Annotated in this window: 110 protein-coding genes, 1 tRNA gene and 1 pseudogene (2 of these 112 running past the window's edge); 66 read left to right on the plus strand and 46 right to left on the minus strand. The window is 66.3% G+C overall.

Going from position 1 to position 111734, the window contains the following annotated elements; all coding sequences use genetic code 11:
* A protein-coding gene (locus tag GUV69_RS18185; RefSeq protein WP_223883767.1) for an ammonium transporter crosses the window boundary here: on the minus strand, nt 1–923 show its 5' portion. Its footprint begins 412 nt before the window's first position; only the first 923 of its 1335 coding nucleotides appear in the window; the start codon lies at nt 921–923; its stop codon lies beyond the left edge, outside the window.
* Nucleotides 924–1230: 307 nt separating this feature from the next.
* On the opposite strand from GUV69_RS18185, the gene GUV69_RS18190 reads away from it, so the two are divergent.
* The 6 genes from GUV69_RS18190 (at nt 1231) to GUV69_RS18215 (ending at nt 9872) form a co-directional block, all read left to right on the plus strand.
* Nucleotides 1231–1629: a hypothetical protein gene (locus tag GUV69_RS18190; protein ID WP_164204988.1), complete on the plus strand. Its 399-nt coding sequence runs from the start codon at nt 1231–1233 to the stop codon at nt 1627–1629.
* A 113-nt stretch (nt 1630–1742) separates the two neighbouring features.
* A complete protein-coding gene (locus GUV69_RS18195) occupies nt 1743–5453 on the plus strand; it encodes a nitrate reductase subunit alpha (protein ID WP_164204990.1) in 3711 nt (1236 codons plus the stop codon).
* Nucleotides 5453–7171 (plus strand): nitrate reductase subunit beta, encoded by a 1719-nt coding sequence (gene narH, locus GUV69_RS18200; RefSeq protein ID WP_164204992.1) that lies wholly within the window; start codon nt 5453–5455, stop codon nt 7169–7171. Before GUV69_RS18195 ends, narH begins: the two co-directional genes overlap by 1 nt.
* A complete protein-coding gene (gene narJ / locus GUV69_RS18205) occupies nt 7168–7788 on the plus strand; it encodes a nitrate reductase molybdenum cofactor assembly chaperone (RefSeq protein WP_164204994.1) in 621 nt (206 codons plus the stop codon). Before narH ends, narJ begins: the two co-directional genes overlap by 4 nt.
* A 2-nt stretch (nt 7789–7790) precedes the next feature.
* Complete coding sequence (gene narI, locus GUV69_RS18210; protein WP_164204996.1) at nt 7791–8588, plus strand: respiratory nitrate reductase subunit gamma; 798 nt, start codon at nt 7791–7793, stop codon at nt 8586–8588.
* 57 nt (nt 8589–8645) lie between these two features.
* Nucleotides 8646–9872 (plus strand): MFS transporter, encoded by a 1227-nt coding sequence (locus GUV69_RS18215; protein WP_164204997.1) that lies wholly within the window; start codon nt 8646–8648, stop codon nt 9870–9872.
* A 15-nt stretch (nt 9873–9887) separates the two neighbouring features.
* Here the strand turns inward: GUV69_RS18215 and GUV69_RS18220 are convergent, their stop codons facing one another.
* From GUV69_RS18220 to GUV69_RS18230, 3 genes are read right to left on the minus strand one after another with little or no spacing between them, the layout of a single operon-like run.
* Complete coding sequence (locus GUV69_RS18220; RefSeq protein ID WP_164204999.1) at nt 9888–10229, minus strand: DUF202 domain-containing protein; 342 nt, start codon at nt 10227–10229, stop codon at nt 9888–9890.
* Between the two features lie 3 nt (nt 10230–10232).
* The gene (locus GUV69_RS18225; protein WP_164205001.1) at nt 10233–10646 is read right to left on the minus strand and encodes a YidH family protein; all 414 of its coding nucleotides are present in this window, start codon (nt 10644–10646) and stop codon (nt 10233–10235) included.
* Nucleotides 10647–10686: 40 nt separating this feature from the next.
* The gene (locus GUV69_RS18230) at nt 10687–11025 is read right to left on the minus strand and encodes a YnfA family protein (protein ID WP_164206744.1); all 339 of its coding nucleotides are present in this window, start codon (nt 11023–11025) and stop codon (nt 10687–10689) included.
* 75 nt (nt 11026–11100) lie between these two features.
* Here GUV69_RS18230 and GUV69_RS18235 point away from each other — a divergent pair, with 75 nt between their 5' ends.
* The 4 genes from GUV69_RS18235 (at nt 11101) to GUV69_RS18250 (ending at nt 14879) form a co-directional block, all read left to right on the plus strand.
* On the plus strand, nt 11101–12129 hold the full coding sequence (locus tag GUV69_RS18235; protein ID WP_164205003.1) for an LLM class flavin-dependent oxidoreductase: 1029 nt from the start codon (nt 11101–11103) through the stop codon (nt 12127–12129).
* A 102-nt stretch (nt 12130–12231) separates the two neighbouring features.
* Nucleotides 12232–12435, plus strand: a complete 204-nt coding sequence (locus tag GUV69_RS18240) for a hypothetical protein (protein WP_164205005.1) — start codon at nt 12232–12234, stop codon at nt 12433–12435.
* 145 nt (nt 12436–12580) lie between these two features.
* On the plus strand, nt 12581–13678 hold the full coding sequence (locus GUV69_RS18245) for a ferredoxin reductase (protein WP_164205007.1): 1098 nt from the start codon (nt 12581–12583) through the stop codon (nt 13676–13678).
* A 13-nt stretch (nt 13679–13691) separates the two neighbouring features.
* Nucleotides 13692–14879 carry a fatty acid desaturase family protein gene (locus tag GUV69_RS18250; RefSeq protein WP_164205010.1) on the plus strand — a complete coding sequence of 396 codons (1188 nt, stop codon included), beginning with the start codon at nt 13692–13694 and terminating at the stop codon, nt 14877–14879.
* 88 nt (nt 14880–14967) lie between these two features.
* On the opposite strand, the gene GUV69_RS18255 is transcribed toward GUV69_RS18250, so the two are convergent.
* The 3 genes from GUV69_RS18255 to GUV69_RS18265 all read right to left on the minus strand — a co-directional run bounded on the left by GUV69_RS18255 (nt 14968) and on the right by GUV69_RS18265 (nt 16612).
* Nucleotides 14968–15804, minus strand: a complete 837-nt coding sequence (locus tag GUV69_RS18255; RefSeq protein ID WP_164205011.1) for an alpha/beta fold hydrolase — start codon at nt 15802–15804, stop codon at nt 14968–14970.
* A 116-nt stretch (nt 15805–15920) separates the two neighbouring features.
* Nucleotides 15921–16118, minus strand: coding sequence for a hypothetical protein (locus tag GUV69_RS18260; protein WP_164205013.1), 198 nt, complete (start codon nt 16116–16118; stop codon nt 15921–15923).
* Between the two features lie 236 nt (nt 16119–16354).
* Complete coding sequence (locus GUV69_RS18265; RefSeq protein ID WP_164205015.1) at nt 16355–16612, minus strand: metal-sensitive transcriptional regulator; 258 nt, start codon at nt 16610–16612, stop codon at nt 16355–16357.
* Between the two features lie 122 nt (nt 16613–16734).
* On the opposite strand from GUV69_RS18265, the gene GUV69_RS18270 reads away from it, so the two are divergent.
* From GUV69_RS18270 to GUV69_RS18300, 7 genes and pseudogenes are all read left to right on the plus strand, one after another.
* Complete coding sequence (locus GUV69_RS18270; RefSeq protein WP_164205017.1) at nt 16735–17367, plus strand: rhodanese-like domain-containing protein; 633 nt, start codon at nt 16735–16737, stop codon at nt 17365–17367.
* Nucleotides 17364–18263 carry a sulfite exporter TauE/SafE family protein gene (locus GUV69_RS18275; RefSeq protein WP_164205019.1) on the plus strand — a complete coding sequence of 300 codons (900 nt, stop codon included), beginning with the start codon at nt 17364–17366 and terminating at the stop codon, nt 18261–18263. The genes GUV69_RS18270 and GUV69_RS18275 overlap by 4 nt, the downstream gene beginning before the upstream one ends.
* Before the next feature lie 30 nt (nt 18264–18293).
* Nucleotides 18294–18635 carry a rhodanese-like domain-containing protein gene (locus GUV69_RS18280; RefSeq protein ID WP_164205021.1) on the plus strand — a complete coding sequence of 114 codons (342 nt, stop codon included), beginning with the start codon at nt 18294–18296 and terminating at the stop codon, nt 18633–18635.
* A gap of 34 nt (nt 18636–18669) precedes the next feature.
* The gene (locus GUV69_RS18285) at nt 18670–18966 is read left to right on the plus strand and encodes a rhodanese-like domain-containing protein (RefSeq protein ID WP_164205023.1); all 297 of its coding nucleotides are present in this window, start codon (nt 18670–18672) and stop codon (nt 18964–18966) included.
* A gap of 23 nt (nt 18967–18989) precedes the next feature.
* Nucleotides 18990–19173 (plus strand): annotated as a pseudogene (locus GUV69_RS18290) (thioredoxin family protein); the annotation flags it as partial.
* A 110-nt stretch (nt 19174–19283) separates the two neighbouring features.
* Nucleotides 19284–20684 carry an MBL fold metallo-hydrolase gene (locus GUV69_RS18295; protein WP_164205025.1) on the plus strand — a complete coding sequence of 467 codons (1401 nt, stop codon included), beginning with the start codon at nt 19284–19286 and terminating at the stop codon, nt 20682–20684.
* Between the two features lie 113 nt (nt 20685–20797).
* Nucleotides 20798–22075, plus strand: coding sequence for an MFS transporter (locus tag GUV69_RS18300; RefSeq protein WP_164205027.1), 1278 nt, complete (start codon nt 20798–20800; stop codon nt 22073–22075).
* Nucleotides 22076–22273: 198 nt separating this feature from the next.
* Here GUV69_RS18300 and GUV69_RS18305 read toward each other — a convergent pair whose 3' ends face one another.
* From GUV69_RS18305 to GUV69_RS18315, 3 genes are read right to left on the minus strand one after another with little or no spacing between them, the layout of a single operon-like run.
* Nucleotides 22274–23878, minus strand: a complete 1605-nt coding sequence (locus GUV69_RS18305) for a carbohydrate-binding domain-containing protein (protein WP_164205029.1) — start codon at nt 23876–23878, stop codon at nt 22274–22276.
* Nucleotides 23879–23919: 41 nt separating this feature from the next.
* Nucleotides 23920–24708 (minus strand): polyphosphate polymerase domain-containing protein, encoded by a 789-nt coding sequence (locus tag GUV69_RS18310; protein ID WP_244292774.1) that lies wholly within the window; start codon nt 24706–24708, stop codon nt 23920–23922.
* On the minus strand, nt 24705–25388 hold the full coding sequence (locus GUV69_RS18315) for a DUF4956 domain-containing protein (protein ID WP_244292775.1): 684 nt from the start codon (nt 25386–25388) through the stop codon (nt 24705–24707). The genes GUV69_RS18310 and GUV69_RS18315 overlap by 4 nt, the downstream gene beginning before the upstream one ends.
* 230 nt (nt 25389–25618) lie before the next feature.
* Between GUV69_RS18315 and GUV69_RS18320 the strand changes: the two genes are divergently transcribed.
* The gene (locus tag GUV69_RS18320; RefSeq protein ID WP_164205030.1) at nt 25619–26365 is read left to right on the plus strand and encodes a lytic transglycosylase domain-containing protein; all 747 of its coding nucleotides are present in this window, start codon (nt 25619–25621) and stop codon (nt 26363–26365) included.
* 1 nt (nt 26366) lies between these two features.
* Here the strand turns inward: GUV69_RS18320 and GUV69_RS18325 are convergent, their stop codons facing one another.
* From GUV69_RS18325 to GUV69_RS18335, 3 genes are all read right to left on the minus strand, one after another.
* A complete protein-coding gene (locus GUV69_RS18325) occupies nt 26367–27464 on the minus strand; it encodes a GtrA family protein (RefSeq protein WP_164205032.1) in 1098 nt (365 codons plus the stop codon).
* Between the two features lie 10 nt (nt 27465–27474).
* Entirely contained in the window at nt 27475–28467 is a 993-nt protein-coding gene (locus GUV69_RS18330; protein WP_164205034.1) for a phosphodiester glycosidase family protein, read from the minus strand.
* A 161-nt stretch (nt 28468–28628) separates the two neighbouring features.
* Nucleotides 28629–29063 carry a response regulator transcription factor gene (locus tag GUV69_RS18335; RefSeq protein WP_164205036.1) on the minus strand — a complete coding sequence of 145 codons (435 nt, stop codon included), beginning with the start codon at nt 29061–29063 and terminating at the stop codon, nt 28629–28631.
* Between the two features lie 60 nt (nt 29064–29123).
* Between GUV69_RS18335 and GUV69_RS18340 the strand changes: the two genes are divergently transcribed.
* Entirely contained in the window at nt 29124–29660 is a 537-nt protein-coding gene (locus GUV69_RS18340) for a DUF488 domain-containing protein (RefSeq protein WP_164205038.1), read from the plus strand.
* 76 nt (nt 29661–29736) lie between these two features.
* Here the strand turns inward: GUV69_RS18340 and GUV69_RS18345 are convergent, their stop codons facing one another.
* Nucleotides 29737–30480, minus strand: coding sequence for a GAF and ANTAR domain-containing protein (locus tag GUV69_RS18345; RefSeq protein WP_164206748.1), 744 nt, complete (start codon nt 30478–30480; stop codon nt 29737–29739).
* A 299-nt stretch (nt 30481–30779) separates the two neighbouring features.
* Here GUV69_RS18345 and GUV69_RS18350 point away from each other — a divergent pair, with 299 nt between their 5' ends.
* The 3 genes from GUV69_RS18350 (at nt 30780) to GUV69_RS18360 (ending at nt 34255) form a co-directional block, all read left to right on the plus strand.
* Nucleotides 30780–31370, plus strand: a complete 591-nt coding sequence (locus tag GUV69_RS18350) for an adenylate kinase (RefSeq protein ID WP_164205040.1) — start codon at nt 30780–30782, stop codon at nt 31368–31370.
* On the plus strand, nt 31367–32248 hold the full coding sequence (locus tag GUV69_RS18355) for an NAD-dependent epimerase/dehydratase family protein (protein WP_164205042.1): 882 nt from the start codon (nt 31367–31369) through the stop codon (nt 32246–32248). The genes GUV69_RS18350 and GUV69_RS18355 overlap by 4 nt, the downstream gene beginning before the upstream one ends.
* Before the next feature lie 162 nt (nt 32249–32410).
* Complete coding sequence (locus tag GUV69_RS18360; protein ID WP_244292776.1) at nt 32411–34255, plus strand: S8 family serine peptidase; 1845 nt, start codon at nt 32411–32413, stop codon at nt 34253–34255.
* Here GUV69_RS18360 and GUV69_RS18365 read toward each other — a convergent pair.
* On the minus strand, nt 34252–35067 hold the full coding sequence (locus GUV69_RS18365; protein WP_164205044.1) for a FadR/GntR family transcriptional regulator: 816 nt from the start codon (nt 35065–35067) through the stop codon (nt 34252–34254). The two genes, GUV69_RS18360 and GUV69_RS18365, sit on opposite strands and share 4 nt — an antisense overlap.
* 135 nt (nt 35068–35202) lie before the next feature.
* On the opposite strand from GUV69_RS18365, the gene GUV69_RS18370 reads away from it, so the two are divergent.
* The 6 genes from GUV69_RS18370 (at nt 35203) to GUV69_RS18395 (ending at nt 41275) form a co-directional block, all read left to right on the plus strand.
* Entirely contained in the window at nt 35203–36492 is a 1290-nt protein-coding gene (locus tag GUV69_RS18370; protein ID WP_164205046.1) for an ABC transporter substrate-binding protein, read from the plus strand.
* 121 nt (nt 36493–36613) lie between these two features.
* Nucleotides 36614–37564: a carbohydrate ABC transporter permease gene (locus tag GUV69_RS18375; RefSeq protein WP_167525101.1), complete on the plus strand. Its 951-nt coding sequence runs from the start codon at nt 36614–36616 to the stop codon at nt 37562–37564.
* Nucleotides 37561–38460: a carbohydrate ABC transporter permease gene (locus tag GUV69_RS18380; protein ID WP_164205048.1), complete on the plus strand. Its 900-nt coding sequence runs from the start codon at nt 37561–37563 to the stop codon at nt 38458–38460. The genes GUV69_RS18375 and GUV69_RS18380 overlap by 4 nt, the downstream gene beginning before the upstream one ends.
* A gap of 6 nt (nt 38461–38466) precedes the next feature.
* The gene (gene dgoD, locus GUV69_RS18385) at nt 38467–39615 is read left to right on the plus strand and encodes a galactonate dehydratase (protein WP_164205050.1); all 1149 of its coding nucleotides are present in this window, start codon (nt 38467–38469) and stop codon (nt 39613–39615) included.
* Between the two features lie 5 nt (nt 39616–39620).
* Nucleotides 39621–40304: a bifunctional 4-hydroxy-2-oxoglutarate aldolase/2-dehydro-3-deoxy-phosphogluconate aldolase gene (locus tag GUV69_RS18390; protein ID WP_164205052.1), complete on the plus strand. Its 684-nt coding sequence runs from the start codon at nt 39621–39623 to the stop codon at nt 40302–40304.
* Complete coding sequence (locus tag GUV69_RS18395) at nt 40301–41275, plus strand: sugar kinase (protein WP_244292777.1); 975 nt, start codon at nt 40301–40303, stop codon at nt 41273–41275. Before GUV69_RS18390 ends, GUV69_RS18395 begins: the two co-directional genes overlap by 4 nt.
* On the opposite strand, the gene GUV69_RS18400 is transcribed toward GUV69_RS18395, so the two are convergent.
* The 4 genes from GUV69_RS18400 to GUV69_RS18415 all read right to left on the minus strand — a co-directional run bounded on the left by GUV69_RS18400 (nt 41272) and on the right by GUV69_RS18415 (nt 44204).
* The gene (locus tag GUV69_RS18400; RefSeq protein ID WP_244292778.1) at nt 41272–41823 is read right to left on the minus strand and encodes a DinB family protein; all 552 of its coding nucleotides are present in this window, start codon (nt 41821–41823) and stop codon (nt 41272–41274) included. The genes GUV69_RS18395 and GUV69_RS18400 overlap by 4 nt on opposite strands.
* Nucleotides 41820–42170 carry an ArsR/SmtB family transcription factor gene (locus GUV69_RS18405; protein WP_164205054.1) on the minus strand — a complete coding sequence of 117 codons (351 nt, stop codon included), beginning with the start codon at nt 42168–42170 and terminating at the stop codon, nt 41820–41822. The genes GUV69_RS18400 and GUV69_RS18405 overlap by 4 nt, the downstream gene beginning before the upstream one ends.
* Nucleotides 42171–42294: 124 nt before the next feature.
* On the minus strand, nt 42295–43425 hold the full coding sequence (locus GUV69_RS18410; protein WP_164205056.1) for an ammonium transporter: 1131 nt from the start codon (nt 43423–43425) through the stop codon (nt 42295–42297).
* A 38-nt stretch (nt 43426–43463) separates the two neighbouring features.
* Nucleotides 43464–44204, minus strand: coding sequence for an aquaporin (locus GUV69_RS18415; RefSeq protein WP_164205058.1), 741 nt, complete (start codon nt 44202–44204; stop codon nt 43464–43466).
* 45 nt (nt 44205–44249) lie between these two features.
* Here GUV69_RS18415 and GUV69_RS18420 point away from each other — a divergent pair, with 45 nt between their 5' ends.
* The 5 genes from GUV69_RS18420 (at nt 44250) to GUV69_RS18440 (ending at nt 48144) form a co-directional block, all read left to right on the plus strand.
* On the plus strand, nt 44250–44924 hold the full coding sequence (locus GUV69_RS18420) for an arsenate reductase/protein-tyrosine-phosphatase family protein (RefSeq protein ID WP_164205060.1): 675 nt from the start codon (nt 44250–44252) through the stop codon (nt 44922–44924).
* Nucleotides 44925–45069: 145 nt separating this feature from the next.
* Nucleotides 45070–45501 (plus strand): arsenate reductase ArsC, encoded by a 432-nt coding sequence (locus GUV69_RS18425; protein WP_164205062.1) that lies wholly within the window; start codon nt 45070–45072, stop codon nt 45499–45501.
* Between the two features lie 144 nt (nt 45502–45645).
* Entirely contained in the window at nt 45646–47019 is a 1374-nt protein-coding gene (locus GUV69_RS18430) for an FAD-dependent oxidoreductase (RefSeq protein WP_164205064.1), read from the plus strand.
* Nucleotides 47020–47056: 37 nt separating this feature from the next.
* On the plus strand, nt 47057–47713 hold the full coding sequence (locus GUV69_RS18435; protein WP_164205065.1) for an arsenate reductase ArsC: 657 nt from the start codon (nt 47057–47059) through the stop codon (nt 47711–47713).
* On the plus strand, nt 47710–48144 hold the full coding sequence (locus GUV69_RS18440) for an arsenate-mycothiol transferase ArsC (RefSeq protein WP_164205067.1): 435 nt from the start codon (nt 47710–47712) through the stop codon (nt 48142–48144). The genes GUV69_RS18435 and GUV69_RS18440 overlap by 4 nt, the downstream gene beginning before the upstream one ends.
* Here the strand turns inward: GUV69_RS18440 and GUV69_RS18445 are convergent.
* Entirely contained in the window at nt 48141–49265 is a 1125-nt protein-coding gene (locus tag GUV69_RS18445) for a DNA alkylation repair protein (RefSeq protein WP_164205069.1), read from the minus strand. The two genes, GUV69_RS18440 and GUV69_RS18445, sit on opposite strands and share 4 nt — an antisense overlap.
* A 68-nt stretch (nt 49266–49333) precedes the next feature.
* On the opposite strand from GUV69_RS18445, the gene GUV69_RS18450 reads away from it, so the two are divergent.
* Together GUV69_RS18450 and GUV69_RS18455 are read left to right on the plus strand one after the other, a co-directional pair.
* Nucleotides 49334–50125 (plus strand): phosphatase PAP2 family protein, encoded by a 792-nt coding sequence (locus tag GUV69_RS18450; RefSeq protein WP_373458719.1) that lies wholly within the window; start codon nt 49334–49336, stop codon nt 50123–50125.
* Nucleotides 50126–50130: 5 nt separating this feature from the next.
* Nucleotides 50131–50439, plus strand: coding sequence for an MmcQ/YjbR family DNA-binding protein (locus GUV69_RS18455; RefSeq protein ID WP_164205071.1), 309 nt, complete (start codon nt 50131–50133; stop codon nt 50437–50439).
* Nucleotides 50440–50466: 27 nt separating this feature from the next.
* Here the strand turns inward: GUV69_RS18455 and GUV69_RS18460 are convergent, their stop codons facing one another.
* Nucleotides 50467–50787 (minus strand): MerR family transcriptional regulator, encoded by a 321-nt coding sequence (locus tag GUV69_RS18460; protein ID WP_164205073.1) that lies wholly within the window; start codon nt 50785–50787, stop codon nt 50467–50469.
* Between the two features lie 140 nt (nt 50788–50927).
* On the opposite strand from GUV69_RS18460, the gene GUV69_RS18465 reads away from it, so the two are divergent.
* From GUV69_RS18465 to GUV69_RS18475, 3 genes are all read left to right on the plus strand, one after another.
* On the plus strand, nt 50928–51350 hold the full coding sequence (locus tag GUV69_RS18465) for an Hsp20/alpha crystallin family protein (protein ID WP_164206760.1): 423 nt from the start codon (nt 50928–50930) through the stop codon (nt 51348–51350).
* A gap of 72 nt (nt 51351–51422) precedes the next feature.
* On the plus strand, nt 51423–51782 hold the full coding sequence (locus tag GUV69_RS18470) for a J domain-containing protein (protein ID WP_164205075.1): 360 nt from the start codon (nt 51423–51425) through the stop codon (nt 51780–51782).
* 47 nt (nt 51783–51829) lie between these two features.
* On the plus strand, nt 51830–52207 hold the full coding sequence (locus GUV69_RS18475) for a hypothetical protein (RefSeq protein WP_164205077.1): 378 nt from the start codon (nt 51830–51832) through the stop codon (nt 52205–52207).
* Here the strand turns inward: GUV69_RS18475 and GUV69_RS18480 are convergent.
* Nucleotides 52199–53638 (minus strand): AAA family ATPase, encoded by a 1440-nt coding sequence (locus GUV69_RS18480; RefSeq protein WP_164205079.1) that lies wholly within the window; start codon nt 53636–53638, stop codon nt 52199–52201. The genes GUV69_RS18475 and GUV69_RS18480 overlap by 9 nt on opposite strands.
* Nucleotides 53639–53733: 95 nt before the next feature.
* Here GUV69_RS18480 and GUV69_RS18485 point away from each other — a divergent pair, with 95 nt between their 5' ends.
* Nucleotides 53734–55293 (plus strand): GH1 family beta-glucosidase, encoded by a 1560-nt coding sequence (locus GUV69_RS18485; RefSeq protein WP_164205081.1) that lies wholly within the window; start codon nt 53734–53736, stop codon nt 55291–55293.
* Between the two features lie 40 nt (nt 55294–55333).
* Here GUV69_RS18485 and GUV69_RS18490 read toward each other — a convergent pair whose 3' ends face one another.
* Nucleotides 55334–56419, minus strand: coding sequence for an App1 family protein phosphatidate phosphatase (locus GUV69_RS18490; protein WP_164205083.1), 1086 nt, complete (start codon nt 56417–56419; stop codon nt 55334–55336).
* A gap of 66 nt (nt 56420–56485) precedes the next feature.
* On the minus strand, nt 56486–57217 hold the full coding sequence (locus GUV69_RS18495) for a DUF72 domain-containing protein (protein WP_164206762.1): 732 nt from the start codon (nt 57215–57217) through the stop codon (nt 56486–56488).
* 164 nt (nt 57218–57381) lie between these two features.
* Between GUV69_RS18495 and GUV69_RS18500 the strand changes: the two genes are divergently transcribed.
* The 3 genes from GUV69_RS18500 (at nt 57382) to GUV69_RS18510 (ending at nt 60314) form a co-directional block, all read left to right on the plus strand.
* Nucleotides 57382–59193, plus strand: a complete 1812-nt coding sequence (locus tag GUV69_RS18500; RefSeq protein ID WP_164205085.1) for a glycoside hydrolase family 15 protein — start codon at nt 57382–57384, stop codon at nt 59191–59193.
* Between the two features lie 117 nt (nt 59194–59310).
* Nucleotides 59311–59604 (plus strand): hypothetical protein, encoded by a 294-nt coding sequence (locus GUV69_RS18505; protein ID WP_164205087.1) that lies wholly within the window; start codon nt 59311–59313, stop codon nt 59602–59604.
* Nucleotides 59604–60314, plus strand: a complete 711-nt coding sequence (locus tag GUV69_RS18510) for an HAD family hydrolase (RefSeq protein WP_164205089.1) — start codon at nt 59604–59606, stop codon at nt 60312–60314. The genes GUV69_RS18505 and GUV69_RS18510 overlap by 1 nt, the downstream gene beginning before the upstream one ends.
* On the opposite strand, the gene GUV69_RS18515 is transcribed toward GUV69_RS18510, so the two are convergent.
* Nucleotides 60311–60520: a hypothetical protein gene (locus tag GUV69_RS18515; protein WP_164205091.1), complete on the minus strand. Its 210-nt coding sequence runs from the start codon at nt 60518–60520 to the stop codon at nt 60311–60313. The two genes, GUV69_RS18510 and GUV69_RS18515, sit on opposite strands and share 4 nt — an antisense overlap.
* Before the next feature lie 181 nt (nt 60521–60701).
* On the opposite strand from GUV69_RS18515, the gene GUV69_RS18520 reads away from it, so the two are divergent.
* Complete coding sequence (locus GUV69_RS18520) at nt 60702–61883, plus strand: zinc-dependent alcohol dehydrogenase (RefSeq protein WP_164205093.1); 1182 nt, start codon at nt 60702–60704, stop codon at nt 61881–61883.
* A gap of 12 nt (nt 61884–61895) precedes the next feature.
* Here GUV69_RS18520 and GUV69_RS18525 read toward each other — a convergent pair whose 3' ends face one another.
* A complete protein-coding gene (locus tag GUV69_RS18525) occupies nt 61896–62273 on the minus strand; it encodes a sterol carrier family protein (RefSeq protein WP_164205095.1) in 378 nt (125 codons plus the stop codon).
* A gap of 313 nt (nt 62274–62586) precedes the next feature.
* On the opposite strand from GUV69_RS18525, the gene GUV69_RS18530 reads away from it, so the two are divergent.
* The 4 genes from GUV69_RS18530 to GUV69_RS18545 all read left to right on the plus strand — a co-directional run bounded on the left by GUV69_RS18530 (nt 62587) and on the right by GUV69_RS18545 (nt 68243).
* Nucleotides 62587–63867 (plus strand): glycosyltransferase, encoded by a 1281-nt coding sequence (locus tag GUV69_RS18530; protein WP_164205097.1) that lies wholly within the window; start codon nt 62587–62589, stop codon nt 63865–63867.
* Nucleotides 63864–65714 carry a right-handed parallel beta-helix repeat-containing protein gene (locus GUV69_RS18535; RefSeq protein WP_164205099.1) on the plus strand — a complete coding sequence of 617 codons (1851 nt, stop codon included), beginning with the start codon at nt 63864–63866 and terminating at the stop codon, nt 65712–65714. The genes GUV69_RS18530 and GUV69_RS18535 overlap by 4 nt, the downstream gene beginning before the upstream one ends.
* Nucleotides 65711–66787 carry a right-handed parallel beta-helix repeat-containing protein gene (locus GUV69_RS18540; RefSeq protein WP_244292779.1) on the plus strand — a complete coding sequence of 359 codons (1077 nt, stop codon included), beginning with the start codon at nt 65711–65713 and terminating at the stop codon, nt 66785–66787. Before GUV69_RS18535 ends, GUV69_RS18540 begins: the two co-directional genes overlap by 4 nt.
* A 64-nt stretch (nt 66788–66851) precedes the next feature.
* Nucleotides 66852–68243: a UDP-glucose dehydrogenase family protein gene (locus GUV69_RS18545; protein ID WP_164205101.1), complete on the plus strand. Its 1392-nt coding sequence runs from the start codon at nt 66852–66854 to the stop codon at nt 68241–68243.
* Nucleotides 68244–68373: 130 nt separating this feature from the next.
* Here GUV69_RS18545 and GUV69_RS18550 read toward each other — a convergent pair whose 3' ends face one another.
* Together GUV69_RS18550 and GUV69_RS18555 are read right to left on the minus strand one after the other, a co-directional pair.
* Nucleotides 68374–69390: an asparaginase gene (locus tag GUV69_RS18550; protein WP_164205103.1), complete on the minus strand. Its 1017-nt coding sequence runs from the start codon at nt 69388–69390 to the stop codon at nt 68374–68376.
* Between the two features lie 69 nt (nt 69391–69459).
* Nucleotides 69460–71037 carry a molybdopterin-dependent oxidoreductase gene (locus GUV69_RS18555; RefSeq protein WP_164205105.1) on the minus strand — a complete coding sequence of 526 codons (1578 nt, stop codon included), beginning with the start codon at nt 71035–71037 and terminating at the stop codon, nt 69460–69462.
* A 105-nt stretch (nt 71038–71142) separates the two neighbouring features.
* Between GUV69_RS18555 and purD the strand changes: the two genes are divergently transcribed.
* Together purD and GUV69_RS18565 are read left to right on the plus strand one after the other, a co-directional pair.
* Nucleotides 71143–72459 carry a phosphoribosylamine--glycine ligase gene (gene purD / locus GUV69_RS18560; protein WP_164206766.1) on the plus strand — a complete coding sequence of 439 codons (1317 nt, stop codon included), beginning with the start codon at nt 71143–71145 and terminating at the stop codon, nt 72457–72459.
* A 2-nt stretch (nt 72460–72461) separates the two neighbouring features.
* The gene (locus GUV69_RS18565; protein WP_164205107.1) at nt 72462–73412 is read left to right on the plus strand and encodes a phosphoribosylaminoimidazolesuccinocarboxamide synthase; all 951 of its coding nucleotides are present in this window, start codon (nt 72462–72464) and stop codon (nt 73410–73412) included.
* Between the two features lie 38 nt (nt 73413–73450).
* Here the strand turns inward: GUV69_RS18565 and GUV69_RS18570 are convergent, their stop codons facing one another.
* On the minus strand, nt 73451–74725 hold the full coding sequence (locus GUV69_RS18570) for a helix-turn-helix domain-containing protein (protein WP_164205109.1): 1275 nt from the start codon (nt 74723–74725) through the stop codon (nt 73451–73453).
* A gap of 130 nt (nt 74726–74855) precedes the next feature.
* Here GUV69_RS18570 and GUV69_RS18575 point away from each other — a divergent pair, with 130 nt between their 5' ends.
* Nucleotides 74856–75092, plus strand: a complete 237-nt coding sequence (locus GUV69_RS18575) for a hypothetical protein (protein WP_164205111.1) — start codon at nt 74856–74858, stop codon at nt 75090–75092.
* 171 nt (nt 75093–75263) lie between these two features.
* Here GUV69_RS18575 and GUV69_RS18580 read toward each other — a convergent pair.
* The 5 genes from GUV69_RS18580 to GUV69_RS18600 form a co-directional block, all read right to left on the minus strand.
* Nucleotides 75264–75340, minus strand: a tRNA-Pro gene (locus tag GUV69_RS18580).
* 79 nt (nt 75341–75419) lie between these two features.
* On the minus strand, nt 75420–77294 hold the full coding sequence (locus tag GUV69_RS18585) for an ABC transporter ATP-binding protein (RefSeq protein WP_164205113.1): 1875 nt from the start codon (nt 77292–77294) through the stop codon (nt 75420–75422).
* Nucleotides 77291–79099: an ABC transporter ATP-binding protein gene (locus GUV69_RS18590; protein WP_164205114.1), complete on the minus strand. Its 1809-nt coding sequence runs from the start codon at nt 79097–79099 to the stop codon at nt 77291–77293. Before GUV69_RS18590 ends, GUV69_RS18585 begins: the two co-directional genes overlap by 4 nt.
* Before the next feature lie 71 nt (nt 79100–79170).
* Complete coding sequence (locus GUV69_RS18595) at nt 79171–80127, minus strand: metallophosphoesterase (protein WP_164205116.1); 957 nt, start codon at nt 80125–80127, stop codon at nt 79171–79173.
* Between the two features lie 6 nt (nt 80128–80133).
* A complete protein-coding gene (locus GUV69_RS18600; protein ID WP_164205118.1) occupies nt 80134–82416 on the minus strand; it encodes a transglycosylase domain-containing protein in 2283 nt (760 codons plus the stop codon).
* Between the two features lie 37 nt (nt 82417–82453).
* Between GUV69_RS18600 and sp36 the strand changes: the two genes are divergently transcribed.
* From sp36 to GUV69_RS18615, 3 genes are read left to right on the plus strand one after another with little or no spacing between them, the layout of a single operon-like run.
* Nucleotides 82454–82609, plus strand: coding sequence for a Sp36 family protein (gene sp36, locus GUV69_RS18605; RefSeq protein WP_011693223.1), 156 nt, complete (start codon nt 82454–82456; stop codon nt 82607–82609).
* Between the two features lie 2 nt (nt 82610–82611).
* A complete protein-coding gene (locus GUV69_RS18610; protein WP_164205120.1) occupies nt 82612–83145 on the plus strand; it encodes a RidA family protein in 534 nt (177 codons plus the stop codon).
* A gap of 17 nt (nt 83146–83162) precedes the next feature.
* On the plus strand, nt 83163–84074 hold the full coding sequence (locus GUV69_RS18615; RefSeq protein ID WP_164205122.1) for an NUDIX hydrolase: 912 nt from the start codon (nt 83163–83165) through the stop codon (nt 84072–84074).
* A gap of 307 nt (nt 84075–84381) precedes the next feature.
* Here GUV69_RS18615 and GUV69_RS18620 read toward each other — a convergent pair whose 3' ends face one another.
* On the minus strand, nt 84382–85059 hold the full coding sequence (locus GUV69_RS18620) for a Crp/Fnr family transcriptional regulator (protein WP_123254700.1): 678 nt from the start codon (nt 85057–85059) through the stop codon (nt 84382–84384).
* A 254-nt stretch (nt 85060–85313) separates the two neighbouring features.
* Here GUV69_RS18620 and GUV69_RS18625 point away from each other — a divergent pair, with 254 nt between their 5' ends.
* Nucleotides 85314–86498, plus strand: coding sequence for a MarP family serine protease (locus tag GUV69_RS18625; RefSeq protein ID WP_164205124.1), 1185 nt, complete (start codon nt 85314–85316; stop codon nt 86496–86498).
* A gap of 14 nt (nt 86499–86512) precedes the next feature.
* On the opposite strand, the gene GUV69_RS18630 is transcribed toward GUV69_RS18625, so the two are convergent.
* Both GUV69_RS18630 and aroQ read right to left on the minus strand, forming a co-directional pair.
* Nucleotides 86513–87532: a DUF2332 domain-containing protein gene (locus GUV69_RS18630; protein ID WP_164205126.1), complete on the minus strand. Its 1020-nt coding sequence runs from the start codon at nt 87530–87532 to the stop codon at nt 86513–86515.
* Between the two features lie 2 nt (nt 87533–87534).
* Nucleotides 87535–88029, minus strand: a complete 495-nt coding sequence (gene aroQ, locus GUV69_RS18635) for a type II 3-dehydroquinate dehydratase (protein ID WP_164205128.1) — start codon at nt 88027–88029, stop codon at nt 87535–87537.
* A gap of 120 nt (nt 88030–88149) precedes the next feature.
* On the opposite strand from aroQ, the gene GUV69_RS18640 reads away from it, so the two are divergent.
* The 5 genes from GUV69_RS18640 to GUV69_RS18660 are packed head-to-tail and all read left to right on the plus strand — an operon-like array spanning nt 88150 to nt 93572.
* Nucleotides 88150–88545: a hypothetical protein gene (locus GUV69_RS18640; protein WP_164198705.1), complete on the plus strand. Its 396-nt coding sequence runs from the start codon at nt 88150–88152 to the stop codon at nt 88543–88545.
* A gap of 2 nt (nt 88546–88547) precedes the next feature.
* A complete protein-coding gene (locus tag GUV69_RS18645) occupies nt 88548–90155 on the plus strand; it encodes a sensor histidine kinase (protein WP_164205130.1) in 1608 nt (535 codons plus the stop codon).
* Nucleotides 90152–90811, plus strand: a complete 660-nt coding sequence (locus GUV69_RS18650) for a response regulator transcription factor (protein ID WP_164205132.1) — start codon at nt 90152–90154, stop codon at nt 90809–90811. Before GUV69_RS18645 ends, GUV69_RS18650 begins: the two co-directional genes overlap by 4 nt.
* Nucleotides 90808–92322 carry an SLC13 family permease gene (locus GUV69_RS18655; protein WP_164205134.1) on the plus strand — a complete coding sequence of 505 codons (1515 nt, stop codon included), beginning with the start codon at nt 90808–90810 and terminating at the stop codon, nt 92320–92322. The genes GUV69_RS18650 and GUV69_RS18655 overlap by 4 nt, the downstream gene beginning before the upstream one ends.
* 29 nt (nt 92323–92351) lie before the next feature.
* Nucleotides 92352–93572, plus strand: coding sequence for a glycerate kinase family protein (locus GUV69_RS18660; RefSeq protein ID WP_164205136.1), 1221 nt, complete (start codon nt 92352–92354; stop codon nt 93570–93572).
* Between the two features lie 9 nt (nt 93573–93581).
* Here GUV69_RS18660 and GUV69_RS18665 read toward each other — a convergent pair whose 3' ends face one another.
* The 4 genes from GUV69_RS18665 to GUV69_RS18680 all read right to left on the minus strand — a co-directional run bounded on the left by GUV69_RS18665 (nt 93582) and on the right by GUV69_RS18680 (nt 99175).
* The gene (locus tag GUV69_RS18665; protein ID WP_164205138.1) at nt 93582–95813 is read right to left on the minus strand and encodes an alpha-galactosidase; all 2232 of its coding nucleotides are present in this window, start codon (nt 95811–95813) and stop codon (nt 93582–93584) included.
* A gap of 92 nt (nt 95814–95905) precedes the next feature.
* Nucleotides 95906–97246, minus strand: coding sequence for an ABC transporter substrate-binding protein (locus GUV69_RS18670; RefSeq protein ID WP_164205139.1), 1341 nt, complete (start codon nt 97244–97246; stop codon nt 95906–95908).
* A gap of 50 nt (nt 97247–97296) precedes the next feature.
* Nucleotides 97297–98223: a carbohydrate ABC transporter permease gene (locus tag GUV69_RS18675; RefSeq protein ID WP_164205141.1), complete on the minus strand. Its 927-nt coding sequence runs from the start codon at nt 98221–98223 to the stop codon at nt 97297–97299.
* A gap of 10 nt (nt 98224–98233) precedes the next feature.
* Complete coding sequence (locus GUV69_RS18680) at nt 98234–99175, minus strand: carbohydrate ABC transporter permease (RefSeq protein WP_164205143.1); 942 nt, start codon at nt 99173–99175, stop codon at nt 98234–98236.
* A 221-nt stretch (nt 99176–99396) separates the two neighbouring features.
* Between GUV69_RS18680 and GUV69_RS18685 the strand changes: the two genes are divergently transcribed.
* Complete coding sequence (locus GUV69_RS18685) at nt 99397–100416, plus strand: LacI family DNA-binding transcriptional regulator (protein ID WP_164205145.1); 1020 nt, start codon at nt 99397–99399, stop codon at nt 100414–100416.
* A 16-nt stretch (nt 100417–100432) separates the two neighbouring features.
* Here GUV69_RS18685 and GUV69_RS18690 read toward each other — a convergent pair whose 3' ends face one another.
* The 3 genes from GUV69_RS18690 to acs form a co-directional block, all read right to left on the minus strand.
* Nucleotides 100433–101218, minus strand: a complete 786-nt coding sequence (locus tag GUV69_RS18690; RefSeq protein ID WP_164205147.1) for a DeoR/GlpR family DNA-binding transcription regulator — start codon at nt 101216–101218, stop codon at nt 100433–100435.
* Nucleotides 101219–101329: 111 nt separating this feature from the next.
* Nucleotides 101330–102361: a Gfo/Idh/MocA family protein gene (locus GUV69_RS18695; RefSeq protein WP_164205149.1), complete on the minus strand. Its 1032-nt coding sequence runs from the start codon at nt 102359–102361 to the stop codon at nt 101330–101332.
* Between the two features lie 106 nt (nt 102362–102467).
* The gene (acs, locus tag GUV69_RS18700; RefSeq protein WP_164205151.1) at nt 102468–104474 is read right to left on the minus strand and encodes an acetate--CoA ligase; all 2007 of its coding nucleotides are present in this window, start codon (nt 104472–104474) and stop codon (nt 102468–102470) included.
* 409 nt (nt 104475–104883) lie between these two features.
* On the opposite strand from acs, the gene GUV69_RS18705 reads away from it, so the two are divergent.
* From GUV69_RS18705 to GUV69_RS18715, 3 genes are all read left to right on the plus strand, one after another.
* Nucleotides 104884–106242 (plus strand): hypothetical protein, encoded by a 1359-nt coding sequence (locus GUV69_RS18705; protein WP_164205153.1) that lies wholly within the window; start codon nt 104884–104886, stop codon nt 106240–106242.
* An 89-nt stretch (nt 106243–106331) separates the two neighbouring features.
* On the plus strand, nt 106332–107117 hold the full coding sequence (gene nth / locus GUV69_RS18710; RefSeq protein WP_164206768.1) for an endonuclease III: 786 nt from the start codon (nt 106332–106334) through the stop codon (nt 107115–107117).
* A complete protein-coding gene (locus tag GUV69_RS18715) occupies nt 107114–107791 on the plus strand; it encodes an NUDIX hydrolase (RefSeq protein WP_164205155.1) in 678 nt (225 codons plus the stop codon). The genes nth and GUV69_RS18715 overlap by 4 nt, the downstream gene beginning before the upstream one ends.
* 75 nt (nt 107792–107866) lie before the next feature.
* Here GUV69_RS18715 and GUV69_RS18720 read toward each other — a convergent pair whose 3' ends face one another.
* Nucleotides 107867–108064: a YegP family protein gene (locus GUV69_RS18720; protein WP_164205157.1), complete on the minus strand. Its 198-nt coding sequence runs from the start codon at nt 108062–108064 to the stop codon at nt 107867–107869.
* Nucleotides 108065–108189: 125 nt separating this feature from the next.
* Nucleotides 108190–109902 (minus strand): bifunctional 3'-5' exonuclease/DNA polymerase, encoded by a 1713-nt coding sequence (locus tag GUV69_RS18725; RefSeq protein WP_164205159.1) that lies wholly within the window; start codon nt 109900–109902, stop codon nt 108190–108192.
* Between the two features lie 96 nt (nt 109903–109998).
* On the opposite strand from GUV69_RS18725, the gene GUV69_RS18730 reads away from it, so the two are divergent.
* The 3 genes from GUV69_RS18730 to GUV69_RS18740 form a co-directional block, all read left to right on the plus strand.
* Entirely contained in the window at nt 109999–110214 is a 216-nt protein-coding gene (locus GUV69_RS18730; RefSeq protein WP_164205161.1) for a death domain-containing protein, read from the plus strand.
* A 129-nt stretch (nt 110215–110343) separates the two neighbouring features.
* Nucleotides 110344–111645 (plus strand): septum site-determining protein Ssd, encoded by a 1302-nt coding sequence (ssd, locus tag GUV69_RS18735; RefSeq protein WP_164205163.1) that lies wholly within the window; start codon nt 110344–110346, stop codon nt 111643–111645.
* 23 nt (nt 111646–111668) lie between these two features.
* A protein-coding gene (locus tag GUV69_RS18740; RefSeq protein WP_164206770.1) for a TadA family conjugal transfer-associated ATPase crosses the window boundary here: on the plus strand, nt 111669–111734 show its 5' portion. Its footprint extends 1164 nt past the window's final position; the window shows 66 of its 1230 coding nt (coding positions 1–66); its start codon is at nt 111669–111671; its stop codon lies off the right edge, out of view.

The raw sequence follows: 111734 nt of genomic DNA on the forward strand, positions 1-111734 counted from the left end.
TCCAGGCCGAAACGGAACTTCAAGTCAACAAATACGCAGCAGGCCGCTCCGGCCACCAGGCCCAGGCCGACTGCGGCCACTGGACTGATGTTGGCACAGGACGGCGTGATGGCAACCAGGCCGGCCACAACGCCGGAGGCTGCGCCCAGGGACGTGGGGTGGCCGTGGCGGACCTTTTCCGTGAGCAGCCAGCTCAGCATGGCCGCGGCCGGGGTGACCAGGGTGTTGATCCAGACCAGTCCGGCCTGCTCCGCGGTGGTGGCGGCGCCGCCGTTAAAGCCGAACCAGCCGAACCACAGGATGGCAGCACCCAGCATGATGAAGGGGACATTGTGCGGGCGGTGGCCGGGATCCTTGGCAAAACCGTGGCGCTGGCCAACCACCAGCGCGAGCACCAGGGCGGCCGTGCCCGAGCTGATTTCCACGACGGCGCCGCCGGCAAAATCGATCACCTGGCCGAAGACGGCGGTGATGGCACCGCCGGCGCTCATGAGGCCGCCGCCCCAGATCATGTAGGCGAGCGGGCAGTAGACCAGCGTGATCCACAGCGGGACGAACAGGGCCCAGGCGCTGAACTTGGCCCGGTCCGCAATGGCGCCGCTGATCAGGGCCACCGTGATGATCGCGAACGTGGCGCTGAAGCCGGCCTTGATCAGATCGGGTGAGCCCATGAGGTTCTGCAGGCCGAAGTTGGCGAAGGGATTACCGAAGATGCCAAGCACGCCCTCGCCCGTGGTCATGGAGTAGCCCCAGAGAACCCAGACAACACCAACGATGCCGGCCGAGATGAAGCTCATCATGATCATGTTGAGGGCCGCCTTGGCCCGGGTCATGCCGCCGTAGAAAAGGCCAAGTCCGGGAGTCATCAGCAGCACCATCGCCGCCGCGATCATCATCCAGACATGTTGCGCAGTGATGTCCACGCCGGTTCCTTCCATTGATCCTGATCACCCGGACATCTGGCCCGCGCAATCCCCCTGGTCAATAGTTGTGGCCTCTTGTTTCCGTCCATGCCGTGCTGGGTTGCGGGGATGTTACGCAATTGGGCGCTGTGTGAATACCGCATGGCGGTCATGTTTCCTGCACGTTACATAGTTGCTTTCGCGCGGTGAAAAGAGGGTCCGGAGCGGAGGCCAGCGGCCCGTGATTTCCTCTGGATGAACGGCCGCTCACTACCGGGCTGAGCGGCCGTAATTATCGGCAGCCAAGCACCACCGGTAGCATCAACTTATGCCCACTGTGCTTGAAATCGCAGGTCCCATTCTGGAGATACTGACCTGGCTGTGCCTGCCCGCCGGGCTCGGCCTGCTGTTCTATTCGGGCATCCTGCGGCGCTTTGTGCATCCGTGGTCAGAAGCTGAAGCTGTGGTCTACGCTGACGAGAGCGGAACAGGTTTTCGCTGGTTTGACCGCAAGTTCCAGGTTCATCACGCGCCGATGTCGCCCCACGACATCAAAGACCTGGCCGTCGGGGACACCTTGCCGATCTACTACCACCCCAAGCGCCCCACCCAGTGGCAGACCGCAGCGCCGGAAGAGGTGGCGAGGACCGCCGTCGTACTTGGCCGCGTTCTGACCGGCATCGGGGCAGCAGCCCTGATCGCCGGTTTTCTGCTCCCGATGTTCTAAAGGCTCCCGGGGAAAAAGGGTTGCCCTTGACCCGGTGCCTACCCTACGCCGTCGCTTTCAGGTAGGGCCCTTCGATCTGGAGTTGCGGCCCGCCGAGGCATAGCGTGTTGCCCATGGCTGCCGGACCCCATGCGGGGTTGGATGGACCCGCATCAGATGCAATGTTGAAGCTGGGCCGTTTCTTCACGAAATGGGACCAGACAGAGGACGGCAGGGCGGTGTTCCGGGAGGGCGGCCGCAAAGGCGACATCTTCTACCGGGACCGCTGGAGCCACGACAAGGTGGTCCGGTCCACGCACGGGGTGAACTGCACCGGTTCCTGCTCCTGGAAGGTGTACGTCAAGGACGGCATCATCACCTGGGAATCCCAACAGACCGACTACCCCTCGGTAGGCCCGGACAGTCCTGAATACGAACCACGAGGCTGCCCTAGAGGGGCAGCCTTTTCGTGGTACACCTACTCACCCACGCGGGTCCGCTTCCCCTATGCCCGCGGCGTCCTGGTTGAGATGTACCGGGAAGCCAAAGCCCGCCTCGGCGACCCGGTGCTGGCCTTTGCGGAGATCGCGGCTGACCCGGAACGCCGCCGCCGCTACCAGCAGGCCCGCGGCAAGGGCGGACTGGTGCGGGTCTCGTGGCAGGAAGCCATTGAGATCGCGGCCGCGGCGCACGTGAACACGATCAGAACCTACGGGCCGGACCGGTGCGCGGGCTTCTCGCCCATCCCGGCGATGTCCATGGTCTCGCACGCGGTGGGAACCCGCTTCATCCAGCTCATCGGCGGGGTGATGACGTCCTTCTACGACTGGTACGCGGACCTCCCCGTTGCCAGCCCGCAGGTCTTCGGCGACCAGACCGACGTCCCCGAATCCGGGGACTGGTGGGACGCGCGCTACCTCATGATGTGGGGCTCCAACGTCCCGGTGACCCGGACCCCGGACGCGCACTGGATGGCCGAGGTGCGGTACCGGGGCACCAAGGTGGTCACGGTCAGCCCGGACTACGCGGACAACACCAAGTTCGCCGACGAATGGCTCCCCGCCCAGGCCGGCACCGATGCCGCGCTCGCCATGGCCATGGGCCACGTCATGCTCAAGGAATTCTTCGTGGACCGGCAGGTCCCCTTCTTCGCTGACTACGTGAAGCAGTACACGGACCTCCCGTTCCTGGTCCGGCTGGTGAGGAACGACGACGGCGCCCTGACGCCGTCGAAATTCCTCACCGCGGCGGATCTCCCGGGGGAGTCCGGGGCTGAGGACGCGGCGTTCCGCACCGTCCTGTTCGACAAGAAGACCGGGCGGCCCGCGGTGCCCAACGGCTCCCTGGGGTTCCGCTATTCGGCAAGCGGCGAGGGCAAGTGGAACCTGGACCTCGAAGGGATGGACCCTGCGCTGTCGCTCCGGGAAGTCTCAGGCGAAAGCGCCGAGATCCTGCTGCCGTGCTTCGAGGACGCCGGGGGAGCGGGCAGCGTCCTGCGCCGTGGCGTGCCCGTCCTTGAGGTGGAGGGCCAGTTGGTCACCACCGTGTTCGACCTGATGCTGGCCCAGTACGGCGTGGGCCGGGACGGGCTTCCGGGGGATTGGGCCGCCGGCTACGACGACGCCGCCACCCCCTACACCCCGGCCTGGCAGGAGGAGATCACCAGCGTCCCCGCACAGGCCTGCATCCGGGTGGCCCGCGAATTTGCCCGGAATGCCGAGCAGTCAAAGGGCCGGTCCATGATCATCATGGGCGCCGGGATCTGCCAGTGGTTCCACGGCGACACCACGTACCGGGCCGTGCTGGCGCTGGTGATGCTCACCGGCTGCATGGGCCGCAACGGCGGCGGCTGGGCGCACTATGTGGGGCAGGAGAAGACCCGGCCGGTCACCGGCTGGCTCTCGCTGGCGAACGGCCTGGACTGGTCGCGGCCGCCGCGGACCATGATCGGCACGGGCTACTGGTACATGCACACGGACCAGTGGCGGCAGGACGGCTACTCCGTGGACGCGCTGAAGTCCCCGCTGTCCACCGGAGCCCTGGACGGCATGCACACTGCGGACGCGCTGGCCCAGTCCGCGCGGCTGGGATGGATGCCCTTCTACCCGCAGTTCGACCGCAACCCGCTGGACCTCGCGGACGAGGCGGAGGCCGCCGTCGCCGCCGGTTCCGCGAAGGACACCCCCAGCTACATCGCGGAGGCCCTGAAGAACCGCACCCTGAACCCGGCCATCGAGGACGTGGATGCCCCGGAGAACTGGCCGCGGACCCTGGTGCTGTGGCGCTCCAACCTGTTCGGTTCCTCGGCGAAGGGCAACGAATACTTCCTGCGGAACCTGCTGGGCACCCACAACAACGTCCTGGGCGAGGACCACGCCGAGGGGCTCAAGCCCCGGGACGTGAGATGGCATGAGCAGGCCCCCGAAGGAAAGCTGGACCTGCTGGTCTCCGCAGACTTCCGGATGACCTCCACCACGCTGCTGTCCGACGTCGTGTTCCCGGCCGCCACCTGGTACGAGAAGCATGACCTGTCCTCCACCGACATGCACCCGTTCGTCCACGCCTTCAGCCCGGCGATTGACCCGCCGTGGGAAACCAAAACGGACTTCGACACGTTCCACCTGCTCGCGCGGGAATTCTCCCGGCTGGCAGCAACCCATCTTGGCGTCAGGCGGGACCTGGTCAGCGTGCCGCTGCAGCACGACACCCCCGGCCAACTGGCCCAGCCCGGCGGGATCGTCCGGGACTGGCGGGAAACCGGCATCCCCGCGGTGCCGGGGCAGAACATGCCCGTCTTCTCGGTGGTGGAGCGGGACTACACGGCCATCGCGGACAAGCTGGCCGCCGTCGGGCCCCTGGCCGACAGGCTGGGCTTCACGGTCAAGAACGTCACCTACAAACTCGCCGGCGCCCTTGACCGGCTCAGCCGGTCCAACGGCGTGATGCTCGGCGGCGCCGCGGACGGACGGCCGGCCATCGACACGGATGCCAAGCTCGCCGAGGCCATCCTGGCCTTCTCCGGCACCACCAACGGTGCCCTGTCCGTGCAGGGCTTCAAGGACCTGGAAGTCCGGACCGGACGGAAGCTGGCGGACCTGTCCGAAGGCTCCGAGGAAAAGTTCATCACCTTCGCCCAGACCCAGGCCGGCCCGGTCCCGGTGATCACCTCGCCGGAATGGTCCGGCTCCGAAACCGGCGGCCGGCGCTACGCGCCCTTCACCATCAACATCGAACGGCTCAAGCCCTTCCACACCCTGACCGGACGGATGCACTTCTTCCTCGACCACGACTGGATGACGGACATCGGCGAGGGGCTTCCGATCTATAGGCCGCCGCTGGATATGCACCGCCTCTTCGGCGAGCCAAAGCTCGGCACCAACGGGGAGTTGGAGGTGGTGGTCCGGTACCTGACACCGCACTCCAAATGGTCCATCCACTCCGAATACCAGGACAATCTGCTGATGCTCTCACTGTCCCGCGGCGGGCCGACGGTCTGGATGAGTCCCGCCGACGCCGAGTCCATCAAGGTCAGGGACAACGACTGGGTGGAGTGCCTGAACATCAATGGCGTCCTGGTGGCCCGGGCAATCGTGAGCCACCGGATGCCGGCCGGGGTGGTGTACGTCCATCACGCGCAGGAGCGCACCATCGACGTGCCGAAGTCCGAGGCGACGGGCCGGCGCGGCGGCATCCACAACTCCGTCACCCGGCTGCTGGTGAAACCCTCGCACCTGATCGGCGGCTACGCGCAGCTGGCCTACGCGTTCAACTACCTTGGCCCCACCGGGAACCAGCGCGACATGGTTGCCACCGTCCGCCGTCGTTCCCAGGAGGTGCAGTACTGATGCGTGTAATGGCTCAAATGGGCATGGTCATGAACCTGGACAAATGCATCGGCTGCCACACCTGTTCGGTGACCTGCAAACAGGCGTGGACCAACCGTGCCGGCACCGAATACGTCTGGTTCAACAACGTGGAAACCCGGCCCGGCCAGGGGTATCCGCGGCGCTACGAGGACCAGGAGAAGTGGCAGGGAGGCTGGGAACTGAACAGGCGCGGCAAGCTGGTCCTCAAGGCAGGCGGCCGGGTGAAGAAACTCTTCGGGATCTTCGCCAGTCCGGTCCAGCCCGAGCTCAAGGACTACTACGAGCCGTGGACCTACGACTACAAGACCCTCATCGACGCACCGCTGGGGGACGACTTCCCGGTGGCCCGGCCCAAGTCCCTGATCACGGGCGAGGACACCAAGATCACGTGGTCCGCGAACTGGGACGATGACCTCGGCGGTTCCACCGAGCACGGCCACCTGGATCCGATTGTGGAGAAGGTCCGCCGTGAATCCGAGGACAAGATCAAGTTTGCCTACGAGCAGACGTTTATGTTCTACCTGCCGCGGATCTGCGAGCACTGCCTGAACCCCTCCTGCATGGCGTCCTGTCCCTCCGGCGCCATCTATAAGCGGGTGGAGGACGGGATTGTCCTGGTGGACCAGGACAAATGCCGCGGCTGGCGGCAGTGCGTGACGGGCTGCCCGTACAAAAAGATCTACTTCAACCACAAGACCGGCAAGGCCGAGAAGTGCACCTTCTGCTATCCGCGGGTGGAGGTGGGGCTGCCCACGGTCTGCTCCGAAACGTGCGTGGGCAGGCTGCGGTACCTGGGGCTGTTTTTGTACGACGCCGACGCGGTCACCGCAGCCGCCGCTGTCACCGACCCGCAGGAACTCTACGACGCGCAGATGGACGTCCTGCTGGACCCGAACGACGCCGCGGTCCAGGCCGATGCCCGCGCACAGGGCATTCCCGAGGACTGGATCGACGCCGCCCGGCGCTCGCCGGTGTACGCGCTGGCCAAGGTCTACAAGGTTGCCCTGCCGCTGCACCCGGAATACCGGACCATGCCCATGGTCTGGTACGTGCCGCCGCTTTCGCCCGTGGTTGACCTGCTGCGCGACCAGGGGCACGACGGCGAGGATCACGGCAATCTGTTCGGCGCCATCGACGCGCTGCGCATCCCGGTGGAATACCTTGCGGAGCTGTTCACCGCCGGCGATGCGGACCGGGTCACCGGGGTGCTGAAAAAGCTTGCCGCCATGCGCTCCTTTATGCGCGGCATCAGCCTGGGCAACGATCCGGACGACTCCATTCCCGAGGCCGTGGGGATGGACAGCCAGACCATGTACGAGATGTACCGGCTGATGGCCATCGCGAAGTACGACGAACGGTACGTCATCCCCAAGGCCCACGTGGAACAGGCCCACGATCTTGAGGAGATGGGCTGCTCACTGGACTTCGACGGCGGCCCGGGCATGCAGGACTCGTCCCCGTTCGGCGAGGCCAGCGGCAGGCCGGTGCCGGTTGCCGTGGAGACGTTCAACGCCCTCCGCGACCGGCAGACCTCTGATGCCGCACCCGGTGAATCGACTCTCCGGGGCCGGGTAAACCTGCTGAACTGGGATGGCACCGGGGCGCCGTCGGGGTTGTTCCCGGAGAAGCACGTCCCGGAGAAACCCACGCCGGAGAAGCACACGCCTGAGAAGCACACGCCGGAGGACCGGCCGTGAGCCGGCGCAACCAGGTGGTCTACATGGCGGCCGCCTGGTGCCTGTCCTACCCGGACGAGGACCTGATAGCCAAGGTCCCGCTGATGCGGGCCGCCCTGGCTGAGTTTCCCGGCGCGGTCCAGGACTTTGCAGCCGTCCTGGACCTGCTCGAATCCTCCGGACCGATGGAGATCCAGGCCTTCTATGTGCGGGAGTTCGACCTGGGCCGGCGCCACGCGCTGCACCTGAGCTACTGGACGGACGGCGACACCCGGCGCCGGGGTGAAGTCCTGGGCAGCTTCAAGAAGGCTTACCGGCAAAGCGACATCCTGGTGGACACCCGGGGCGAACTGCCTGACTACCTGCCCATGGTCCTCGAATATGCGGCGCTGGTGGACCTGAGCGCCGGCCGGGAACTCCTCATCCGCTACCGTGCCAGCCTCGAGATGCTCAGGTTCGGCCTGCTGCGGGACGAGCTCCCGCATGCCCGGATCCTGCAGGCCATCTGCGACACGCTGCCCGGGAAATCGCCGGCCGACGAACAGGCCGTGATGCGGATGGCCGGTTACGGGCCGCCTACCGAGGCCGTAGGGCTGGACCCGTATGACCCGCGACTGCTGCCCGTAAAGGGGACTTGAGAATGCTGACCTTCGAAACCGCGCCGTTCGAAACGGAGCCAGGGGCCGTCGTCGAAATCTCCGCCCTGGACACCGCACTGTGGGGCGTCCTGCCCTACATCATGGTGGTGGTCCTGGTGGGCGGCCTGGTGTGGCGGTACAAGTACGACCAATTCGGCTGGACCACCCGGTCCTCCCAGCTGTATGAGTCCAAGCTGCTCCGGATTGCCTCACCGCTGTTTCACTTCGGCCTGCTGGCCGTCATCGCCGGGCACTTCTTCGGCCTGGTCATCCCGATGGCGTGGACCCAGGCCGTGGGGATGAGCCAGGATTTTTACCACTTCAACGCCCTGTTCGTCGGCGGCATTGCCGGCGTCGGGACGCTCGGCGGGATCATCCTGCTGATCTACCGGCGCCGCACCACGGGGCCTGTCTTTATGGCCACCACCACAAACGACAAAGCCATGTACGTGGTGCTCACCGCCGCCATCGTGTTCGGGCTGTGGACCACCCTGGCCAGCGTTTTCGAGGGGGAGCACGGGCACAACTACCGGGAAACGGTGGCCCCCTGGTTCCGTTCCCTGTTCATCTTCCAGCCGGATGTCGCGGCCATGGCGGCAGCACCGTTCTCCTTCCATCTGCACACGCTGGTGGGGATGGCACTGTTCGTCATCTGGCCGTTCACCAGGCTGGTGCATGCCTTCACGGCGCCCTTGCACTACCTTTTCCGTCCGTACATCGTCTACCGCTCCCGGGATGCCGTAGCACGGCGAGGCTGGTCCCCGGTAGGGACCAAGGACAGAGATACCCGCAACCGCTGACATGGCCGGCTGAATCCTCATCGCTGAATCCCCATCGCCGAATCCTAAGGAGTAACAGTGGCTGGAACGGCACCACTCCCATTGGCGGGCGCCCAAGGACGGACCCTGAACCTGGTGCTGGCCACGGCGGCGTCCGTGGCCGGCTTCTGGGCCTGGAATTCGGTGGCCACCCTGGGCTCGTTCTACACACAGAACCTGCAGCTCAATCCGGCGGCAACGGGTGTCCTCGTGGCGATGCCGGTGTTTGTGGGTTCGCTGGGGCGCATCGCCGTGGGGGCGCTGACGGACAAATACGGCGGCCGCGCCATGTTCTCCTTTGTGCTGCTGGCCGCCATCCCGCCCATCCTCCTGGTGGCCGTAGGCGGACTCCTCAGTTCGTTCGCTCTGGTGCTGGGCGCCGGCCTGCTGCTGGGAGTCGCCGGTACCGTGTTCGCCGTCGGAATCCCCTTTGTCAGCGGCTGGTACGAGCCGTCACGCAGGGGCTTCGCCACCGGAGTCTTTGGCGCCGGAATGGGCGGGACGGCGCTGGCAGCCTTCCTGAACCCGCGGCTGGTGGCGGGAATCGGGTATTTCCCCACGCACCTGCTGATCGCCGGAGTCCTGGCCGTGATGGCGGCCCTGGTCTGGTTCCTGATGAAGGAATCGCCGGGATGGACGCGGAACAATGCCCCGGTGCTGCCCAAGATCCTGGACGCCGCCAGGACCCCGGTGACGTGGAAGATGTGCTTCCTCTACGCCGTCGTGTTCGGCGGGTTCGTCTCCTTCGCCACCTACCTGCCCACCTACCTCCGGGATGTGTACAGTTTTGATCCGAGCGGCGCGGGTGCCCGCACGGCAGGGTTCGCCCTCGCGGCCGTGCTGGCCCGCCCGGTGGGCGGCGTGCTGGCGGACCGGTTCGGGTCCAAGCCGGTGGTGATCACGTCGCTGGCAGGCGTTGCCATTCTGGCCTGGGTGGTGAACCTGCAGCCCGACGGCGACGTGCCTGCCGGCCTGACCTTCCTGGCCATGGCCGCGGCCCTGGGCCTGGGAGCGGGCGGGGTATTCGCCTGGGTGGGCGTCCTCGCGCCGCAGGGCAAAGTGGGCAGCATCAGCGGAGTGGTCAGCGCGGCAGGCGGCCTGGGCGGCTACTTCCCGCCGCTTGTGATGGGGGCAACCTACGACGCCGCGACCCGCAGCTACTCGATCGGCCTGCTCCTTCTCGTCGCCACCGCCGTCGTGGCATTGGTATTCACCATCGTGGCACTCCGGGGCCCCTCCAAGCGGCCCTACCTGGCCGAAGCCTAGGTGTGGGAACTACACCTAGGCCGCGAGGACCACAACGATCCCCAGCCCGCCCAACGCAACCCCGGCGAAGGCGGTCCAGAGCACTGCGGAGGTATCGGCGTCGACATTTTCCCTGGCGATGCCGCGTGAACTGGCACTGTACCGGCGGCGCTGGGTGAAGTAGATTGCCGCCGCGGCGGCTGAGGACACGGCGAACAGCAGCAGGATGGGGAGGCCGTGGTGCGGCAGCCAGCGCAGGAAGATGGCGCTGACCGTCACCAGCGCCAGCATGGTCCGGCCCCATGCCAGCGTGGTCCGTTCGGGCTGGAGCCCTGGATCCCCGTGCGGTGCGGGGTCAGGCAGCCGGCTGCGGACCACGGGCTACCGCCAGAGAATAAAAACGAGGACGACGGCGGCAGCCAGCGCACCGGCGCCGGCCAGCAGAGGCACGATCAGCGGCAGCGGGAGCGGGGTTTTGTTCCGCATGCTCCGTTCCACCCGGATCCAGCGCCCGGCGGCGCCCGCGCTCAGCAGCATGCCCAGGAGCAGGAGCATGACCGCCAGGCTCTTGCGGACAGGCTCTAGGAACAGGTCCGAGGTAAACGCTTCAATGGCGATGCCGCCGGCCAGGAGTGCCAGTGCGGTGCGGATCCACGCGAGGAAGGTCCGTTCGTTGGCCAGCGTGAACCGGGGATCGGGCTCGGTGCCGCCGGGAAGCAGCCGTTCGGCGATCTTTCCGCGCGACGGCGGGGGAGGAGGCGGCACGGGCCCGCTGGGCGGCTGGTTGCTGGACACCGGGCCAGTTTAGCCGGGAATGCCGGCTCAGCCGGGCGGGTCAGCCGGCGTTCCGCGGCGCGAACATGATCACGGCCACGCCCAGCAGGCAAATGACAGACCCGGCGATGTCCCACCGGTCAGGCCGGAAGCCGTCGAAGATCACACCCCAGGCCAGCGACCCGGCCACAAAAACTCCTCCGTAGGCCGCCAGGATCCTGCCGAAGTGCGCATCCGGCTGCAGCGTGGCCACAAACCCGTAGAGCCCCAGCGCAATGACACCGAGTCCGGCCCACCACCAGTCCTTGCCCTCGCGGACGGCCTGCCACACCAGCCACGCACCGCCTATCTCAGCCGCTGCGGCGAGAATAAAGAGCACAGCCGTTTTGGCGATCGTCACCGCTTCAGCAGGAATGTTCACAGGCCCATCATGCCAGCCGGGAATGCGGGTCGCCTTACCAGGGTTGGGCAGGACATGCAGCGAATTGGATTCCTCTCATTCGGCCACTGGGGCCCCGGCCAGGGGTCACAGACCAGAACGGCGGGCGATGCCCTCCTCCAGGGCATCGACCTCGCCGTGGCCGCCGAGGAGTTGGGCATAGACGGCGCGTTCTTCCGGGTGCACCACTTTGCCCGGCAACAGGCGTCCCCGTTGCCGCTGTTGGCTGCCATCGCGGCCCGGACCAGCCGGATTGAGATCGGGACCGGCGTCATTGACATGCGTTATGAGAATCCGCTCCACCTGGCCGAAGAAGCGGCGGCCACGGACCTGATCAGCGGCGGCAGGCTGCAGCTTGGTATCAGCCGCGGCTCACCCGAACCTGCCCGGAACGGCGCCGCGGTGTTCGGCTATCGTCCGGAGGCCGCTGAAACGGATGCGGACATGGCCCGCCGGCATACGGAACTGTTCAGGCAGGCCATCAGCGGTGCCGGCGTGGCAGAGGCGGACCCGCGCTACGCGGCTGCCGGTCTGTTGCCGGTCCAGCCACAATCGCCGGGCCTTGCCGAGCGTATCTGGTGGGGCGCAGGCAGCCGGAAAACTGCGGTCTGGGCTGCGGGCCTGGGCATGAACCTGATGAGCTCAACGCTGCTTACCGAGGACACCGGTGTGCCCTTCGACCAGCTTCAGGCGGAACAGATCCAGCTCTTCCGGGACGCCTGGGCTGCCGCCGGGCATAGCCATCAGCCGCGCGTGTCCGTCAGCCGGAGCGTCCTTCCTATCGTGGACGAGGAGGACAGCCGTTACTTCGCCGGCAGCGCCCTGCGGGACAGCCGTGACCAGGTTGGTGTCATCGATGGCCTGACTGCCCGGTTCGGCAAGACGTACGCAGGTGCACCTGATGTCCTGGCGGCGCAGCTCGCGGAAGACGCCGCCGTCCAGGCCGCCGACACCCTTCTTGTCACAGTGCCGAACCAGCTGGGCGTGGACTTCAACGCCAAAATGCTGGGCAGCATAGCCCGGTATATTGCCCCTGCCATCCGCCGGGGCCCGTCCACCTCCTGAGACAGGCAGATTTCGATGGGTAATCCGGCGCGGAGGGAATATCCTATGAGGACCGGGCAACCTGCTGATCCCTGCTCTGCCCTGCAGCCAGAGAGGCACCCCATGTCTGAAAAGCTCCATTTGTCGCCGGAGGACGAATTCCCGGATGACCTTGCTGCACTTCCAGACCAGCAGCTCCAGGTCCTGGACAGCCAGGTGCAACGCCAGCTCGATTACGAATACGTGGCCGAAGGCGAACCGAATCCGGAGACGGAATTCAGGCATCAGGACCTTGACGAGGAATTCCAGTCGCGGGATAGCCGCTGATCCGGGAACCATCCACTAGCCGAAGCCGTTAGGCTTATAGCGGGCTTGGGGGCTTATGCCCTACACAACAGCGTGACTGCTACAGCGTGACTGCGGAACGGTCAGGAGAGAGAAATATGGCTCGCGCCGCTTTAGGTACAACTGCATGATCCGGCTACGCCAATTGGCTCAAGCCGCGTCCGTTCTGACGACGCCCCTGTCGCCAGAAGATATTCTGTCGCTGTTCAACCCCGTGTTTTCGGCCCGCCAGCTGCGCGGTGTGGTCACCCGCGTGGTTCAGGAAACGGCTCAGTCGGCTACCATATTTTTCCGCCCCGGCCGCGGGTGGCATTCCCATCTGGCCGGCCAGTGGGCCCGCATCGGCGTTGAGCTCGACGGCGTCCGGCATTGGCGGTCCTACTCCCTGAGCGCCCCCGCCGGCAAGGACCCCGCCATCACAGTGACCGACGTCGGGGCCGTCTCCGGAACGTTGGTGCGCACCACCAAGCCCGGGGACGTCCTTTTCCTCGCACCTCCGCAGGGTGACTTCGTTCTTCCCGAGCACCCGCGGCCGCTGCTGATGGTTACCGCCGGAAGCGGCATCACTCCGGTGATGTCCATGATCCGCACGCTGGTCCCGCGCCGCCCGGATGCCGACGTCGTACTGGTCCATTCCGCCCGTACCCCGGGCGACAGCCTCTTCCGTGAGGAACTTGCCGAACTCGCGGACCAGTTTCCCAACTTCCGCCTGGCCCACTGGTACACCGGCGAGCAGGGCCGGATGGACCTGACCAACACGGCGGAGCTGGATGCGATCTGCCCGGACTGGAAAGAACGCGCCGCGTACGCCTGCGGCCCCGACAGTTTCCTTGACGACGCCGAGGCGCTCTGGAAACAGGCCGCGCTGACCACCGCCGCCCCGGGTTCGGACGTTGCGATTGCCGGCGACCCCGGCAACCTGATGATTGAACGGTTTAACACCACCTTCGCCGGGGGTGTGGGGCACGACGGCGGCCTGGTCACCTTTGAGGCGTCGGACCGGGAAGTCGATGCCGACGGCGACACCCCGCTGCTGGACATCGGCGAGGACGCCGGGGTGCTGATGCCCAGCGGCTGCCGGATGGGAATCTGCCACAGCTGCCTTACCCCGCTCCTGGCTGGCCAAGTCCGCGATCTCCGCACCAACGAGATCCACGGCGAGCCCGGCGAACTGATCCAAACGTGTGTCTCGGCAGCCGCCGGACCCGTCAACCTCGAACTCTGAGGAGCTTCACCGCATGTCAGTAGTTTCAGAAAAGAAGACAGTTTCAGAAGGCAAGACCGCCCCTACAGGAGCGGCAAGGACGCGCCCCGGGGCGCTGGCCGAGTCCGGCAGCCCGTCGGTCCGCCCTCCCACAGCCGCGCACCTCTCGGATGAACAGGTAGCTGAGCTGGGCCGCGAACTCGACGCGATCCGCGACGACATCCTCGCCAAGCGCGGCGCATCCGATGCCGCGTACATCCGGCGTATCATCAAGGTCCAGCGCGGTCTCGAAATCTCCGGCCGCGCGGCACTCCTGGTCAGCAAGAACAAGGCAGCCTGGGTCACCGGCACCACGCTCCTGAGCCTGGCGAAGATCCTCGAAAACATGGAGATCGGGCACAATGTGCTCCACGGCCAGTGGGACTGGATGCGGGACCCGGATATCCACTCCACCACGTGGGAGTGGGACTTCGTCACCCCGTCACGCTCCTGGCAGCACACCCACAATGACCTGCACCACCGCTGGACCAATGTGGTGGGCAAGGACAACGACGTCGGGTACAACCTCCTCCGCATGGACGAGAGCCAGCCGTGGGTGCCTGCGAACCTGGGGAACCCGCTGTACAACGCCATCCTGGCACCCCTCTTCGAGTGGGGCATCGCCATCTACGACCTTGAGCTCACCGATTTCAAAGAAGGCAGGAAGTCCAAGGAAGCCCTGCTCAAGGACCTCAAGGCGCTGGGCAAGAAGGTGGTCACGCAGTTCACCAAGGATTACGCCGCCACTCCCGCCGTCGCCATGCTCACCGGTTCCGGCAAGCAGGCCCTCTACGGCACGCTGACGGCCAACGCCGTCCGCAACGTCTGGGCGCACGCGGTCATCTTCTGCGGCCACTTCCCCGAAGGCACGGACACCTTTAGCGAGGAAATGGTGGAAGGCGAGACCCGCGGGGACTGGTATGTCCGGCAGATGATCGGTTCAGCCAACATCTCCGGGTCCAAGTTCATGCACCTGATGACCGGCAACCTCTCGCACCAGATCGAGCACCACCTCTTCCCGGACCTGCCGTCCAACCGGTACGCCGAGGTTGCACCGCTCGTTCGTGAAATCTGCCAGCGCTACGGCCTGAAGTACACCACGGGTCCGCTGCTGAAGCAGGTTGGATCCACCTGGGGCAAGATTTTCCGCCTGGCGCTGCCGGGCAAGACTGCCAAGGCTTAAGGCACCACAGCACCAACACAGAGGAGGGATCAGGCATGGTGCCTGATCCCTCCTCTTGTTGTCTCCGCAGCCGGGGGTTCTTGAGGATCTACTTCTTGAGGAACGCGAGCAGGGCTTCGTTGACCTCCGCGGCGTGCGTCCAAAGCAGGCCGTGCGGCGCGCCCTCGATCTCCCGGTACTGGGCGCTCGGCAGCGCCTTGGTGAACCGGCGGCCGGTCACGTCGATGGGCAGGATGTTGTCCGCCGTGCCGTGCAGGATCAGGGCCGGGACATCGATCTTGGGGATGTCTGCCCGGAAATCGGTGAGCCAGGTGGGCTGCGCGGCAACCAGGGCAGTGGCTCCTGCGGCGGCGGCGACGTTCCAACTGGCATCCACGGCTTCCTGGCTAAGGCGTGCGGTGCCCAGGAAGGTGTCGGTGTTGTAGAAGTTCTTGAAGAACTCCCGCAGGAACGCGTATGGATCTGCAGTGACGGCTTCGGTGAGCCCGTCGAAAACCTCCTGCGGCACGCCGTCGGGATTGTCATCGGTCTTCAGCACGAAAGGTTCCAGCGATCCCAGGAACGCGGCCCGGGCGACACGCTCTGAACCGTAGGTGCTGATGTACCGGGCCACTTCGCCCGTGCCCATGGAGAAGCCCACCAGGACGGCGTTGGTCAGGTCCAGGGTGGTCAGGAGGGTGTTGAGGTCGGCGGCGAAGGTGTCATAGTCGTAGCCCTTGGTGGGCTTGCTTGACTTGCCGAATCCGCGGCGGTCGTAGGTGATGACGCGGAAGCCGGCTTCGAGCAGGGCTGTGGTCTGCTTCTCCCAGGAGGAACCGTCCAGCGGGTACCCGTGGATCAGGACCACAGGCTGTCCGCTTCCGTGGTCCTCGTAGTAGATCTCGATATCGGTGCTGTTCTCGGTTCCAACGGTGACGTAGGCCATCTGGCGGTCCTTTCGAAGCTTCGGGATCAGAATCAGGGCGCGGACGCGCCGCGCCCGGCATTTCCTACTCTAGGCAACGCCCGGCGCGGCTCCAAGGAAGGGACTGCCGGATCCGCCTACTGGGACGGCTGGGGGAGTTCGCACTCGATCTGCGGGTTGACGCCCATGTAGTTCAGGGGACCCGCGATGATGGTCACAGCCACCGTGCCAGCCTGTGCGCAGGTCCCGGGGGCGCCGCCGAAGTAGCCGCGCTGCCAGGCGGCGATTCCTCCGATGATCAGCCAGATGACAATCAGTGCTCCGAGAAACTTCATGGTGTCCTCCTAGGGCCAGGGCCGCCTGTGCGTTCAAGTATGCGCCGTTACGCGGACCCTATACAGCACCCCACCCCGGACGCTCTCTCACTTAATGCGGGTTTTTGACCAACGCTGTCTCACTTTCTTCAAGAAAGTGAGACAGCGTCGGTCTTTTTCCCGCATTAAGTGAGAGAGCGTCCCAGGGGATCATCTGAAGCTTCAGCTACCGGACATGGCGTCCGGGGCGGCGCTGGTCAGGCGAGGGAAAGGAAGAGCTTTTCCAGCTCTTTCTTGTCCATCGTTGCGTCCTTCTGGACGATGCACTGCTCCAGGCCTGTGGCGATGATGGCGAATCCGGCCCGGTCGAGTGCTTTGGACACGGCCGCGAGCTGAGTGACGACGTCCTTGCAGTCCCGGCCTTCTTCAAGCATGCGCGTGACAGCGGTGAGCTGGCCTTGGGCGCGCTTGAGCCTGTTGATCACGGGCGTCAGTTCTGACGGATTGAGTTCCATGGGTTTCTCCAATGTCGGCGACTCCGTCCATTGTATACCCCCCAGGGTGTTTGACATACCCAGGGGGGTATCTGTAATACTCGGTGGGGTATCCACTATTTCCCAAATCGAGAGGCCAGCACATGACTTCCCCTTCCGCGGCATCGGCCGTTACCGCCCTTGCTCCAGAGACCCTGCGCACCTGGATGGAACAGCATCAGGACCTCGTGGTGATCGACGTGCGCTCCGCCGCCGAGTTCGAGTACATGCATATCCGGGGCTCCTACAATGTGCCGCTTCCCTTGCTGTCGGAGCACGCGGATGAACTCGCGGCCCGCCTGGGCTCCCGTGTGGTCCTTGCCTGCCAGTCCGGTGCCCGCGCCGAGCAGGCGCGCCAGCGGCTGGGCAAGTCCGGGATCGACGGTGCCTACGTCCTGACCGGCGGCGCGCCCGGCTTCGCTGCCACCGGCGGCGACGTTGTCCGGGGCAAGAGCCGCTGGGACCTGGAGCGCCAGGTCCGCCTCGTGGCCGGTTCCCTGGTGGTCCTGGGCCTGGCGGGCGGCAAGTTCGTCTCCCCGAAAATCCGCCTGCTCGCCGGCGCCATCGGCACAGGACTGACCTTCTCGGCCGCCACCAATACCTGCGCCATGGGCCAGGCCATCTCGGCAATGCCGTGGAATAAGGCTGCCAAGGAACCCACCCGCGAGAGCGCCATCCTGACCCTTCCCGTCGCGGGTGCACGCGCCACCGGAAACGGTGAGGCCAAGGCCTCATGACCACCACCCTCCTCCTGGTCCTTGCCCTGTCGGTAGTCATCGGGCTCTCGCTCGGCGTCCTGGGCGGCGGCGGATCGATCCTGACCGTGCCGATCCTGGTCTACGTGGCGGGCTTCGAGGCCAAGGAAGCCATCGCGGCCTCCCTGTTCGTCGTCGGCGTCACCTCCGCGGTCAGCGCGTTCAGCCACGCCCGCGGCGGCAGGGTGATGTGGCGGACCGGCCTGATCTTCGGCGCGGCCGGCATGGCCGGCGCGTTCGTCGGCGGCCTCCTGGGCGGGCACATCCCCGGCCAGATCCTGCTCATCGCCTTCGCGGTCATGATGGTGGCCACCTCCGTGGCCATGCTTCGCGGCCGCAAGAAGAAGAACGACGGCGGCGGCGCACCGGTGAAGCATGAGCTGCCCCTGGGCAGGGTGCTACTGGACGGGGCGGTCGTCGGGCTCGTGACCGGATTGGTCGGCGCGGGCGGCGGTTTCCTTGTGGTTCCGGCCCTGGCGCTCCTGGGCGGCCTCCCGATGTCTGTTGCCGTGGGCACCTCCCTGGTGGTCATCGCCATGAAGTCCTTCGCCGGGCTCGCCGGTTACCTCACCACCGTCCAGCTCGACTGGGGCATCACCCTCGGCGTGACCGTAGCTGCCATCGTTGGCACCCTTGCCGGCTCCACACTCGCCGGCCGCATCCCGGAGGCCGCCCTGCGGAAAGCGTTCGGCTGGTTCGTCCTGGCCATGGGAACCTTCGTCCTCATCCAGCAGGCCCCTGCCGACCTGCGGTGGTTCATCGCTGCCGGAGTCGCAGCCCTGATGGCAGTCACCGCGGGCGCCTGCTGGTTCTTCATCAGCTCGTGCCCGCTGCGCAACCGAAGCGGCCGGCGCAGCAACGTCCCCTCACCCGTCTAAACCCGCCACCAACCAGCCAAGGAGAACACCATGGGCCTCATCAGCTCCCTGAAAAAAGCCTTCAGCAAGCCCTATAAAACGGTCTCAGTAGCGCAGGCCAAGAACCTCCTGGCCTCGGGCGCCGCGCTGGTCGACGTCCGCTCCGCCCAGGAATGGCGTACCGGAAGGGCGCCCCAGGCCAAGCACATTCCGCTGGACCGGCTGCAGGCCAGCACCGCCGGAATCAACAAGAACAAGCCCGTGATCGCCGTCTGCGCATCCGGGGTCCGCTCCGCTTCAGCGGCCCGTCTCCTCGCTTCCCAGGGGTACGAGGCCTACTCCCTGCGCGGCGGCATGGGCGCCTGGCGCTCGGCCGGCGAACCCGTCCGCTAACAACAGCCCCACACGTATGTCGAAGGAGAATCCCATGGCTGAAATCACCATCACCGAGGCCGACCAGCGCCGTGCCACCGCCCGCATCCTCGATGTCCGCAAGGACTTCGAGGTCGCCGAAGGCATGATCCCCGGTGCCCTGCACATCCCCATGGGCCAGCTGCAGGCACGCCTGTCCGAGCTGGACCCCGCCGTCCCCGTCATTGCGGTCTGCCGCAGCGGCAACCGTTCAGCCCGCGTGGCCGACGCCCTCAGCGGAGCCGGCTTCACCGCGGACACCATGGCCGGCGGCATGATCGCCTGGACCCGCGCCGGCCTCCCCACCACCTAACGTGAGGCTCCGCCGCACAGCGACAGGCCCTAGCCGCCGCCGCGAAACATCACCTCCATCCCCACCCTCATGGTCTTCAAGGACAAGGCCCTGGTATTCTCCCAGCCCGGCGCCCTCAACGCCACCGGCCTCGAAGAAGTCATCCAGGAAGTCAAAAACCTCGACATGAACAAACTCCGGGCTGACGCAGCCCGGCAGCCCGCCTGACGCACACGCGGATTGCCCGGCCCGCACCCCTCGTTGCTGGATACCCCATGGGGTATTACACTTAAGCCAAGACCTCCTCTAAAAACCCACTCCACGAAGGAGAGCACCAGATGCTTATCGAGCGCATTTACGACGAAGACCTCGCCCAGGCCAGCTACCTGATTGGCTGCCAGGCCAAGGGGGAAGCCATCGTGGTGGACGGCCGCCGCGACACCGCCGTGTACCAGGATCTTGCCGCGAAGAACGGCATGAAGATCGTGGCCGTCACCGAAACCCACATCCACGCCGACTATCTTTCCGGCACCCGCGAACTGGCCGCTGCCACCGGCGCGAAGATCTACGTCTCCGGCGAGGGCGGACCGGACTGGCAGTACGAATTCGACGGCGAACGCCTCTACGACGGCGACGCCATCACCCTGGGCAACATCACCGTCAAGGCCCTCCACACCCCCGGCCACACCCCCGAGCACCTGTCCTTCCTGGTGACCGACGGCGCCTTCAGCGACCAGCCCGGCTACCTGCTCTCGGGCGACTTCGTCTTCTCAGGCGACCTGGGCCGGCCGGACCTGCTGGACGAGGCAGCCGGCGGCATCGACACCCGCTTCGAAGGTGCCAAGCAGCTCTTCGCCAGCCTGCAGGACAAGTTCCTCACCCTCCCCGACTACGTCCAGGTCCACCCTGCCCACGGCGCTGGCAGCGCTTGCGGCAAGGCCCTCGGCGCCATCCCCTCCTCGACCGTGGGCTATGAGCGCCTCTACGCCTGGTGGGGCCCCTACCTCGCCGCCAACGACGAGCAGGGTTTCATCAACGAACTCCTCGACGGCCAGCCCGACGCCCACGCATACTTCGGCCGGATGAAACGCGAAAACCGTGAAGGCCCGGCCATCATGGGCGAACGCACCCCGCTGCCCGAGCTCGCGCCCGGCATCGTTGCTGCAGGCCTGGCAGCGGACACCCTGACCTTCATCGACACCCGTTCCAACAGCGAGGTCCACGAAGGCACGGTAGCCCGTTCCCTGAACGTGCCGGCAGGCAAGTCCGTGGCCAGCTACGGCGCCTGGGTAGTCAACCCGGAAACCGACAAAAATCCCCTGGTGCTCCTGGCTAACGACCAGGACCAGGCTATGGACATGTGGGACCACCTGATCCGCGTGGGCATCGACAACGTCGCAGGCTACGTCACCAGCATCGAAGGGCTCCCCACCTTCACGCCGAAGCTCATCCAGCCCGGGAACCTCGACAGCTTCGAGGCCGCCATGGTCCTGGACGTCCGCAACAAGACCGAACACACCGCCGGCCACATCCCGGGCTCGCACCAGCTCAGCGGCGGCCGGGTCATGTGGCACCTCGATGAGCTCCCCGCCGACGGCACCATCGTCACCTACTGCCAGTCCGGTGTCCGGAACTCCGTGGCAGCCAGCGCCCTGCGCCGGGCCGGGTACGACGTCGTCGAACTCGACGGCAGCTACGCCGGCTGGAATGCCTGGCGGAACTCCGTTCCCGCAGCCTAACCAGGCATCCCCCAGACCGCCCGGGCCGGTCCCCTCTCCGGCCCGGGCACGCCCGGGCGCGCCCCCACGCGTCCGGGCACCTTCTTGTCCCCACGACGAACGGAGCACTCCACATGCAGGGCAGGACACTCCAGCGCCAAGGCCGGGGATCAGCCGGTACCGTGCTGGGGCTTCGGCAAAACCTGGCACAGTTCATGCTCCTGGTGGCAGTCAACGCCCTGGTGGGCGGCACCCTTGGCCAGGAGCGCACCGTACTGCCCCTGCTGGCTTCCCAGACGTTCAACCTGGACCTGTACACAAGCGCGCTGACCTACATCATCGCCTTCGGCCTGTCCAAGGCCGCGATGAACTACTTCGCGGGAACGCTCGCTGACCGGTACGGCCGCAAACCCGTCCTCGTCGCGGGCTGGCTTGTCGCGATTCCCGTCCCGCTCATGCTCATCTTCGGCCCGTCGTGGGGATGGATCGTTGCGGCAAACGTGTTCCTTGGTGTCAGCCAAGGCCTGACCTGGTCCACGGCCGTGATCATGAAGATGGACCTGACCGGACCGAAACAGCGCGGCCTTGCCATGGGTCTGAACGAAGCGGCAGGGTACCTCGGAGTCGCCATCACAGCCCTGGCGACCGGATACATCGCCTCCGCGTACGGGCTCCGGCCCGGCCCGTTCCTCCTCGGAGCCGCCTACATCGCCCTCGGTTTGGGTCTGTCAGTTCTGACCCTGCGCGAGACGCACAACCACGCCAGGACGGAAGCCTCGCAGCACGTCAGTGCACACAGCAGTGCGCACGCCGGCCTCACCACGGGCCAGGTTTTCACCCTCACCAGCTTCAAGGACCGTTCACTCTCCGCAGCCAGCCAGGCAGGACTGGTGAACAACCTCAACGACGGCCTCGCCTGGGGCCTCTTTCCGGTCTTATTCGTCAGCTCCGGGCTGTGCCTGAACCAGGTAGGGATTCTGGCCGCCGTTTATCCCGCGGTCTGGGGCGCCGGGCAGCTCTTCACCGGCGCCGCGTCAGACCGGTGGGGCCGCAAGTGGTTCATCGTGGCCGGCATGAGCGTCCAGGCCGCGGGACTCGCGCTAGTCGCCGCCTCCCACAGTTTCTGGCCCTGGATCGCGGCAGCCATCCTCCTTGGGCTCGGAACGGCCATGGTCTACCCCGCCCTCCTGGCCGCCGTAGGGGACGTCGCCCACCCTGCCTGGCGGGCCCGCTCTGTCGGGGTCTACCGGCTCTGGCGTGACGGCGGCTTCGCCATTGGAGCACTCACAGCAGGACTGCTCGCGGACCTGTACGGGATTCCCGCAGCCATCGCCACCATCGCCGCACTCACAGCCGCCTCCGGCCTGGTAGTCGCCCTCCGAATGCGCAGCAACGACCATACGACGGGGTAAGAACCGACCTCGTAGCCGCACACGGCCTGCCCTCACACCCCGGACGCTCTCTCACTTAATGCGGGAAAACGACCGATGCTCTCTCACTTTCTTCAAGAAAGTGAGAGAGCGTCGGTCAAAAACCCGCATTAAGTGAGAGAGCGTCCGAAGGGGGAGCGGCGTGGGTTGGGTGTGGGTTAGGGCGGGGAGGGGTGTGGGTTAGGGGCGGCCGCCGAAGCTGCCGCCTCCGCCGCCGGGGCCCTGGGCTGCCGTGTATTCGCCGGCTGTTACGGTTCCCCCCTGGTCGGCGCCGTCCAGGGAGCCTTCGCCGAGTCCGGCGCTGACCGTGGCCGTGCCGCCGGTGTAGACGGTGTACTCCTCTCCTTCGGTGATCGCGGCTGAGGAGAACACGAGCGACGCCGTCGTTTTGGCTGTCACGAAGGCTGCCACCACGGTGCCGCTCGGGTCAGCGATCTGCACCACGGTGCCGGCCGGAACCGCTGATCCGAGGGTCACCTGCACACCGGACTGGGTGGAGGAGGCGCCCGGGGTGACCACCATGCCCACGCTGCCGGCCGCTGCCACGGTGCCGCCGGTGACAGTCAGATCACCGTTGACGTCCAGGGCGCCGTTGCCGGAGTTGGTGGGGCCGTTGACCACCACGGTGCCCCCGGAGATGCTGGCGTTGCCGTTGGAGTCCAGGCCGTCGCCCTGCGCATTGATGGTCAGTGACCCGCCGGTGACCTCCACTGTATAGTCGCCCACGGCCATCTCGCCGCCGCCCATTCCGCCCGCGGCGCCGGAGGTTGAGGTGGCGGACCCGCCCGAGGCGTTCACACCGTCGTCGTTCGCCGTGACGTTGGCGGTACCGCCGGACATCACGATGTGCCGGGCCTCCAGGCCTTCCTCCGACTCCTCAACGGTGGTGACGCCGGCCGCGATGGTCAGGGTGTTGAACGCCTTGATGCCGTCGTCCACGGCGCTGACGTTCAGCGTGCCGCCGTTGATGAGGACCCAGCCGCGGCCTTCGTCCTCCTCGTTGTCCGACTTGAAGCCGTCGTCGCCCGCGGTGACCTGGTAGGCGCCGTCGAGCAGGACCGCGTAGTCCTTGCCCACGATGCCGTCGTCCGTGGAGTCCACGATCACGTTGCCGGCAGCCAGCACCAGGCCGTCCTTGGAGGAGATGCCGTCGTTGAAGTTGCCCTCCACGCTCAGCGAACCGGAGCCGGCGAGGATCAGGTCGGCCTGCGAGTACAGGGCCGCATTCGGGGCATCCTCGGCCGTGTCCGCGTAGGTGGTGGCATCGCTCAGTGAGTTGGACGAGCCGTCTTCCAGGTAGACGATGGCCTCGTTGGCGCTCTGCACCACAAACGGGGAGCCGGTGGAGCTGGAGATCTCTGCGCCGTCCAGGATGACCCGGACCACGTCCTCCTCGCCGGCGGCCACCACCACCTGGCCGTCCGACAGGGACCCGCTCAGGCGGTAGGTGCCGGCCGCGCTGATGGTGACGGTGTCGCCGTCGACCTTCACGGCGTCCGACGACGATCCGGAGGCGACAGTGCTGGCGCCGTCCGCCAGGGTCACGGCTACTTCGGCGGCCGCATCCCAGGTGAGGTCATCGGCGTCGTAGTGCGTGTCCGCGGCGAGGGTGTCCAGGGAGACAGCGGCTTGGGCGGTGCCGGACGTGGTGGATGAGGAGGAGCCGGCAGATGTGGTGCCCGTGATGGACGTGCCGGTACCGGCCGTTCCGGCGGAGGCGCAGCCGGCCAGGCCAACGGTGAGGGCGAGGGCGGTGACGGACAGGGCGGTGCGGAAGCGGTTCATGGTGTGTTCCTTCGGGGAGCTTAGGGGAAGTCTGTGAAAGGTCAGGCCGCGGGCCGGAGGGCCATGGTGCGGCGGAGAGTGCGGTTCCAGCGGTTGGCCGGCAGATCGGGGCAGAGGGCCGCCATGCCGGTGGCAAACTTGGAGATCCGGGACGGCCGGACCCCGGCGGCCCAGAGGTGCCTGTCCAGGGGCCCGGCGGCCGAGCCGGACTTGGTCTCAACAATCACCGCACCGTCGAGCACCCAGGCCGGTTCCCCGGGCCGCTGCCAGGTGACATCCGTATCGATGGTGGCCCGGCTGCCGGACGACGGGAGGTAGAGCGTTGTGCGGTGGTAACGGGTCTCAAGCACGGGCCCGAGCGGCCCGGCGGGGGCTCCGCCAACCGCCGCGGCGAGCGTTTCATTGACGTAGTCAAGGCCTTCCGCGGTCAGCCGGGCGCGGTCCGTGAGCTCATACGGGATGCGTTCCTTCACCGTTGCCTCGCGGGCGCCTTCGGTTTTAACCTCCAGGAAGCTGATGGCGCTGTCCACATAGGTCCGGGTGCGGATCTTGTAGCGGCGGCGGCGGCCGCGGGCGGCCAGCAGGTAGCTGTCCAGCTGCGCCGTGTCGAAGTACACGGAGTCGTAGGCGAAGCAGCGGGAGCCGTTCATTTCCAGGACCCGGACCTCGGCATCGAACGTGGCCAGGAGCTCCCGGGCCAGGTCTTCGGGGACGACGTACTTACGGTCCACCCTGGTCTGCAGCGCGGCTTCGGTGTTCAGTTCCTCCAGTCCCACGCCGGGCAGGCCGCGGAGGTTGCTCACGACGCCGGCGCCGGCCGGGGCGCTCACGCCGCACCAGCGGAGGCGTGGATAGGAGCGGACGACGGCGGCGCTGTTTCGTCCGGGGGAAGGGTCACGTGAGGTGCCGGCTCGACATGGCGGGGACCCGCCGTCGGAAGGTAGGTCACAGCGGCCGGGGCCGCAGCGGGGCTGTAGGCGTAGCGGACGTCCACGATGGTTTTGTCGTTGACCAGGTCGAGTTCCAGGATGGTGGCGGAGTGGACCTTGCCGTGCAGGACTTCCTCGAGCCGTGCATGCAGCTCGCCGTCCCCGGTCAGGGCCCGGTCCAGGATCACGGTCTGGTGTCGGTGGGCGGGCAGGACGCGGGGGTGGTCGCCGACGAACATCACCAGCAGGATCAGGCCCATCAGTGAGGAGGTGAGCCAAAGGGGTTCGATGCCGAGGCCGGCGATCAGGCCCAGCGCCAGGGCCGAGAAGTAGTAGGCCACCTCGTGCTGGGCGAGTTCGGTGGAGCGGAGCCGGATGATGGACAGGACGCCGAAGAGGCCGAGTCCCAGGCCGAGGCCGGCGGCTGAGCCGGACAGTGCGGTGGCTACGGTCAGGACGCCGACGTTCATGCCCAGGTAGGACACCACCAGGTCGCGGCGCCGGTGGCGGCGGAGGTAGAGGACGAAGGTCAGGACGCTGATGGCCGCGAGGTCTGCGGCGATGAAAATGAGTGAAGTCATCGGATTCTCCGGAATCTGTTGGTGGGCTGTTCTCTACAATCCCGGGCGAAACTGTGCAGGTGCTGTGACGGAACCCAGGCCCGAATATGAGTGTTGGCCGGGCGTTCACCTGCTGTTTGCGGGGGCGGGTGCACGACCCGGCCGGCTTCGGTGGATAGGATCAAACCCGTGACTGCCCCTTGTGACCCCGCGTTTCCCGCCGGAGACACCCGCTTCCCGGGCGGAGCCGCGTGCTCTGGCTAAGGCGCTTTGTGGTCTTCTGTGTGTTTGCGATCTGTGTGGTCACGGCGGTGTCATTCTGGGCACTGGAGCGCTCCGGCGCGGAGGCGGGCGGAGCCCTTCCGCCGCCCCGGTCTGAGGCAGTATTTGAAACGGCCCCGGGTATTAGCCCCGCCGTGAACGTCACGAGGAATGCTGACGCCGAGTGGCTCATGGGTGCCGCCGAGCAGACGGGTATTCCCGCACGTGCGCTTCGGGCCTACGTTGCCGCGGCCGATGCGGCCGGCCGCTTCGCTCCGGGGTGTGGGATCGGCTGGAATACGGTGGCGGCGGTCGGCTTCGTGGAATCCGCCCACGGAGCGTACGGCGGCGGAAGCCTGAATGCAGCAGGGCAGGCGAGCGGGCCGCTCGTTGGCCCCAGCCTCGACGGGAACGGATTTGCCGCCATCGCTGATACCGACGGCGGCGCTTTGGATGGCGACGCCCGCTGGGACCGTGCCGTCGGACCCATGCAGTTCATTCCCTCTACCTGGGAGCTTGCGGGACGGGACGGGAACGGCGACGGAACAGCGGATCCCTTCAACATCGACGATGCCGCCCTCAGTGCGGCAGGCTACTTGTGCGCTCGCGGACGTGACCTCACCACCGCGAACGGCTGGACCGGGGCCGTCTACTCCTACAACCAGTCCGATTCCTATGTGGACCAGGTCCGCAAACAGGCCACGTCCTACGCCGGGAAGACGGGCACTGCAGGTTAGGTCACGGGACGGCCCGTCCGGAAGTGACCTCCACAGAAGTCTGATCGTCGGCAGTCTGCCGTGGAAGACCAGCTGGGTTCCCCGAAAAGAGGTACCGCTGCTGCACCGCGTAGCTGACGGTCAGGAGCACGATTTCGGTGAGGACTTTGGCCGGCAGTGCAGCAACAGACAGCGCACCGAGGACAGAAAGCAATCCGTAGTTGGCGGCGAGCAGAACCGCCACCAGGCTGAAGTAGCGCAGCCCGGCGGCGGAGACCGGCCTGTCGCGGCCGTGATTGAACACCAGCCGCCGGTTCACCAGGAAGTTGACGGCAGAACTGACAGCCCTGGCACCCAGCACGGCAACCAGCAGCGAGTCGGTGACGAGGGTCAGGAGCAGGAACACCACAGTGTCCACGAGGAACGCCGAAAAGGACGACGCCAGGAACTTCAGCAGGGGAGCGTAAATGCGGACCGAATCAGCCACGGGCCGGAAGTGGGACCCGGAATTGTGGTCCAGGTAGACGGTGGCGATGTCCACGGTGCGGATGGCGCAGCCGGCCTGTTTCGCTTCCAGCAGCAGGTTCAGCTCGTATTCGTAGCGTTCGCCGCGGACCGAGCGCAGCCACGGGAGCATGGCCGCCGGGTAACCGCGCAGGCCTGTCTGGGTGTCGGTAATGCGCTCACCGGTGGCCAGCCGGAACAGCAGGCGGGTGGCCGCATTGCCGAACCTGCTGCGGGCCGGAACGTTCCCGGTGAAGTTCCGGGTTCCCAGCACCATGGCCGGCGATCCGCCGGCGGAGGCCACCGCGGCCGCCACACGCAGGATGTCCACGATGGTGTGCTGGCCGTCGCTGTCCGCGCAGACAACGTCCTGGCCGGGGAGATGGTCCGCGATGAACCCGAAGCCGGTTTTCAGCGCGAAGCCCTTTCCCCGGTTCCGGGTGTACCCGATGACGTGGCACCCGAGGTTCCTGACGCCGTCGAACACGTCCTTGTACGCGGGCCCGCTGCCGTCATCAACCACCACCACTGCCACAGCCGGCTCGGCGTCGCGGATGGCACGGATCAGGGCGGGAAGCTGGTGGTCCGGTTCGTACGCCGGGATCAGGATGATCATCGCTACCCGCCTATCCCGCGATGTACAGGATGTCTGAGGTGCCGCGTTCCTTGTTCGCGCCCAGCGGGTTGTTCACCAATGAACCGTTGAAGTACATGGTGGACGAGCCGCCGCCGTCGAGGTTGTACGCCGTGGTGGCTCCGAGGCCCTGCATGATTTCCGCCAGCCCCGTCAGGGTGACGCCGGCGCTGTAGCCGGGGCTGCGGCCGTCCACCACCACAAACACCAGGTGGTTGGCGTCGATAATCCCGACGGCGGTGCGCGGCTGTTCGCCCTGGATCGAATGGTTGCCGAAATTGGTGTCCACTTCCACGTCCTCGATGCCCTCGGCCACCTCGCCGTTGTCCAGCAGGGACGGTCCGAAGGAGAGTGTGTTCCAGACGCCGTCCGCCACAAGCTGCTCGGCGGTGGTGGCGGTTTCGTCGTAGACCTTGACGGTGCCGTCGCGGTAGAAGGCGAGGCCCTGGCGCGCACCCTCGTCGCGGAAAACCACGCCGTTGCGGATCACGATGCCCGTGTCGCGGAAGCCGTAGTAGTCGCCGTTGATGGCGAAGACCGCGTTGTTGGCCTCCGCGATTGCCGACGTGGTTTCGGTGATGTTCTCACCGAAACTGTTCTCGGCGAAGGCGGACTGAAGCGCGGTGGCATCGTCAAGAACGACGTCGGCAACGTAGTAGGTGACGGTGCTGTCACCGCTGCCGGTGGTCACTGTGGAGATATTGATCTCCGAGCTGTCGGAAGAATAGGAAGTGTCGGTGGTGACCGCGGTGGCCGACCCGGCTGCTGTGCCCGCCGTCGTGCCCTGGCCCGAACCGGATTGGCTGGTGCCCAGTTGGCTGGCCTCATATGCGGAGACGTCGGAGATTTCCACGTGCTGGACCACGAAGCGGTCCAGCGCCCAGGCCGTGGCGCCTCCCGCGGACAGCGTGAGGGCAACTGCCCCTGCGACGACGGCGCGCCGTATGCGGCTGCCTTGGCGTTTAGTGTTCTTGAGAGGAGTCATTCCTCAGTTCTAGGCAGCCAAGCTAGCGCAGGGATTTGCCGGAAATGTGCCCAGCCTGTGAAAGCGCGTAAGAGCGGAAAGACGTAGTGGCCGCCGTGATACAGCGCCGCCTTGAGGCCGAGCTTGCGGCTACCGCGCTCGCCGGCTACCGGGTCCGCGGGCTACCGGGACTGGGCGGGAGTGTCCTGGCTGCCGGGTGCTGGCGCGCTTGACGGCGCAGGCGCCGGCGCGGTTGCCGGGCAGAGCCGCAGTGCCAGTTCCCGCAATTCCTTGGGGTGGAACGGTTTGGTCAGGTAAGCGGCAGCCCCGGACGCCATTCCGGCCAAGTAGTCATCCTCTTCGGACCGGGCGGTGAGGAACAGCAGCGGAGCATCGCTGAGGGCGCGGATGGCCCGGGAAACCACATGGCCGTCCATGTCCGGCAGGCCAAGATCCAGGGTGATGAGTGCCACGGAGGGGTCCGCTGCCGCGGCGATGCCCTCGGCGCCGCTCGCAACGGCGCGCACGTCAAAGCCCGCGCGGGTGAGTACCACGGTGATCAGCCCGCGGATATCGTAGTTGTCCTCGATGACGAGGCAGACGCGTTGAGTTTCCATAAAGCCCCCAGAGCCAGCTTGAAACCAGTGTAAGGGCTGGGGTGATGGAGAATCGCTACCATGACACATTCCGCAGACCCCACGTTACTGACAGTGGGCCACGGAACGGCCGGCCAGGAGCAGTTCGCCGGGATGCTGGCCGCAGCTGGAGTCCGATCCCTGGTGGATGTCCGGATCGCCCCCGGCAGCCGGAAGTTCCCGCATTTTGGCAAGGACCTGTTGGGAGAATGGCTGCCTGCGGCCGGGGTGGCCTACCGCTGGGAGAAGCGGCTGGGCGGGTTTCGGAAGCTGCCGCAGGATTCGCCGGATGTGGCATTACGCAATGACTCCTTCAGGGCCTATGCGGCCTACATGCGGACCCCGGAGTTTTCGCTGGCCCTCGGCGGGCTGCTGGCACAGGCTGCAGGACAGTCCACCGCCATTATGTGCAGCGAGACCGTGTGGTGGCGGTGCCACCGGCGGCTCATCTCGGACCATGCCGTCCTGCTCGACGGCGTCAGCGTCCTGCACCTGATGCCCGGCGGAAAGTTGGCACCACACCAGCCAACGTCCGGTGTGCGCGTCAGCGGGACAGAGCTTGTCTATGACCAGGTGTAGCTGGCGTCGAATTCAGCGGAGAACAGGGCAGCCCCCCGACGTCGGTGACGGCGCCTGACGCCGGGCCGCCCCGGCGCTACCCGTCGTAGTGCGTCTCGGCGGGACCTTGGCCGAGGGCGTTTACCACGGCGGCAGCGACGTTCCGTAGCTTGGAATTGCGGGTACTTGAGGCGGCCTTGAGGAGCTCGAAGGCCTCCTGCTGGCTGCAGCGGTTCTGGGCCATGATGATCCCCACAGCCATGTCGATGACGGTACGGGTTTCGAGGGTGGCCCGCAGGTGGGCGGCGGTTTCGCTGTAATGCGCGAACCGCACAGCCAGCCGCAGGGCGAGGGACGTCTGCCGGACAAAATCCTCGGCGGTTTCCAGGATGCGGCCCTCAAACCGGCCGCTCCGGTGGGAATACAACAGCAGGGTCGCTTTGGTTTCGCCCTCCAGCTGGAAGGGGATGGCCAGGACCGAGAGGATGCCTTGAGCCAGCACCGCTGCGGTGTACTCAGGCCAGCGGCCCTCTTCCCGCAGATCGGGAACGTGGACGGTCAGCTGGTCCACGGAGGCTGCCATGCCCGGGCTGTCAATGGACTGGCATTCAATCTGGCTGATTGATTGGGCAGCTGCGCCGCTGCTGGCGACGGTTGCCGCCTTGCGCTGCCGCAGCAGGGTAATGCTGCAGAGAACCTCGTCTCCGGACCCGGAGAGGTTGCGCGCGGAGACGCGCGCAAGTTCGTCAAGGAACTCCTCAACGTCGGAGCTGTTGAGGAGTTCTTCGTGCAGGTGATCAGTGATTGATGTAGCTGTATTTGCTGTTGACTCGCTGGCCACGGTTCTTAGTGCCATTCGCTCAGGTCAAAACGACCCGGCAATTCCCCGCACAATCTGCCCGTGAGGCAGCAGGGTGGCGGCGATCGCTGGATCGACGAACTGTCCAACGGCCTGCTGCTAAACCGGTAACCAGAAGTATATACAGGCCCTGAGTATTTCAAATGCCACATTTCGCGCCGTGCCACAGCCGGCTGCCTCTGGCGTTGCGTTGCCACTTGTGGGCAGAATGTAGCTCACGTTGGCCGCTGCGGGCGGTGGAACCGAAACCAGCCGGCGATGGCGCCGCGGAGGGACAGGACATGACCAGACTGCTCATCATCGGGCCGCCCGGATCCGGCAAGGGCACGCAGGCGGAACACATCGCCAGGCACTTCGGCGTCCCCACTGTCTCCACGGGCGAAATCTTCCGGACCAACGTCAGCGAGGAGACACCGCTGGGGCTGGAAGCCGCAAGGTACCTCGACGACGGTGCGTTTGTGCCGGACCACCTCACCAATGCGCTGGTCAAGGATCGGCTCCTCGACGCCGATGTCCAGCCGGGCTTTCTGCTGGACGGGTATCCCCGGACCGCGCCCCAGGTTATGGAACTGGACAACATGCTGGCTTCGCAGGGCCACCGCCTCGACGCCGTGGTGGAACTCCGCGCCCAGGATTCCGAACTGGAACAGCGGATGCTCCGGCGCGCCAAGGAGCAGGGCCGCAAGGACGACACCCTGGAGGTCTTCCGGCGCAGGCTGGACCTTTACCACCGGGAAACCCATGAGGTCGTGGCGGTCTATGCCGGCCGGGGCATGGTGGTCTCCGTGGACGGCAGCGGTGACCCGGGGGAGATCACCAAGCGTGCGATTGCCGCCGTCGAAAAGTTCCTGGCAGCCGGAGTGACCCCATGAGGATTGCGGTCACCGGCGGGAGCGGAAAACTCGGGCGCCATGTGGTCCGCAGGCTCACCGATGACGGCCATCAGGTCCTCACCCTGGATAAAGAGGCCTCCTCCGGGGAGCGGAGCCACCTCATGACCCGGGTGGACCTGCGGGACTACGGGCAGGTCATGGATGCCCTGCTTGGCCTCGATGACAGGCTCAGGGACTTCGACGCCGTGGTCCACCTCGGCGCCATTCCCGCACCCGGGATGGCACCCGAGGCCGCCACGTTCGAAAACAACATGCTCTCCACCTACAACGTTTTCCAGGCCGTGCGGCGGGCCGGCATCAAAAGGGTGGTGTATGCCTCCAGCGAGACGGTGCTGGGACTCCCGTTCGACGCCGACCCGCCCTACATCCCGGTGGATGAGGAGTACGCGGCCCGGCCCGAAAGCACGTACTCGCTGGTCAAGCACCTCGAGGAGCAGATGGCCATCCAGTTCACACGCTGGGACCCGGAGCTGAGCATCACGGGCCTGCGGTTCTCCAACGTGATGGACCCGGACGATTACGAACGGTTCCCGCAGTTCGACGCAGACGCCCGGGCGCGAAAATTCAACCTGTGGGGCTACATCGACGGACGCGACGGGGCGCAGGCCGTGGCACGCGCACTCGAACACGGCCGGCCGGGCTTCGAGGCGTTCATCATTGCGAACGCCGATACCGTGATGTCCCGTTCCAGTGCCGGCCTCGCGGCGGAGGTGTTCCCCAACGTCAAGGTAACGAAGGAACTCGGCGAGCACGAGACCATGCTGTCCATCGACAAAGCCCGGCGCCTGCTGGGATTCGAGCCCGAACACACCTGGCGTTCCTACCACTCGAACCGCACCACGCCCACGGAGGACTGAAGCGGCGCAGCCCCGGTAGACCCACGGTTTTCCGCAGCCGGCCAAGGGTTGGCGCAGGATCTGCTGAGTTCCCGCCATGGCCCGGCGTAGGCTCCTACCCTGATGTGGGGGCAGGGATCTTCCGCCCCTCATCAGCCCGCACCGCCACGCTAGGAACTCCCCATGCGCACCCTCCGTTTTGTGCTGCCCGCCGCCTCGACGCTGATCATCGCCGCGGTCCTTGCGGTCCTTGCGGTTCCCGCGCTGCCGGCAACCGCGGCGGACAGGAAAGGAGACACCAACGAGGCGGCCGCCCGCTATCTGGTGCGCTACGCCCCCGGCACCGATGTCCCCGCGGCGGTGGGCCGGCTCACGTCCCAGGGCATCGCCGTCGGACGCTCCTTTTCGCACGCACTCCGCGGCGCCGTGGTGACCGCAACAGCGGCGCAGGCGGCGGCGCTGTCCCGGGCGGCGGATGTCGCCTCCGTGGAAGTGGACGCGCCCGTCACGGTTTCAGAATCGCAGCAGCCCGCACCGTGGGGGCTGGACCGCTCGGACCAGCGGGCCCTGCCGCTGTCCGGTTCCTATAGCTGGACGGCAGCAGGCGCGGGGGTCAGTGCGTACGTGGTGGACACCGGTGTGCTGGCCTCCCACGCCCAGTTTTCCGGCCGCATCACCGCGGGGTGGAGTGCCGTGGCGGACGGCAGGGGCTCGGGGGATTGCAACGGCCACGGCACGCACGTGGCAGGAACAGTGGCCGGGTCCACGTACGGCGTGGCCAAGGGCGCAACGATCGTTCCCGTGCGCGTCCTCGACTGCACCGGCTCCGGCTACAACTCGGACGTGGTGGCCGGCCTGGACTGGATCGTGGCCCACCACGCCGCCGGGATCCCGGCCGTGGCCAACCTGAGCGTGGGCGGACCGGCCAGCCCGGCGGTGGATGCCGCCCTCCAGGCGGTAATCAACGACGGCGTCACTGCCCTGGTTGCCGCCGGCAATTCCGCCGCAGATGCCTGCGGCAGTTCGCCCGCACGGCTTCCCGCAGCGGTCACCGTGGCAGCGAGCGATTCCGCCGACCGCCAGGCGTCCTTCTCCAACTTCGGCTCCTGCGTGGACCTCTACGCACCCGGCGTAGGGATCGTGTCCGCGGCGTACACCTCCACCACGGCCACCGCATCCATGTCCGGCACCTCGATGGCCACGCCGCATGTTGCCGGCGCCGCGGCGGTCCTGCTCTCCCACAGCCCCGGACTCACCCCCGCGCAGGTGGCCTCGGCGCTGGCATCGAACGCCACCGCCGGGGTCATCAGCGGTGCCGCGGCCGGCACGCCCAACAGGCTCCTGTATTCGGCCGCGGCGCCCGTTGCACCGGCTCCCGCACCGGCTCCCGCTCCCACGGTGACTGCCAAAACGCCGGCAGCGGGCGCAACGTCAGTACCGCAGGGCAGTAACGTGACCGCCACCTTCAGCGCCCCGGTCCAGGGCGTCGGCGCCGGGACGTTTGTGCTCCGGAACGCCGCCGGAAACGCCATCCCGGCAACAGTCAGCTACAACGCCACCACCAGGACGGCCACCCTCGACCCGGCTGCGAGCCTGGCCGCCGACGGGAAATTCACGGCAACGCTGACCGGTGGTGCCACCGCCATCCGCGACGCTGCGGGCACACCGCTCGCCACCACGGGCTGGACGTTCACCACCGGCCCGGCGCCGGTAATCACCGGCTACATGCCCGGCAGCAACGCCATCCTGGTCCGCCGCAACAACAACATCACGGTCACCTTCAACGAGGCTGTCGTGGGCGTGGGCACCTCCACTTTCCTAGTGAAAAACGCCGGCACCGGCGCAGTGGTTCCGGCCGCCGTGGTCCGCAACGGCACCACCAACCAGTGGGTCCTGGACCCGCAGCAGTCCCTGTCCGCCAAAACGAAATACACCGTCACCGTTACCGGCGGGGCCGCGGCCATCCGGGACCTCGCCGGCAATCACCTGGCCGGCAATACGTGGCAGTTCACCACGGGATCGTTCTAACCGGTCGGCCGGGTAAGGGAGTCCGACGGCGGCCGGTGGGGGGCGTCGTCGGATTCTCCCCGCTGCCTGGGCGCCTTTGCCGCCGTGTCAGGGTGATGCTCTGACCAGATGTGGCCCACCTCTTCGGCGAACTGCTGGACGATCCGGCTCATCGCCGCATGCGCCGCGGCAGCCTCGCCGCGTTGAATGGCGCTGGCCACGTCAACGTGCAGCTGCAGGGCCTCATGATCCGGAAGGTGCGGCATCAGGCCGTGCTCGGCCCTGCCGGTGAGGACCTCGGCCACAAGATTATGAAGCTGGGCAAACATGGCGTTGCCTGATGCTTTGAGCACCGCGGCGTGGAACGCGACGTCCAGGCGCAGGAATTCGTCCTGGTCTCCCCGCTGGCCGGCGGCCCACAGCCGCGCCGCAAGGTGGACCAGGTCGCTGCCCGCATCCCAGGAGGCGCGTTCGGCTGCGAGCCGGGCGGCCTGCGGTTCGATGGCGCCGCGGAGCTCGTTCAGGGCCTGCAGCTGCTCCAGCCGCCGGGATGAGGCGAGCCGCCAGCGGATGACCTCCGGGTCATACAGATTCCAGGCCGCTTCGGGCTGCACCACGGTGCCGAAGCGCCGGCGCGATGCCAGCATGCCCTTTGAGGAAAGTACGCGGGCGGCCTCGCGGACTACCGAGCGGGAGACGTTGTGCTGCGTCTCAAGCTCGTCCAGGCGCACCACCGAATTCGGTGCCAGGGAACCCTCGGCGATGGCGAGTCCCAGGTTCTGGACCAACGAGGCATGCCGGTCGATCGGGGACTCCGCCTGTGGGGTTTTCATGAATAAATCATACGGTGTAGCAAAAAGGGTTGTTTAAGTCTGCCTTATTTACCTATGATCTTCCCCAGAGCAGATGTAAAGATGCATTTGTGACCGGCTGCACACCGACGTCAGCCAGAAAACAAGGGAGTCGTCATGAAGCGACGTTCAGTAATGAAGTACGCGGCAGTCGCTGCGGCACTTTCCATGGGCCTGACTGCCTGCGGCGGCAGCGGCAGCAGCGACGCCAAGGAATCGGGTACGGTCAGGGTGACGCTGGCCAACCACGTCTGGACCGAGGGCATTAAGGCAGCAATCCCCGAATTTGAGAGCTCCACCGGGCTGAAGGTGGAACTGACCCAGCTCGGCGAGGACCAGCTCTCCGACCAGTACAACGTCAAGCTCAACGCCGGCAGCGACGAGATCGACGTGATGATGTACCGCCCGCTCCAGGAAGGCAAGGCGTTCGCGAAGAACGGCTACCTCGCGGACCTGACCGAAAAGGTTTCATCGGATTCGGGCTGGGACTGGAAGGACTTCCAGGAGGGCCCCGTCAAGGCCACCACCGCTGACGGCAAGGTGGTCGGAGTCCCGATCATCACCGAGCGCGAAGTCCTCTATTACCGCAAGGACCTGCTGCAGGCAGCCGGCCTCGAGGTGCCCAAGACCATGGCGGAGCTTGAGGCAGCAGCCAAGGCCATCAAGGAGTCCAACCCGGGCACCGCAGGCTTTGTGGCCCGCACCGGCAAGTCCGCAGCTGTTACCCAGTTCTCGAGCTTCCTCTTCAGCTTCGGCGGCGACTTCATGGATGCCAGCGGAAAGTCCACGGTCAACTCCGCCGAAGCGAAAGAGGCCTACGCCTACTATGGCGGCCTGATCAAGAACTACGGCCCCGCCAACGTCAGCACGGACATGAGCTGGCCCGAGGCGATGGCCATCTTTACGCAGGGCCAGGCCGCCTTCTACACGGAGGCGGACTCGCTCTACAAGAACGCCACCGATCCGGCCAAGTCCAAGGTTGCCGACAAGGTCGGCTTCGCCGCACTGCCGGCCGGGCCTGCCGGTTCCAAGCCGTACAACATCCCCTCCTGGGGCCTGGCCGTGAACGAGGCTTCGGGCAACCAGGACAACGCCTGGAAGTTCATCCAGTGGGCAACGGGTAAGGAACGCACGCTGGCTGCACAGAAGGCCGGCGTCCCCGGACCCCGCGCCTCCGTCTGGTCCAACCCCGAGGGCACGTCCACGTACCCGAAGGACCTGGCCGAAGCCATTGCCGCCAGCGCCAAGAACGGTGTGGGACACGACCGTCCCGAGGTGGTCACCGTCGGCAAGGCCCGCGAGATCGTGGGCGAGCCGATCGTTGCAAGCATCACCGGGGCCGACGCGGCCGCAGCTGCAGAGACGGCGCACGAAGCCTTCCAGAAGTTCCTGGACAGCGAAAAGTAGTACCGCACCCGGGGCGCCGGCCCGGCCAATGGTCCCCGGCGCCCCCTTTGCCCGGGCGGGACGGCAGTGATGATGCCCTCCCGCCCCGGCTACTCTTCACCCCCCGACTTTTAGGTGAACCATGTCTGTAACGACCTCTCCCCGCAGCGCAGCGCGGAATGCCGGGCGTGCCCCGAACGGCCGCGAAAAATTCTCTGACTGGGCCAACACGCACCGGAAGTGGCTCTTCGCAGCCCCGGCGATGGCTTTCGTAGCCGTCCTCATCGTCTTCCCCCTGGCCTGGACGCTGTACCTGAGCCTCACCGATTCCCAGGGTTCAGTCCGTGCCGCCACCGAGTTCATCGGCCTGGAAAACTACATGACGGTCCTGTCCGACGTCGAACGCTTCTGGCCCGCGGTGGGCCGCACCCTCACCTTTACCGGCATTGCCCTGGTCTGCGAAGTGGTCCTGGGCATGGGCATCGCCTTGCTGCTGTGGCGGCCGTTCCGCGGCGAAAAATGGGTCCGCGTGGCCATCCTGCTGCCGCTCGTCGCCACCCCGGTTGCTGTGGGCATGATGTTCAGGCTGATCTTCGATCCCAACATCGGGTTCGTCAACCAGCTCCTGGGCATGGTGGGCATCCCCGCCCAGCCCTGGCTGTCCGGCCAGGACACGGCGTTGGGCACCACCATCTTTATGGACGTCTGGCAGTGGACCCCCATGGTGGTCCTGATCCTGCTGGCCGGCCTGACCTCCCTGTCCGAGGAACCGGACGAGGCGGCACGCGTGGACGGGGCCAACTCCTTCCAGCGCTTCTTCTACATCACGCTGCCCCTGATGATGCCCACCGTGATCGTGGCCATCCTGCTCCGGGGGATCGACGCCCTGAAAACCTTCGACATCCTGTACGCCACCAAAGGCAAGGGCGGCGGCTCCTTCCATGAAGTGGAAACCCTGAACGTCTACGCCTACGGGCTGAGCTTCGACTACAACCAGTACGGGCTGTCCTCCGCGGTGCTGATCCTGTTCTTTATGATCATCATCGGTTCCATGTGGCTGCTGACCATGCGCAAGAAAGCGGTAAGCAAATGACCGTCGTCAACGAAAACGCCGAAAACACAGGGAACCCGACGTCGGCCAGGCCTTCCCAGCCGGTCCGCCGCCGCCGGAAGCCCCTTGCCACCCGCGCCTACAAGGTCTTCCGGGTGGTTGCCCTCATCGCCGTGGTGCTGTTCCTTCTTGCGCCGCTGGCCTGGATGCTGATGGCGTCCTTCAAAACCAACGTGGACATCTACGACTCCGCCAAATCCATCATCTTCACCCCCACGGGCGAGAACTACGCGAACGTCCTGCAGCGCAACAACTACTTCGTCTTTATCTTCAACAGCTTCTGGGTGGCGTTCGTCTCCACGGTGCTCTCGCTGGTGCTGGGGGTCCCCGCCGCGTACGCCATGAGCCGGTTCACCATGCACCGATCAGCCCTGGTGGTGCTGATGGCCCGTGTCATCCCGGGCGTCTCGCTGCTGGTGCCCTGGTACTACGTCTTCTCCAACCTGCGGATGGTGGGCGGCTTCGAGGTGCTGATCCTCAGCCACATGTTCGTGGCGCTGCCGCTGATTGTGTACATCATGATGAGCTACTTCGATACCCTTCCGCTGGAACTGGAGGAATCGGCGCAGGTGGACGGACTAACCCCGATCGGCGCGTTCCGCCGCATCACGCTGCCGCTGTCCGTGGCCGGCATGGCCACCGCCGGCATCCTGTCCTTCATCTTCTCGTGGAACAACTTCATGTTCGCCCTGGTGCTGTCCGGGTCCAAGACCAAGACGCTCCCCGTGGCCATCTTCGACTTCGTCTCCTATGCCAGCATCGACTGGGGCGGCCTGATGGCGGCCGCCACCGTGGTGACCGTTCCCATCATGATCATTGCGCTCTTTACGCAGAAGTACATCGTCTCCGGCATGACCGCCGGCGCTACCAAAGGCTAGGCCGGCATGACACGCATCAGCAGGATCGAAACCTTCCTCGTCGCCCCGCGGTGGCTTTTTGTCCGGATCGAAACCGAGAGCGGCATCGTCGGCTGGGGCGAGGCAACCTGCGAAGGGCGCAGCGAAACCGTGCGCACCGCCGTCGAACAGCTTTCGGAGCTGCTCATCGGCAACGATGCCCTCCGCATCGAGGACCACTGGCAGGTCATGACCAAGGGCTCCTTCTACCGGGGCGGACCCATCCTCGCCAGCGCCGTATCCGGGCTGGACCAGGCATTATGGGATATTGCGGGCAAGCACTTCAACACCCCCGTGCACCAGCTCCTGGGCGGCCACGTCCGGGACCGCATCCGGATGTACGGCTGGGTGGGCGGGGACGAACCCAACGAGGTGGCGGACCAGATCAGCGCCCAGCTCGACGTAGGTCTGACCGCAGTGAAAATGAACGCCAGCGGCCGGATGAGCCCGGTGGCCTCCGTGGCAGAGATCGACGGCGTCATCCGCCGGGTTGCCGCGGCCCGCGAAGTGCTGGGGGACCACGGTGACGTGGCCGTGGACTTCCATGGCCGCTTCAGCCTGGCCAACGCCCGTCGCGTGGCGCCATTGCTGGAACCGTACCGGCCCTTCTTCCTCGAAGAGCCCGTGGTCCCGGAAAACACGCACCTGCTGCGCGAATTTACGTCATCCACCACCACTCCTGTGTCCACCGGCGAGCGGCTTTACAGCCGGCAGGAATTCCTGCCGGCACTGCAGGCCGGAATCGCCGTGGCGCAGCCGGACCTCTCGCACGCCGGCGGCATCACCGAGGTCCGCAAGATCGCCTCCCTGGCCGAGATCTACGACGTCCAACTGGCCCCGCACTGCCCGCTTGGACCTCTTGCCCTCGCCGCGTGCCTGCAGGTGGGCTTCGCGACGCCCAACTTCCTGATCCAGGAGCAGAGCATCGGCATCCACTACAACCAGGGCGCCGAAGTCCTGGATTACGTGGTGGACAAGAGTCCGCTGAAGTTCGTCAACGGCCATATTGAACGTCTGACCGGCCCCGGCCTCGGCATCGAAATCGATGAAGCGGTTGTCCGGGCGGCGGACAAACGCGGCCACGCCTGGCGCGGACCGGTCTGGCGCCACCCGGACGGAGCCTTCGCAGAATGGTGAACAACATGACTGACAGTGTTACCCCCGGCGGCCTGCTGGCCGGAATCAAAGAGGCCCGGCTGGTGGCAATCGTCCGCGGCACCGACGGCGGTGCTGCCGCGAAGGCCGCCATCGCCGCGATGGAGGAGGGCTTCCGGTTCGTCGAGATCGCCCTGACCACGCCCGGCGCCGTCGACGCGATCCGCGAGGTCCGGACGGCGGCGCCGGAGGGCTGCTTCGTGGGCGGCGGAACCGTGCTGACAGCGGAGGACGTGGAGAAGGTTGCCCGGGCCGGCGGCCAGTTTATGGTGACTCCGGCGCTGGCGGCATCAATCGCGGAGTCCGCGCGCCTCGGGATCCCGGTGCTGGCCGGTGCCCTGACCCCGAGTGAAGCGTACGAGGCCATGAACCGCGGCGCCACGGCGGTCAAGCTCTTCCCCGCATCCATCGGCGGCCCCGGCTACCTCAAGGCGCTGCGGGATCCCTTCCCCGGGATCCCGTTTATCCCGGTGGGCGGAGTGGGCCTTGACGAAGCCACAGGCTATTGGGAAACCGGTGCGATCGCCGTCGGGCTCGGCGGACCGCTGTTCGGCAACGCCGGTTCCGGGGGAGACCTCGCCCCAATGCGTGAGCGCGCCCGCGCTTTCGTGGACCTGGCGGCGGCGTTCGGACGGCGATCCGCCGGCGCGGCCGCGGCGGACGCAAGGTGAGCGCCGCCGTCGACCTCCTGACGTTCGGTGAGTCCATGGTCTCCCTGCGCTCAGCCGGCCCGCTGTCCGCGGGAGGCAGCCTGGCCATGCACGTGGCCGGAGCCGAATCGAATGTGGCCGTGGGGGCCGCCCGCCTGGGCCACAGCGTCGGCTGGGCCGGCGTTGTTGGTGCGGATCCGCACGGCGAATTCATCCTGCGGCAACTCCGCGCCGAGGGAATCCGGGTAAGGCACCGGCTGGATCCGTCACGAAGTACGGGTGTGATGTTCCTCGAGCAGCGGACCGCCGACCTGACCCGGGCGTTCTACTACCGCGCCGGATCCGCGGGCTCCACCCTCCGCCGGGACGACGTGGACCACGCCCTGACCGCCGGCACCCGCGTCCTGCACCTGACCGGCATCACCGCCGCCCTCGGCGCGGAAGCCCGGGCGGCACTGGAATACGCCGCCGAGCGGGCCGCCGCAGAGGGCGTGGTGGTCTCCCTCGACGTCAATTACCGCAGCAAACTGTGGACCCGGGATGAGGCACGCGCCGTGCTGGCGCCCGTCGCCCGGTACGCCGACATCCTCATAGCGTCCGACGACGAACTTGACCTCGTGGCGTCCGCCGCCTTGGGCAGCGGAATGTCCAATGACGCCGAAACCGCACTTGCCGAAGAACTCCTTGGCCGCGGGGTCACCGAAGTTGTGGTCAAGCGGGGCGCCCACGGCGCCGGCGTCCACACGGCCGCCGGGCGGTTCGAGTCGCCCGCCGTGGCAGTGACCAGTATCGACACCGTCGGCGCCGGGGACGCGTTCACGGCCGGCTACCTCTCCGCACTGCTCGACGGCGAGGACATTGCCGGGCGCCTGCACCGCGGAACGGTGATGGGAGCCTTCGCCGTCAGCACCGCCGGAGACTGGGAGGGCCTGCCCACGCGTGAAGAGCTCGTGATGCTGGCCTCCGCCCGGAGCGGCGCCACGGTCCGCTAACGGAGCGGCTGCCTCAAGGACAGCTGCCGGGCGTGGAAATCGAAGTGACGTGCCGGGTAGGCGTAGACGTCCTTGAGCGACATCGTCGGGGCGAAGAACGGGTCCCAGCGGTCGGGAAACGGCATGGTCCGGGCCAGGCTTCGGGCGTCCTCCCGGTGAAGGCGGCGGGTTATCGCGGTGATGGTCTTCTCAAGTTTCCGGCCCATCCGTTGCCTGTTGTAGATCATGGCCGCGCCGCGGGACCCCCAATAGTTCACGAAGTCGAAAGGCCGTGTTCCGGCGTTCAGGAGGGCTGCAAAGGCTTGACCAACAGGCACGGGGAGCCTGCTGATGACGTGGACCATCGGGAGCAGGGCGCGGACCACCATGTAACCGAAAACCATATGGAACAGCAGTTCCTCGTTGGTCCACCGGGTGCCGTCACTGCTTCTGCGAAGGTCCGCAGCGCCCGCGTCCTTCAGCCACCTCTCGAGGTCGTGCCGGTCACGGCTGTAGCCGGCCAGGATTGTTTCCTTGGCCGGATCCATCCCGTTCCGGTGCGGGGTCACAGCGCGGCCAGGACCCCGGCCGTCTCCTCCAAAGCGCCGGGAACCAAAGAGTAATAGGCCCAGGTTCCACGCTTTTCCCGGTGCAGCAGCCCGGCCTCCACCAGAATCTTCAGGTGGTGGGAGACCGTTGGCTGGCCCAGGTCGAGCGGTCCGGACAGGTCGCACACGCAGGCCTCGCCGGACGCCTCGGCCTTGACCATGGAGAGCAGCCGGAGCCGGTTGGGATCGGCCAGTGCTTTGAAGACCAGGGCTTTCTGCCGGGCCTCCTCGGCGCCCAGCGCGGGCTGGCCTGCCGGTGTGCAGCAGGCTTCGTCCGTCGCCTGTTCAAGTACGCGCAGCAGGTTCATGTACCCATTATGCCCTGATATTGATGGGCATCAATGTATGAGTACCTGACCCCACGCAAAAGTGAGCGGACGACGGCGGGAGGTCCCGCCGTCGCCCGCTCACCCTGGTTGGGCGGCAGGGGCGTCAGGACATGGCGGCCTGCCGTGAGCCAAGTTCCACGGGTTCTTCGTCGCTGAGGTAGGCGGTCTCGGCGTGGGCAGTGATGTCGATGCCGTGCAGTTCGTCGGATTCGTTGATGCGCAGGCCCATGGTGGCGTCGAGGGCTTTGGCGATGACCCAGGTCAGGGAGAAGGAGTAGGCGAGCACGGCGAGCGTGGCGAGTGCCTGGACGCCCAGGAGTTCAATGCTGCCGCCGTAGAAGAGGCCCTTGACCTTGTTGGGTGCGGCATCGGTGGCGAAGAAGCCAACCAGCAGCGTACCCAGGACGCCGCCAACCAGGTGGACGCCGACGACGTCGAGTGAATCGTCGAAGCCGAGCCGGAATTTCAGTTCGACGGCCAGGGAGCAGGCAGCGCCGGCGATGAGACCGATGGCCAACGCCCCGAGGGGGCTGACGGCGCCGCAGGCAGGGGTGATGGCGACGAGGGCGGAGATGAGTCCTGACGCGGCGCCCATGCTGCTGGTGCTGCCGAGGCGGATGCGTTCCATCAGGGCCCAGGCGAGCAGGCCGGCAGCGCCGGCCACTGCGGTGTTGAGGAACACCACGGATGCCGAGTGGCCTGCCGTGAGTGCCGAGCCGGCGTTGAAGCCGAACCACCCGACCCAGAGCAGGCCGGCGCCGACCAGGACAAGCGGGCGGCTGTGCGGCTTGGTGTGTTCGCTTTTCGGCCAGCCCGCGCTGCGGCCGAGGACCAGGGCGAGGGCAAGGGCGGCGATGCCGGAGTTGATGTGTACGGCGGTTCCGCCAGCGAAGTCGACGGCTTTGAGGTTGTTGATGATCCAGCCCCCCGTAACGGAGCCGTCGGCCGACGAAAACGCGAAGACCCAGTGGGCGACGGGAAAGTAGACGAACGTTGCCCAGAGCGCGGCGAAGGTCACCCAGGCCCCGAACTTCATCCGGCCGGCCGCGGCCCCGGCGATGATGGCCGTGGTGATGCCGGCGAAGAACAGCTGGAAGGCGGCGAACAGGGCGGGCGGCAGCGGCGCTTCCGGGTCCTCAATGAGCATCTGGTCCAGGCCGAAGAACTCTGTCGCGTCACCGATCAGGCCGGCCCCGCCCACAGAGTTGCCGAAGACTATCGAGTATCCAAACACTGTACGGGCAGTTTCGGGAACCTACCCGGACGGGGATGCTAGGGGCTGGTTGATTCCGAAGCGTGAGGCACAACCACGTCATCTGCGGTCCGGGACGCGGAGGGGAACAGGATGAGCAGGAGCCCAAGTCCGGCCGCTGCGCCGATCAGCTGGGCGGCCACGAAGCCGGGGACCGACGCCGGGGCGATGCCGGCGAAGGTATCGCTGAAGATGCGGCCCACTGTCACTGCCGGGTTCGCAAAGGACGTCGAAGATGTAAACCAGTAGGCTGCGCCGATGTAGGCGCCGACGGCAGGGGCCGCGAGGGCGCCCCGCCTGGTGGCGGCCAGGGCAAAAATCAACAGCACGAGGCCCGCGGTGGCAACCACTTCGCCGAGGAGATGTCCGGGAGTCGCCCGGTCCTTGGCCGAGATGGAGGTTCCCACCTCAAACATGGCGTTCGCGATGACGCTGCCGCTGATCCCGCCCACGGCCTGGGCAATGATGTAGGTCCCCAGCTCCGGCAGGCTCAGGCCCGTTCTGCTGCGGCGGCCGAGGAGCCAGTCCACCAGGGAGACTGCAGGGTTGAAATGGGCGCCACTGACAGGCCCCAGGACGAGAATGAGGACCGTCAGGCCGAGGACGGTGGCGGTGCTGTTCTGGAGCAGCTGCAGCCCTGTGTCGTTGGGGGAGAGCTGCTGGGCTGCGATTCCGGAACCCACCACGATCATCACGAGCAGGCTGGTGCCGAGCAGCTCAGCGAAGGCGCGGCGCCACAGCGGCGGTTGGTGAGAAGTCATGGCAATAGCTTGACGGAAGAAATTAACTCAGTCAAAATTGAACCAATGAATACTGACCCAGTTGACGTTTTTATGGCGCGGGTTGCCAAACATGCGGCCCTCGCGGATCCGGCGCGGCTCCGTATTGTGGACTTGCTGACTCTGGGGGATTTTTCGCCCACCGAGCTGCAGGCCGAACTCGGCATGCCCTCAAACCTGTTGTCACATCACCTGCGTACGCTCGAAAGCGCGGGTCTGGCCGCACGTCACCGATCGGAAGCGGACAAGCGGCGCAGCTACATCCGGCTCGCTACGGGCGCCCTGGAAGGGTTGGCTCCCGGACGCGAACACGGGGCCCGCCGCATCCTCTTCGTCTGCACCCGCAACAGCGCCAGATCCCAGCTGGCCACCGCCCTCTGGAATCAGGTCAGCGAAATTCCTGCCGCGTCGGCGGGAACGCATCCCGCGGACCGCATCGCCCCGGGCGCCGTTGATGTTGCGAACCGCCACGGGGTCGCGCTTGCGGACCTTCCCCCGCGCCGGCTGGATGACGTGGCGCATGGCGATGACTTTGTGGTGACGGTGTGCGATAACGCCCATGAGGAAATCCTCAATCCGGGAGGAATTCACTGGTCCGTTCCGGATCCGTTGCGGCTGAACACGGAGGATGCGTTCGAAGCCGCATTCAGTGAGATCGCCCGCCGTGTCGGCGGCCTCGCACCCCGTCTGCACGCTGCCTGAATCCCCGGCCCGCAAATATTGACAAGCATCGATCTACTGCCCGATACTGCCTATATCGACAATCATCAATGTCTGATTCGCAGGGCGGCGGGGACGATGGCACAGCCAAACCGATCCATGCCTAACTGACTTCAGGAGAAACACCATGAGCACCGAAACCGCCAAGAAGCCCTCCGTCCTGTTTGTGTGCGTCCACAATGCCGGCCGTTCCCAGATGGCCGCCGCGTTCCTGACCACGCTGTCCAAGGGCAGCATCGAGGTCCGTTCCGCCGGTTCCCAGCCCGCCGATAAGGTCAATCCGGCCGCCGTCGAGGCGATGGCCGAGCTCGGCATCGATATGTCCGCCGAAATCCCCAAGATCCTCACCACCGAAGCCGTCAAGGAATCCGACGTGGTGATCACCATGGGCTGCGGCGATGAGTGCCCCTACTTCCCCGGCAAGCGCTACGAGGACTGGGTCCTGGAGGACCCGGCCGGCCAGGGCGTGGACGCGGTCCGCCCCATCCGCGACGAGATCAAAACCCGCATCGAGGGACTCATCGGGTCCCTCACTCCGGCAGGCAAGGAGGTGAGCTGAATGAACACCGGCTGCTGTGGCGATGGCTGCTGCGACGACGACGATGACATGCAGGGCTGCTGCTGACACGCCGCCTGCCGGGCCCATGAAGACCCGGCAGGCCAATCCCCAACCGTGACACCTACAGATGGAACAGAGGACAGCTTGGATCCAGTGAAGAACCTTCCCGTCGCAGTCATCGGCGCCGGACCCATAGGTCTTGCCGCCGCGGCCCACCTCCTGGAGCGCGGCCTCGAGCCGCTGATCTTCGAAGCCGGCCCGACGGCGGGGTGGGCCATCGGGCAGTGGCGCCACATCCGGCTGTTCTCACCCTGGCGGTTCAATCTCGACGCCGCCGCCGTCCGCCTGCTCGACGGTACGGGCTGGGAGTCCCCCCGCCTGACCGCGCTGCCCTACGGCGGGGAACTGATCGACAACTACCTCACCCCGCTGGCTGCCACCCCGGCCCTCGCGCCCCGGCTTCAGACCGGCGCCCGGGTTATCGCCGTGACGCGCCAGGGCATGGACAAAACCCACACCCGGGACCGCGGCACCACGCCCTTCACCGTCCGGGTCGAACGCAACGGCGGCGAGGTCCGCGATCACACTGTTTCCGCCGTCATTGACGCGTCGGGCACCTGGTCCACCCGCAACCCGCTCGGCACCGCCGGGCTTCCCGCCATCGGTGAAGAGGCAGCAGCAGGCCGGATCTCCCTGCCCCTGCCTGACGTCGCCGGACGGGACCGCGCTTCCTTCGCCGGCCGCCGCGTCCTGGTGGTCGGGGCGGGCCACTCGGCAGCAAACACGCTGATCAGCCTCGGCGGCCTCGCGAAGGAGGAACCCGCAACCACTATCCTGTGGGCCGTACGGGGGCCCTCCGCGGAAAAGGTCTACGGCGGCGGGGACCTTGACGGCCTGCCGGCCCGCGGCCAGCTCGGCTCCCGGCTCCGCCGCCTCGTCGAGGCCGGAACCATCGAACTGCACACGGGCTTCGGCATCGCCGCACTCAAATCCCTGGACTCCGGCGTGAGCGTGGAGGCTGTCGATGGACGCACCCTGGATGCGGATGTCGTCGTTCCCTGCACCGGGTTCCGCCCGGATCTGGACATCCTGCGCGAACTTCGGCTTGACCTGGACCCTGCGGTGGAAGCCCCGACAGGGCTGGGCCCGCTGATCGACCCCGAATTCCACTCCTGCGGAACTGTCCCGCCGCACGGGGCTAAGCTGCTCGCCCACCCGGAGAAGGACTTCTACATCGTGGGCATGAAGTCCTACGGCCGGGCCCCGACCTTCCTGCTGGCCACCGGCTACGAACAGGTCCGCTCTGTCGCCGCGGCCCTCGCCGGGGACCGCGAAGCCGCTGACACGGTGCATCTGGAACTCCCCGAAACGGGGGTCTGCTCCACCGACTCCGGTACAAGCTGCGATGCCCCGGCGCCCGCCGCTGCCGCGGCGGAGACCGGTTGCTGCGCCGCTCCGGAGCCGGTGCTGGTCGGCTTCCCCACCGGCCTGGCCCACGGCCGCTCCGGCATCAACTGAGCACCGTCTGTCCCTAACCCACCATTGGAGTGCCGTCATGACTGAACACCGTGAGACCAGCCTGGGGCTGCAGGACAACACCGAGCTACTCCACCGCATCAGCGCCCGCCTCGCTGACAGGTTCGCCGGGGTTTTTGCCGCCGAAACCGTCGAGCGCTATGTCTTTGAGTCCTATGCGGCGCTGGCCAGGACCGCGAAGGTCACCGCCTACCTTCCAGCCACCACGGAGCACTTTGCCAACGACCGTCTGAACGCCCTGGCGAAGTCCAAGGCGGTTGCCGCAGGGGTGCCCGAGGTCCTGTTCGTGTGCGTCCAGAACGCCGGACGGTCCCAGATGGCCGCCGCCCTGCTCACCGTCGAGGCCAAGGGTAGGATTCATGTCCGGTCCGCCGGCTCCCTGCCGTCGGCGGAACTCGATCCCGTGGTGGTAGCTGTGATGTCCGAGATGGGCCTGGACCTTGCCCGGACTTACCCCAAGCCGCTGACCGACGACGTGGTGCGCGCCTCCGATGTGGTGATCACGATGGGCTGCGGCGACTCCTGCCCCATCTACCCCGGAAAACGCTACGAGGACTGGGAACTCCCGGACCCGGCCGGCCAGCCCCTCGAAACGGTCCGGGAGATCCGCGACCGGATCCACGCACGGGTCAAGACCCTGGTGGCCTCACTCACAAAGGAAACAACGCTCCCATGACACTGGAAACACCTGCTGCGGGGAAGATCCCTTCCGTGCTCTTTGTGTGCAGCAAGAACGGCGGCAAATCCCAGCTCGCCGCCGGCCTGATGAACCAGCTCGCCGGCGGGGCCGTGACCGTGTACTCGGCAGGCACCAAACCGGGCACGTCCCTGAACCCGCAGGCTGTGGAGTCCCTGACCGAACTGGGCATCGACATCACCGGCGAACATCCCAAACCTGTCACCAACGAGGTTCTGGACACCGTGGACGCCGTCATTGTCCTGGGCACCGAAGCGAAACTCGAACCGCGCAAGGGCACCCGCTTGGAGGTCTGGGAAACCGACGAGCCCTCCGAACGCGGCATCGAAGGCATGGAACGGATGCGCCTGGTCCGGGACGATGTCAGCGCCCGGGTCCGGAAGCTCTACGCGGAGCTCACCGGGAACTAGTAGGGTTCAGCTCCCGTCCGGACTTCGAATTCCGTATGGCCGTGCCGGACACCGTTGACTTGGACTTCGAGGGCGTGCAGTCCAGGGTGGTGGACGCGGGTGGTCATCGGTTTGAACGCGTGGCGCTTGGCCAGTGTTCGTGTTTCGCCGGCAGCCAGCGTCAGTGCCGTCAGTTTGAAGACCTTCACGGACTGGCTGCCGTTGGCCTTGACGTAGTGGACCGCGTAGTCCACGGCCAGCCGGGCGTCTGCCGCCCCGGTGTTCGAAATCTCGAACTCGAACCCGAGGTCTTCCGGCATCGCCACCACCTGCCGGTCCAGCCGGAGTGCGGTGACAGCAACCGACGCCGGCGCGAAGCCCTGGAGTGCCAGCGCGCCCGGATGGCCTTTCTTGACCAGGGTCCGCAGGCCGTGCCTGACCACCCACGCCGTGTTGGCATCCGGGGCCTGCAGCCAGCCGGCGGCCGTCGCCACCACCGTATCCGGTGAATGCCGGGCCAGATCGTTGAGGTGGTTGGCGACGGACCGGCGCACATAGTCGGACGGGTCCCGGTAGAGGGCGTCCAGGATGGGAATGGTCGCCTCGGGCCGCTCAACCAGAGCCGGAACCCGCACCGCCCACGGGAGGTAGGGGCGGGTGCCTTCGGAGGCCAGGCGGCGGACGTGTTCGTCCGGGTGTGACGTCCACCGGAGGACTGCTTCGAGTGCGGCGTCGGTGTCACGGGCGAGCAGCCGCCGGATGGCAAACTCCCCGGTGAGCCGCGGGGTGAGCTCGGCCAGCAGCGCCAGGCAATCAGCAAAGCAGGCCGTGGTGTCCGTTTCGAGTGCCAGGGTGACTGCCGTTTCGGAAACCGGCCAGAGGATCCAGCCTGTGAATCCAGGGTGGTCCAGAGCACTGCGGAAGAGGGCCGCCGCGCTCGAATAGTCCGCTCCAGGGACCTGCCGGAGGTCAGACACCAGAGCTTCGCTGACCTGGTCGGTCCGCCCGCGCAGGCTGAGCTCCTCCAGCGTTGCTGCTGCCACGCCCACGGTGGGCCACTGCGTCCCGGGTGCTGACAGCGCCAGGATGTCAGCAAGCGCTTCCACGTTGCTCCGGTTGATCAGTTCGTTCATTGCGCCCATCCGGTCAGGCTACAGCGATAGTCTTCATCTGAAGGAAGTCTTCAACGGCGCAGGGACGGAAGTCAGAAGTGGCAGATCAGGCAGGAAAATCCGGGAAGGGGCCCCATTGGTGGCGCATTTTCCATGACAAGTTTGTGGTGGAAGAACGCTACATGGAGCCCGGTGCGCGCAGGAACCTCTACCGCGCTGCGGTAATCCTGATCGGGATAGGCGCCCTGATGTTCATCGCCACCCTCGTGGGGGTAGTGCAAAGCGGCACCGCACCGTGGGGACCGGACGAGCCGATCCGGGACTGGCTGCTGGGCACTCGCTCGGAGACGCTTACGGGCGTGATGATCTTCCTCGCCGTGATCTTCGGACCTATCGCCTTGCCCATCATCGTGCTGGTGGTCACGGTGGCGTGGGGGTTTGCGGCCAAACACGCGTGGCGGCCCATCGTCCTGGCTGCCGCCATGCTCAGCGGCGTGGTGATTTCGCAGATCATCCTGCAGATCGTCCGGCGGTCCCGTCCGCCCGTGGAGCTGATGCTCTTTGGGGCCGACCATACCTTTTCCTTTCCCTCCGGCCACGTCCTGGGGGCTTGCGACTTCCTGTTGGTAGGCACGTTCCTGATCTTCTCGCGCCGGGAGAACCCGCGGTCCGCCGTTCTGGGTTTTGCAGGTGCGGGCGTTGGCATTGTGCTGGCCGCGGTGAGCCGGCTTTACCTCGGCTACCACTGGCTTAGCGACGCCCTCGCCTCGCTTTCCCTGGCGCTGGTCATCCTGGGTGCCGTCATTGCCCTTGACACGTGGCGGACCGCCAGGATTCCGGGTGAGCGGATCACCGGCGAGCTCTCCAAAGCCGACGCACCCGGCGACTAGCCGCTATGGCCACCGAACAGGATGTCCGCCGCATGTGCCTGGCACTGCCCGGTGTCACCGAACGGAGCAGTTGGGGCCAGCCCGCCTGGTTCGCGAAAACCCTGATGGCACGCATATGGGAGGACGGCGTACTGACCGTCAAAACCACCGAACGCGAAGCCTTGGCCGGAACGGACCCCGAAACCTACTTTTGGACTCCGCACCACGAACGGTCACCCAGGCTGGTTCTGGTGCGGCTGGCGCGGGTCGACACCGGTGAACTGGGCGAACTGCTTGATGAGTCCTACCTGCTGGCTGGCGGCCGCGGAACCTGACCGGCCGGCGTCGAGTTCCGGAAGGCGCTACCGCTGCGGGAGAGAACGCGCGCGTTTCAGCGCGCGGCGCAGTTTGGCATTGGCGGCCTCAAGTTCCAGGACCTTTGCGACGCCGGCAAGGTTCAGCCCCTGCTCCAACAGCTCGCCAATGTGCAGGAGGATGGCGATGTCGGCGTCGCTGTACTGCCGGGTGCCGCCGGCAGTACGCGCGGGCCTGAGGAGTCCGCGGGTCTCGTAAAGCCGGATGTTCTGTTGTCCTGTGCTTGCCAGCTGGGCCGCTACGGAGATGGCGTAGAGGCCCTGGCCGGCCCGGGGCTGGCGTGCAGGTTCGGTGTCCGGTTCGGTCATGTCTGCTCCCAAAAAACTCTCGAAAGTGGCTTGCCTCAGTTTCCCACAGGTGCTATAAAAAATCTATATCCACCACCACAGATAGTGGCCGTGGGTAGTACCGAATCAATGAACTGCAAGTGCTGAAGGAGTGGGAAATGATGTTGATGCGTACGGACCCGTTCCGTGAGCTGGACCGGCTGACCCAGCAGGTCTTCGGAACCGCCGCCCGGCCGGCAGCCATGCCAATGGACGCCTGGCAGGAAAACGGCGAGTTTGTTGTTGCGTTCGACCTGCCCGGGGTCAAGATCGATTCCGTGGACCTGAACGTTGAGCGCAACGTCCTGACGGTACGGGCGGAGCGCCTCGATCCGACCCAGCCCAATGTCGAGCTGGTGGCCTCGGAACGTCCCCGCGGCGTGTTCAGCCGCCAACTGATCCTGGGCGACACCCTGGACACGGAGCACATCAAGGCCAGCTACGACCAGGGCGTCCTGACCCTGCGTATTCCCGTGACGGAGCAGGCCAAGCCTCGCAAGATCGAGATCGAAACCAAGGGCCAGATGCACGAGATCAAAGGCTAGCCCTTCCCCGGGGCGCTGGCAGCGGTGCCGGCGCCCCGGCGCCGTGCTCCTGAGAATCACCGGGACGCAGCCATGACCAGCCAGCCGGACTACTACGATGTTCTGCGGGTGAAGCCTACTGCCAGCCGGCAGGAGATTGCCCGCGCCTACCGGGCACTGATGCGCACTCATCATCCGGACCTCGACGGCGGTGCAGAAGGCGGCGGCGAGCTCTCCCGTGGCGAGCTGCTGCAGATCATGCAGGCGTTCTCTGTCCTGCGTGACCCCGCCCAACGCGCGGCCTACGACCGGAGCCGCGCCGGGGCAGGGACAGGCACGCAGAGCAGCGGACCGGTAGTTATTCCGGTCCGCAAGGTGCAACGGCGTGACCAGCCGGCCGGCAACACCATCAGAATCACGCCCGTACGCTGGGAAAGCGGACCCTGGACGTAGTCCGCACCACGGGGCGGCAGCATCACCGCGAGGAGGCGGACACAACAATGAGCGAATGGCGTCGCTACGATTCGCATTTGATTCCGGCGTTCCACGAGCGCTTCGAAGCGCGTTGGGGCAAGGGGACCGCCCCGTTCCTCGATCCCGAGGCCCATGAAGAGCCGCTTCCGCGCGCGCAGTGGATCAACCCGGCCACGGGTGCGGCCCTGGCGGTTGTGCCGGTGTGGACAGCGGAGGAACGCCAGCAGCGGTCCTTCGGAGTGTTCTATCTCCCGCCCTCCGGTGACATCTGGGTCCTCCGGCCGGGCTACACGGCCTATCTCGAACCTGCCGACGGCGACACCGAGCAGCTCGTTACCCTCCGTAACGATGCCTACCGCAAGGCAGTGGCGCATGCCAAGGAATTCCTCTTCGGCTCACAATAGACCCGGCCGGGGGAGCCCGGGCCCGGGGAAACCGGGACCAGGCCCGGACGCCGGATCCGAGCCGCTGCCCAGCAGGCTGCGCGTGAGGGTTTCGGCGTCGGCCATCAGGCCTTCGACGGCGGCGCTGAGGTGGGAGTCGGAGACCGGTACGTCTTCCAGTGCCGCGGCCACCACGGCCCGGCGGACCAGTTCGCGGGCGAAGGACGCGGTGGTGCCTTCCGTCCGTTCCGCGGCGGCCTCGAGTGCGGCGGGACTGAAGCCGACGAGGCGGCCGTACAGTTCCAGCAGCCGGACCCGCTCGGCGTGTGCCGGGAGCGGGATTTCGACGGCGAGGTCCACCCTGCCCGGCCGTTGTGCCAGCGCCCGTTCCAGCATGTCCGGCCGGTTGGTGGTGAGGACAAAGGCAACGTCGGCATCGTCGTCCAGCCCGTCCATGGCGTCCAGAACCTCAAAAAGCAGCGGCTGCGGTCCATGACCGAAGCTCCGGTCCTCCGCGATGAGGTCGCAGTCCTCCAGCACCACAATGGACGGCTGGAGCGCGCGGGCCATGCGGGCGGCCTCGGAGATCCGGGCGAGTGACCCGCCCGAGAGGAGGATGGCCGTCGAGCCTTCACTCTGGCTCAGGAGGTGGCGCACGGTGTGCGTTTTGCCCGTCCCCGGCCTGCCGTAGAGCAGAATGCCGCGCTTAAGGTGTTGGCCGTGGTCCTTGAGGGACGCCCTGTGCGTGGCGATGCCCACGGTGTGATCGGCAACCTTCTGCAGCAGCCCGTCAGGCAGGATGACTTCCGACGCCGGCAGGCGGGGGCGGTGGTGAAAGGTCACCCCCGCGGTGCTGGGGCCGTACTCGGACATCACCAGGGAAATGACCTGGCCCTTGAGGACGCTGTTGTTATCCAGCCGGAGGCGGAACTCGGCCAGGAATTTCGTGGCCGTTGCCGGGTTGGTGGCCAGGACCTCCAGCGATGCGGTCTGGCGTCCGGAACGAGGCTCGGCGTCGCGCTGCAAAACCGCCAGCGGGCTTCCGGCGAAGCTGAAAAGCCAGAGGCCCAGCGCCACGGCCTGACGCTGGGTGTCCGGCCCTACCGCCAGGTTGGCATAGTCGGGCTGGGCGAGCGGAAACTGCGGATAAAGCTGGGACTGCTGCACCATGTCACTGAACGACTGGTGGTGCCGCTGGCCCCCGCCCCCGATGCCGACCAGCCGGCTTGAGGGGTCCTGTGCGGCGAGCCCTGCCATCACAATGTCAGCGTCCACAAAGCGGTGCGGCGGGATCTTTTCCTCCACCACCGAAAGCCCGTCAGCGGGAGCCCGCAGGTGTGCGGTCAGCGCCGGAAGCAGCTGGAGGCCTTTCTGCTGCCGATGGTTTCCAGCCTGCGACAGTTGGACCAGCGCGCCAAAATCGTCGATGAACTTCCCCAGTTTTTCGTCCATTCCCCGACCCTAACAGTTGGCCCGTACAGGCGCGCCGGGTATAGCATTCTGAGTGGTACCCGTTCCACGTATATACATAATTGAGGGCTGACGCCATGCATATTTCCGCCAAAGACCTGGCAGCCCTTATCCCCGCGGACTTCACCCTGGGCGTGGCCACCGCCGCCTTCCAGATCGAGGGCGCGCTCACTGAAGACGGCAGGGGCCCGGCCGGCTGGGACGTATTTTCCGCCAAGGACGGCGCCATCGTGGAGAACCACAGCCCGGCCGTCGCCTGCGACCACTACCACCGCATGCCGGACGACGTGGCCCTGATGAAACAGCTCGGCGTCGATTCGTACCGGTTCTCGCTGTCCTGGTCCCGGATCCAGCCCAACGGCAGCGGCCCCGTGAACCCTGCCGGCCTGGCCTTCTACGACCGGCTCCTTGATGAGCTGCTCGCCAACGGCATTTCCCCCATGCTGACCCTCTATCACTGGGACACGCCGCTGGCACTGGACGACGCCGGCGGCTGGATGAACCGGGACACCGCCTACCGCCTCGCCGAGTTCGCCGCGATTGCCGCTGCAGCGTACGGTGACCGCGTGGCACGCTGGTGCACCATCAACGAGCCCGCCACTGTCACCACCAACGGCTACACGCTGGGCCTGCATTCGCCGGGCGAAGCCCTGATGCTCAACGCCCTGCCTACCGTCCACCACCAGCTTCTGGGACATGGCCTGGCCCTCCAGGCCTTGCGGGCGGCGGGGGTCCCCGGCGAGATCGGGATGACCAATGTGTACTCGCCCATGGTCCCCAACTCCATCAACCCCCTGGACAAGATCAGCGCGGGCCTCATGGACATCGCCCAGAACCGGCTCTACGCTGACCCGGTCCTCACCGGCAAGTACCCGGACATCATTCGGGCCGCGAAGTTCTTCAGCTCCTTCAACCACCCGGACGAGGACATGGAGATCATCTCCCAGCCGCTCGACTTCTACGGCCTGAACTACTACATGCCCACGAAGGTTGCGGTGGGCCCGGGCGAAGGTGCGGTGCCGGCGAGCATGGCGGAGGCCATGGGCAGCGACCTGAGTGCCGCGGGCAACGGTGCCACGCCGTTCCACGTGGTGACCTGGCCGGAAGCGGACATCACCTCCTACGGCTGGCCGGTAAAGCCCGAGTACATGAAGGTGGCGCTCAAGGAGATGGCCGAGCGCTATCCGAACCTGCCGCCGGTCATCATTACCGAAGGCGGGGCCAGCTTCGAGGACATCCTCGTCCGCGACAAATCCACCAACACCACGTTCATCCCGGACGAACGGCGGCTCAAATACCTCTCGGACCACATCCAGTCCGCATTGGAGGCCACAGGCCCCGGCGGTGACGCCGAGGCCATTGACCTGCGCGGCTACTATGTGTGGTCCCTGCTGGACAACTTTGAATGGTCCGCGGGGTACAACCAGCCGTTCGGCCTGCTCCATGTCGATTTCGAGACCCTGGAGCGGACACCCAAGGCTTCCTACTTCTGGTTCCAGGAGCTCATCGAGGAACGGAACCTTGCCGCGGCGGCGGGTGCCGCCGTCGCGCACGCCCTGAGTGCGGAACCGGACGAAGCAGACGATGCAGCAGCAGTACCCGACGACGGCGTGACCACCTCGGGCGCGTCCGCCTGACTGATGCGGTGCTGATGGGCCCTAGATGTGGGAATTACACCTAGAGCAGGTCCAGGACCTTGAGCTGTTTGGCCATCCCGGCACCGTCCGTCGAATAGATCCAGGGCACTGCCGAGGCGGTGTGGTCGCCGTCCTCGGAGTGGCCGCCGGCAAACACGGACTCGCTGACGGAGAGCTGCCGGATGGCGATGGCGGCCACCTTGTCCCCATGGTCCTGGGCAAAACCTGAGTAGATCTGCTCGTCGTGCTGGCCGTTGTCGCCGATCAGCAGCCAGCGCATGTCCGGGAACTCCTTGGCAAGGCGTTCCAGATTCCGGTGCTTGTGCTCCTGTCCGCTGCGGAACCAGCGGTCCTGCGTGAGGCCCCAGTCGGTGAGGAGCAGGGCGCCGGCGGGATACATGTTCCGGCCCAGGAACCGTTTGAGCGTGGGCGCCGCGTTCCACGGGCCGGTGGAGAGGTAAATGACGGGGGCTTCCGGGTGTTCTATGGTGAGCCGGTCCAGCAGGACAGCCATCCCCGGCGTGGCCATGCGTGCCCGCTCACTGAGCACAAACGTGTTCCACAGGGCCAGGAACGGCCTCGGCAAGGCAGTCACCATGACGGTGTCGTCAATGTCGGAGACGATGCCGAACTTCGCGTCCTCACCGATCACCTGAATCAGGGTCTCCACCGGCTCGGTCCCGTCCGCCTGCAGGACAGCCGTATGCCACCCGGGGGACAGTTTTACGTCTACTACCGTGTCGATCAGCCCGCCGCGGTCTGCCTTGACCCGCGTGGACACGCCGCCGATGGTGATTTCCACCTCGGTGTGCTGGAGGGGAACGCTGGTGAAGGCCCGCCAGCCGCGGACGTTCTGGGTGCCGTTGAGGGCCGCATGGGCGGCCGGGCTGCCGGGGACCGGCTTCTTTGTCAGCAGGACCCGGCCAAGAACCCGCACCCACCCGGTGGATGATCCGTAGCCCTGGTAGCCGATAGTCTGCGGGGAAAAATTCCAGCGTCCCGCGAGGCGGATGCGCGTGGAATTGACCGTGTCTGAAATCCGGTGAGCCAGGCGGAATAGCTGCGTGCCGGACAGCGGAGCCTGGTGCGGAGTGTTCCGGGATGAATTCTGAGGAGCCATGTCCATGCCTCCACTCTGCCACAGCGCACCGCCGCGCCGGCACGTGCGGCGGTGCCGCCGTCGTACGTGACGTCAGCCCGCCCCCACGAACCACCTCAGGGTTTCGGCGTTCCGCACCGCATTCCCGCCGCCGTCGTTGTTGAAATAGGCGTACACGTCCAGGCCCGACGCCGACCATTCCCGGATGCGGTCCGCCCACCACTGAAGGTCCGCGTCAGAGTAGGAACCGCCATACAGATGCTCATGGTCAGGGCCGTGAAGGCGGATGTAGACGAACGGTGCCGTGGCGCGCAGAATGCACGGGAGGTTGGCACCGCTCATGATGCAGTAGGCGGCTCCGTGCCGCTCCAGCAGGGAGTAGACGTCAGGATGGTCCCAGCTGGAATGCCGGAACTCGACGGTCACGCGGATCCACCAGGGCACGGCGGCGAGGAAGTAGTCCAGCCGGGCATCATCGCGCTCCATCTGCGGCGGAAGCTGAACCAGCAGGACTGCCCGTTTGTCGCCCAGTTCATGCCAGCACCGCGCTATCCGCTCCAGCCACACTTCAGGCGCGTAAAGCTTTTTGCCGTGCGTCAGGCCGCGGGGAGCCTTGACGGACATCGCGAATCCGTCCGGGAGCCGGCGACGCCAGCTGGCGAAGGAGGTATCCCTTGGCCAGCGGTAAAAGCTGGCGTTCAGTTCGACGGTGCTGAACCGTGCAACGTAATGCTGCAGCCTGTCCCGGGCGGGGAGGCCCGGCGGGTACAGCACACCGTCCCAATGGTCGTAACTCCAGCCGGAGGTGCCGATATGGATCGCCACGGTCAGCAGACGTCCGGGCATGCGGGGTGGGTCATGATGCCTCCGGTGTCTTCGGGGACTGGCCTTGCCTTCAGGCTACTGTGCCGGGTTGGGCGCGGGTGTTTCCCCGCAGGGTTTCGCTGCGTTTTCCCCTGCACAGGGCATCGTTGTGGCAGTGTAAGGTCATGGCGCTCATCGATGATTATGCAGTTGTTGGGGACCTTCACACCGGCGCCCTGGTCAGCACCGAAGGCTCCATCGACTGGCTCTGCCTGCCCCGCTTCGACTCACCGGCCTGTTTCAGCGCGCTGGTTGATACGCCCGAGTCCGGACGCTGGCTGCTGGCACCCGAGGGCGGCGGCACCTGCACCAGACGCGGCTACAAAGAGGGCACGCTGGTCCTCGAAACTGAATGGGAAACCGCCGACGGCACCGTCAGGGTGATCGACTTTATGCCCCCGCGGGACGAAGTGGCGGACATCGTGAGGATTGTCGAAGGCGTCACCGGAAGCGTGAGGATGCACAGCGAACTGGCCCTGCGGTTCGACTACGGGCACATCATGCCCTGGGTGCGGAAAGACAAGCACGGCCTGCACGCCATCGCCGGTCCGGATGCCGTCTACTTCGTCACCCCGGCACCCCTCCACAGCGAAAACATGCACTCGATCAGTGACTTCACGGTCAAGGAGGGGGAGCGGGTTCCGTTTGTGCTGACGTGGGCGCCCAGCCATGTTCCCCGGCCCAACACGGTGGACGCGGAGCACGTGTTGGGCACAACCCTGGCCTATTGGCGCGGCTGGGCTTCCCAGTGCACCGTCAAGGGAAAGTACCAGGACGCCGTGCTCCGGTCCCTGGTGACGTTGAAAGCCCTGACGTATGCTCCCACCGGCGGCATCGTGGCCGCCGTGACCACCTCGCTTCCGGAACAGCTTGGGGGTCCCCGTAACTGGGACTACCGCTACTGCTGGCTGCGGGATGCCACGTTGACGCTTCAGGCGCTGCTGGCAGCCGGCTACACAGCGGAGGCTGCCGCGTGGCGGGACTGGCTGCTCCGCGCCGTGGCGGGTGACCCGGCTGATCTGCAGATCATGTACGGGATCCATGGCGAACGGAGGATGCCGGAACTGGAGCTGCCCTGGCTGGCCGGCTACGAGAATTCCAAGCCGGTGCGGACCGGTAACGGTGCCGCCGAGCAGCTTCAGCTGGACGTTTGGGGTGAGGTGCTGGACTGCCTGGCCCTGACGCGGAACTCGCTGCTGAAACACACTGATGAGTCCTGGGATCTGCAGGTTGCCCTGATGCAGCATCTGGAAACCGTGTGGGACCGGCCGGACAACGGGCTTTGGGAGATGCGTGGACCACGCCGCCATTTCACGCACTCCAAGGTGATGGCCTGGGTGGCGGCGGACCGCATGGTCAAGGGCGTGCGTGACTTCGGCCTGCCGGGACCGGTGGAACGGTGGGAGGCCCTTCGGGACGCTATCCATGCTGAGGTCATGGCCAACGGCTACGACCCCGTCCGGAACACTTTTGTGCAGTCCTACGGACGGCCCGAACTCGACGCCAGCCTGCTGCTGATTCCTCGGGTCGGGTTCCTGCCGCCGGATGACCCCCGCGTGGTGGGAACCATCGAGGCCATCCAGCGGGAGCTGACCGAGGACGGATTCGTGCTGCGGTACCGCCCTGCCGACAGCGACGACGGGCTGCCGGGCGACGAAGGTGTGTTCCTGGCCTGTTCCTTCTGGCTTGTGGAGGCGCTCCTGGGGGCCGGGCGCAGCCAGGAAGCCACCGTCCTCTTCGAACGGCTGCTGGAACTGCGCAACGATGTGGGCCTGCTCAGTGAGGAGTGGGCCGTGGAGGCGGGGCGGCAACTGGGCAACACCCCCCAGGCTTTCAGCCACTTCGCGCTCGTGACAAGCGCCCTCGAACTGCATCAGGACACGGTCCGGCGGAGTGATACCCCTATTCCGCCTGAGTCCGAAAGGGTAGGGCAGTAACGGCCCGGTGCGAGGTGCGCACTTCAACTCCACGGAAGAGATAAGTAGACTTACTAAATACTCGCGGAGTGCCCGTAGACACGGCACGCCACCGCGACTGAACGAGGGGTGGTAGGAATGGCCGGACATTTTGAGCTGGTAGATGCGCCTGACGGCGGCTACAGAGTGCGGATGCTGGACGGCTCAGGAAGCCTGATGGCAATCTCGGTGACGTTTCCAACCAAGCGGGCCGCCGTAGCCGGCGTCGCCATGGCGCGCGAGATCGCCGGTACGGGCTTGATCAAGGACTGCAGCAACAACGGGGCCGGCGGGGTCATCCGGGGCAAGAGCCGCACTGTGTCGGCTCCAAAGGACAGCCTGGAACCTAGGGCCCGGAAGGCTTCCAAGACCCCGCGCGCAACAGTCGGGTGATGGTCCCGCAGAGTCATGGCCCGGCAACCTGGTGGCGGGGCGCCGTGCTTTTCGACGTTGATGGAACGCTGGTGGATTCCGCGTACGTCCACACCCTCGCCTGGTGGCAGGCGTTCCGCCAGCATGAGTATGACGTCCCCATGGCTGCCATCCACTGGCACGTGGGAATGGGTGGCGACCGCTTGGTGGACAGCCTCCTTCCCGGCGGCCGCGACAAGGGTGCCGACGCAGACATCATGGCCAGCCACGCGGCGATTTTCGCCAGCAGTTGGCCCTCACTGCGCCCGTTAGACGGCGCCAAAGAGTTGCTTGCCCAGTGCCACGCCGGGGGACTCGCCGTCGCCCTGGCATCATCCGCGCGAAACCAGGATCTGGCTGCCAGCCGCAAGGCGCTTGCCGCGGACGCTTTTATCCATGCGGCCACCAGTGCCAATGACGCGAAGGAAAGCAAGCCCGCTCCGGACATTCTTGTCGCGGCGCTGGGGGCCGTGCGGGTGCCGGCTGCCGCGGCCGTGTTTGTCGGCGACGCGGTGTGGGACATGAAAGCCGCCGCCGCACTGGGAATGCCGTCCATCGGCGTCACCTGTGGCGGCAGGAGCGCCGCTGAACTCCTTGATGCGGGGGCCGCCGAGGTTTATGCCGGCCCCCGTGACCTACTCGACAATCTCCGGCAGAGTGCCATCGGCAGGCTGCTCGGGCTGGAAACCTAAAGCGCCGGCTTGACCCACGAAACGTTCACCTTGACCGAGCCGTCGTCGTTCTTCTCGATCTCCTCCACCACTTCCGACGCCGAAGCGCCCATGTCCAAGATTTTGGCGCGGTAGCTGGCGACCAGTTCGGCCAGGGTGGCATCTGTCCATTCCCCGGGACGCATCCGGGTGGAGATCTCTACGGGTTCCGGCTGGTGCAGCGCCATGGCGGCGCCTCCTCACTGTCGGTGGGTCACATCTGACCTTCCCTACGCTAGAGGCCGTCCCGGGCCTTCACAAGGAATCGCCGGGCTTCACAGGGAAATTAGTCAGCCTGCTTACTTTTTTCGCGCCAATTCGTTAGCGTCGAAGGACGCCCATTAGCCGGGCCCGACAGAAAGGCAGACCATGAAGGCACTCACGTGGCAAGGCAAGCGCTCAGTCAGGGTGGAAAACGTCCCGGACCCTGTGATCCAGGAACCGACCGACGCGATCGTGCGGATTACCTCCACGGCAGTCTGCGGTTCGGACCTGCACCTCTATGAGGTTCTGGGCCCGTACATGCACAAGGGCGACGTCCTCGGGCACGAACCCATGGGCATAGTGGAAGAAGTGGGCAGCGCCGTCACCAACCTGCGCAAAGGGGACCGGGTGGTGATTCCCTTCAATATTTCCTGTGGCCACTGCTACATGTGCAAGCAGGGCTTGCAGTCGCAGTGCGAGACCACCCAGGTAAGGGAAAAAGGATCCGGCGCCGCACTTCTCGGTTTTTCGGAGCTCTACGGTTCGGTCCCCGGCGGCCAGGCGGAGTTCCTGCGTGTACCGCACGCAGACTACGGTCCGGTGAAGGTGGGTTTGGACCTGCCGGATGAACGGTACCTGTTCCTCTCCGACATCCTTCCCACCGCCTGGCAGGGGGTGGAATACGCGGACGTCGCGCGGGGCGGCACGCTGGCGGTATTCGGGCTGGGGCCCGTGGGCCAGTTTGCCAGCCGGATCGGTGTCCACCGCGGGCTCCGGGTCATCGGCGTGGATCCGGTGGCTGAGCGCCGCGCCATGGCAGGGCGGCACGGCGTAGAGACCATCGATTACAGCAAGAATGTTGCGGACGAACTGCGGGAGATGACTGACGGGCGTGGACCGGACGCCGTAGTGGACGCCGTCGGCATGGAAGCCCACGGTTCGCCGGTGGCAGGCTTCGCGCACCAGGCACTCGGGCTGCTGCCGGACAAACTGGCGCAAAAGGCAATGGAGACGGCCGGGGTGGACCGGCTGGCTGCGCTGCACACCTCCATTGACGCCGTGCGGCGCGGCGGGACGGTCTCGCTGAGCGGGGTGTACGGCGGCCAGGCCAGTCCCATGCCGTTACTGACCATGTTCGACAAACAGATCCAGGTCCGGATGGGGCAGTGCAATGTGCGCCGCTGGACTGATGACCTGCTTCCGCTCGTGGAGGACGACGCTGATCCGCTGGGCGTGATGGACCTGGTCACTCACCGCTCCGGCCTGGACGGTGCGCCCGCCCTGTACGAGAAATTCCAGAAGAAAGAGGACGGCTGCATCAAGGTGGTCCTCAACCCCGGGAAGTAGTCCCCGAAGCCCCTACAGCGGCAGCAGGGCTGAGAGGTCCGCCCGGAGTCCGGACGCGGCCACCCGGTGCGCCGCCACAGCGTCCGCCCACGTCAACTGGCCCGTTATCAACGAGAGCCAGGTGACGGCGTCGCACTCGATCACATTCGGCGGGGTGCCGCGCGTGTGCCGCGGCCCCTCGACGCACTGGGTGACGCCGAACGGCGGCACCCTGACCTCCACCGAGTTGCCGGGCGCACGGGCCGTCACTTCCTCCAGCGTGTACCGCACAGCCGTAGCGGTTACGCTGCGGGGGAGCGGGGCGTCCGACGGCGTGGCGGCGGCTTCCCGCCACGCGGCGAGCGCCGCCTTCCCTTCTTCGATGCCGATCCGACGACGCGCTACGGCCATGAGGTCCCAATCCCCTTCCGGAAACAATCTCAGTAATCACCTGTGTAGAACGCGAGTACCCCGGACGAAGGAAGTCGGGTAGTCACGAAGTGAATTAGGGTAGCGCGAATACTGGCGGCGGACGAACCTGCTCCCGCATGCTCGATAACAAGGCTCATCGAAGAGTTGGCAGCAGTGAACAGCCCGGCCCCCACCGTAGGGGCGATAGATACAGGGCTTCCGCCACGTGAATCGATGTGGCGGACCGGACTGACCGCCGGCGTATCCGCCCGGCAGTTCCCTCACTGACATCCGCAACAGCGAAGGACCGCTCATGCCTCCCCTTCCCCTGGACTTCAATGATGCCTTTCGCAGCCTCACCGGCGGCAGCGTCAGCGAGTTCTATGCCGAAATTTCGCCCTACTTTCCGCTGGCCGTCGCCGGTGTGATTGTCTGGGGCCTCTGGCTTTACCGCTTCATCCTCTCCCACCGTGCCGGACCGATCATTACGGATTTCAGGGCGTCCACGTCGGTGGTGGTCCCGTCGTTCCATGAGGATCCCGAGATCCTGATGAGTGCGTTGGAATCATGGCGGGCCCAAAAACCGGACGAGATCATCGTGGTCCTGGATGTTGAGGATCTGGACGCCTACCACCGGATCACCGCACTGGCGGACGAAACAATCCGGCCGGTCCTGTTCCACCACGTCGGCAAGAGATCCGCGCTGGGCGTTGGCATGCGGATGGCACGGTTCGACATCCTGGTGCTGACAGATTCTGACACCTGGTGGGAGCCTGGCCTGCTGGCGAACGTCCAGATGCCGTTTGCGGACCCCGCCGTCGGGGGTGTGGGGACCCATCAGACGGTGTACCAGCGGGACACGAGTGTCTGGCGGCGGATAGCGGACTGGCTGGTCAACGTCCGGTACCTCGATTACGTCCCGGCGATGGGCCGGGCGGGTGCAGTGCCCTGCATCTCGGGCCGTACAGCGGTCTACCGGCGCAGCGCCGTGATGGGACTGATCGAGCACCTGGAGAACGAGTACTTTATGGGCAGGCGGTGCATCTCGGGTGACGACGGACGGCTCACGTGGCTGGTGCTCGCCTCCGGCTACAAAACCGTCCACCAGTCCTCGGCCCGTGCGTTGTCCATGTTCCCTGCCAGCTTCCGGGCCTTCATGAAGCAGCGCATCCGCTGGAGCCGGAACTCGTACCGGTGCTATCTCACCGCGGCAGCCAAAGGATGGCTTTGGCGGGTGCCGTTCGTGACGAAGGTGACCGTCCTGCAGATCATCCTCACGCCCCTCACCATGGGCCTGACCATGTTCTACCTCATCTTCAATCGGCTTGATCCCACACCCTTCGGCGTGGCCGCGGCTGTGTGCTGGCTGCTGCTGGGCCGGGGTATCCGCGGCATCTCCCATCTGCGGAGGCATCCCAAGGACATCCTGATCCTTCCCGTTCTGGCGGTCACGGTGATCCTCGTGGCCCTCCCCATCAAGCTGTACGCCTTCGCCACCATGAACAGGCAGGGCTGGCTGACCCGCCACGCAGACACGCTGGGCGGCGACGGACAGGATGCGGCGAGCCTGTCCACCGGGGAGGTGGCAGCATGAAGACGGGCCGGGTGATTATGGTTGCTGCCCTGACTGCCACGCTGGCCACCGCAGGTTTCATTTATGCGGGAAGCATAAGTAACGGTGACGCGGTGGATGCCATGGGCCGTAACGAGATTGCGGACAACGGCAACGTCCAGGGAATGCTCTATCCGGGCGACCCCGCCAGCGAGGCACGCCTCGTGGAGCAGGAAGACGAGCGGCTGGTCTACGTCCGGACCATCGCCTCCGCAGCCCGGTGGCGGGTGGAGGGCCTCGAAGGCCCCTATCGGATCCGGACAGGATCGAGTTACACGCTGGTCCTCCCGGCCCGCAGCGCGGCCTATACGGTGACGGACCTGCTGGCCCTGGCCCCCAATGCATTCCGTCTGCAGCAAGGTGGATCGTACCTGCTCTCCGAGAGCATTGCCGTGCTCGCAGGAGCCACGCTCGCGCTGGCCTCCCCGGACCCGGCCCGGGGCCTGGACCTCCGGCTTGAAAGTGGAGCGGAGGGGTTTGCCTCCGTGGTGGCGCTGGGTGGATCACTCACCCTGGGCGGCTCCGAAGCCTCCAAGGTTTCGGTCTCAAGCTGGGACAGCACCAAGGGGGGACCGGACAAGACCACAAAGGACGGGCGGGCCTATATCCGCGTCATTGGGGGCCATGCATCGTTTGCCCACTCGAACGTCTCCCATTTGGGTTTTTGGAGCGGAAACACCGGAGGGCTCTCCCTGACCGGGACGGATGCGGTGGCTGTGTTCACTGACGAGCAGCCCACGTCGGCGGAGGCCCGGGAGGCAGACGGAGGCGCCCGGCTCCTGCCGGAGGCCGAACTGAAAGACCTCACCCAGGGTTCCGCCCAGGACTACAGTGTGGTCACGGCAGGAATTGAAAACCTTCGGGTCGACAGCAACGCCTTCGGGCTCTTCGTGACCAACGCCAGGGATGTAGCCATCAAAGACACCATCATTTCCGGAAGCCTGGTGGACGGGCTGGTGCTCCACCGGTTCGTCACCAACGCCACCATCACGGGGACTTCCTCCTCGGGGAACGCCGTTGACGGGTTCAGCATCGGACGGTCCACCGAAAAGATCAGTTTCGAAAACATCCAGGCCCGGGACAACGGCCGCAACGGCCTCTCCATGGACGGCCAGCCACTGGCGGATGGTCCCAATGCCGTGGGGACCGCCGTCAACGGCTACGGCGGCAACCAGGTCAGTGGCGGTTCATTCGAGCGGAACGCCCGGTACGGGATCGAAGTGGTTGGTGGATCCGGACTCACTCTCCGGAACAACCGGGTGGCCCTGAACGAGGTAGGGATTGTTGCAGCGGACGGGGCCACAAACGTGACCATCGCCAACAACACCCTGCTGGACCAAATCCGGCAGGGTGTGGCCATCAGGGATGTGGGCTCCGCAGCGGTGGTTACCGGCAACTCGATCACCGGTGGGGACACCGGAATTTACGTACGGGACGCCGGCGCCGTGGTGAAGGAAAACACTATGAACCACATATCCAACCACGGCATCACCTTGCTGGGCGCAGTCAACGAGACCAGTGTGGAAGGCAACTTCGTCGCGGGAAACGGGTCCACTGCCATCTGGGCTGAAGCGTCTACGGGAGCCCTGGTAGGAGACAACGACACCCTCGCCTGGGCGCCCGCGTTCACCGCGGAGCGCGTGGTCAAATCGGTGTTCCAGCCGCTTACCTTTATCTGGTTCCTCCTGGGTGCCCTGTTACTGGTGACCGCCGTGGCCCGTGGAAAGAACGCTGAACGCGTGCTCCGCAGCCCCTACGCCGACCATGTCCCGTTGACCTCCCTCAGCAAGGGAGTGGTGACATATAACGACGTGAGGCAGCTCCAGTGACCGGCCGCAGGATGGAACCCGCGGCGTGGATCGCCTTGGTCCTGATGGTCCTGGTGGCACTGGTTGCCGTCTTCGCGGTGATCAGCTTCCAGGACGCGGCTCCGAAGGCTGACGAACCTTCTACGCCGGGTCCGACGGAATCTGCCGGCGCCTCCGGCGGAGCCGGCGGACCCGCGGCTGTTCCCCCTGACTGCCCCGCGGCAACTGTGACCGTGGCCACGGCGGCCGAACTGACGGCGGCACTTGCGGCGCCGCAGCCCGGTGCAGTGATCCTCCTCGCGGACGGCGTGTACGTGGGCAACTTCGTGGGAACGGGCGCCGGCACCTCTGATCAACCCGTCACGCTGTGCGGCGGAAGGGGAGCGGTGCTCGACGGCGGCGGCCAGGAGGAGGGCTACGTACTCCATCTGGACCGGGCCTCGTACTGGACAGTGCAGGGCTTCACGGTACGGAACGGGCAAAAAGGGGTCATGCTCGACGAGACGACCCAATCGGTCATCCAGGGCCTTCTGGTCGAAGGCATCGGTGATGAGGCAATCCACCTGCGCCGGTACAGCTCGGACAACAGGGTGGCGGGCAATACCGTGACCGGCGCCGGCCTGCGCAAGCCAAAGTTCGGCGAAGGCATCTACGTCGGCACCGCCGAGAGCAACTGGTGCAACATTTCATCGTGTGAACCGGACAAAAGCGATCGCAACGAAATCAGCGACAACATCATCTCGGGCACTACTGCCGAGAGCGTCGACATCAAGGAAGGGACCTCGGACGGGGTCCTGATCGGCAACAACTTCGAAGGTTCATCAATCCGGGAGGCCGACTCCTGGGTTGATGTCAAAGGCAAGGGCTGGCGAATAGAAAGGAACAGTGGCAAGAACTCGCCCTTGGACGGGTTCCAAACACACGAGATCCTCGACGGATGGGGCACCGGAAACGTCTTCCGGGAAAACACCGCCGAAGTCAACGGTCCCGGGCTTGGATACTCATTGAAACCGGTGCGCGACAACGTGGTCGACTGCAGCAACACTGCCTCCCACGCGGAGCAGGGCCTTTCCAACCTGCCCTGCACGAACTAGGGAACGTCCCCGGAACCGGGAACTCTGTTCAATCCTCTCTTCACAACAATGGAACGAGAATCCAATGAACAACCTTGAGTCCTCCAGCGCGCCCAAAATCACGGTGATCGGTACCGGGTACCTCGGTGCAACTCACGCAATCTGCATGGCAATTATGGGCTTCGACGTCCTGGGCTTCGACGTCGACCACCACAAGATAGAACAGCTCCGGGCAGGGAAGGTGCCCTTCTATGAACCGGGGCTGCCGGAGAAGCTCCAGGAGGCACTGGCCGGCGGCCGGCTGAAGTTCACCACCGATCTGGATGCGGTTGCCGAATTCGGCGACGTGCACTTCATCTGCGTAGGCACGCCCCAGGCGCCAAACTCGTTTGCGGCGGACCTCAGTTACGTGGAGGCGGCATTTACCGGGCTGGCCGCCCGGATCCGCCGCAAAGCACTCTTGGTGGGCAAATCCACGGTTCCCATCGGCACCGCCGAACGCCTTACAGCCCTGGTTGCGGACATTTCGCCGCTGGGCACGGAACTCGAACTCGCGTGGAACCCGGAATTCCTGCGCGAGGGTTTCGCGGTCCAGGACACACTGCATCCTGACCGCCTGGTGTTCGGGGTGACCTCGGCGTGGGCGGAGGACACTCTCCGGCGCGCCTTCAAGCCACTGCTCGACGACGGTACCCCGCTGGTCGTTGCCGACCTCGCCACCGCGGAACTGGTCAAAGTTGCCGCAAACTCCTTCCTGGCCACCAAGATCTCCTTCATCAATGCGATGGCCGAGGTCTGCGAGGCCACCTCCGCCGACGTCAGCCTCCTGGCGTCCGCCCTGAGCCTGGATGACCGGATCGGCGGCAGGTTCCTCAAACCCGGCCTTGGCTTCGGAGGCGGTTGCCTCCCCAAGGACATCCGCGCCTTCAAGCACCGCGCCGAGGAACTCGGCGTGGGGCAGGCCGTCAGCTTCCTTGGCGAGGTGGATTCCATCAACAACCGCCGCCGCGTCCGCACCGTGGACCTGGTCAGGGAGCTTGCCGGGGGAAGCCTGGCCGGGATGAAGATCGCTGCCCTCGGGGCTGCCTTCAAACCCGACTCAGACGATGTACGCGATGCCCCCGCACTGGACGTTGCACGGATGCTCTATCTCGAGGGCGCCACAGTCAGCGTCTACGATCCGGAAGCCAACGCCAACGCCCACCGCCTTTATCCGGACCTGAACTACGTGGGCAGCCTGGCTGCCGCCGTGGAACAGGCCGACGTTGTGGCACTCCTGACGGAGTGGGACGAGTTCCGCACGGCAGACCCGGATGATCTGGGGGTCCTGGTGCGCCACCGCCGCATCGTGGACGGACGGCACGCGCTCGATCCCGGGCGGTACACGTCCCGGGGATGGGAATACCGGGCACTGGGCCGTCCCTACCGGGCGAGCATGGCAGCCGTGCCCGCACCCGCCACGGACAGCGCCGCGTAGCCGCCTGCACTCTGCGGAACCCCCAGGAAGTCCGGGCCGTTGGCAGCGCGCCGTTCGCGCAGCAGTCAGCGGTCCGGGCGCCCTGCGCTTATCGGGCAGCTTCCACTCGGGGCGGGTTCAACCGGGCGGTTCAGTCCAGCAGGGCGGACACGGCCGGACCCAGGCGGATCTTGCCTACCGGGTGACTGCCGCCCATCACCGGGGCCACCACTTTTTCCAGGACGCTGGAGACGCCGGGGATGTCCACGGCGCCGGCGGCGGCGAGGAGCGTCAGGCCCACCAGGGACGTGGCGCGCAGGTTCCCGTCCAGCATTTTGATGGCCACCGAGACGCCCTGGGGAGTGGCCATGGCCAGCACGCCCTCAGCGCCGATCTTGGCGATAATGCCGAGTTCGTCCATCACGATGGTGTTGGCCTCGCCGCGGCCCTGGACCGCCCAAGGGTAGTCGAGCATGGAGGTGGCGATGGTGGCGGCGCGGGCGTTGGAGTTTTTGTCTCCCGGTGCCTTGGCCAGCATGGAATAGGCGCGGGCCAGGCCGGTCAGGGAAATGGCCGCAACCGGGGCGCCGCACCCGTCGATGCCCAGATGGGCGATGTGTTCGCCGCTGTACTCCTCAATCACGCTGCGGACCCGCTGCTGGAGCGGATGGTTCGGCTCGAGGTAGCTCTGGGTGTCCCAGCCGTTTTCCGTGCAGGCCCACAGGAACGCGGCGTGTTTGCCTGAGCAGTTGAAGGCGAGCCTGGACTTGCCGCGATCGGAGCGCAGCAGCCAGTTGCGGGCTGTCTCGTCCTGCGGCCATGCGGCGGGGCACTGCAGCTGTTCTTCCTTCACGCCGGCTGCCTTCAGCATTCCCTCCACCACATCCATATGGTCCAGGGAGCCCACGTGGCTGCCGCAGGCCACCGCCACCTGCGCGCCGCGGAGCGGAACGCCGGACTGCATGGATGCCAGCGCCTGCAGCGGTTTGAGCGAGGAGCGGGCATAGAGCGGAGTCCTGATATCACCGAGTTCGGTGACCACGCTGCCGTCGGCTGACAGTACTACTGCGGAACCGATGTGCCGGGACTCCACAAATCCGCTGCGTTCGATGACGGCGAGTTCGACGGCGGAGTCCACGGTGAACGTGGCATGCGGGTTGTGGGGCATGCTGCCAAGTCTATGGCCCCCGGAGGGAATGCCCTGGTAGCGGCTTGGGAAGGAATGCGGAATGCCGCGCTACTCCACGGTGACCATGACTGACTGCCAGCCTGAGGCGCCGTCGGGCACGGGATCGGCCCGCTGATCCGTCTGCACCTCGCCGGTGCCGTCTGTGGCCCGGACCTTGATGTAATGCGGACCCGGCGTGGCGTCCCAGTCGAAGGACCACTGCCGCCAGGTGATGAGGGACGCCTCGGCGGACAGGACGGCTTCGGCCCAGGGGGTGTTGTCGATCTGCACTTCCACCTTGGTGATGCCGCGGGTCTGCGCCCAGGCCGTCCCGCCGATCGCCACGCGGCCGGCCGGCACCTTGGCGAAAGACCTGGGCACCTCCACCCTGGCCATGGTCTTGATGGGTCCGCGCTCGGACCAGCCGCGTTCTGTCCAGTAGGCCTTGCTGTCCGCGAAACGCGTTACCTCCAGGTCCACTACCCACTTAGTCGCCGAGACGAAGCCGTACAGCCCGGGAACCACCATGCGCACGGGATAGCCGTGTTCCAGAGGCAGCGGCTCACCGTTCATCCCGATCGCCAGCATGGCGTCCCGGTCATCGAGCAAGACTTCCAGGGGCGTGGAGGCGCTGAACCCGTCGATTGAGGTTGACAGCACCATGTCCGCACCGTCTTTGGGGCGGGCCCGCTTGAGGACCTCACGAATCGGAAAGCCCAGCCACTTCGCGTTTCCCGCCAGGTTGCCGCCCACCGGATTCGACACACAGGTGAGGGTCACGTGCGATTCGATGAGGTCGGCGTCGAGCAGGTCCTGGAAGCTCAGGCGGATTTCCTGCTCCACCATGCCGTGGACCCGAAGCTCCCAGTCCTCGGCGTTGATTTCGGGCACGCTGAGGGCCGTGTCGATCCGGTAGAACTCTCCGTTGGGGGTGATCCAGGGCGTGACGCCGGCCACCGGGGACTGCACACCGCCGGGAACCGCTGCGGCCGCCGTCACCGGCGCGGGAAGCTGCAAGGCTTCCCGCGCTTTGGCAATGTTGCTGCGGGCGCCGCTGAGCAGGCGGCCGCCCGTGGCGGCGATTCCGGCCCCCGCTACAGTGAGGGCCGTGGCGGCGAAGAAGCGCCGGCGGCTCGTGGCGGTGCGGCCGGCCTCCCCGGCTGCGGTGTCGGCCGGCGCTTCCGGCCACGACCTGAGCTGCCAGAGGGGCGCCACCAGCAGCCTCAGCACTACCAGGCCTGCCAGCGTGCCCAGCACGGTGGGGATGGCATCCAGGGGCTGGACGCCTGCCCGCGTCACCACGCTGGCCACAATTACCGCTCCCATCAGCAGCACCCCTGCAACCCCCAGCGCCCACTTTCGGTATGCCACTACGCCCAGCAGGCAGGCCAGCAGGGCAATGGTCAGCCCCATCCCCACAAAGAGGGCGGCCTTGTCATTGGTGCCGAACGTGGAAATGGCGAAATCCTTGAGCCACGGCGGCGTGAAGTCGATGAACGTGGACCCCAGCGCAATGACCGGGGTGGCGCGCGCCGTAAAGAACGCTCCGATCAGTTCCGCCACGGAAAGCACGACGGCGGCTGCCGCCACGCCTGCCAACGCGGCCAGGGCGGCGGGTTCCTTGAGCCAGTTCAGGAGCTTCTTCATGCTGTGGGTTCGTTGCGGCAGGCAACAGGGATGGTTGGGCATGCAGACAGCTTGGGACCTTCTCCCTTAGGAAACGGAAGGGTGCACAAAGTACCCTTGGAGACTGTGAAGGTACTCGTCATTGGCCCTGGAGGCCGCGAACACGCCATTGTCCGCTCCCTGCTCGCCGATCCCAACGTGTCCGAAGTCCATGCAGCTCCCGGCAACGCCGGGATCAGCAAGCTGGTCCCCACCCACAACATCGACGGCAATGATCCGGACGCCGTAGCCGCCCTGGCCACGAAGCTCGGCGTTGACCTTGTTGTGGTCGGCCCGGAGGCGCCGCTTGCTGCCGGGGTTTCCGACGCCGTCCGCGAGGCCGGCATACCGGTGTTTGGACCCAGCAAAGCCGCGGCCCAGCTGGAGGCCTCCAAGGCATTCGCCAAGGAAGTCATGGCCGAAGCGGGCGTGCCCACGGCCATGGCCATGGTGGCTACGAACGCAGAGGAAGCAGCCTCGGCCCTGGACACCTTCGGCGCACCCTACGTCGTGAAGGATGACGGGCTGGCAGCCGGCAAGGGGGTAGTGGTCACCAAAAACCGCGACGAAGCCCTGGCCCATGCCCAGACCTGCTTCGACGCCGGCGGCACCGTGGTAATCGAGGAATTCCTGGACGGCCCCGAGGTCTCCATCTTTGTCCTCTGCGACGGCCGCAACACGGTGGCGCTGTCCCCGGCGCAGGACTTCAAGCGCATCTTCGACAACGACGAGGGCCCCAACACCGGCGGCATGGGAGCGTACACCCCGCTTGAGTGGGCTCCCGCCGGGCTCGTGGACGAAGTCATCGAGCGCGTGGCCCAGCCCACCGTGAACGCCATGGCCCACCGTGGCACCCCGTTTGTGGGCGTGCTCTTTGTCGGCCTGGCCCTGACGTCGCGCGGCACCCGCGTCATTGAGTTCAACGTCCGCTTCGGCGACCCCGAAACCCAGGCTGTGCTGGCGAGGCTCAAGACCCCGCTCGGTGCGCTGCTGCTGGCAGCGGCCAAGGGCGAACTGGACAAGGCAGACGAGCTGCGCTGGTCCAAGGAGACCGCTGTCGCCGTCGTCGTCGCGTCTGAGAACTACCCCGACACCCCGCGCACCGGCGACCGCATCCGCGGGCTCAAGAAAGCGGAGGCGCTCGAGGGTGTGCACGTGATACATGCAGGCACCGCGCTGGACGAAAACGGCAAGGTGATTTCCGCCGGCGGGCGTGTGCTCGCCGTTGTTGCCCTAGGCAGTGACCTTGTGGAGGCACGGGAACGGGCGTACGACGGCGTTGAACTGGTTCAGCTCGAAGGCTCCCAGTTCCGGACGGACATCGGACGCAAGGCGACCCGCGGCGAGATCAAGGTTGCCTCCAACGCAACCGCATCGCTGCCTGTCACGAAGGCGAAGGCATAACCATGACTGAGAATTCCGCTGAGGAAGCCCGGCAGCGCGGCTTCAGCACAGCAACCCTTGACCTGCCCGGCTGGACGCACGTCTATTCCGGGAAGGTCCGCGACCTGTACGAACCTGCGGACGAATCTATCCGCGAGCAGGTGGGCCAGGACTGCGTCCTGGTGGTGGCCAGCGACCGCATCAGTGCGTACGACCACGTCCTGGCAAGCGAGATCCCGGACAAGGGCCGCATCCTGACCCAGCTGAGCCTGTGGTGGTTCGACCAGCTTGATGTGGTGCACCACGTGCTGGCATCCACAGTGGAAGGCGGGGTTCCTGCGGCTGTTGAAGGCCGTGCGATGATCTGCAAGAAGCTGGACATGTTCCCGGTGGAATGCATTGCCCGCGGCTACCTGACCGGGTCAGGGCTGCTGGAGTACAAGGCTTCCGGGACGGTCTGCGAGATTCCGCTGCCCCCGGGCCTGGTGGACGGTTCACGGCTTGAGAAGCCCATCTTCACGCCGTCCGCGAAGGCCGAAATCGGCGAGCACGACGAGAACATCTCCTACAACGATGTTGCGGCCATGGTGGGGGATGACATCGCCGGACGCCTCAGCGAACTGACCCTGAAGATCTACTCCACCGCGGAGAAGACCGCCCGCGAACGCGGCATCATCCTGGCTGATACCAAGGTGGAGTTCGGCTACGACGCCGTGTCCGGTGCCATCACCCTGGGCGATGAGGTCCTCACCCCGGACTCGTCCCGTTTCTGGGACGCGGCCACATACCAGCCCGGGCAGGCGCAGCCGTCCTATGACAAGCAGTACGTGCGCGACTGGCTGACCTCAGCCGAATCCGGCTGGGACCGCTCCTCGGATGTGCCGCCGCCTGCGTTGCCCGAGGATGTCATTGCCCGCACCCGCAGCCGGTATGTAGAGGCCTACGAGAAGCTGACCGGCAAGAAGTTCGTCTAGTTTGCCCTGGCGGACCCGGTTTTCAGCCGGGTCCGCCACTAGCTGGCTTTGGCCTTTTTTGCCGCCGCCGCTGCGCGCTGCTGGGCCAGATTGATTTCAAGGATGGCATCCAAAGCCTGCTGGACCAGATCCTGTGCTCCGGCGGAGCTGAAGGCTTTTTGCGCTTCCTTCAGGTAGACAATCGCTTCCTCTGACTCGCCGGCGGCCTTGAGGGACTTGCCGAGCAGGAGCGCAACCTCGCCGGCGGTGTGCTTGGCCAAGGCCTCACGTTCTGCATGGATTTTGCGTAACTTCTCAATGGCGGCCACGATATCGCCGGTGAGGTAAAGCCAGCGGGCACGGATGAACGCGACTTCGAGTTCATCACTTTTCATCTCGTAAACAATGGAGAACGCCAGCTCTGCGCGCTCGATCGAGGCCAGTGTCTCGGGCTCAACAATGCCTGCCTGCAGCCTGACGGCGGCCGATGCTTTGTTGAACCGGGCCCACATTTCGATGTCGTTGGCGGGGGACAGCAGCTTTGCGGCCCTTTCGTGTTCCTTGACTCCCTCTGCATAGTCATGGCGCATAAAGGCCACGTTGCCCACCACCCAGGCCACCTCACCGGCAAGCTGGGGCATGGTGGTTTCATCCACCTGGCTGACCAGCGTCTGACAGTACGTCCAGGCTTCCTCCAGCCGTCCGCTCTCCGCCAGGGCTCCGATGAGGACACGAAGGGTGCCGATCACAACGATGGAACTCTTCGGGAGCTGCTCGGACAGCTTCGTGGCTTCCAAGGCCTGGTCCACGGCGGCTGACAGCTGGCCCTGCCGCTGCAGGACAGCAGCCAGCATCTGGCGGGCACGTACTCCCAGTCCCACGGACTCCCGTGCCATCGGATGTTCGATAAGCCGCTCGGTGATGCGCTGGCACTCCAGGAGGTCACCGTGCCGCACCAGGCACTCGGCCTGCATGTACGTCATGTTCCACCAGGCGCTGGTGTTCTTGCCTTCGAGGGCAATCTTTGCGGCCGTTGCGGCATGGCTGGCGGCAAGCTCGTAGTCGCGAAGGTCCCAGGCCTGCCGGGCGTAGAGCCCGGCAAGGACATACTCGGCGTCGCTGGCCGAGATGGGCTGGCTCCAGGCTTCCAATGCTTTCGGCGCCAACTCCAAGCGGCGGGCGAGTTCATCGATTACCTCGGCGGTAGGCTCGCGGCGGCCGGTCTCCAGGAGTGATATATAGCTGGGGGAGTAGAGGTCCTTGCCGAGTTCGGCCTGAGTAAGCCCTCGCTCCAGCCGCTCTGCTCGAAGCTTTTCCCCGAATCCATTGCCCATGGGGTTCCTCCTTGTTCCGGACCGTCTTTGGACGCAAAGCTTGACAGGCCCTGTGGGACCCATTTTACAATAAGTGTCAACAAGGACGTGCTGACTTTGTAACGAATCCGACTCGTATTGAGGAACTCAAATGTTCAAGAAGATAGCGGCAGCCGCCGTCCTAGCCGGCGCCCTGGCATTCTCGGCGGCGGCACCAGCCGTCCTGTCCGCAGGTTCCATTACTGACAACTCCGGTATTGCTGTAGCCAGCGGTAACTGGCCGAACCCTGTGTCCGAAAAGGTGAAGACGGAAAAGGGCAAGAAGAGTACCCAAACCACCGACACCACTTACACCACGAACAGCGGTAACTGGCCGAATCCCGTCTAGAGAAGCTTCCTCACTTCGGAGGCGCGGCCCCGGGCATGGATATCATGCCCGGGGCTTTTTCGTGCCTGCCTGATCTTGTTCGTACTAGTGCCATTCTGATGATTCCCTGCCCCTGTCAATGCCACCGGAGATGCAAAAAGAGGGCCTCCCAAGGGGGGCCCTCTTTTTATCTGGTCGGGATGACAGGATTTGAACCTGCGACCTCGTCGTCCCGAACGACGCGCGCTACCAAGCTGCGCCACATCCCGATCCGCTGCAAAAGCAACTTTACAAGAGTATCCGATGCCCGCCCGGATGCGAAATCGGGGCAGACCGGGGTGCCAATCCTCACACCAGCGAGTCCTTCCAGGCGCCGTGCAGGTCCGCGAACCGGCCGCCGCCGCCGATGAGTTCGGCAGGCGTGCCGTCCTCCACGATGCGGCCGTCGTGGACCACCAGCACCCGGTCCGCGGTTTCAACCGTGGAAAGCCGGTGGGCGATGATCAGCGCCGTCCGGCCCGCACCCGCCGCGGCGTCACCGGACCCCGGGGCACCAGGCCCGCTGCCGGCGTCGGACGTTGCCTGCAAAAGCCGCGCCAGGCCGGTCTGCACCAGCCGCTCGGAAGGGATGTCCAGGGACGACGTGGCCTCGTCCAGGATCAGCACCGCCGGCCGGGCCAGGAACGCCCGGGCGAAGCTGATCAGCTGCCGCTGGCCGGACGAGACGCGGCCGCCGCGCTTGTTGACGTCCGTGTCGTAGCCGTCGGGGAGTTCGGTGATGAAACCATGGGCGCCCACTGCCCGGGCGGCTTCAACGATTTCCTCGCGGGAGGCCTCGGGCCGGCCCAGGGCGATGTTGTCAGCCACCGAGCCGCTGAACAGGAAGGCCTCCTGGGTGACCATCACGATGTTCCGCCGCAGGTCCGTGGTGCTGAGGTTGCGGAGGTCCACGCCGTCCAGGGTCAGGGAACCGGATGAGACGTCGTAGAAGCGGGCCACCAGCTTCGCCAGCGTGGATTTGCCGGCGCCGGTCTGGCCTACGAGTGCCACAGTCTGGCCCGCAGGAATATGCAGGTCCAGAGCGGGGATGACCACAGGGCCGTCGCCGTACCGGAACTCCACGGCCTTGAAATCGATGGAGCCGCGGGCATCGCGGAGCGCTACGGCATTCTTGGGAGGCCGGACCGTCGGCACCTCTTCCAGGAGGCCGGACACCTTCTCCAGGGCGGCCTGGGCGCTCTGGAAGGAGTTATAGAACATGGCCATCTGGTCAACCGGCTGGAAGAAACGCTTGGTGGAAAGGATTAGCGCCAACAGCACGCCCACGGCAAGGTCCCCGCCCAGCACGCGGAACCCGCCGAACAGCAGGACCGCGGCCACACACACGTTCCCGATCAGCACCAGGCCAGGCTGGAATATGCCGCTCAGGTTGATGGAGCGCACGGTGACCTGCCGGTAGTCCTCGGCGAGCCGGCCGTAGCGTTCGGCGTTCTCCCGTTCCTTGCGGAAAGCCTTGACGGCGCGGATCCCGGTCATGGTCTCCACAAAGTGCACAATGAGGCCGGCGGACACCACCCGGGATTCGCGGAAGGCGATCTGGGAGTGCTTCTGGTACCAGCGCGCCAGGAAGAACATGGGCACTCCCGCGGCCAGGACAATCAGGCCGCTCTTCCAATCCAGGACGAACACCGTGATGGCCGTGAAAATCATAAACAGCAGGCCGGACGCCAGCGAGCTCACCCCTGAGTCGAGGAGTTCGCGCAGGGCCTCCAGGTCCGAGGTCTGCCGGGCGATGATGCGGCCGGACGTGTACTTTTCGTGGAATTCCAGGCTCAGGCGCTGGGTGTGCCGGAAGACCCGGACGCGCAGGTCCAGCAGCATGGCCTGGCTGAGCCTCGCGGTGGAGGTGACGTAGAGGGCGGTCAGTCCCGCCGTCGTGATTGCCGCCAGCAGGTACGCGACGCCGGTGAGCACCAGCGGCAGGTTGTCCCCGGCGCGGAGGGCGGGCAGCGCGTGGTCGATGCCGAAGGCGATCAGCGCCGGCCCGGCCACGCGGGCCGCCTGCGAGAGGACCACCATGGCGATGGTCAGCCAAAACCTGAGCCGGACGGGACGGATCAGCGTGGCAAGCAGGACGAGCGACCGGCGTCGTACGGCTTTGCTCTCCGCCTTGCTCAGGTGGGCGTTGTCCTCATTGGCGGTGCCGAAGGTTGAGTTGCTCATCGGGTGGCTTCCTCTGCCGCTTCCTCAAGTTCCGACAGTTCCGTATCCAGGTCCCGTGGTTCCTGGTCGAGGCTGGCGATGACGTAGCGGTAGTGGTGGTTGTGGGACAGCAGGTCGGTGTGGGTTCCGACGGCGGCGATCCGGCCGTCCTCGAGCAGCGCTACCCGGTCAGCCAGCGCCACAGTGGACGGGCGGTGCGCGACGATCAGCGTTGTGGTGTCCTTCAGGACCGCCCGTAGCCGGGTTTCCACCAGCTCCTCGGTGTGCACGTCGAGGGCAGAGAGGGGGTCATCCAGCACGAGGACCCGCGGCCGTGCGGCGATGGCCCGGGCCAGGGCGAGCCGCTGGCGCTGCCCGCCGGACAGGCTCAGGCCCTCCTCGCCGATGAGCGTGTCCACACCCTCCGGCAGCGAGTACGCGAAATGGGCCTGGGCCACGTCGAGGGCTTCGTCGAGTGCTTCCTCGGTCCGCTCCTGCGCCCCGAGGAGCACATTGTCCCGGACCGAGCTGGAGAACAGCGTGGTGTCCTCGAACGCGACGCCCACCACCTTGCGGAGCTCGTCGACGGCGAACTCGCGCACGTCCACGCCGTCGATGGTGATGGAACCGGCCGTGACGTCGTACAGGCGGGGGACCAGCTGGATCAGGGCACTCTTGCCGCTGCCGGTGATGCCCACCAGCGCCATGGTCTCACCCGGGAGGATCTCCAGGTTGACGTCCTGCAGGATGGGCTTGTCCGGGGCGTCCTCGAACGCGAAGGTGGCGTTGTTGAAACGCAGGGCGCCCCTTAGCTGCTCCGGTTTGCGCGGGGCCGGGGGACTGGTGATGGTGTTCACCGAATCCATCACCTCGAAGTGGCGGTCCAGAGCCGTCTTGGCGGACAGTGCCATGGCCAGCAGCATGCCGGAAAATTCCACGGGTGTGGCGATCACCGCGGCGGTGGCGAAGAACGCCACGAGGGCACCGATGCTCAGCTGGCCGCTGGCGCAAAGCATCACGCCCACTACCAGGCCGGCGCCCAGGGCGAGCTCCGGCAGCAGGGTGACCACCATGGTGAAGCCGGCCTGGTGTTTGGCCTTGGCGATCTCGGTCTGGCGGAGCTCCTCGGCCTGCTCGTTGAAGTTCTCCAGGGCTTCGCGGCTGCGGCCGAAAGCCTTCAGGACTCGGATGCCGTGGACCGATTCCTCCACGGTGGTGGCAAGATCGCCGGCCTGGTCCTGGCTGCGGCGCGCCACCTTGCTGAAGCGGGTCCGGAATCGGAAGCTGTAGGCCATGATGGGCACCGCGGCGGCCATGAAGATCAGGGCCAGCTGCCAGCTCATGGAGAACATCACCACGATGCCGATGGCAACCGTCAGGGTGGTGACAACAAGCATGATGGCGCCGAACGCCATCCACCGGCGCAGGAAGTTCAGGTCCGTCATGGCGCGGGAGAGGAGCTGGCCGGAGCCCCAGCGGTCATGGAAGGAGACGGTGAGGTCCTGCAGGTGCCCGTACAGCGAGACCCGCATCCGGGTTTCCACGGTGGTTGCCGGGTTGATCACAAACTGCCGGCGCAGGGCCACGAGGACCGCTTCGGCGATTCCGAGGAGCAGGATGACGACGGCGGCCGTCCAGACTGCGCCCGCCGCGCCGCCGGGTTTCAGCGATTCGTTGACGAGGACCCGGAGCACCTGGGGAATGGTCAGTGCCACAAGGCTGGCCAGCAGGGCGCTGATGAGTCCCAGCACCAGCCGGGGGAGGATCGGCCTGACGTGGGGGTAGAGACGGCTGATGGATCTGAAAAATGAGGTCTGCTTGGCCATGCCCGCTTCTCAAGCTCTAAATCGAATGTAGTTTCCCGTAGCAACTACCCTATGCCATGACGTGAGCCGGTTCACACGCCCTGGTCGCGGGACGTCAGCGTCAGCAGCACAGCCTCTGGCTTGCAGGCGATCCGGATGGGAGCGAAACGTGAGGTGCCGATGCCGCCCGAGACGTTGACCGGCGTCGTACGTCCGTCACTTTCCCAGTCGTTGAGGCCCTTCGCCCGCCACGTGGGGATATCGCAGTTGGCCACCAGCGCACCGTAGCCCGGGACGCACAACTGTCCGCCGTGGGTGTGGCCCGCCAGCAGCAGGTCCGCACCGGCCTCGGTGAAATGGTCCAGCACACGCTGGTAGGGGGCGTGGATGACGGCCACGCGAAGGTGCGGATCCTGGTCCTGGTTGCGGGTGCCGCGGGGCCAGCCGGCATAGCGTTCCCGGTGCAGGTGGGGATCGTCAACCCCGGAGAAGTCGAAGCGCATTCCCTTCAGCACCACGGACTGGTGCCGGTTGGTGAGGTCAATCCAGCCGCCCATGCCAAACCCGGAGCGCAGGCGCGGCCAGTCGAGTTCGACCGGCTTCGGTTTGGCCTTCGAGGGTCCCAGCAGGTAGGACGCGGGATTCTTGAGCGTGGGGGCGTAGTAGTCGTTGGAGCCGGGCACAAACACGCCGGGGAATTCCATGAGCGGCCGCAGTGCCTTGAGGAGGGGATCCACGGCGTTGACATGGCTCAGGTTGTCGCCGGTGTTGACCACCAGGTCCGGCTTCAGCGAGGCCAGCGATTCAAGCCACGCCGCTTTGGTGTCCTGGCCGGGGACAAAGTGGATGTCGCTCAGGTGCAGGACCCGGAAAGGCGCTTGGCCAGGCGGCAGGACGGGCAGGGTTTCTTCGCGCAGGACGAATTGGTTCTTTTCCCAGAGCCCGTACCCGAAGGCAGCGAGACCGGCTGCTGTTCCCGTGGCGGCGGTGACGGCAAAGCCGCGCCCGATGTTCCGGACGCGGCTCGCCAACGCAGGACTGACGGCCATGGGCGGCTAGTCCTTCTTCTCGCTGTTGCCCGGGCTGTCCGCGGCCGGGGTTGAGGCCCGCGGGGCGGGGGCGGCCGGCGCAGTTGCCTGGGTGGAGGGTGTCCTGGACTGCGTGCCGCCGCCGCTCACCATGTTGGTGGGCGGTGCCGGGAACGGGTCCGTGCCGAACGCGGGGGCCATCTGGGTCATGAACTTGGAGAACATGGGCCCGGCGATCATGTAGCCGTCAAGGGATTCGTAGAACTTGCCGTTGAAGGTCAGGTCACGGCCCGGGCGGTTCTGGGCGCCCAGCGGATCGCCGAACCAGGCGGCGGTTGCAAGCCCGGTGGTGTGCCCGACAACCCACGTGGATTCGTTCATGTTGGAGGTACCGGTTTTGGCGGCAACCGGGAAGTTGGTCCTGGTGGACAGCCGCGGCTGGATCAGGGAGCCGGAACCGACGTTCATCACTTCCTGCAGTGCGTAGTTCACGCCACGGGCAACCTCGGGCTTGATCGCGTCGCGGCAGCTGCTGCTCTGGGCGGGCAACTGGGCGCCGGACTGGTCAGTCACGGAGGTGATGGCGATCGGCTCGCAGTACTTGCCGTCATTCGCGAAGGTGGCGAACGCGCTGGCCATGGTCAGCGGCGCCGTCTGGGTGGAGCCAAGCAGGTTGCCCAGGGTGGACATGTCGATCTTGGGGTTGGGCTCGCCATCCTTGTTCGGCAGCCCGCTGTGCAGTCCGACAGCGTCCACGACCTTCTGGATGCCACAGAAATCAAGCTGTGCGGCGGAGGCAAAGGTGGCCGTGTTGATGGAGTTGTAGAGGCCGAAAAGGACAGGCATGTTCCGGTAGAACTGAGGTTCCGCGTTCTGCAGGTCATCCGCCGCGCCGAGGGCCTTCTGCGCAGTGTTGTACGCGCCGGTCACCTGGCCGCAGGTGTGCTTCCAGTTGAAGTTCAGCGGATACCGGCGCTGGGCGGCGTTGACCACGGTGTTCATGGACTTGCCTTCGTTCAGCCACTCCGCGAACGTGAACGGTTTCATGGTTGAACCGGGCTGGGCACCGCCGAGGCCGTTGAGGTCGTTGCCGTCCTTGTCGAGCTGGTCAACGCTGAAGTTGACTTGGGAATCGAAGCCGCCCTCAGCGGGCAGGAACGACGTGTTCTGAGCCATGTTGGTGATCTTGCCGGTGGCGGGCTGCACCGAAACCAGTGCCGCACCCCACTTGTCCGGGTTGGCGCCGGCAGAAGCGTTGACCTGCTCCTGGGCGGATGCCTGGGCTGCCGGATCCAGCGTGGTGGTGATGGTCAGCCCGCCGCCGTAGATGAGGCGCTGGCGTTCCTTCAGGTCCGCACCGTACGCCGGGTTGTTTTCCAGCAGGTGCAGCACGTAGTCGCAGAAGTACGGTGCGGTGGCCGCGTAGGCGCAGCCCTGGCGGGCCGGGGTGACCTGGGTCTCCACCGGTGTGGCCACGGCGGCATCATATTCGGCCTGGGTGATCTTGGCCTGGCTCAGCATCAGGCTCAGCACCAGGTCACGGCGGGCCTTGGAGCTTTCCGGGTTGTTGATCGGGTCGAAGGCCGAGGGGCTGTTGACGAGTCCCGCAAGGAGTGCAGCCTGCGGAAGCGTGAGGTCTTTGGCCGTGGTGCTGAAGAAGAACTTGGACGCGGCTTCAATGCCGTAGGCGTCGCGGTTGAAGAACACGATGTTGAGGTAGCCCTCGAGGATCTGCTCTTTGGAGAATTCCTTCTCGAGGGCGATGGCGAGCTTCATCTCGCGAAGTTTGTCGCCGACGCCCTTGTTGACGCCGTTGAGCTTGATGTCCTCGTCTTTGCCCTCGGCGGCGAGGTTGGCGTTGAGGACGTTGTTGACGTACTGCTGGGTGATGGTGGAAGCGCCCTGCTTGTTACCCCGGGCGGTGGCCACCAGGGCACGCATGATGCCGGTGGTGTCAACGCCGCCGTGGTCGTAGAACCTGCTGTCCTCCACCGCGATGACGGCTTCCTTCATGAACGGCGAGATCTGGTCCAGGCTGACCTTGGTGCGGTTCTCCTCGAAGACGCTCGCGATCACACTGCCGTCAGAGGCCAGGATGCGGGTGGTCTGGTTGGGCGGGTCCACCTTCAGCTCCGCCGGGAGGGTGTCGAAGAACTCGATCGAGCCACTCGCCGCGCTGCCCGAAACTGCCGCGGCCGGAACCAGCAGGCCTGCCACCAGGACACCACAAATAGCGCTCACGCCAAGGAAACCAAATATCTTTCCGAGGGTAGTGGCCGTGTCGAAAATGGGGTTCTTACGAGTCACCATGTTTTCCACTTTACCGGCAACGACTAGTCTTTCTCTCATGACCAAATGGGAGTACGCGACGATTCCGCTCATTATTCACGCCACCAAGCAGATCCTGGACCAGTGGGGAGAGGACGGCTGGGAACTCGTTCAGGTAGTTACCGGACCGGACGGCAACGGCCTGGTTGCCTACCTCAAGAGGGAGAAGCAGTAGCAGTGAGCACCTCCGCAGAGACCGCATCCGGAGCTCCAGAGGCTCCCATTTCCGCCGTCGAACAGCGTCTCGCCGAGCTGGGCCTGACCCTTCCGGAGGTGGTCGCCCCGGTAGCCGCCTACGTGCCGGCGGTCATCACCGGCAGCCACGTCTACACCTCCGGCCAGCTGCCCTTTATTAACGGCAAACTCGAAGCAACCGGCAAGGTTTCCACCGGCACGGAGGGCACGTCCGACGAGCCCACAGTGTCCCCGGAAGACGCAAAGGCCTACGCTGCCGTCTGTGCCGTCAACGCGCTGGCAGCAGTGAAGAGCGTCATAGGTGACCTTGATCGCATCACCCGGATCGTGAAGGTTGTGGGCTTCGTTTCGTCGGACCCGTCCTTCACCGGCCAGCCCGGCGTCATCAACGGCGCGTCCGAGCTCCTTGGCCAGGTCTTCGGCGACGCGGGGCAGCACGCCCGCTCCGCCGTCGGGGTGTCCGTCCTTCCGCTGGATTCCCCGGTAGAGGTCGAACTGATCGCTGAATTCAGCTAAGGACCCGGTTCACTCAATTGCCTCACCTCGCCCGACGCTTGTTCGCCCTCCCTCCGGATCTGGAAGGGGCGGCTCAAAGCTGGCTGGACCATGGCGAGCGGACACCGCGCGCCGCCCGCCCGGCATCCTCCGTGGTCCTCCTGCGCGATTCGCCCACCGGCCTGGAGACGTGGCTGGGCTACCGGCCCGGCTCCTCGCCGTTGGGCGTGCTCGCCTTCCCGGGAGGTTCCCTGGAGGCGTCCGACGACGACGCCGTCGGGTGGCTGGGCCCCTCACCGCAGCATTGGGCTGAGCAGCTGGGGACGGACGACGTCGGGCTGGCGCGCCGCCACGTGGTGGGCGCCGTCCGTGAGCTGTTTGAGGAAACCGGTGTGCTCCTGGCCGGGCCGGACATGTCCACCACCGTGGAAGGCACGTCCAGCCACGAATGGATGAAGATCCGCGTGGCTGTGGCCGAGCAGGAGAAGAGCTTCACCGAGCTGCTCGCCAAACGCGGGCTGTCGGTCCGGACCGACCTGCTGAAGCCTTTGGTCAACTGGCGGACCCCGGACTTCGCCCACCGCCGCTTCGACACCCGGTACTTCGCCGCTACGGTGCCGATGAACCAGCAGCCGAGCCTGCTGGAGGGCAAAGGCGTCTGGGGCCGCTGGGTGTGCGCCACGAAAGTCATTGCCGAACGCGACACCACCGCCCTGGGCGACGAGGTGGGCCAGGAGAACACCGTCGGACTTACCCTCGGCCAGCTCCTGGTGCCGGGCTCCGAGATCATGCTCGAGAAGATGGCCGCCGCGAACGGCTGCATCGCCTACCTCAGCTACAAGCGCAAGCCCCACGTCTACCAGGCGAAGCTGGTCGAAGAGGACGGCAGGCTCATGCTCGAAGTCGAGGCCGCCAAAACCGTAGCCGGAGACCCCCAGCGCGAACGCTGACCCGCGCTCCTGCGCGGAAGACTCCCTCCCGGCTGGAAACGCTCTCTCACTTAACGTGGGTTTCCGGCCGACGCTCTCTCACTTAATGTGGGTTTCCGGCCGACGCTCTCTCACTTTCTTTAGGAGAGTGAGAGAGCGCTTGAGGAAAAGCCACATTAAGTGAGAGAGCGTTTCCCGGGGGACTAAAAAGGGCCCGAGGTCGCCCGCATCCGGAAGCGTGCGTCAGGGCGACGGCGAAGGGCCGCCTAAGTGCGTTAACAACAAAAGCCGCTCCGGTTCAGAACCGGAGCGGCTTTTGCTATGTGGCTTAGCGCGAGCGCTGGCGGAGGCGCTGCATGTCCAGGATCACAACGGCGCGGGCCTCGAGGCGGAGCCAGCCGCGCTGGACGAACTCTGCCAGGGCCTTGTTGACGGTCTCGCGGGAGGCGCCGACCAGCTGGGCCAGTTCTTCCTGCGTGAGCTCGTGGGCCACCAGGACGCCGTCAGTTGCCGGGCGGCCGAAGCGGTCTGCCAGGTCCAGCAGCGCCTTGGCCACGCGGCCGGGAACGTCGGAGAAGACCAGGTCGGACAGCGAATCGTTGGTGCGGCGCAGGCGGCGGGCCAGGGCCTGCAGCAGCTGGGCTGACACCTCAGGGCGGGTCCGCAGGAGGCCGTTGAGGCTCTCGTTCTTCAGGCCGGCCAGGCGGGTCTCGGAAACAGCCGTGGCCGTAGCCGTGCGGGGGCTGGGATCAAAGAGTGCCATTTCGCCGAACAGCTCGCCCGGGCCGAGGATGGCCAGGAGGGACTCCCTGCCGTCCGGGGACGTGCGGCCCAGCTTTACCTTGCCCGAGACGATGAAGTAGAGCTGGTCACCCTGGTCGCCCTCGCGGAATACCGATGCACCGCGTGAAAGGTCCACCTCGGTCAGCTCGTCCGTCAGCAGTCTGAATGCTTCGTCGTCAAGCGTGGCGAAGAGTGGTGCTCGGCGCAGTACCTCGATGTCCATAAAATCTCCTGAATAAAAAGTTTCGGCTGTGGCGCTTTTGCCATTGTTTCAGAAGTTTCAAGGTTCTGTGACGTACTTGGCAGCGGAAACGCCGCTGAATGGGTGCAAAGAGGGCCATGCGGGTGCCCGGGCAGCACGGCGAGGGGAAGCTTTGGCACCTGAACCCGGCGGGAACCGGCACCGTAAGGCCCTCCACAGAGGAATGTCAGCGTACGCCCCTAGAATTGGTTCTCAACCGTATTAGAGGAGCGTCAGTGTTTGGCTTGACCGTTCTGGACCTTGCGCTGATCCTGGCCCTGCTGTCCTACCTGATCTATGGCCTGCGCAACGGCTTCCTGGTGACCCTCGGTGGCATCGCAGGCTTCGCCGCGGGCGCCGTTGCCGCCTTCTTTGCTGTCCCCCTCGTCAGCGAGTTCGTGGATGACTCCGGTTGGAGGCTCACCGCCATCGTGGCGGCCGCCGTTGTACTGATGGCCATGGGCCACGGCCTCGGAACCATGATCGGCCGCAAAATCCGCGGCGCCGTGCGGATCAAACCGCTGCGGGCCGTGGACCGGCTGGTCGGTGGGGCCGTCAACGTGGTGGTTTCAGCCCTCGTCATGTCCATGCTGGCTTTCAGCGTCAGTTCCCTGGGTGTTCCCTTCGTCTCCCAGCAGCTCGCCGAATCCCGGGTCATCCGGTACATCGACGGACTGACGCCCGTCCCGGTCAAGGCGACCCTTGCGCAGCTCCGTTCAACGGTGATCGGAAACGGTATCCCCACGCTGATCGAAGGCCTCGGCCAGGGACCCCAGGTAGCTGTCCCCAATGCCAGCACCAATACGCCGGAGCTGAACCGGGCGGCCGAATCAGTCCTGAAAATCGCCGGAACGGCCTATCAGTGCGGCCAGAACCAGACCGGCACCGGCTTCGTGGTGTCTCCCGGGCGGGTTGTGACCAATGCCCATGTGGTGGCGGGCGTGTCGCAGCCCGTGGTGGAGGTCCCCAACGGCGGGGCGATGCCCGGACGCGTGGTCTATTTCGACACCCGGCACGACCTCGCCGTCCTGGCCGTGGACGGGCTGCCGTCCGCGCCGCTGGCGCTGACATCAGACCTTCCCGGCGGCAGCCCGGCCGCCTTCGCCGGGTACCCCCACGGCGGTCCGTTCAAGTCCAACCCAGCCACGGTCCAGGACATCGCCTCGGTGCTGGTGCCGGATATCTACGGCGAGAACCCGGCACCGGAAGACATCTACCGCCTCGCTGGAGACGTCCAGCCAGGGAACTCCGGCGGACCGCTGCTGACCATGGACGGCCTGGTGGCGGGAGTCATCTTTGCCAAAGCGACGTCCGACGCCGAAATGGGCTTCGCGATCACCATGGATGACCTCTACCCGGTGGCGTCACAGGCTGCCGGCCTGAGTGCGCCGGTTTCCTCCGGGCAGTGCATCCAGAAGTAGGACGCACGCCCGGCTCACAGCCAGTCGAGGCTTTGGCCGTGCGGCCCGGTGATGGCCACGGGAGTGCCGTTATGGGTGAGCAGGAACCTGCCCAGGATCAGCTGCGGGTCCACCTCGGGTACCACGGTGGAGCCGTCTTCCTGGTCAATCACCATCTGCCCCTCATTGGACAGCCAGTGGCATCCCCGGCTGGCTGAGAGCCGGGCCATGGCCTGCCGGAACGCGAGCCGCCCCTCCGCGCTGACGTAACCCATGACCGCGCTGTGGAAGACCACCAGGGTTGCCTCGGCAGGAGCCCGCGCCGCCACCTCCAGCAGCCGTTCATTCAGGTCGCCTGCCACCAGCAGCGGCGGATCCCGCCGCGCAATCGCTGCAGCCTGCCGGAGCCGCTCCCGCCGAAATTCCTGCTCCGGCCACACCAGGGCTTCCAGCCAGGCGACGTCGTCGGGATTGCCCACGTCAAGCGGGTTCAGGTCAATGCCCGCCCGCCACACCACCGGTGGAAGCGCTGCCGGCAGCGGAACCAGGCCGCTGGTGGCGCACGTCAGGATCGGGGCCGCGGCAGGGGTTCCCCCGTCAGAAACCGGAGACAGCCGCGTGACGGTTGTGCCGTCATCGTACTCGTAGCGGTAACGGTCCGGGTACAGGGCCAGGCCAGCCGAGGCGCCCACCTCAAGCAGCGCCAGCGGCCTGCCCTCCGCCGCGGCGATCGCAGCGAGGGAGGGCAGGAGGGTGGCGCAGCGTCCGGCCTCGTTGGTCTGCGTCGCGCGGGACAGGACCACCCTGCTGACTTCCTCCCAGTGGGTTGCAAGGAACCTGCGGAACTCCACGAAGGGGCCGGGAACTGCGCCGAGGAACCGCGCGGCCGCGAACAGCAGGATGGGCTGCCGCTTGTCATTCGGCCACAGGTCAATGCGGGCGATCAGTGGCGGGTCCTCGGCGATGCCCAGCGACCATTCGGCATAACAGGGCGATGACCCCGGCGCGTCAACCGTGCCGAAGTGCCGGTACCACGCCGCGGTCCGCCCGGTCATGGCTACAGGGCTTCAGCCAGGTAGTCGATGGCCAGCTTGTAACCGAACACGCCGGCCCCCACGATGACGGCGGCGCACACCGGCGACAGGTACGAATGGTGCCGGAATTCCTCGCGCTGATGCACATTGGTGATGTGAACCTCGACGGCGGGCAGCTGCACCGCTGCCAAGGCGTCGCGCAGGGCGACGGAGGTGTGCGTGAACGCACCGGCGTTCAGGACAATGCCGACAGCGTTGGTGCGGGCCGCGTGGATGACGTCCAGCAGGACGCCCTCGTGGTTGGACTGGACGCATTCCACCGTGAAGCCGTGGGCCTGTGCCGTTGAAGCAGCCAGCTGTTCGACGTCGGCGAGGGTGGACGTGCCGTACTTTTCCGGTTCGCGGGTGCCCAGCAGATTGAGGTTGGGGCCGTTGATCACCAGGATGGTGCCGCGTCCGTTGGTTTCCCGGCCGGCGGAGGTTGCAGATTCGGAATGAGGGGAAGAAACGTCAGTCATGGCTCCAATCTACCGACGCCGGCGGGCAAGAAAGGTTTCCTGGCGCCATCGCGGATGAAGGTTTCTTCATGCCCGCTTCATCAGCCCCTCATGAAGGCCTGACAGCATAAAGGCATGCACATGATCCGACGCATCGCAGTGATGGCAGCCGTACTGGTTATCCCGGTGCTGCTCGCCGTGGCTGGCAGCCTCCTCGCAGCACCGGCCGGCCCGCCGGTCATCGACTCGCAGCCTGTCCGGCTGGGTGCCGGTCCCGGCGGCACTCCTGCACCCGGCCTCGAGCCGTCAGCGCCGCCGTCGGAGCCGCCAACGGCGCCGCCAGCGCAGGACCCCGTGCCGCCGGCGCAGGATCCGGCCGAGTCCGGGCCGGCAGAGCCGCCAGCACCACCGCCGGCGCCAGCCGCGCCAGCGCCGGCACCTGTGGCGCCGCCCGCGGTTGCGCCGCCGGCACCTGTGGCGCCGCCGGTGGTAATCGAGGACGACGACGATGATGACGCTTTCGACGACGGGGACTGACCATGGAGCACCAGACAGCCGTGCTTGACACGGCAACGCACCAACCGCCCGCCGCGGCAGCCGCACCGGAGGCTCCGGCCCGCGCCCCCCGGACCCACGCCGCCCGCGGACGCCTTGGGTCCCGGGTGCCTGCCCGCTGGCGGATCGCCGGCTGGATCCTGCTCACCACGGCGCTGACCCTGCTGGCCGTCCTGCTGACGGTCCGTTCGCTGATGGTCAACCAGGCCCGCGTCCAGGCGCACCAGGCCATCTCCCAGGAGCTGCAGGAATTCAGGGCCTTCGCCAAGGAAGGCGTTGACCCCACTACCGCCCTGCCGTTCACGTCGATCGAAAAGATGCTGGAACGGTACCTGAGCCGGCAGTCGGCTGCGTCCGGCGAAGTGATCCTGGGCAGCGTAGGCCAGCGCGTGCTGTATACGCCGAGCGGGGCCATGAACTCCCCGGACGCCGGCCACCAGCTGCCGTCGGACACGGAACTGCTGGACAGCATCCGGTCGGGGCAGGCAGCCAGCGGCATCGCCGCAACCAGCGCTGGCGAGATGCACTGGGCGCGGTTGCCGATTGAATCCGGCAGCGACACAGGCTTCCTGATCGTTGGCGACTACATGGCGCCGCGTGAAGCCCAGGTGGCCAGCACCACCGTCACCATCTTCTTCGTTTCCCTCGGCGGGCTGGCTGTCACTGCGGGTATCGCCTGGCTGGTTGCCGGCCAGATCCTCCGGCCCATCCGGGAAGTGCGCCGCGTGGCAGAGGACATCTCTGAATCAGACCTGACCGCCCGTGTCCCCGTTCAGGGCAACGACGACATCGCCGCACTGGCGCTGACCTTCAACACCATGCTGGACCGGCTGGAAGGGGCCTACCGCACTCAGCGGGCCTTCGTGGATGACGCCTCCCACGAACTCCGGACACCCATCACGGTCATCCGGGGCCACCTCGAACTGATGTCGGACAGCCCCGCGGAGCGCAAGCGCACGCTGGCACTAGTGGATGATGAACTGGCCCGGATGGGAAGGATCGTTTCGGACCTGCTGCTGCTGGCCAAAGTGGACCGCCCCGGCTTCACCCAGCTCCGCAGCACTGACGCCGCGTCGCTGCTGCTGGACATCGAAGCCAAGGCACAGACCCTCGGTTCGCGCGGCTGGCCCATCCTGGAAATTGCGGAAGGACACATCAGCGTGGACCCGCAGCGCATCACCCAGGCCGTCCTGCAGCTGGCCACCAACGCCTGCCAGTATTCGGCCGCGGGGACCACCGTCCGCCTGGGTTCCCGGTTTGAGGGCTCCGGCCAGGAACGCAGCTTCTCGGTGTGGGTTTCCGATGAAGGCATCGGCGTCAGCCAGGACGAGGCAGCCCGGATCTTCGGCCGTTTCCACAGGGGAGAAGCCGCCCGCCACCCGGATGCCGCACGTCCCGGCGCGGGGCTGGGACTGGCCATCGTCCGCAGCATCGCCGAGGCCCACCACGGCACTGCCTGGGTCCGCAGCAGTGAGGGGGAGGGCGCCACCTTCGGCCTCACCATCCCCGCCCCGGATGAGGGTCAGGACGCAGCCGGGAACCCCCACAGGTCAGAACGCACCGGCGCCGAGCCGCAGAAGGAGCAACCATGAAACGGATCCTGATCGCGGAAGACGACAGCCGCATCGCAGCCTTCGTGGAGAAGGGCCTCCGCGCCGCAGGCTACTCCTGCCTCACCGTTGACGACGGCGCCAGTGCCCTCCTGCTGGCACGCTCCGGCGAGTTCGACATGCTCATCCTCGACATCGGCCTGCCCACCCTGAGCGGCTTCGAAGTACTGGAACGGCTCCGCGGCGAAGGCTCCAAAACCGCCGTCATTGTCCTTACCGCCAGCGACTCCGTGGCCGACACCGTGTACGGGCTCGAAAGCGGGGCCAACGATTACATGACCAAGCCGTTCCAGTTCGCGGAACTGCTGGCACGCGTACGCCTCCGGCTGACCGACGACGGCGACTCAACCCCCGTGATGACGCTCAGCCATGAGGACATGGAACTGGACCTCCGCAGCCGCCGCGTGCGCTGCGGGGAGCAGGACGCGGACCTGACGTCCCGGGAGTTCTCGCTGCTGGAGGTCTTCCTGCGGCACCCCCGCCAGGTCCTGACCCGGGAGCAGCTCATCTCCCACGCCTGGGACATGGACTTCGACCCGGCGTCCAACGTCGTCGACGTTTACGTCCGGGCGCTCCGGGCCAAGATTGGTGCAGCGCGGCTCGAGACCGTCCGCGGCGCGGGATACCGGCTCAGATGAAAACCACCTATTACGAATCCACACCGCGCACCGCCGGCCCGGACGGGGCCAAGACTGGCCGCATCGGACTGCCGGCCATGCTGAGGCCGCCCGCGCTGATCTCGGCCTGCGTCGCGGCAGCGGCCATGGTGGCGCTGTCCCTGCAGGCGGGACCCGGATCGCTCGGTGCGGAGGCCGCCGTCGCGCTCTGCATCTTCCTCGCGGCGGTGTGGTTCTGGATCTTCTCGCCGGTGGAGGACACCTATGTTGCGCTGGGCGCGGCGGTGGCGCTGGTCATCAGCGGGGCAATGCCAACCCAGAGCCTGTTCGACGCCCTGGGCGAAGAGTCCGTGTGGCTGCTGATGGCGGCTTTTGTCATCGCCAGCGCCGTGGCGTCCACCGGGCTTGCCGCCCGCGGCGCTGCCTTTGTGATCACGGGAGCACGCAGCGTCCGGCAGCTGGCGCACCTGACCAGCCTCGGCCTGATCGTCACCGCGTTCGCCATCCCGGCCACCTCCGGCCGGGCGGCTCTGGTGCTGCCCATCTTCCTGGCCCTGCGCACGGCACTGAAGGACAGGCCCGCCGTCGTAAAGATGCTGGCGATCCTGTTCCCGACCGTCATCCTGTTGTCCGCCGTGGCCTCCTTCCTCGGTGCGGGCGCGCACCTGATCACCAGCCAGGTGCTGCAGTCGGCGGGCCACGAAGGCTTTGATTTCGCCTCCTGGCTCCTACTGGGGCTGCCCCTGGCGCTGGTGTCCAGCGCCATGGCCACCGAGCTGACAGTCCGCCTCTTTACCGACTCCAGTGACAGGAACGTGCCGCTGCGGGTGGACAGTGCCCAGCTGCAGCGGGAGAGCCCCACGCGCCTTCGCGGCCCGCTGGACCTTGATGAGCAGCGCTCGCTGATGCTGCTCGCCGCCGTCGTGGCCTTGTGGTGCACCGAGCCGATCCACGGCCTCGAACCCGCCCTGGTGGCACTCATCGGCGCCCTGGTGGTGAGCTCCCCGTACTACGGATCGGTGAAACTGGGCGCGGCACTCAAGAAGGTGCCATGGTCCATGCTGCTCTTTATGGCCGCCACCCTGGCGCTGGGATCCAGCCTGGTGACCACGGGAGCCGCCGACTGGCTGGCCTCCTCGATGCTCGCCCCGCTGGCAGTTCTCGGCGCCTGGAAAGCCCCGGTCTTTGTGGTGGCGGTGGTGGTGGTCTCCGCAGCGGCGCACCTGCTGATCCAGTCGCGGTCGGCCCGGTCCGCCGTCCTGATCCCCGTGGTGGTGGCGTCGGCCGGTTCCATGGGCGTGGATCCCATGGCAGCGGCTTTCGCCTCGACGGCGGCGGCAGGGTTTTGCCACACATTGACGAGTTCAGCCAAGCCGGTGGCCATGTTCGCCGAGGCCGACGGCGTGACGCACTACTCCGCGGCGGATCTGCTGCGGCTCTCGGCATGGCTGGGGCCGCTCAGCACCGCTGTGGTCCTGCTCTTCAGTTTTGCGGTCTGGCCCGTCCTGGGCCTGCCCCTCTTTACTCCCTAATTTCAGCCCTACACCGAAGGTGGCTCCCCATGGTTATGTCCATTCCGCAACGCATTCTGGTGGCACCGTCAGGCTTCAAGGAAAGCCTCGACGCCGTCGAAGTGGCCGCTGCGATCGCGGCCGGCATCAGGCGGGTCATCCCCGGCGTCCAGGTCACCACCGTGCCCATGGCCGACGGCGGTGAAGGGACCGCCGCGGCGCTGTCCAGTGCCACCGGCGGCCGCCTGACCCGGCACCGGGTTACCGGCCCGGTGGGAAGCCCCGTTGACTCGCACTTCGCGATGCTCGGCAAAGTGGACCGGCCCACCGCGGTCGTGGAGATGGCAGCGGCGGCGGGCCTGCGCCTGGTGCCGGCCGGACTCCGCGACCCGGGACTGACCACCACCCGGGGCGTGGGCGAGCTGATCCTCGCCGCACTCGACCAGGGCGCCGAACGCATCATTGTGGGCTGCGGCGATTCGGGAACGTCCGACGGCGGTGCGGGCGCCCTGCGTGCGCTCGGCGCCCGGGTGCTGGGCTCCGGGGGCAACGACCTGCCCGAAGGCGGCGCAGCCCTGGCTCACGCCGCGGCTGTGGACTTGTCCGGGCTGGACAGCCGCCTTGCCAGCACCCGGATCGACCTGGCGCTCAACCCCTACAACGTCCTCTGCGGACCGCAGGGAGTGGCCCGTGTGTTCGGTCCGCAGAAAGGGGCCTCCCCGGAACAGGTTGAGGTCCTGTCCGCGGGACTGGACCGGTGGGCGCAGCTGCTTGCCGGGGCCACCGGACAGCCGGAAAGCTACCTGCGGACAGGCCCCGGTACGGGCGCTTCCGGCGGCCTCGGTGCAGGTCTGGCATCGCTGGGAGCCAACCTGGTTCCGCGCTTTGAACTGCTGCTGGACTCGGGGCTGGCCGGTGTGGACCTCGACGCCCACATCTCCCGGGCGGACCTCGTGGTGACGGCCGAGGGTGCCATCGACTTCCAGACCCCCCGTGGCAAAGTGCCGGCCGAGGTGGCCCGGCGTGCCCAGGCGGCCGGTGTCCCGGTGCTGGCGCTCGCCGGGTCCATCGGCAAGGACTCCGGCGATGTCCATGCGGCGGGGATCGACGCCATTGCAGGGATCATCCCCATCCCCATGGACCTTGATACTGCCGTGGCCAACGGAGCCACTCTGCTGCGTGAAGCCACCGAGCGGACGTTCCGGGTCCTGCTGCTGGGCTCGGCCATCTCCTCCCGGCTGGGTGACTCGCGGCTAGGCAACGCGGCCTGACCCTGTGACCTACAGCGCCGTGAACCTCAGGACGATGGCGTGCTCCGGGTTGAGGATGGGCATCGGCAGGCCCACCCCGGCCAGGAAACGTCCGTTGACTTCGGCTCCGTTCGCCAGCCACGCCGGCGGCTGGACCTGCGTGAACGTGTGGGCGTAGTCCGCGTCTCCCGGCGCCGGGAAGATGGCGTCCACCCGGTAGGAGCGGTCCGGATCCAGGCCGGGGATGGTGATCCGGCCGGTCTGTTCGGCGAAGGAGGTGCCTGTGCTGACCAGGGCAAACAGCGCCGCCGTCGTGCCCGGCTCAGGTGACCCGGCAGCCCCGGCGTCCACGACGCCATGCAGCATCAAAGAGCTGTCGGCGAGGTCAGCGCGGACCATTCGCCCGGAGTGGATCAGGCCGCGGTGCTCCTTATAGAGGCCGATGAAGCGTTTGAGTTCCTCGCGCCCGGCACCGGTGACCTGCCGGACGTCCCACTCCATGCCGAAGTGACCGAACAGGGCCGTGATGGCGCGGAAGGACAGATCGTGCGTGCGGGCCGTGGTGTGCGAGGTGGTGGGGCCGACGTGGCCGCCCACCAGCTCCGGCGGCACCACCAGCCCGGTCCAGCGCTGGATGGTCTGGCGTTCGAGGGCATCGTTGCAGTCCGAGGCCCAGATCCGGTCCGTCCGCTCCAGGATTCCCAGGTCAACACGTGCGCCGCCTGAGGAGCAGCTTTCAATCTCAACGCCGGGATGCGCCTTCTTGAGCTCGTCGAAGAGACGGTAGGCGGCCAGCGTCTGTTCGTGGACGGACGGCCGGCCGGCGTGGCCGTGTTCCAGCAGGTCCCGGTTCTGGTCCCACTTGAGGTAGCTGATGTTGTTCCCGCGCAGGAGGGCGTCAACGCGGTCGTAAATGTACTGCCAGGCCTCGGGGTTCACGAGATCGATCACATGCTGGTTGCGCCACTCAAGGGGCAGCCGGCCCCCGTCCTTGTAGGACACGGCAGCAGGTCCGGCGATCCACTCCGGATGCGCGCGGACAATGTCCGAATCCAGGTTGACCATTTCCGGTTCCACCCACAGCCCGAATTCCATCCCGCGCGAGGTCACGGCCTCGATCAGGGGAGTGAGTCCGTCCGGCCAGAGTGCCTCGTCCACGTACCAGTCGCCCAGGCCCGCGTGGTCGTCGCGGCGCCCGCGGAACCACCCGTCGTCGAGCACAAAACGCTCCACGCCGAGTTCAGCCGCGGAATCGGCAAGCTCAATCAGGGTGGCCAGGTTGTGGTCGAAGTAGACCGCTTCCCAGGTGTTCAGGACCACGGGGCGGGGCTTTCCGGAAGGCAGGCCCGTGCCGGCGGCGGGCAGCACATGGTGAGGGCGCGAGCGGAACCAGCTGTAGAACGCCTCGCTGATGCCATCCAGCCCGCGGTCCGAATACGCCGCGAACAGGGCCGGCGTGGTGTAGCTGCCGCCCGGTTCGAGGATGACTTCGGCCGGCCCCAGAAGCTCCGAGCCGCCGATCATGGTGCGGCCGTCACCGATGCTGTCTGCGAACTGCTCGTGGTTGCCGCTCCACGCCAGGTGCGTGGCCCACACCCGGCCATGCCGGTTGCCGAACCCGGCCGTGCCGGCGGCGAAGAGCAGCGAGGAGTCGTGCCCGGTGCGGCCGTGGCGGCCCGTGCGGACCCACGTGCCTTGCTGGATGGCTCGGCGCTGCGGGTGGTTTTCGCGGCACCAGCGGCCGGTCAGGTCGAGGAGTTCGACGGCGTCCGGCGCCACCGGGAGGACGGTGGCCAGTTCGTCGAGCTGGTACGGGGTGGTGCCGTCATTGGTGAGGGTGTGACGCAGTTCCAGCAGCCCGCCGTCGTGCAGTGTCAGGGAGGACGAGACGGTGATGCCGGCGTCGGGATCGGTCTGGACAATAACCGCGGAACCGCCGGCGGCGGCACTTCCGGTGTCGGAGTCGCCATCGGCGCCCGCGCTCACCACGCGGAGGCGGACAGAGAAGTCCAGGCCGGAGACGCCGTCGGCAATGCGGTGCCCGCGGAGTGCCGGACGGCCGCGCCAGCTGGAGGATGCCTGGGGCAGGAGGCCGGCAGGGACGGTGGCGTCGATGGCGGAGTGGGGGATCGGGTCGCCGAGGATGGCGAGGTCCGGCAGCGTGGGGCCCAGATCTGCGCCCCAGTGGATGATCTCGGCCTCCCCGCTGGCGAAGCTCATCACCAGGCTGGTGCCGGCGGAACGGAGGTGGAGCGGGTCCATAGAATGCTGTCCTTCTGCGAGGGGTTGTGAATGGGAGGCTGTGCGCCGCAGGACACGATGCCCGCGGCGCACGGCCGGGTGATGCTGGGAGCCTACTTGAAAAGCGCGTTGACCTGTTCGTTCATCTGGGTCAGGGAGCTGGCCGGTGCCTTGCCCGAAACCACAGCGTCCATGGCGGGCTCCATGATGCCCTTGACCTTGGCGGTGTTGTCCGTGATGGGGTAGAGGAACGTGGTCTTGTTCTTGACGTGTTCGGTGAAGGCGGTGACGTCCACACCCTTGGCCTTGAAGGCTTCGGCGGCTTTGTCGGAGGAGGCTTTCAGGGCCGGGAAGACAACGGCCTTCGAGGCCACAACGTCCTGGCACTCAGCGGAGGCGAGGTACTCCACCCACTTGATGGATGCATCCTTCTTTTTGGTCCCGGCCCAGATCGAGTCCGCCAGGCCGTTGAACATGGACGCACGCTTGCCTTCGGGGCCTACCGGGGTGGGAGCGATTCCCACTTCGATTCCCTTGTAGCCGGTGTACTGGCCCACCATCCACGAACCGTGCGCGTTGATGGCCGACTTGCCTGCGGCGAAGGTGTCCGCCATGCTCGCGCCAACAGTGGTCTCCAGCTTGGGCATGTAGCCCTTGCTGACGAGTCCGGCAAACCACTCCATGCTGGCCTGGAACTTCGGGTCGTCGTAGTTGTACTGTGTGCCCCACGGATTTTTGTCCGTGTGCGACCAGCCGGTGGTGTTTGCGAAGTAGCTCCACTCCGTCTGGCCTGAGGAATCGCCGCCGCCGTTCAGTCCGAGACCGTAGACGTCCACGTTGTTCTTGTCGAAGCCGGCCTCATCCCCGCGCTTGCCGTTCTTGTCCACGGTCAGGTGTGCGATGACGTCCTCGTACGTGCCGCCGTCCTGGGGGTTCCACGTGAGGTCCTTCATCTGGTCCTCTGAGATGCCTGCACTGGTGAGCATGGCCTTGTTGTAGAACAGGCCGATGGTGTCCCAGTCCTTCGGCACGCCGTAACGCTTGCCGTCCTGGCCCACCCAGAGGTCAGCGAGGCCCTCGTTGTAGGCGGAGACGTCCACGTTGTCCTTTTCCACGGCCTCGTCGAGGGCCAGCAGCTGCTTGTTCTCGGCGAGCTCACCGTAACGGCCAAGGTGGTTGGTGAAGACGTCCGGGGCGGTGCCGCCCACAAAGCCGTTGGTCAGGGTGCTCCAGTAGTCGTCCCAGCCGCGCTGGGTGATCTTGACGGCGATGTCCGGGTTTGCCTTGGTGAAATCGTCCGCGCACTGCTGGTAGGCGGGAAGCTGGTTGGCGTCCCAGAGCCAGTAGTTGATCTCGCCCTTGGCGGATTCTGCGGAGGAGGAGCCACCGCCGCAGGCGGACAGGGACAGCGCCATAACAGCGGCAGCGGCGACGGCGCCGAAGGATTTCTTCATGGTTCTACTTTCCGTTCGGGGAATTCGGGAGGGTGCGGAGGGTGGAGTGCTTATTTGATGCCGGAGAAGCCGATGGAGTTGACGATCTTCTTGCCGAAGGCGGCGAAGAGGATGAGGACGGGCAGGGCCGAGACCAGGGTGGCGGCCATCAGGCCGGACCAGTCCGGGGATCCCTGCGGGGACTGGGACTTGAAAACGCCGAGGCCCACCTGCAGGACGCGCACGTCGTCCTGGGAGCCCACCAGCAGGGGCCAGAAGTACTCGTTCCACTGGCCGATGAAGGTGAGCAGCGCCAGGGTTGCGAGCGGGGCTGCGGCGTTGGGAAGCACAATCTGGAAGAAGATGCGCAGGTGCTTGGCGCCGTCGAGCATTGCCGCTTCTTCGACCTCGCGGGACATGTTCAGGAAGAACTGGCGGAGGAAGAAGATGGCGAAGGGGGTCATAAAGACGTAGGGCAGGACCATGCCGAGCATCGTGTTGAGCAGGTCCAGGTTCTTGATCAGCAGGAAGTTGGGCAGTGCGGTGAAGATCGGCGGGACCAGCATGGTGCCCAGGAACAGGCTGAAGACCGTGTTCCGGCCCCGCCAGCGCAGCCGGGCGAAGGCGTAGGCAGCCATCGCGCTGAAGAACACGGCGCCGGCGGTGGTGATGGAGGAGAAGATCACGGAGTTGCGCAGGTACAGCCAGAAGTCGATGGCTGCCCCCGATCCGCCTTCCGCGATGGCATCCGCCGGGCTCTGGAGCCCGAAGACCCGCAGGAAGGCGCCCCAGGTGAAGTCCGCCGGCAGCAGGCTGGCCGACTGTGAGGCGAGCGAGCTGTTGGTGGACAGCGCCGTGCGCAGGACCCACAGGAACGGCAGAACGGAGACGGCGATGGCCAGGACCAGGAGGGCCCAGGCGCCCGCGCGGCGGGCGTTGAACGGGCGACGGCGGCGGGCCGGGGCGGCCGCGGCGGTGCGGCTGATGGTGGTGCTCATGCGGGACTCCTTAGTCCAGGTCCGACTCGTTGCCCTTGAGGAACTTCATCTGGATGAAGGCCACCAGGGCGAGGATGAGGAAAAGAATGACGGCGATGGCGGACCCGTACCCGAAGTCCGACTCGGCGAAGGCGCGCTGGTAGATGTAGTACTGGATGACCCGGGTGGCGTTGACCGGACCGCCCTGGGTGGTGACGGCGACGGTGTCGAAGACCTGGAACGAACCGATCACGGTAACCACCAGGACAAGGACCAGCACCGGCCGCAGCAGCGGAATGGTGATTTTGCGGAAGGTCTGGAACGGGGAAGCGCCGTCCAGCTTGGCCACCTCATAGACGTGGTGGGGGATGGCCTGCAGGCCGGCGAAGATCAGCAGTGCCGTGTAGCCCATGTGGCGCCACGTGTTGATCAGGGCCTGGGTGGGGATGGCCCACTCCTCGCTGCCAAAGAAAGCGATGCGGGGGATGCCTGCCCATTCGATGAACTGGTTCACCACGCCGATCTGGTAATCGAGCATCCAGAACCAGAGCAGCGCCGCGATGACGTTGGACATCAGGTACGGCAGCAGCAGCGCGCCCCGGACCAGCGTGGACTTGGCCACCTGGTGCATCAGCAGGGCCAGGCCCAGGGCCAAGGCCGTCTGAAGAACGATGTTGAGGAAGACGTATTGGCCGGTCACGGCCAGTGAATTCCAGAACAGCGGGTCCGTGGCGAGGGCCGTGTAGTTGTCCAGGCCCACCCATTCGGGGTCGCCGAGGATGCTGTATTCCGTGAAGCTCAGGTACACGCCACGGATGGTGGGCACGACGTAAAAGAAAATGAAACCGATCATGGCCGGGGCGATGAAGAGGAGGGCGATCTTCAGGTCACCGAGCCGGCGGTAGCCGCCGCGGGGGCTCGGTGCGCCCGTCTGCGGCCGGGCGGTTCGTGCGGGTTTGGCAAGGGTGGTCATCGTCGACCCTTTCCTGGACTGTGATGTGGATAACAACTGCCGATGAATCTACACGAGTAGATCGAGGACCGCAATAGTGTTTTTCCGGCTGCTAACAAGCGGGATTCTTCCATTTGATGGCATGTTGACTCGAGTAGATTACAAGTGGGACACTGGGCTCTGACGCGGAGCGCTAGCCGGGTGTGCTCCCGGTCGAAAGTCAGGCGGTTAGCATGAACACCATGACCACTCCCGCAGTGCAGGCTCCGCGTGGCCCTGTGACCCGCAAGGATGTTGCCCGGTACGCCGGCGTCAGCACCGCCGTCGTCAGCTACGTGGTCAACGGCGGGCCCAAGAAAGTCGCTCCGGCCACCGAAGCCAAGGTGCAGGATGCCATCCGGGTGCTGGGCTACCGGCCCAACGCGGCCGCCAGGGCCCTCAAGCTGGGTTCCAGCGAGACGCTGGGCCTGATCATCCCGGACAACACCAACCCGTTCTTCTCGCTGTTCGCCCACGCGGTGGAGGATGCCGCCGCGGAGCTCGGCTATGCCCTGGTACTCAGTAATTCCGACGGCAACCTCGCCAAGGAGCGGCGCAACATCCGCAACCTTGCGGCCCGGCAAGTGGACGGGGTGCTGCTGGCCAGCGTGCTCTTCGAACCCGATCTTGAAGTCCTGGAGCGGGCTGACATCCCGGCGGTCCTGCTTAACCAGGAGCGGGACGCGCCGGGGTTCAACAGTATTGGCGTGGACCTAGCCGCCGGCGCCCGGATCGCCGTCGAACACCTCATTGGCCACGGCCACACAAACATCGGCCTGGCGATGGGAACCAACGTGTCGGGCAGCACCGACGGCCGCGAGGTGGGCTGGCGCCAGGCGCTGCAGGACGCAGGGTTGCCTGAAGGTCCCATTGTCTACAGCGGCTTCACCTGGCCCGGCGGTTACCTTGCCGGGCAACGCCTGGTTGCCTCAGTGAACAGGCCCACTGCCATCTTTGCTACTTCTGACACCCAGGCGGTGGGCCTGTTGCGTGCCGTGCATGAAGCCGGGTTGGCGATTCCGGGTGAGGTGGCCGTGGTGTCATTTGACGGTTCCATCGAGGCTGAATACTCGTGGCCGCCGCTGACCACGGTGGAGCAGCCTGTTGCTGCCATGGCGGAAGCCGCCGTGGCGGCACTGGTGGGTGCCGCCCGTGGGGAAAAGCCGCGGCACAGGATTTTTCCCACGAAACTGCTCGTCCGCCAGTCCTGCGGCTGTCCCTGAAAGGCGGTGACCCGGGTTAGCCCGCGATCCGGACTTTACCCACGCGGTCGCCGAGGATCCGCTGCGCCTCGGAGCCCAGGCCTGAATCACTGATGACCTCGTCGGCGTCGTCCAGGGCTGCGATGGTGCTGATGCCCTGGAGTCCCCACTTGGTGTGGTCGGCCAGGACCACGGTTTTGCGCGCAGCCGCTATGAAGGCCCGGTTGGTTTCGGCTTCAAGCAGGTTCGGGGTAGTGAATCCTGCCTCCGCGTCCATGCCGTGCACTCCCAGGAACAGCACGTCCAGGTGCAGCTGCTTCAGCGCCGCCGTCGCGATTGGTCCTACCAGGGCGTCCGACGGCGTGCGCTCGCCGCCGATCAGGATCACCGTTGAGCTGAAGCGGGGGACTCCCGCCGCGGCAGCGTGATGAAAGAGATCGGCAATGCGCACCGAGTTGGTGATCACGGTGATCCGCGGACCGTTGACCAGTTCCTTGGCCAGCGCCCATGTGGTGGTGCCGGCGCTGAATCCGACGGCCATGCCCTCGTGCACCAGGCCAGCGGCCGCCAGTGCAATGGCCTTCTTTTCGGCTGTCAGCTGGGTGGATTTGAGTTCAAAACCGGGCTCATGGGTGCTGACATCGCCGGGGATTTTGGCGCCGCCGTGGATGCGCTCCAGCCGGCCGCCTTCCTCGAGAAGTTCAATATCGCGCCGCACGGTCATGAGGGAGACACCCAACTGCTGTGCCAGGTCCGACACCCGGACAACCCGCTCCCGCTGGACGGCGTCCACAATGGCCTGGTGACGTGCAGCGGGGAGCATCAGGGGATCCTTCAGGACGGCGGTCAGGGCTGGTCCCAGTCTAGGGCGTGCAGTATTTTGGCTGCTTGAGCCGCCCACGCGGAAGGGGGAGCGGCCTGAACGGCGGAACCTTCAGCTGACGCCTGCCCCCGAACGCAGCGAGGGTTCAGGTGCCCCCTCCTGTGTCCGCGCTGCGTGGTCCAGTGCCTCCAAAACCCGGGCGTTGTTTGCCGCGTCCGTGAGGTCATAGCGGAGCGGTGTACCGTTCAGGACGCTGTCGGCGAAGTGTTCGCCCATCCGGACGAAGTGGTTCGCGCCGCCCTTGATCGTGTGACGGATGGTGTCCTGCCCGAAGTGATGCTCCTCCAAAACCGAATCCTCCTCCAGGAGCCCAAAAGGATTGTCGAGATAGAGCCGTCCCTCAGTTCCGGTTACTTCCAGGAAGTTACGGCGCTCGAGGTTGACTCCGGTATCAAAAAGCGCGGTTGCGCCGCCGGGAAAGCGGAGCATGCCCGCAATGCTCGTGTCGATCCGGCCGCCGTCGTTGGCGTCCCGGTAGTTGCCAAAGGCGGCGACGTGAGCCGGCTCTTGCCCCGTGACCATCCGGCTCATGTTGACGACGTAGCACCCGGTATCAAACAGTGCGCCGCCACCGAGCCCTGCATACCAGCGGATGTTATCCTCTCCGCCCGCGTCAAAGGAGTGCGCGACGTGGACAAATGTCAGCTTGCCTACCGCGTTGGCTGCCAGCAGCTCTTGCAGCTTTTCGAAACGCGGGTGGAAACGGTACATAAAGCCTTCCAGGACCTTGAGCCCGGTCGCCTCGGCCTTGCGCGCAATCTGCCCGCACTCGGCGGCGCTCATCGCCAGGGGTTTTTCGCAGAGGACATGCTTGCCTGCGTCCAAGGATTTGAGGATCCACTCACGGTGCAGTGCGTTCGGCAAGGCGATGTACACGGCGTCGATGTCCGGCGAAGCGAGCAGCGCCTCGTACGAGCCGAACGCCTGTGGGATGCCGTGCCTGGCAGCGTATTCCCGGGCCTTTTCCTCGCTGCGGGAAGCGATGCCCGTTACCTCGCCGTTTCTCGTTTCCTGCAACGCCGGAATCGTCTTGCGGACGACTCGGGCGGTACCCAGGACGCCCCAACGCACATTCCCACTCATTGAACTCCCCCTCCAGGAACGGCCCCGGCATCGGTGGCGGTGCACGCGACTTCAAGCTAACATGCCTGACGCTTCTGCCCGCCGGTCCAGGGCCGCTCCTGTCTCCTTATTTCTTGAGCGATGCGGCTATCTGCGCCATGACGGTGTTGTCGGCCAAGGTGGTGGCGTCGCCTACTTCGCGGCCCTCTGCGACGTCCTTGAGGAGGCGGCGCATGATCTTGCCGGAGCGGGTCTTGGGCAGTTCCGGGACCACGAGGATGGTTTTCGGTTTGGCGATCGGGCCGATTTCCTTGCCGACGTGGTTGCGGAGTTCCTGGACGATGGCGTCGCCGGAGTCCACGGCGTCGCCGCGGAGGATGACGAAGGCGACGACGGCCTGGCCGGTGGTTTCGTCCGAGGCGCCCACCACGGCGGCTTCGGCCACGGCGGGGTGGGAGACCAGGGCGGATTCGATTTCGGTGGTGGAGAGCCGGTGGCCGGAGACGTTCATAACGTCGTCCACGCGGCCCAGGAGCCAGACGTCGCCGTCCTCGTCCTTCTTGGCGCCGTCACCGGCGAAGTACATGCCCTCGAAGCGGGACCAGTAGGTGTCCTTGAACCGCTCAGGATCGCCCCAGATGCCGCGGAGCATCGCCGGCCAGGGCTCACGGATGACCAGGAAACCGCCGTGCCCGTCAGGGACGGACTCGCCCATCTCATCCACGACATCCACGGCGATGCCGGGCAGCGGTGTCTGGGCGGAGCCGGGCTTGGTGGCGGTCACGCCGGGGAGCGGGGCGATCATCTGGGCGCCGGTTTCGGTCTGCCACCAGGTGTCCACGATGGGGGTCTTGTTGGCGCCGATGACGTCCCGGTACCACATCCAGGCTTCGGGGTTGATGGATTCGCCCACCGAGCCCAGGACGCGCAGGGAGGACAGATCGTACTTGTCCGGGATCTCCCGGCCCCACTTCATGAACGTGCGGATCGCGGTGGGGGCGGTGTAGAGGATGGAGACCTTGTACTTCTCGATGATCTCCCACCAGCGGCCCTGGTGCGGGGAGTCCGGGGTGCCCTCGTACATGACCTGGGTGGCGCCGTTGATCAGCGGGGCGTAAGCGACGTAGGAGTGCCCGGTGACCCAGCCGACGTCGGCCGTGCACCAGTACACGTCCGTCTCGGGGTGCAGGTCGAAGACTGCCTTGTGGGTGTAGGCGCCCTGGGTGAGGTACCCGCCGGTGGTGTGCAGGATGCCTTTGGGCTTTCCCGTGGTGCCGGAGGTGTAGAGGATGAACAGGGGGTGCTCGGAATCGTGCCCGACGGCGGTGTGCTCGGTTGATGCCTGCTCGACGGTGTCCGCCCACCAGTGGTCCCGGCCTTCGTGCCAGTCCACGTCCTGGCCGTTGCGCTTCACCACCACGACGTTCTGGACAGTGTGGCCCTCGGCGGGAAGGGCGTCGTCGACAGCGGTTTTCAGGGAGCTGGGCTTCCCGCGCCGGTAGGTGCCGTCGGCGGTGACCACCAGTTTCGCTTCGGCGTCCTCGATCCGGGAGCGGAGCGCGTCGGCGGAGAACCCGCCAAACACGACGGAGTGCACGGCGCCGATCCGGGCGCAGGCCAGCAGCGTGATCACCGCTTCGGGGATCATGGGCAGGTAGACAGCCACGCGGTCGCCTTTGGCCACGCCGAGGGACTCGAACGCGTTGGCGGCCTTCTTCACCTCGTCGGTGAGCTGGGCGTAGGTGTAGGTGCGGGTGTCCCCGGGCTCGCCCTCGAAGTAGATGGCCACCCGGTCGCCCAGGCCGTTCTCCACGTGCCGGTCCAAAGCGTTGTAGGCCGCGTTGACCTCCCCGCCGACGAACCACTTGGCGAACGGCGGATTGGACCAGTCAAGGGCCTGGTCGAAATCCTTGGACCAGGTCAGCAGCTCGCGGGCCTGCCGGGCCCAGAAAGCCGGCCGGTCGGCGTCGGCCTCAGCGTAATCGGCTGCGGTGACAACGGCGTCGGCAGCAAATTCGGGGCTCGGGGGGAAGGTGCGGTTCTCATGGAGCAGGTTTTCAAAGGCGTCGCCCTGCAGGCTCTGCTCAGCGGCTTTGGGGGCAGTGGCGGTGGCGCCGGGAGTGTCCTGGGACATTGGTGAACCTCATCATTCATCGGTCTTTGCTGCGGCCGGCCGTCACCTCGCCGTGCTCCGCCACTGTGCGCGGCATCGGGCAAGGCGGATCACGGAAGTTCCGCAAAGAGCTGTTCCGGAACAAGACTAATGCTTGCACCTGCTCCTGTGTGTCAGCTGTCACACTGCAGCCCGCGAACGGCATTTATTTAGCGGTGAATGGTTGCGGGGCCGTGCACGCTGAGGTCCCGGCGCCACGGATCAGCTAGTGATCGGCCACACGGATGACTAGGCTGAGATGTGAATTGTGACTTTCTACGGAGCTGTCGGACCCGGTGCATCACTGCCCGGACCTGGCCGCTGCCGCCGTTCCGGACGGCACAGTTTTTGGGGCGGAACCGCCCCGTGCCGCCACGCTAAGGAGAACAGAATGAACCAGCAAAGCTCCGGCCAGAAACTTGGCCGCGCAACGGAGGCAGGGCATGACGCCACGCCGGAAAATGGCGCAGCGCAGGACCCGCAGCGGCAGGCCGGCGCCAAGCCCGGCACCACCAACCAGGCCGTACTGGGCCCGTTTACGCTGCGTGACCTGACGGTTTTTGGCGCCACTCTGGTTCTCCTGGTGGCCTCTCTGCTGCCGATCTTCCTTGGCCGGTTCAACCTCTGGAATGCTGGCAGCCTGTTCTTCCTCGGACTGGGCATCGTCCTGCCGATGATCGTCACCGCCCTTTTTGCCGCACGCCGGCTGGCTCCCGCCACCAAGGTCCGGATCGGCTCACTGTCCGTTGACCAGTTCGCCTCGGTGGTGGCGTCCTTCGCTCTCGCGTTCTTCTTTGTGTCCGCCGCCGCAGCCTACGTGCCCAGCCTGTTGGTGGGCCTGGCGGGCTCCGCCATCCTGTTCGCCGCAACGGTGCTGAGCCGTTTCATCCCGTACTTCGCCGGCGACTTTTTGGGACGCGACGAAACCGCCGCCCACGTGATGGCCCGCGACGCGGCCGTTCCGCTTCCCAAGCCGCACACGCCCAAGGAACCCAAGCCCGCCGCAGAGGCGGGGGCGGCGTCCAAGCCGGCTTTCGGGATCCCTGCCGGGCTCTGGCCGGCCAACCGTTCGGCTGCTTCCAAGCCTGCACAGACGTCGCACGGCGCCTCGGCTCCTGCGGCGTCCGCGCCCGCCAACACAGGCGCTTCCGCTACGGGCGTTGCCGCTGCGGGCGCCGGTGCTGGCGCTCCGGCCGCGGCCGGAGCAGTTTCTACCGCCCCCGAGGTCAGGGAATGGACCGCTGCCGGTGACGCTGGCCCCGCAACCCAGGCGGCCGACGTCGTGCCTTCAGCTTCAAACGCTCCCGCAGCATCCGCCGCCGATGAGACGAAGCTGGGTGACATCCCCGCTGGCGGCTCGTCAGCGCCCCGGACAGCTGCGGCGCCTGTTGCCGAAGCTGCAGCGCACGACGACGGAGCGCAGGCGGGTGCCGCCTCCCGCCCGGCCGCCGCCGAACCCGCCGCCACGGCAGTACACCAGCAGGTGCGGAGCGCCGAGCCCATCGGCGCGACAGTGGACCCTGCCAGCCGGCCGGACGAATCCGAGGAACAGCCGGTGCATGAGGCTTTCTGGTTTGCCGTGGCACAGCACCGCACCGCCGTGGACCCCCACACCGGCGCCCCTGCCTTTGTGATCGAACCCGGCGGCTGGGTGCTGGCGCTCGAAGACCGGGGCCACGAGTTCCTCGTCCAGCACACGGACGGACGCCTGGGCCTGCTGCGCGATCTCAGCAACATCGAGCGCGGCTAGCCCCGACCGTGGCCACCTCCCGTACGCCCGGAACAGGAACCGGCCCCCGTCCGGCCCGGGGTCCCGCGCCGCGGCCGGCATCGCCCGGCATCGCCGCGGAGTCGCTGCTGGCGTTGAAGCGCCGGGCCCGGCGGATCAACAGGGCGCTGGCGGAAAAATACCCGTACGCCCACGCGGAGCTGGATTTCCGGAACCCGTTCGAGCTGGTGGTGGCCACCGTGCTGTCGGCGCAGACCACCGATGTGCTGGTCAACCAGGTCACCAGGATCCTGTTTGCCCGGTACCCCGATGCCCGCACCATGTCCGAGGCCGATCCCGCCGAGCTGGAAGCCATCCTGCAGCCCACCGGCTTCTTCAGGGCCAAAACGAAGAATGTCCTGGCCCTGAGCCACCGGCTCGTGGACGAGTTCAACGGCGAGGTGCCCGGCAAGCTCGAAGACCTGGTGACCCTTCCCGGGGTCGGACGGAAAACCGCCAACGTGGTGCTGGGCAACGCTTTCGGGATCCCGGGAATTACGGTGGATACGCACTTCGGCAGGCTGGCCCGGCGCTTCGGCTGGACCGGGTCCGAGGATCCCGTCCAGATTGAATTCGACGTCGCCGAGCTGTTCGAGCCCAAGGACTGGACCATGCTGTCCCACCGGGTGGTGTTCCACGGGCGGCGTGTCTGCCACTCACGGAAGCCGGCCTGCGGGGCGTGCCCCGTAGCGAACTGGTGCCCCAGCTATGGCCTCGGCGAGACGGACCCCGTCAAAGCCGCCAAGCTCCTCAAATACGAACTGGCGCCCGGAAACGAGGCTCTGTTGGAGCAGCTGCTGGCCGAAACGCACCGTGCGGCCGAGATCCGGATGGAATCCCAGAGGCGGGTACCGTGACCGCACGGCAGGATCTGATTGACCTCGTGCGCAGATCGGACGACGGCACAGTGGACGCGCCCAACACCGCGTGGGCAGCTCTGACCGTGGACGAAAGCGTGGCCCGCAAGGCCGCCATCCTGATGCTCTTCGGTGTGCTGGACGATGTTCCGGCGGCGTCGGACAAACTGCTGGCCGCGGCGGATCTCGATGTCCTGCTGCTCGAGCGCGCGCACACGCTCGGCTCGCACCCGGGCCAGGTCGCTTTTCCGGGCGGGGGCATTGACGAGGGCGAAACCCCCATTGCCGCCGCCCTGCGGGAAGCCGAGGAAGAAACGGGACTGGACTCCACCGGAGTGGAAGTCCTGGGCACCCTTCAGGAGCTGGGGCTGGCCCGCAGTAACTTCCTGGTGACGCCCGTGCTCGGCTGGTGGGCGTCGCCGTCGCCGGTCCACGTGGTGGATTACGCCGAATCCGCCCAGGTCTTCCGGATCCCTGTCCGTGACCTGCTGGACCCGGCCAACCGGGTCACTGCAACAGTCGGCCGTGACGGCAGGACCTTCAGCAGTCCGGCCTTCGCCGTGAACGGCGTGCTGGTCTGGGGCTTCACCGGGATTATTCTTGATGGCCTCTTTGAACAGCTGGGCTGGGCCGTGCCGTGGGACCGGACGCGCGTGCACGAGGTAGCCTTCTGAGTCTCCGGCCGGCCTTAAATGGCTGGGGCCCGGCCTGACGGCCGGGCCCGGTTGCCGGTGCGGGGTTTAGCCCGCCTAGCTCGGATGCGGTTTATGACGCAGATCCACAACCACTCCGGTTGCCGCGTTTTCACGCAAGGCCTTGATGCCGTCCTTCAGCGCCCCAAGGTGCTTGAAGTCGGGCGAAACGGCCACAACCTTGCCGTTTTTGTCAGTGAGATTGAAGCGATAGGCTTCGTCGCCCACCCGATGTATTTCCAGCCTGCCGGGCATGATCCGGACCTCCCCTAATATGCGTCATTGCATGTTTAGCCCCGCCGTCTGCTTCAGCGGGTCTTCCCCGACTGTAACTACCGTCACAGCGCAGAACCAGCTACTGCCGGGTAGGTTACTTTCCGCTACTTGGCGTTGTCATAGGAATCCACCACGGCCACGCTGACCGGAAATTCCACGGGGATGGGTCCGAACAGGAGCTCCTTTGCTGCGGCAGCTGCTTCCTCGATGGCGCGGATGCCGGCGGCAACTCCGGACTCGGGGACGTGCACCATCACCTCGTCGTGCAGGAAAAAGACGAGCTCCGCCTTAACTGAACCGTCGGCACGCAGGGACCGCAGCCGGCGTCGTAATTCCGCCAGCCAGCACGCCGCCCAGTCTGCGGCAGATCCCTGCACCACGAAATTGCGGGTGAAGCGGCCGCGGGAGCGCGCGATGGCTTCCGCACGGCGCTGTTCCTCCGCCGTTGCCGACTGCTGGCTCCGGAACCACTGTTCGGACGGCGGCGGGCTGCTGCGGCCAAGCCTTGTGGTGACGGTCCCGCCGGCCTCACCATCACGCGCTGCCTGCTCCACGAAGCCGACGGCGCGGGGGTAGGTGCGGGCCAGCTGCGGCATGAGCCGCCCGGATTCCCCGGTGGTGGCGCCGTAGATGGCGCCCAGGAGGGCCACCTTGGCCTTGGCGCGGTCGCCGCCGAAGCCCTGCGCGGCGATGCCCGCGTAAAGGTCCTTGTCGCGCGCAGCTTCAGCCATTTTGGCGTCCTGCGCCAAAGCCACCAGGACACGCGGTTCCAACTGGGAGGCGTCGGCGACGATGAGCTTGTGGCCGGGATCGGCATGGACTGCACCGCGGATCTGCCGGGGAATCTGCAGGGCACCGCCGCCCCGGGAGGCCCATCGGCCGGACACCACGCCGCCCACCACATACTCGGGCTGGAACCGGCCGTTGCTCACCCACGCATCCAGCCAGGCCCAGCCGTTGGCGGTGTGCAGGCGGGACAGTTTTTTGTAGGCGAGGAGCGGCTCGATGGCGGGATGGCTGGACTCCATCAGCTCCCACTGCCGCGTGCTCTTGACCTCGATGCCGTTGCGGTGCAGCGCCCGCATCAGTTCCTGCGGCGAATCCGGGTTCAGCGCGGGGGAGTTCAGGAGGGTCCGGAGCTCGGTGTTCAGGGCTTCGAGTTTCGCAGGCCGGTGGCCCGCGGGAGGGCGGGGTCCCAAGTATTCGGCGAGTATCTGCTCGTGCAGGTCCTCCCGCCAAGGGACACCGCTGTGCTGCATTTCTGCCGCGATCATGGCGCCGGCGGACTCGGCGGCAAGCAGCAGCTGCAGCCGTTTCCGCTTGTTCCCGTCCGGGGCGGCGGCGGTCAGTGCTGTCTGCTGTGCCGCGAATTCGGCGCGCAGGTCCGCCAGTGTGTGGCGCGGCGCCCGGTGCCGGAGATCGTCGAACAGTGCGCCCTGGTCTGCGGGCGGGGGTGGCGGCTGGAGGGCGCGGGGCGGTTCCCGGGGATCGTCGAGCGTGGCCTTTTCGGCGTTCAGGGCGTACTCGGTGTGGGCGGTGAACTCCGAGTAGGCCAGAATCGTCCCGCACAGGCTGAGGTCGTAGCAGCGGTCCACTTCCACTCCGGCTGCCAGCAGCGCCGGGTACCAGTCCTGCGTGCGGTGCCAGATCCAGCGCGGCGGCGCCTCGCGGGGCCGGGTTTCGAGGTGGCGTACGACGCCGGGCAGCTCGCTTGCGCTGATCAGCCGCGGTTCAGGGCGGTCCGGGTGCGGATCACCGGCCTGGGTGACCTGCTGGAGGGCTGCGCCGTGGGAATGGGCGGCGAGCAGCAGGTACATACCGTCAATTCTGCCTTGTGGCGGGGGCGCGGATGGACGGCGGTTCTCCGTCAACGTTTGTTGACGCCAATCAGGTTGTCAACTAATGTTGACGGCATGGAGGTGGAACGAATGAAAATGCTGGTGGCATCAATGGACGGAAAAGGGCCTGCGGAAGCGCTCTACGCGGTGGCTGAACTGCACAAGGAAGTGGGACGCACTGAGGCGTCCCTGGTCCGCAAGGCCCGGCAGGCGGGTTTGTCCTGGGAAGCGATTGCCCTGTGCCTGGGCGTCAGTAAGCAGGCCGTCCACCGGAAGTACGGGAAGCAGTAGCCGGGCGGGAGGGATGTGGACCTCCAGGGTCATCGGCCCGTAGGTCCATTCCTTTCCGGATGAGTGGAGTTGTCCACATAGAGGGAACGGCCCCTGTGTGTCGGATCCGGTGACGTGGAGAGTTGCTCCATGAGCAGGCACCAGCTATCGCCATCACCTTCCGACCAGCCGTCTTCCCAGCGGCCCCGCGCCCGGTCCTCCCCTCCCCGTGGAGCTGCATCCGCCGGGCCCGGGGCCGGCGGCTTCGAGGCCCGGGTCTTTGACGCAGGAGGTTTTGCGGCCCGTGGGTTAGGTGCCGGCGGGGTGGGGCCCGGCGGGTTGGGCGCCGGAACGTCCGGCTCCGGGCCGGCTGCCGGGGCATGGTTGCCGGACACGGCGGCAGACGAGGTGCTGCTGGTCACCGGCCAGGACTTTCTGCAGGGGCAGGTGGAGCAGATTGTGGCTGCCGCCGGCGGCCAGCTAAGGGTCGTGGCAGACGTCGCGGATGCGGCCAAATACTGGGACTCCGCCGCCGCCGTGCTGGTGGGAAGCGATGTCCGTGAACTGCCTCCGCGACGCCGGGCACCCGCGGTACTGGTGGGCCTCAACGGGGAAGGGGACAGCCTCTGGCACCTGGCTGCGGCCCTCGGGGCGGAGCGGGTGGCAGTGCTTCCCGATGCCTCGGCCTGGCTGGCTGAGCATCTGAGCAGATCGCGTTCGCCCGAAGCCGGCGGCCTGGTTCTGGGTATCACAGGCGGCTGCGGCGGGGCCGGAGCCACCACCTCGGCCATCTGGATTGCACAGGCAGCAGCCGGGCTGGGTGTCCGGGTCCTGCTGGTTGACGGCGATCCCTGGGGCGGCGGCCTGGAGCTCGCGCTGGCCGCCGAGGAGACGCCCGGCCTGCGTTGGCCGGATCTGGCCGGCGCCAGCGGCAGCATCGATCCAGAGCAGCTCGCCGAGTCACTGCCCGTCGCCGGCGGGTTTTCATTCCTGTCCTGGCCGGGCAGCCGCGATCGTCCGGCGCCTGTGGATGCTGCTGCCGCGGGTGGTGTGCTGGATGCTGCCCGCCGCGGCTACGAACTGGTGGTGGTGGACATTGGTCGCGGCGCAGAGCCCGTCCACATGTTTGCCTGGGACTGTGACCGGCTTCTGGTGGTTGTGCCGGCACAGCTAAAAGCCGCCGTGGCAACGGCCCGGCTGCTCCACGAACTTCCCCCGGTTGAGGCGGCGCTGCTGGTCCGGGGCAAAACCGGCGCCGCACTGGACGCCGGACTGATTGCGGATGCTGTTGGTCTTCCAGTGCAGGGCCGGGTGCCGGAGCTGCGGGGCGTCACCGCGGCCGGGGAAAACGGGCGGCTTCTTGACCTGGGCAACCGGCGAAGCATCAGGCACTTCGCCGGATCTGTGCTGGATCTTGTGGCCGGCGACATCCCGGTGGGGGAGTTGCTGTGACCAGGCAGGCCGTTCCGCCGTCCATGCCGTTTCCACCGGTTCAGCCTGCCGGAGCGCGCCGCCGCCAGGCACGTGTCCTGGACCCTCGC

It is taken from the genome of [Micrococcus luteus] ATCC 49442, assembly GCF_010367585.1.
Taxonomy (GTDB): domain Bacteria; phylum Actinomycetota; class Actinomycetes; order Actinomycetales; family Micrococcaceae; genus Arthrobacter; species Arthrobacter luteus_A.

Excerpts from the sequence above, each read along its gene's own strand:
- ssd (WP_164205163.1), top strand. The coding sequence starts at position 110,344 with ATGAGCAGGCACCAGCTATCGCCATCACCTTCCGACCAGCCGTCTTCC.
- GUV69_RS18595 (WP_164205116.1), bottom strand. The coding sequence starts at position 80,127 with ATGGCCGTCAGTCCTGCGTTGGCGAGCCGCGTCCGGAACATCGGGCGC.
- GUV69_RS18665 (WP_164205138.1), bottom strand. The coding sequence starts at position 95,813 with ATGGACCCGCTCCACCTCCGTTCCGCCGGCACCAGCCTGGTGATGAGC.
- narI (WP_164204996.1), top strand. The coding sequence starts at position 7,791 with ATGCTGACCTTCGAAACCGCGCCGTTCGAAACGGAGCCAGGGGCCGTC.
- GUV69_RS18305 (WP_164205029.1), bottom strand. The coding sequence starts at position 23,878 with ATGAACCGCTTCCGCACCGCCCTGTCCGTCACCGCCCTCGCCCTCACC.
- GUV69_RS18255 (WP_164205011.1), bottom strand. The coding sequence starts at position 15,804 with ATGGCCTACGTCACCGTTGGAACCGAGAACAGCACCGATATCGAGATC.
- GUV69_RS18720 (WP_164205157.1), bottom strand. The coding sequence starts at position 108,064 with ATGCCCGGCAGGCTGGAAATACATCGGGTGGGCGACGAAGCCTATCGC.
- GUV69_RS18520 (WP_164205093.1), top strand. The coding sequence starts at position 60,702 with ATGAAGGCACTCACGTGGCAAGGCAAGCGCTCAGTCAGGGTGGAAAAC.
- GUV69_RS18470 (WP_164205075.1), top strand. The coding sequence starts at position 51,423 with ATGACCAGCCAGCCGGACTACTACGATGTTCTGCGGGTGAAGCCTACT.
- GUV69_RS18535 (WP_164205099.1), top strand. The coding sequence starts at position 63,864 with ATGAAGACGGGCCGGGTGATTATGGTTGCTGCCCTGACTGCCACGCTG.
- GUV69_RS18655 (WP_164205134.1), top strand. The coding sequence starts at position 90,808 with ATGAAAACCACCTATTACGAATCCACACCGCGCACCGCCGGCCCGGAC.
- GUV69_RS18300 (WP_164205027.1), top strand. The coding sequence starts at position 20,798 with ATGCAGGGCAGGACACTCCAGCGCCAAGGCCGGGGATCAGCCGGTACC.
- GUV69_RS18640 (WP_164198705.1), top strand. The coding sequence starts at position 88,150 with ATGATCCGACGCATCGCAGTGATGGCAGCCGTACTGGTTATCCCGGTG.
- GUV69_RS18235 (WP_164205003.1), top strand. The coding sequence starts at position 11,101 with ATGCAGCGAATTGGATTCCTCTCATTCGGCCACTGGGGCCCCGGCCAG.
- GUV69_RS18620 (WP_123254700.1), bottom strand. The coding sequence starts at position 85,059 with ATGGACATCGAGGTACTGCGCCGAGCACCACTCTTCGCCACGCTTGAC.
- GUV69_RS18285 (WP_164205023.1), top strand. The coding sequence starts at position 18,670 with ATGGCTGAAATCACCATCACCGAGGCCGACCAGCGCCGTGCCACCGCC.
- GUV69_RS18295 (WP_164205025.1), top strand. The coding sequence starts at position 19,284 with ATGCTTATCGAGCGCATTTACGACGAAGACCTCGCCCAGGCCAGCTAC.
- GUV69_RS18500 (WP_164205085.1), top strand. The coding sequence starts at position 57,382 with ATGGCGCTCATCGATGATTATGCAGTTGTTGGGGACCTTCACACCGGC.
- GUV69_RS18485 (WP_164205081.1), top strand. The coding sequence starts at position 53,734 with ATGCATATTTCCGCCAAAGACCTGGCAGCCCTTATCCCCGCGGACTTC.
- GUV69_RS18480 (WP_164205079.1), bottom strand. The coding sequence starts at position 53,638 with ATGGACGAAAAACTGGGGAAGTTCATCGACGATTTTGGCGCGCTGGTC.
- GUV69_RS18475 (WP_164205077.1), top strand. The coding sequence starts at position 51,830 with ATGAGCGAATGGCGTCGCTACGATTCGCATTTGATTCCGGCGTTCCAC.
- GUV69_RS18670 (WP_164205139.1), bottom strand. The coding sequence starts at position 97,246 with ATGAAGAAATCCTTCGGCGCCGTCGCCGCTGCCGCTGTTATGGCGCTG.
- GUV69_RS18340 (WP_164205038.1), top strand. The coding sequence starts at position 29,124 with ATGACACATTCCGCAGACCCCACGTTACTGACAGTGGGCCACGGAACG.
- GUV69_RS18455 (WP_164205071.1), top strand. The coding sequence starts at position 50,131 with ATGGCCACCGAACAGGATGTCCGCCGCATGTGCCTGGCACTGCCCGGT.
- GUV69_RS18445 (WP_164205069.1), bottom strand. The coding sequence starts at position 49,265 with ATGGGCGCAATGAACGAACTGATCAACCGGAGCAACGTGGAAGCGCTT.
- GUV69_RS18505 (WP_164205087.1), top strand. The coding sequence starts at position 59,311 with ATGGCCGGACATTTTGAGCTGGTAGATGCGCCTGACGGCGGCTACAGA.
- GUV69_RS18355 (WP_164205042.1), top strand. The coding sequence starts at position 31,367 with ATGAGGATTGCGGTCACCGGCGGGAGCGGAAAACTCGGGCGCCATGTG.
- GUV69_RS18600 (WP_164205118.1), bottom strand. The coding sequence starts at position 82,416 with ATGGTGACTCGTAAGAACCCCATTTTCGACACGGCCACTACCCTCGGA.
- GUV69_RS18695 (WP_164205149.1), bottom strand. The coding sequence starts at position 102,361 with ATGAGTGGGAATGTGCGTTGGGGCGTCCTGGGTACCGCCCGAGTCGTC.
- GUV69_RS18555 (WP_164205105.1), bottom strand. The coding sequence starts at position 71,037 with ATGAAGAAGCTCCTGAACTGGCTCAAGGAACCCGCCGCCCTGGCCGCG.
- GUV69_RS18660 (WP_164205136.1), top strand. The coding sequence starts at position 92,352 with ATGGTTATGTCCATTCCGCAACGCATTCTGGTGGCACCGTCAGGCTTC.
- GUV69_RS18405 (WP_164205054.1), bottom strand. The coding sequence starts at position 42,170 with ATGAACCTGCTGCGCGTACTTGAACAGGCGACGGACGAAGCCTGCTGC.
- GUV69_RS18245 (WP_164205007.1), top strand. The coding sequence starts at position 12,581 with ATGATCCGGCTACGCCAATTGGCTCAAGCCGCGTCCGTTCTGACGACG.
- GUV69_RS18530 (WP_164205097.1), top strand. The coding sequence starts at position 62,587 with ATGCCTCCCCTTCCCCTGGACTTCAATGATGCCTTTCGCAGCCTCACC.
- GUV69_RS18250 (WP_164205010.1), top strand. The coding sequence starts at position 13,692 with ATGTCAGTAGTTTCAGAAAAGAAGACAGTTTCAGAAGGCAAGACCGCC.
- GUV69_RS18380 (WP_164205048.1), top strand. The coding sequence starts at position 37,561 with ATGACCGTCGTCAACGAAAACGCCGAAAACACAGGGAACCCGACGTCG.
- GUV69_RS18195 (WP_164204990.1), top strand. The coding sequence starts at position 1,743 with ATGGCTGCCGGACCCCATGCGGGGTTGGATGGACCCGCATCAGATGCA.
- GUV69_RS18365 (WP_164205044.1), bottom strand. The coding sequence starts at position 35,067 with ATGAAAACCCCACAGGCGGAGTCCCCGATCGACCGGCATGCCTCGTTG.
- GUV69_RS18590 (WP_164205114.1), bottom strand. The coding sequence starts at position 79,099 with ATGGCCAAGCAGACCTCATTTTTCAGATCCATCAGCCGTCTCTACCCC.
- GUV69_RS18375 (WP_167525101.1), top strand. The coding sequence starts at position 36,614 with ATGTCTGTAACGACCTCTCCCCGCAGCGCAGCGCGGAATGCCGGGCGT.
- GUV69_RS18350 (WP_164205040.1), top strand. The coding sequence starts at position 30,780 with ATGACCAGACTGCTCATCATCGGGCCGCCCGGATCCGGCAAGGGCACG.
- GUV69_RS18335 (WP_164205036.1), bottom strand. The coding sequence starts at position 29,063 with ATGGAAACTCAACGCGTCTGCCTCGTCATCGAGGACAACTACGATATC.
- GUV69_RS18315 (WP_244292775.1), bottom strand. The coding sequence starts at position 25,388 with ATGACTTCACTCATTTTCATCGCCGCAGACCTCGCGGCCATCAGCGTC.
- GUV69_RS18515 (WP_164205091.1), bottom strand. The coding sequence starts at position 60,520 with ATGGCGCTGCACCAGCCGGAACCCGTAGAGATCTCCACCCGGATGCGT.
- GUV69_RS18510 (WP_164205089.1), top strand. The coding sequence starts at position 59,604 with ATGGTCCCGCAGAGTCATGGCCCGGCAACCTGGTGGCGGGGCGCCGTG.
- GUV69_RS18585 (WP_164205113.1), bottom strand. The coding sequence starts at position 77,294 with ATGAGCAACTCAACCTTCGGCACCGCCAATGAGGACAACGCCCACCTG.
- GUV69_RS18260 (WP_164205013.1), bottom strand. The coding sequence starts at position 16,118 with ATGAAGTTTCTCGGAGCACTGATTGTCATCTGGCTGATCATCGGAGGA.
- GUV69_RS18645 (WP_164205130.1), top strand. The coding sequence starts at position 88,548 with ATGGAGCACCAGACAGCCGTGCTTGACACGGCAACGCACCAACCGCCC.
- GUV69_RS18730 (WP_164205161.1), top strand. The coding sequence starts at position 109,999 with ATGGAGGTGGAACGAATGAAAATGCTGGTGGCATCAATGGACGGAAAA.
- GUV69_RS18440 (WP_164205067.1), top strand. The coding sequence starts at position 47,710 with ATGACACTGGAAACACCTGCTGCGGGGAAGATCCCTTCCGTGCTCTTT.
- GUV69_RS18465 (WP_164206760.1), top strand. The coding sequence starts at position 50,928 with ATGTTGATGCGTACGGACCCGTTCCGTGAGCTGGACCGGCTGACCCAG.
- GUV69_RS18325 (WP_164205032.1), bottom strand. The coding sequence starts at position 27,464 with ATGATCATCCTGATCCCGGCGTACGAACCGGACCACCAGCTTCCCGCC.
- narH (WP_164204992.1), top strand. The coding sequence starts at position 5,453 with ATGCGTGTAATGGCTCAAATGGGCATGGTCATGAACCTGGACAAATGC.
- GUV69_RS18685 (WP_164205145.1), top strand. The coding sequence starts at position 99,397 with ATGACCACTCCCGCAGTGCAGGCTCCGCGTGGCCCTGTGACCCGCAAG.
- sp36 (WP_011693223.1), top strand. The coding sequence starts at position 82,454 with ATGACCAAATGGGAGTACGCGACGATTCCGCTCATTATTCACGCCACC.
- GUV69_RS18630 (WP_164205126.1), bottom strand. The coding sequence starts at position 87,532 with ATGACCGGGCGGACCGCGGCGTGGTACCGGCACTTCGGCACGGTTGAC.
- GUV69_RS18680 (WP_164205143.1), bottom strand. The coding sequence starts at position 99,175 with ATGACCACCCTTGCCAAACCCGCACGAACCGCCCGGCCGCAGACGGGC.
- GUV69_RS18525 (WP_164205095.1), bottom strand. The coding sequence starts at position 62,273 with ATGGCCGTAGCGCGTCGTCGGATCGGCATCGAAGAAGGGAAGGCGGCG.
- GUV69_RS18330 (WP_164205034.1), bottom strand. The coding sequence starts at position 28,467 with ATGACTCCTCTCAAGAACACTAAACGCCAAGGCAGCCGCATACGGCGC.
- GUV69_RS18190 (WP_164204988.1), top strand. The coding sequence starts at position 1,231 with ATGCCCACTGTGCTTGAAATCGCAGGTCCCATTCTGGAGATACTGACC.
- GUV69_RS18390 (WP_164205052.1), top strand. The coding sequence starts at position 39,621 with ATGACTGACAGTGTTACCCCCGGCGGCCTGCTGGCCGGAATCAAAGAG.
- GUV69_RS18370 (WP_164205046.1), top strand. The coding sequence starts at position 35,203 with ATGAAGCGACGTTCAGTAATGAAGTACGCGGCAGTCGCTGCGGCACTT.
- GUV69_RS18545 (WP_164205101.1), top strand. The coding sequence starts at position 66,852 with ATGAACAACCTTGAGTCCTCCAGCGCGCCCAAAATCACGGTGATCGGT.
- GUV69_RS18570 (WP_164205109.1), bottom strand. The coding sequence starts at position 74,725 with ATGGGCAATGGATTCGGGGAAAAGCTTCGAGCAGAGCGGCTGGAGCGA.
- GUV69_RS18265 (WP_164205015.1), bottom strand. The coding sequence starts at position 16,612 with ATGGAACTCAATCCGTCAGAACTGACGCCCGTGATCAACAGGCTCAAG.
- GUV69_RS18565 (WP_164205107.1), top strand. The coding sequence starts at position 72,462 with ATGACTGAGAATTCCGCTGAGGAAGCCCGGCAGCGCGGCTTCAGCACA.
- GUV69_RS18675 (WP_164205141.1), bottom strand. The coding sequence starts at position 98,223 with ATGAGCACCACCATCAGCCGCACCGCCGCGGCCGCCCCGGCCCGCCGC.
- GUV69_RS18575 (WP_164205111.1), top strand. The coding sequence starts at position 74,856 with ATGTTCAAGAAGATAGCGGCAGCCGCCGTCCTAGCCGGCGCCCTGGCA.
- GUV69_RS18490 (WP_164205083.1), bottom strand. The coding sequence starts at position 56,419 with ATGGACATGGCTCCTCAGAATTCATCCCGGAACACTCCGCACCAGGCT.
- dgoD (WP_164205050.1), top strand. The coding sequence starts at position 38,467 with ATGACACGCATCAGCAGGATCGAAACCTTCCTCGTCGCCCCGCGGTGG.
- aroQ (WP_164205128.1), bottom strand. The coding sequence starts at position 88,029 with ATGACTGACGTTTCTTCCCCTCATTCCGAATCTGCAACCTCCGCCGGC.
- GUV69_RS18275 (WP_164205019.1), top strand. The coding sequence starts at position 17,364 with ATGACCACCACCCTCCTCCTGGTCCTTGCCCTGTCGGTAGTCATCGGG.
- GUV69_RS18705 (WP_164205153.1), top strand. The coding sequence starts at position 104,884 with ATGAACCAGCAAAGCTCCGGCCAGAAACTTGGCCGCGCAACGGAGGCA.
- GUV69_RS18550 (WP_164205103.1), bottom strand. The coding sequence starts at position 69,390 with ATGCCCCACAACCCGCATGCCACGTTCACCGTGGACTCCGCCGTCGAA.
- GUV69_RS18725 (WP_164205159.1), bottom strand. The coding sequence starts at position 109,902 with ATGTACCTGCTGCTCGCCGCCCATTCCCACGGCGCAGCCCTCCAGCAG.
- GUV69_RS18360 (WP_244292776.1), top strand. The coding sequence starts at position 32,411 with ATGCGCACCCTCCGTTTTGTGCTGCCCGCCGCCTCGACGCTGATCATC.
- GUV69_RS18415 (WP_164205058.1), bottom strand. The coding sequence starts at position 44,204 with ATGACTTCTCACCAACCGCCGCTGTGGCGCCGCGCCTTCGCTGAGCTG.
- GUV69_RS18650 (WP_164205132.1), top strand. The coding sequence starts at position 90,152 with ATGAAACGGATCCTGATCGCGGAAGACGACAGCCGCATCGCAGCCTTC.
- GUV69_RS18240 (WP_164205005.1), top strand. The coding sequence starts at position 12,232 with ATGTCTGAAAAGCTCCATTTGTCGCCGGAGGACGAATTCCCGGATGAC.
- GUV69_RS18690 (WP_164205147.1), bottom strand. The coding sequence starts at position 101,218 with ATGCTCCCCGCTGCACGTCACCAGGCCATTGTGGACGCCGTCCAGCGG.
- acs (WP_164205151.1), bottom strand. The coding sequence starts at position 104,474 with ATGTCCCAGGACACTCCCGGCGCCACCGCCACTGCCCCCAAAGCCGCT.
- GUV69_RS18280 (WP_164205021.1), top strand. The coding sequence starts at position 18,294 with ATGGGCCTCATCAGCTCCCTGAAAAAAGCCTTCAGCAAGCCCTATAAA.
- GUV69_RS18420 (WP_164205060.1), top strand. The coding sequence starts at position 44,250 with ATGAATACTGACCCAGTTGACGTTTTTATGGCGCGGGTTGCCAAACAT.
- GUV69_RS18270 (WP_164205017.1), top strand. The coding sequence starts at position 16,735 with ATGACTTCCCCTTCCGCGGCATCGGCCGTTACCGCCCTTGCTCCAGAG.
- GUV69_RS18460 (WP_164205073.1), bottom strand. The coding sequence starts at position 50,787 with ATGACCGAACCGGACACCGAACCTGCACGCCAGCCCCGGGCCGGCCAG.
- GUV69_RS18435 (WP_164205065.1), top strand. The coding sequence starts at position 47,057 with ATGACTGAACACCGTGAGACCAGCCTGGGGCTGCAGGACAACACCGAG.
- GUV69_RS18425 (WP_164205062.1), top strand. The coding sequence starts at position 45,070 with ATGAGCACCGAAACCGCCAAGAAGCCCTCCGTCCTGTTTGTGTGCGTC.